The 111,889-nt window shown below is 66.0% G+C and carries 110 protein-coding genes, 1 pseudogene and 1 riboswitch (2 of these 112 only partly in view); of the genes and pseudogenes, 63 read left to right on the plus strand and 48 right to left on the minus strand.

What is annotated here, in order from left to right:
• Positions 1-1,217: the 5' portion of a succinyl-CoA:acetate CoA-transferase ScpC gene (gene scpC, locus PDM28_RS02235; protein WP_311183648.1), read on the minus strand. Its footprint begins 298 nt before the window's first position; 1,217 of the gene's 1,515 nt are visible here — the first part of the coding sequence; its start codon is at positions 1,215-1,217; its stop codon lies off the left edge, out of view.
• Positions 1,218-1,638: 421 nt separating this feature from the next.
• On the opposite strand from scpC, the gene glnE reads away from it, so the two are divergent.
• A complete protein-coding gene (glnE, locus tag PDM28_RS02240) occupies positions 1,639-4,461 on the plus strand; it encodes a bifunctional [glutamate--ammonia ligase]-adenylyl-L-tyrosine phosphorylase/[glutamate--ammonia-ligase] adenylyltransferase (protein WP_311183649.1) in 2,823 nt (940 codons plus the stop codon).
• A 307-nt stretch (positions 4,462-4,768) separates the two neighbouring features.
• Here the strand turns inward: glnE and PDM28_RS02245 are convergent, their stop codons facing one another.
• The 5 genes from PDM28_RS02245 to PDM28_RS02265 all read right to left on the minus strand — a co-directional run bounded on the left by PDM28_RS02245 (position 4,769) and on the right by PDM28_RS02265 (position 8,225).
• Positions 4,769-5,323: a queuosine precursor transporter gene (locus tag PDM28_RS02245; RefSeq protein WP_070209397.1), complete on the minus strand. Its 555-nt coding sequence runs from the start codon at positions 5,321-5,323 to the stop codon at positions 4,769-4,771.
• 78 nt (positions 5,324-5,401) lie between these two features.
• Positions 5,402-5,920, minus strand: coding sequence for a hypothetical protein (locus tag PDM28_RS02250; protein ID WP_311183650.1), 519 nt, complete (start codon positions 5,918-5,920; stop codon positions 5,402-5,404).
• A gap of 52 nt (positions 5,921-5,972) precedes the next feature.
• Positions 5,973-6,842, minus strand: a complete 870-nt coding sequence (locus PDM28_RS02255; protein WP_311183652.1) for a DUF2145 domain-containing protein — start codon at positions 6,840-6,842, stop codon at positions 5,973-5,975.
• A 120-nt stretch (positions 6,843-6,962) separates the two neighbouring features.
• Entirely contained in the window at positions 6,963-7,124 is a 162-nt protein-coding gene (locus PDM28_RS02260) for a hypothetical protein (protein WP_311183654.1), read from the minus strand.
• A 129-nt stretch (positions 7,125-7,253) separates the two neighbouring features.
• Complete coding sequence (locus tag PDM28_RS02265) at positions 7,254-8,225, minus strand: mitochondrial fission ELM1 family protein (protein ID WP_311183655.1); 972 nt, start codon at positions 8,223-8,225, stop codon at positions 7,254-7,256.
• Positions 8,226-8,363: 138 nt separating this feature from the next.
• On the opposite strand from PDM28_RS02265, the gene PDM28_RS02270 reads away from it, so the two are divergent.
• Positions 8,364-8,954 carry a malonic semialdehyde reductase gene (locus tag PDM28_RS02270; RefSeq protein ID WP_102946604.1) on the plus strand — a complete coding sequence of 197 codons (591 nt, stop codon included), beginning with the start codon at positions 8,364-8,366 and terminating at the stop codon, positions 8,952-8,954.
• A gap of 84 nt (positions 8,955-9,038) precedes the next feature.
• Positions 9,039-9,752, plus strand: coding sequence for a YceI family protein (locus tag PDM28_RS02275; RefSeq protein ID WP_311183657.1), 714 nt, complete (start codon positions 9,039-9,041; stop codon positions 9,750-9,752).
• Positions 9,753-9,820: 68 nt separating this feature from the next.
• Here PDM28_RS02275 and PDM28_RS02280 read toward each other — a convergent pair whose 3' ends face one another.
• The 3 genes from PDM28_RS02280 to PDM28_RS02290 all read right to left on the minus strand — a co-directional run bounded on the left by PDM28_RS02280 (position 9,821) and on the right by PDM28_RS02290 (position 11,643).
• Positions 9,821-10,237, minus strand: coding sequence for a hypothetical protein (locus tag PDM28_RS02280; RefSeq protein WP_311183658.1), 417 nt, complete (start codon positions 10,235-10,237; stop codon positions 9,821-9,823).
• Between the two features lie 45 nt (positions 10,238-10,282).
• On the minus strand, positions 10,283-11,077 hold the full coding sequence (locus PDM28_RS02285) for a siderophore-interacting protein (RefSeq protein ID WP_311183660.1): 795 nt from the start codon (positions 11,075-11,077) through the stop codon (positions 10,283-10,285).
• An 83-nt stretch (positions 11,078-11,160) separates the two neighbouring features.
• Positions 11,161-11,643 carry a PadR family transcriptional regulator gene (locus PDM28_RS02290; protein ID WP_311183662.1) on the minus strand — a complete coding sequence of 161 codons (483 nt, stop codon included), beginning with the start codon at positions 11,641-11,643 and terminating at the stop codon, positions 11,161-11,163.
• A 317-nt stretch (positions 11,644-11,960) separates the two neighbouring features.
• Here PDM28_RS02290 and aceE point away from each other — a divergent pair, with 317 nt between their 5' ends.
• From aceE to PDM28_RS02310, 4 genes are all read left to right on the plus strand, one after another.
• Positions 11,961-14,648 (plus strand): pyruvate dehydrogenase (acetyl-transferring), homodimeric type, encoded by a 2,688-nt coding sequence (gene aceE, locus PDM28_RS02295; protein ID WP_102946599.1) that lies wholly within the window; start codon positions 11,961-11,963, stop codon positions 14,646-14,648.
• Positions 14,649-14,714: 66 nt separating this feature from the next.
• A complete protein-coding gene (locus tag PDM28_RS02300; RefSeq protein WP_311183664.1) occupies positions 14,715-15,875 on the plus strand; it encodes an AAA family ATPase in 1,161 nt (386 codons plus the stop codon).
• A gap of 281 nt (positions 15,876-16,156) precedes the next feature.
• Positions 16,157-16,486 carry a hypothetical protein gene (locus PDM28_RS02305; protein WP_311183666.1) on the plus strand — a complete coding sequence of 110 codons (330 nt, stop codon included), beginning with the start codon at positions 16,157-16,159 and terminating at the stop codon, positions 16,484-16,486.
• Between the two features lie 551 nt (positions 16,487-17,037).
• Complete coding sequence (locus tag PDM28_RS02310; protein ID WP_311183668.1) at positions 17,038-18,660, plus strand: DUF6119 family protein; 1,623 nt, start codon at positions 17,038-17,040, stop codon at positions 18,658-18,660.
• A 257-nt stretch (positions 18,661-18,917) separates the two neighbouring features.
• Here PDM28_RS02310 and PDM28_RS02315 read toward each other — a convergent pair whose 3' ends face one another.
• Positions 18,918-20,243: a DNA cytosine methyltransferase gene (locus PDM28_RS02315; protein ID WP_311183669.1), complete on the minus strand. Its 1,326-nt coding sequence runs from the start codon at positions 20,241-20,243 to the stop codon at positions 18,918-18,920.
• A gap of 132 nt (positions 20,244-20,375) precedes the next feature.
• Between PDM28_RS02315 and PDM28_RS02320 the strand changes: the two genes are divergently transcribed.
• Both PDM28_RS02320 and PDM28_RS02325 read left to right on the plus strand, forming a co-directional pair.
• Positions 20,376-20,795 (plus strand): very short patch repair endonuclease, encoded by a 420-nt coding sequence (locus PDM28_RS02320; RefSeq protein ID WP_311183674.1) that lies wholly within the window; start codon positions 20,376-20,378, stop codon positions 20,793-20,795.
• Positions 20,796-20,830: 35 nt separating this feature from the next.
• On the plus strand, positions 20,831-21,646 hold the full coding sequence (locus tag PDM28_RS02325) for an endonuclease (RefSeq protein WP_311183676.1): 816 nt from the start codon (positions 20,831-20,833) through the stop codon (positions 21,644-21,646).
• A 51-nt stretch (positions 21,647-21,697) separates the two neighbouring features.
• Here the strand turns inward: PDM28_RS02325 and PDM28_RS02330 are convergent, their stop codons facing one another.
• On the minus strand, positions 21,698-22,591 hold the full coding sequence (locus PDM28_RS02330; RefSeq protein ID WP_311183677.1) for an HNH endonuclease: 894 nt from the start codon (positions 22,589-22,591) through the stop codon (positions 21,698-21,700).
• A 148-nt stretch (positions 22,592-22,739) separates the two neighbouring features.
• The gene (locus PDM28_RS02335; RefSeq protein ID WP_311183678.1) at positions 22,740-22,931 is read right to left on the minus strand and encodes a hypothetical protein; all 192 of its coding nucleotides are present in this window, start codon (positions 22,929-22,931) and stop codon (positions 22,740-22,742) included.
• Positions 22,932-23,264: 333 nt separating this feature from the next.
• On the opposite strand from PDM28_RS02335, the gene PDM28_RS02340 reads away from it, so the two are divergent.
• On the plus strand, positions 23,265-23,615 hold the full coding sequence (locus PDM28_RS02340; RefSeq protein WP_311183679.1) for a SymE family type I addiction module toxin: 351 nt from the start codon (positions 23,265-23,267) through the stop codon (positions 23,613-23,615).
• The gene (locus tag PDM28_RS02345) at positions 23,612-23,833 is read left to right on the plus strand and encodes a hypothetical protein (RefSeq protein ID WP_311183681.1); all 222 of its coding nucleotides are present in this window, start codon (positions 23,612-23,614) and stop codon (positions 23,831-23,833) included. The genes PDM28_RS02340 and PDM28_RS02345 overlap by 4 nt, the downstream gene beginning before the upstream one ends.
• A gap of 39 nt (positions 23,834-23,872) precedes the next feature.
• On the opposite strand, the gene PDM28_RS02350 is transcribed toward PDM28_RS02345, so the two are convergent.
• On the minus strand, positions 23,873-24,652 hold the full coding sequence (locus tag PDM28_RS02350; RefSeq protein WP_311183682.1) for an NYN domain-containing protein: 780 nt from the start codon (positions 24,650-24,652) through the stop codon (positions 23,873-23,875).
• A gap of 151 nt (positions 24,653-24,803) precedes the next feature.
• Here PDM28_RS02350 and PDM28_RS02355 point away from each other — a divergent pair, with 151 nt between their 5' ends.
• The 4 genes from PDM28_RS02355 (at position 24,804) to PDM28_RS02370 (ending at position 27,802) form a co-directional block, all read left to right on the plus strand.
• Complete coding sequence (locus tag PDM28_RS02355) at positions 24,804-25,736, plus strand: SEL1-like repeat protein (protein ID WP_311183684.1); 933 nt, start codon at positions 24,804-24,806, stop codon at positions 25,734-25,736.
• A gap of 24 nt (positions 25,737-25,760) precedes the next feature.
• The gene (locus PDM28_RS02360; RefSeq protein WP_311183686.1) at positions 25,761-26,651 is read left to right on the plus strand and encodes a hypothetical protein; all 891 of its coding nucleotides are present in this window, start codon (positions 25,761-25,763) and stop codon (positions 26,649-26,651) included.
• A gap of 276 nt (positions 26,652-26,927) precedes the next feature.
• Positions 26,928-27,614, plus strand: a complete 687-nt coding sequence (locus tag PDM28_RS02365; protein ID WP_311183687.1) for a hypothetical protein — start codon at positions 26,928-26,930, stop codon at positions 27,612-27,614.
• A gap of 8 nt (positions 27,615-27,622) precedes the next feature.
• Entirely contained in the window at positions 27,623-27,802 is a 180-nt protein-coding gene (locus PDM28_RS02370; protein ID WP_311183688.1) for a hypothetical protein, read from the plus strand.
• Between the two features lie 110 nt (positions 27,803-27,912).
• On the opposite strand, the gene PDM28_RS02375 is transcribed toward PDM28_RS02370, so the two are convergent.
• The gene (locus PDM28_RS02375; protein WP_311183689.1) at positions 27,913-28,269 is read right to left on the minus strand and encodes a hypothetical protein; all 357 of its coding nucleotides are present in this window, start codon (positions 28,267-28,269) and stop codon (positions 27,913-27,915) included.
• Positions 28,270-28,428: 159 nt separating this feature from the next.
• Complete coding sequence (locus PDM28_RS02380; protein ID WP_102946589.1) at positions 28,429-28,644, minus strand: hypothetical protein; 216 nt, start codon at positions 28,642-28,644, stop codon at positions 28,429-28,431.
• A 183-nt stretch (positions 28,645-28,827) separates the two neighbouring features.
• On the opposite strand from PDM28_RS02380, the gene PDM28_RS02385 reads away from it, so the two are divergent.
• Positions 28,828-29,970 carry a YncE family protein gene (locus PDM28_RS02385; RefSeq protein ID WP_311183690.1) on the plus strand — a complete coding sequence of 381 codons (1,143 nt, stop codon included), beginning with the start codon at positions 28,828-28,830 and terminating at the stop codon, positions 29,968-29,970.
• 175 nt (positions 29,971-30,145) lie between these two features.
• Here PDM28_RS02385 and PDM28_RS02390 read toward each other — a convergent pair whose 3' ends face one another.
• The gene (locus PDM28_RS02390; protein WP_311183691.1) at positions 30,146-31,153 is read right to left on the minus strand and encodes a S41 family peptidase; all 1,008 of its coding nucleotides are present in this window, start codon (positions 31,151-31,153) and stop codon (positions 30,146-30,148) included.
• A gap of 276 nt (positions 31,154-31,429) precedes the next feature.
• Entirely contained in the window at positions 31,430-32,419 is a 990-nt protein-coding gene (gene acuI / locus PDM28_RS02395; protein ID WP_311183692.1) for an acrylyl-CoA reductase (NADPH), read from the minus strand.
• A 107-nt stretch (positions 32,420-32,526) separates the two neighbouring features.
• Between acuI and PDM28_RS02400 the strand changes: the two genes are divergently transcribed.
• The 5 genes and pseudogenes from PDM28_RS02400 (at position 32,527) to PDM28_RS02420 (ending at position 35,795) form a co-directional block, all read left to right on the plus strand.
• Positions 32,527-32,886, plus strand: coding sequence for a winged helix-turn-helix transcriptional regulator (locus PDM28_RS02400; protein WP_311183693.1), 360 nt, complete (start codon positions 32,527-32,529; stop codon positions 32,884-32,886).
• A 198-nt stretch (positions 32,887-33,084) separates the two neighbouring features.
• Positions 33,085-33,639, plus strand: a complete 555-nt coding sequence (locus PDM28_RS02405; RefSeq protein WP_311183694.1) for a hypothetical protein — start codon at positions 33,085-33,087, stop codon at positions 33,637-33,639.
• Between the two features lie 3 nt (positions 33,640-33,642).
• Positions 33,643-34,581, plus strand: a complete 939-nt coding sequence (locus tag PDM28_RS02410; RefSeq protein WP_311183695.1) for an XVIPCD domain-containing protein — start codon at positions 33,643-33,645, stop codon at positions 34,579-34,581.
• Between the two features lie 146 nt (positions 34,582-34,727).
• Positions 34,728-35,540: pseudogene (locus PDM28_RS02415) on the plus strand (alpha/beta fold hydrolase).
• Between the two features lie 81 nt (positions 35,541-35,621).
• Positions 35,622-35,795, plus strand: coding sequence for a hypothetical protein (locus PDM28_RS02420; RefSeq protein ID WP_311183696.1), 174 nt, complete (start codon positions 35,622-35,624; stop codon positions 35,793-35,795).
• Positions 35,796-35,870: 75 nt separating this feature from the next.
• Here PDM28_RS02420 and PDM28_RS02425 read toward each other — a convergent pair whose 3' ends face one another.
• From PDM28_RS02425 to PDM28_RS02435, 3 genes are all read right to left on the minus strand, one after another.
• Positions 35,871-36,800 carry a GAF domain-containing protein gene (locus PDM28_RS02425; RefSeq protein WP_311183697.1) on the minus strand — a complete coding sequence of 310 codons (930 nt, stop codon included), beginning with the start codon at positions 36,798-36,800 and terminating at the stop codon, positions 35,871-35,873.
• 114 nt (positions 36,801-36,914) lie between these two features.
• Entirely contained in the window at positions 36,915-37,757 is an 843-nt protein-coding gene (locus tag PDM28_RS02430; RefSeq protein ID WP_311183698.1) for a class I SAM-dependent methyltransferase, read from the minus strand.
• A 63-nt stretch (positions 37,758-37,820) separates the two neighbouring features.
• On the minus strand, positions 37,821-38,201 hold the full coding sequence (locus PDM28_RS02435) for a hypothetical protein (protein WP_311183699.1): 381 nt from the start codon (positions 38,199-38,201) through the stop codon (positions 37,821-37,823).
• A 319-nt stretch (positions 38,202-38,520) separates the two neighbouring features.
• Between PDM28_RS02435 and PDM28_RS02440 the strand changes: the two genes are divergently transcribed.
• Positions 38,521-39,006 carry an REP-associated tyrosine transposase gene (locus PDM28_RS02440; RefSeq protein WP_311183700.1) on the plus strand — a complete coding sequence of 162 codons (486 nt, stop codon included), beginning with the start codon at positions 38,521-38,523 and terminating at the stop codon, positions 39,004-39,006.
• A 258-nt stretch (positions 39,007-39,264) separates the two neighbouring features.
• Here the strand turns inward: PDM28_RS02440 and PDM28_RS02445 are convergent, their stop codons facing one another.
• Entirely contained in the window at positions 39,265-39,690 is a 426-nt protein-coding gene (locus PDM28_RS02445; RefSeq protein WP_311183701.1) for a hypothetical protein, read from the minus strand.
• Positions 39,691-39,801: 111 nt separating this feature from the next.
• On the opposite strand from PDM28_RS02445, the gene PDM28_RS02450 reads away from it, so the two are divergent.
• Positions 39,802-40,143 carry a hypothetical protein gene (locus PDM28_RS02450; RefSeq protein ID WP_253256747.1) on the plus strand — a complete coding sequence of 114 codons (342 nt, stop codon included), beginning with the start codon at positions 39,802-39,804 and terminating at the stop codon, positions 40,141-40,143.
• Positions 40,144-40,318: 175 nt separating this feature from the next.
• Here PDM28_RS02450 and dmeF read toward each other — a convergent pair whose 3' ends face one another.
• The gene (gene dmeF, locus PDM28_RS02455) at positions 40,319-41,374 is read right to left on the minus strand and encodes a CDF family Co(II)/Ni(II) efflux transporter DmeF (RefSeq protein ID WP_311183702.1); all 1,056 of its coding nucleotides are present in this window, start codon (positions 41,372-41,374) and stop codon (positions 40,319-40,321) included.
• Between the two features lie 51 nt (positions 41,375-41,425).
• Between dmeF and PDM28_RS02460 the strand changes: the two genes are divergently transcribed.
• Entirely contained in the window at positions 41,426-41,701 is a 276-nt protein-coding gene (locus PDM28_RS02460; RefSeq protein WP_311183703.1) for a metal-sensing transcriptional repressor, read from the plus strand.
• A gap of 94 nt (positions 41,702-41,795) precedes the next feature.
• Here the strand turns inward: PDM28_RS02460 and PDM28_RS02465 are convergent, their stop codons facing one another.
• The 3 genes from PDM28_RS02465 to PDM28_RS02475 all read right to left on the minus strand — a co-directional run bounded on the left by PDM28_RS02465 (position 41,796) and on the right by PDM28_RS02475 (position 45,747).
• The gene (locus tag PDM28_RS02465; protein WP_311183704.1) at positions 41,796-42,167 is read right to left on the minus strand and encodes a MerC family mercury resistance protein; all 372 of its coding nucleotides are present in this window, start codon (positions 42,165-42,167) and stop codon (positions 41,796-41,798) included.
• A gap of 192 nt (positions 42,168-42,359) precedes the next feature.
• Complete coding sequence (locus tag PDM28_RS02470) at positions 42,360-43,970, minus strand: ABC-F family ATP-binding cassette domain-containing protein (RefSeq protein WP_311183705.1); 1,611 nt, start codon at positions 43,968-43,970, stop codon at positions 42,360-42,362.
• Between the two features lie 175 nt (positions 43,971-44,145).
• Positions 44,146-45,747, minus strand: coding sequence for an EAL domain-containing protein (locus PDM28_RS02475; protein WP_311183706.1), 1,602 nt, complete (start codon positions 45,745-45,747; stop codon positions 44,146-44,148).
• Between the two features lie 197 nt (positions 45,748-45,944).
• Between PDM28_RS02475 and PDM28_RS02480 the strand changes: the two genes are divergently transcribed.
• Entirely contained in the window at positions 45,945-46,718 is a 774-nt protein-coding gene (locus PDM28_RS02480; protein WP_311183707.1) for a lytic transglycosylase domain-containing protein, read from the plus strand.
• A gap of 15 nt (positions 46,719-46,733) precedes the next feature.
• On the opposite strand, the gene PDM28_RS02485 is transcribed toward PDM28_RS02480, so the two are convergent.
• Positions 46,734-48,242, minus strand: coding sequence for a tetratricopeptide repeat protein (locus tag PDM28_RS02485; RefSeq protein WP_311183708.1), 1,509 nt, complete (start codon positions 48,240-48,242; stop codon positions 46,734-46,736).
• Positions 48,243-48,384: 142 nt separating this feature from the next.
• On the opposite strand from PDM28_RS02485, the gene PDM28_RS02490 reads away from it, so the two are divergent.
• On the plus strand, positions 48,385-50,469 hold the full coding sequence (locus PDM28_RS02490) for a gluconolaconase (RefSeq protein ID WP_311183709.1): 2,085 nt from the start codon (positions 48,385-48,387) through the stop codon (positions 50,467-50,469).
• A gap of 9 nt (positions 50,470-50,478) precedes the next feature.
• Here PDM28_RS02490 and PDM28_RS02495 read toward each other — a convergent pair whose 3' ends face one another.
• Positions 50,479-50,853 carry a YciI family protein gene (locus PDM28_RS02495; RefSeq protein WP_311183710.1) on the minus strand — a complete coding sequence of 125 codons (375 nt, stop codon included), beginning with the start codon at positions 50,851-50,853 and terminating at the stop codon, positions 50,479-50,481.
• A gap of 213 nt (positions 50,854-51,066) precedes the next feature.
• Between PDM28_RS02495 and PDM28_RS02500 the strand changes: the two genes are divergently transcribed.
• From PDM28_RS02500 to PDM28_RS02550, 11 genes are all read left to right on the plus strand, one after another.
• On the plus strand, positions 51,067-51,486 hold the full coding sequence (locus PDM28_RS02500; RefSeq protein WP_070208768.1) for a YciI family protein: 420 nt from the start codon (positions 51,067-51,069) through the stop codon (positions 51,484-51,486).
• A 27-nt stretch (positions 51,487-51,513) separates the two neighbouring features.
• Positions 51,514-51,939 (plus strand): VOC family protein, encoded by a 426-nt coding sequence (locus PDM28_RS02505; protein ID WP_311183711.1) that lies wholly within the window; start codon positions 51,514-51,516, stop codon positions 51,937-51,939.
• A 16-nt stretch (positions 51,940-51,955) separates the two neighbouring features.
• Positions 51,956-52,363: a VOC family protein gene (locus PDM28_RS02510; protein ID WP_311183712.1), complete on the plus strand. Its 408-nt coding sequence runs from the start codon at positions 51,956-51,958 to the stop codon at positions 52,361-52,363.
• Between the two features lie 57 nt (positions 52,364-52,420).
• The gene (locus PDM28_RS02515) at positions 52,421-53,674 is read left to right on the plus strand and encodes an RNA polymerase sigma factor (protein ID WP_311183713.1); all 1,254 of its coding nucleotides are present in this window, start codon (positions 52,421-52,423) and stop codon (positions 53,672-53,674) included.
• Positions 53,675-53,774: 100 nt separating this feature from the next.
• Positions 53,775-54,977, plus strand: coding sequence for a hypothetical protein (locus PDM28_RS02520; protein ID WP_311183714.1), 1,203 nt, complete (start codon positions 53,775-53,777; stop codon positions 54,975-54,977).
• Positions 54,968-56,068, plus strand: a complete 1,101-nt coding sequence (locus tag PDM28_RS02525) for a hypothetical protein (RefSeq protein ID WP_311183715.1) — start codon at positions 54,968-54,970, stop codon at positions 56,066-56,068. Before PDM28_RS02520 ends, PDM28_RS02525 begins: the two co-directional genes overlap by 10 nt.
• 44 nt (positions 56,069-56,112) lie before the next feature.
• Positions 56,113-56,775, plus strand: coding sequence for a hypothetical protein (locus PDM28_RS02530; protein WP_311183716.1), 663 nt, complete (start codon positions 56,113-56,115; stop codon positions 56,773-56,775).
• Positions 56,776-56,793: 18 nt separating this feature from the next.
• Complete coding sequence (locus PDM28_RS02535; protein WP_311183717.1) at positions 56,794-58,428, plus strand: CsgG/HfaB family protein; 1,635 nt, start codon at positions 56,794-56,796, stop codon at positions 58,426-58,428.
• A 195-nt stretch (positions 58,429-58,623) separates the two neighbouring features.
• A complete protein-coding gene (locus PDM28_RS02540) occupies positions 58,624-60,273 on the plus strand; it encodes a M28 family metallopeptidase (RefSeq protein ID WP_311183718.1) in 1,650 nt (549 codons plus the stop codon).
• A gap of 126 nt (positions 60,274-60,399) precedes the next feature.
• A complete protein-coding gene (locus PDM28_RS02545; RefSeq protein ID WP_311183719.1) occupies positions 60,400-61,662 on the plus strand; it encodes a sensor histidine kinase in 1,263 nt (420 codons plus the stop codon).
• Complete coding sequence (locus PDM28_RS02550) at positions 61,652-62,425, plus strand: LytR/AlgR family response regulator transcription factor (protein ID WP_311183720.1); 774 nt, start codon at positions 61,652-61,654, stop codon at positions 62,423-62,425. The genes PDM28_RS02545 and PDM28_RS02550 overlap by 11 nt, the downstream gene beginning before the upstream one ends.
• Before the next feature lie 45 nt (positions 62,426-62,470).
• Here PDM28_RS02550 and PDM28_RS02555 read toward each other — a convergent pair whose 3' ends face one another.
• On the minus strand, positions 62,471-63,085 hold the full coding sequence (locus tag PDM28_RS02555) for a hypothetical protein (protein ID WP_172448154.1): 615 nt from the start codon (positions 63,083-63,085) through the stop codon (positions 62,471-62,473).
• A 321-nt stretch (positions 63,086-63,406) separates the two neighbouring features.
• Here PDM28_RS02555 and PDM28_RS02560 point away from each other — a divergent pair, with 321 nt between their 5' ends.
• On the plus strand, positions 63,407-64,321 hold the full coding sequence (locus PDM28_RS02560) for an oxygenase MpaB family protein (protein ID WP_311183721.1): 915 nt from the start codon (positions 63,407-63,409) through the stop codon (positions 64,319-64,321).
• Positions 64,322-64,369: 48 nt separating this feature from the next.
• On the opposite strand, the gene PDM28_RS02565 is transcribed toward PDM28_RS02560, so the two are convergent.
• On the minus strand, positions 64,370-66,493 hold the full coding sequence (locus tag PDM28_RS02565) for a M13 family metallopeptidase (protein WP_311183722.1): 2,124 nt from the start codon (positions 66,491-66,493) through the stop codon (positions 64,370-64,372).
• A gap of 315 nt (positions 66,494-66,808) precedes the next feature.
• Here PDM28_RS02565 and PDM28_RS02570 point away from each other — a divergent pair, with 315 nt between their 5' ends.
• The 3 genes from PDM28_RS02570 to PDM28_RS02580 all read left to right on the plus strand — a co-directional run bounded on the left by PDM28_RS02570 (position 66,809) and on the right by PDM28_RS02580 (position 72,375).
• A complete protein-coding gene (locus tag PDM28_RS02570) occupies positions 66,809-69,757 on the plus strand; it encodes a bifunctional diguanylate cyclase/phosphodiesterase (protein ID WP_311183723.1) in 2,949 nt (982 codons plus the stop codon).
• Between the two features lie 108 nt (positions 69,758-69,865).
• Positions 69,866-70,660, plus strand: a complete 795-nt coding sequence (locus PDM28_RS02575) for a dioxygenase family protein (RefSeq protein WP_311183724.1) — start codon at positions 69,866-69,868, stop codon at positions 70,658-70,660.
• 71 nt (positions 70,661-70,731) lie between these two features.
• Positions 70,732-72,375, plus strand: coding sequence for a Na+/H+ antiporter (locus PDM28_RS02580; RefSeq protein ID WP_102946555.1), 1,644 nt, complete (start codon positions 70,732-70,734; stop codon positions 72,373-72,375).
• Between the two features lie 246 nt (positions 72,376-72,621).
• Here the strand turns inward: PDM28_RS02580 and PDM28_RS02585 are convergent, their stop codons facing one another.
• On the minus strand, positions 72,622-72,873 hold the full coding sequence (locus PDM28_RS02585; protein ID WP_102946554.1) for a DUF3297 family protein: 252 nt from the start codon (positions 72,871-72,873) through the stop codon (positions 72,622-72,624).
• 136 nt (positions 72,874-73,009) lie between these two features.
• On the opposite strand from PDM28_RS02585, the gene PDM28_RS02590 reads away from it, so the two are divergent.
• Entirely contained in the window at positions 73,010-73,552 is a 543-nt protein-coding gene (locus tag PDM28_RS02590; protein ID WP_311183725.1) for a DUF6630 family protein, read from the plus strand.
• Between the two features lie 98 nt (positions 73,553-73,650).
• On the opposite strand, the gene PDM28_RS02595 is transcribed toward PDM28_RS02590, so the two are convergent.
• The 5 genes from PDM28_RS02595 to msrB (PDM28_RS02615) all read right to left on the minus strand — a co-directional run bounded on the left by PDM28_RS02595 (position 73,651) and on the right by msrB (PDM28_RS02615) (position 76,898).
• Entirely contained in the window at positions 73,651-73,932 is a 282-nt protein-coding gene (locus PDM28_RS02595) for a DUF4031 domain-containing protein (RefSeq protein ID WP_311183726.1), read from the minus strand.
• Positions 73,933-73,946: 14 nt separating this feature from the next.
• Entirely contained in the window at positions 73,947-74,447 is a 501-nt protein-coding gene (locus tag PDM28_RS02600) for a hypothetical protein (RefSeq protein ID WP_102946551.1), read from the minus strand.
• A 51-nt stretch (positions 74,448-74,498) separates the two neighbouring features.
• Positions 74,499-75,476 (minus strand): flagellar motor protein MotB, encoded by a 978-nt coding sequence (gene motB / locus PDM28_RS02605; protein WP_102946550.1) that lies wholly within the window; start codon positions 75,474-75,476, stop codon positions 74,499-74,501.
• 9 nt (positions 75,477-75,485) lie between these two features.
• Positions 75,486-76,340, minus strand: a complete 855-nt coding sequence (motA, locus tag PDM28_RS02610; protein WP_102946549.1) for a flagellar motor stator protein MotA — start codon at positions 76,338-76,340, stop codon at positions 75,486-75,488.
• A 90-nt stretch (positions 76,341-76,430) separates the two neighbouring features.
• Complete coding sequence (gene msrB, locus PDM28_RS02615) at positions 76,431-76,898, minus strand: peptide-methionine (R)-S-oxide reductase MsrB (RefSeq protein WP_102946548.1); 468 nt, start codon at positions 76,896-76,898, stop codon at positions 76,431-76,433.
• Positions 76,899-77,023: 125 nt separating this feature from the next.
• Here msrB (PDM28_RS02615) and PDM28_RS02620 point away from each other — a divergent pair, with 125 nt between their 5' ends.
• Complete coding sequence (locus PDM28_RS02620; protein WP_311183727.1) at positions 77,024-77,431, plus strand: classical arabinogalactan protein 4; 408 nt, start codon at positions 77,024-77,026, stop codon at positions 77,429-77,431.
• Positions 77,432-77,578: 147 nt separating this feature from the next.
• Positions 77,579-77,743, plus strand: coding sequence for a lana protein (locus PDM28_RS02625; RefSeq protein WP_102946546.1), 165 nt, complete (start codon positions 77,579-77,581; stop codon positions 77,741-77,743).
• 62 nt (positions 77,744-77,805) lie between these two features.
• On the opposite strand, the gene PDM28_RS02630 is transcribed toward PDM28_RS02625, so the two are convergent.
• On the minus strand, positions 77,806-78,285 hold the full coding sequence (locus PDM28_RS02630) for an AsnC family transcriptional regulator (protein WP_070208992.1): 480 nt from the start codon (positions 78,283-78,285) through the stop codon (positions 77,806-77,808).
• A gap of 148 nt (positions 78,286-78,433) precedes the next feature.
• Between PDM28_RS02630 and PDM28_RS02635 the strand changes: the two genes are divergently transcribed.
• Complete coding sequence (locus tag PDM28_RS02635) at positions 78,434-79,747, plus strand: D-amino acid dehydrogenase (protein ID WP_102946545.1); 1,314 nt, start codon at positions 78,434-78,436, stop codon at positions 79,745-79,747.
• Entirely contained in the window at positions 79,726-80,802 is a 1,077-nt protein-coding gene (gene alr / locus PDM28_RS02640; RefSeq protein ID WP_102946544.1) for an alanine racemase, read from the plus strand. The genes PDM28_RS02635 and alr overlap by 22 nt, the downstream gene beginning before the upstream one ends.
• Here alr and PDM28_RS02645 read toward each other — a convergent pair.
• Positions 80,789-81,355, minus strand: coding sequence for a DUF3016 domain-containing protein (locus tag PDM28_RS02645; RefSeq protein ID WP_311183728.1), 567 nt, complete (start codon positions 81,353-81,355; stop codon positions 80,789-80,791). The two genes, alr and PDM28_RS02645, sit on opposite strands and share 14 nt — an antisense overlap.
• A 207-nt stretch (positions 81,356-81,562) precedes the next feature.
• On the opposite strand from PDM28_RS02645, the gene PDM28_RS02650 reads away from it, so the two are divergent.
• Positions 81,563-83,590 carry an ATP-binding protein gene (locus PDM28_RS02650; RefSeq protein WP_425507630.1) on the plus strand — a complete coding sequence of 676 codons (2,028 nt, stop codon included), beginning with the start codon at positions 81,563-81,565 and terminating at the stop codon, positions 83,588-83,590.
• 68 nt (positions 83,591-83,658) lie between these two features.
• Positions 83,659-83,949, plus strand: coding sequence for a DUF3247 family protein (locus PDM28_RS02655; protein ID WP_102946542.1), 291 nt, complete (start codon positions 83,659-83,661; stop codon positions 83,947-83,949).
• A 24-nt stretch (positions 83,950-83,973) separates the two neighbouring features.
• On the opposite strand, the gene PDM28_RS02660 is transcribed toward PDM28_RS02655, so the two are convergent.
• The gene (locus PDM28_RS02660; protein ID WP_102946541.1) at positions 83,974-84,237 is read right to left on the minus strand and encodes a hypothetical protein; all 264 of its coding nucleotides are present in this window, start codon (positions 84,235-84,237) and stop codon (positions 83,974-83,976) included.
• A gap of 152 nt (positions 84,238-84,389) precedes the next feature.
• Between PDM28_RS02660 and PDM28_RS02665 the strand changes: the two genes are divergently transcribed.
• The 3 genes from PDM28_RS02665 to PDM28_RS02675 are packed head-to-tail and all read left to right on the plus strand — an operon-like array spanning position 84,390 to position 86,850.
• Positions 84,390-85,472 (plus strand): class I SAM-dependent methyltransferase, encoded by a 1,083-nt coding sequence (locus tag PDM28_RS02665; protein ID WP_311183729.1) that lies wholly within the window; start codon positions 84,390-84,392, stop codon positions 85,470-85,472.
• Complete coding sequence (locus PDM28_RS02670; protein WP_311183730.1) at positions 85,469-86,173, plus strand: pseudouridine synthase; 705 nt, start codon at positions 85,469-85,471, stop codon at positions 86,171-86,173. The genes PDM28_RS02665 and PDM28_RS02670 overlap by 4 nt, the downstream gene beginning before the upstream one ends.
• A complete protein-coding gene (locus PDM28_RS02675; RefSeq protein WP_311183731.1) occupies positions 86,170-86,850 on the plus strand; it encodes an HAD family hydrolase in 681 nt (226 codons plus the stop codon). The genes PDM28_RS02670 and PDM28_RS02675 overlap by 4 nt, the downstream gene beginning before the upstream one ends.
• Positions 86,851-86,925: 75 nt before the next feature.
• On the opposite strand, the gene fabB is transcribed toward PDM28_RS02675, so the two are convergent.
• Together fabB and fabA are read right to left on the minus strand one after the other, a co-directional pair.
• Positions 86,926-88,134 (minus strand): beta-ketoacyl-ACP synthase I, encoded by a 1,209-nt coding sequence (gene fabB, locus PDM28_RS02680; RefSeq protein WP_070208983.1) that lies wholly within the window; start codon positions 88,132-88,134, stop codon positions 86,926-86,928.
• Positions 88,134-88,649, minus strand: a complete 516-nt coding sequence (fabA, locus tag PDM28_RS02685) for a 3-hydroxyacyl-[acyl-carrier-protein] dehydratase FabA (RefSeq protein WP_102946537.1) — start codon at positions 88,647-88,649, stop codon at positions 88,134-88,136. Before fabA ends, fabB begins: the two co-directional genes overlap by 1 nt.
• Before the next feature lie 242 nt (positions 88,650-88,891).
• On the opposite strand from fabA, the gene dinB reads away from it, so the two are divergent.
• On the plus strand, positions 88,892-89,971 hold the full coding sequence (gene dinB, locus PDM28_RS02690) for a DNA polymerase IV (protein WP_311183732.1): 1,080 nt from the start codon (positions 88,892-88,894) through the stop codon (positions 89,969-89,971).
• A gap of 249 nt (positions 89,972-90,220) precedes the next feature.
• On the opposite strand, the gene PDM28_RS02695 is transcribed toward dinB, so the two are convergent.
• Positions 90,221-90,859, minus strand: a complete 639-nt coding sequence (locus PDM28_RS02695) for an NAD(P)-dependent oxidoreductase (RefSeq protein WP_311183733.1) — start codon at positions 90,857-90,859, stop codon at positions 90,221-90,223.
• A 129-nt stretch (positions 90,860-90,988) separates the two neighbouring features.
• On the opposite strand from PDM28_RS02695, the gene gph reads away from it, so the two are divergent.
• Entirely contained in the window at positions 90,989-91,639 is a 651-nt protein-coding gene (gene gph / locus PDM28_RS02700) for a phosphoglycolate phosphatase (protein ID WP_311183734.1), read from the plus strand.
• A 69-nt stretch (positions 91,640-91,708) separates the two neighbouring features.
• Here gph and btuB read toward each other — a convergent pair whose 3' ends face one another.
• Positions 91,709-93,550: a TonB-dependent vitamin B12 receptor gene (gene btuB, locus PDM28_RS02705; RefSeq protein ID WP_311183735.1), complete on the minus strand. Its 1,842-nt coding sequence runs from the start codon at positions 93,548-93,550 to the stop codon at positions 91,709-91,711.
• Between the two features lie 120 nt (positions 93,551-93,670).
• Positions 93,671-93,895, minus strand: a riboswitch (cobalamin riboswitch).
• An 82-nt stretch (positions 93,896-93,977) separates the two neighbouring features.
• Here btuB and PDM28_RS02710 point away from each other — a divergent pair.
• Entirely contained in the window at positions 93,978-94,556 is a 579-nt protein-coding gene (locus PDM28_RS02710; protein ID WP_311183736.1) for a histidine phosphatase family protein, read from the plus strand.
• Positions 94,557-94,584: 28 nt separating this feature from the next.
• Here PDM28_RS02710 and PDM28_RS02715 read toward each other — a convergent pair whose 3' ends face one another.
• Positions 94,585-94,950: a TfoX/Sxy family protein gene (locus PDM28_RS02715; protein ID WP_102946531.1), complete on the minus strand. Its 366-nt coding sequence runs from the start codon at positions 94,948-94,950 to the stop codon at positions 94,585-94,587.
• Entirely contained in the window at positions 94,947-95,429 is a 483-nt protein-coding gene (locus tag PDM28_RS02720; RefSeq protein WP_311183737.1) for a GAF domain-containing protein, read from the minus strand. Before PDM28_RS02720 ends, PDM28_RS02715 begins: the two co-directional genes overlap by 4 nt.
• Before the next feature lie 96 nt (positions 95,430-95,525).
• Between PDM28_RS02720 and bioD the strand changes: the two genes are divergently transcribed.
• Positions 95,526-96,209, plus strand: coding sequence for a dethiobiotin synthase (gene bioD, locus PDM28_RS02725; protein WP_311183738.1), 684 nt, complete (start codon positions 95,526-95,528; stop codon positions 96,207-96,209).
• A gap of 7 nt (positions 96,210-96,216) precedes the next feature.
• Here the strand turns inward: bioD and msrA are convergent, their stop codons facing one another.
• Genes msrA through msrB (PDM28_RS02740) form a run of 3 tightly spaced genes read right to left on the minus strand, consistent with a single transcriptional unit; the run spans position 96,217 to position 99,317 of the window.
• Complete coding sequence (msrA, locus tag PDM28_RS02730; RefSeq protein ID WP_311183739.1) at positions 96,217-96,954, minus strand: peptide-methionine (S)-S-oxide reductase MsrA; 738 nt, start codon at positions 96,952-96,954, stop codon at positions 96,217-96,219.
• Positions 96,955-96,968: 14 nt separating this feature from the next.
• Complete coding sequence (locus PDM28_RS02735; RefSeq protein WP_311183740.1) at positions 96,969-98,741, minus strand: cytochrome c biogenesis protein DipZ; 1,773 nt, start codon at positions 98,739-98,741, stop codon at positions 96,969-96,971.
• A gap of 36 nt (positions 98,742-98,777) precedes the next feature.
• Positions 98,778-99,317 (minus strand): peptide-methionine (R)-S-oxide reductase MsrB, encoded by a 540-nt coding sequence (gene msrB / locus PDM28_RS02740; protein ID WP_311183741.1) that lies wholly within the window; start codon positions 99,315-99,317, stop codon positions 98,778-98,780.
• Between the two features lie 147 nt (positions 99,318-99,464).
• On the opposite strand from msrB (PDM28_RS02740), the gene PDM28_RS02745 reads away from it, so the two are divergent.
• The 3 genes from PDM28_RS02745 to PDM28_RS02755 all read left to right on the plus strand — a co-directional run bounded on the left by PDM28_RS02745 (position 99,465) and on the right by PDM28_RS02755 (position 102,907).
• Positions 99,465-100,187: a response regulator transcription factor gene (locus tag PDM28_RS02745; RefSeq protein WP_311183742.1), complete on the plus strand. Its 723-nt coding sequence runs from the start codon at positions 99,465-99,467 to the stop codon at positions 100,185-100,187.
• The gene (locus PDM28_RS02750; RefSeq protein WP_311183743.1) at positions 100,184-101,653 is read left to right on the plus strand and encodes a sensor histidine kinase; all 1,470 of its coding nucleotides are present in this window, start codon (positions 100,184-100,186) and stop codon (positions 101,651-101,653) included. The genes PDM28_RS02745 and PDM28_RS02750 overlap by 4 nt, the downstream gene beginning before the upstream one ends.
• 150 nt (positions 101,654-101,803) lie before the next feature.
• On the plus strand, positions 101,804-102,907 hold the full coding sequence (locus tag PDM28_RS02755; RefSeq protein WP_311183744.1) for an alpha/beta fold hydrolase: 1,104 nt from the start codon (positions 101,804-101,806) through the stop codon (positions 102,905-102,907).
• Between the two features lie 274 nt (positions 102,908-103,181).
• Here PDM28_RS02755 and queD read toward each other — a convergent pair whose 3' ends face one another.
• The gene (queD, locus tag PDM28_RS02760; protein ID WP_070207058.1) at positions 103,182-103,535 is read right to left on the minus strand and encodes a 6-carboxytetrahydropterin synthase QueD; all 354 of its coding nucleotides are present in this window, start codon (positions 103,533-103,535) and stop codon (positions 103,182-103,184) included.
• Between the two features lie 152 nt (positions 103,536-103,687).
• Between queD and PDM28_RS02765 the strand changes: the two genes are divergently transcribed.
• The 5 genes from PDM28_RS02765 to PDM28_RS02785 all read left to right on the plus strand — a co-directional run.
• A complete protein-coding gene (locus PDM28_RS02765) occupies positions 103,688-106,330 on the plus strand; it encodes a TonB-dependent receptor (protein WP_311183745.1) in 2,643 nt (880 codons plus the stop codon).
• A gap of 30 nt (positions 106,331-106,360) precedes the next feature.
• Positions 106,361-108,925: a M14 family zinc carboxypeptidase gene (locus PDM28_RS02770; RefSeq protein WP_311183746.1), complete on the plus strand. Its 2,565-nt coding sequence runs from the start codon at positions 106,361-106,363 to the stop codon at positions 108,923-108,925.
• A gap of 229 nt (positions 108,926-109,154) precedes the next feature.
• Positions 109,155-109,949, plus strand: coding sequence for a DUF4198 domain-containing protein (locus tag PDM28_RS02775; protein WP_311183747.1), 795 nt, complete (start codon positions 109,155-109,157; stop codon positions 109,947-109,949).
• A 25-nt stretch (positions 109,950-109,974) separates the two neighbouring features.
• The gene (locus tag PDM28_RS02780; RefSeq protein WP_311183748.1) at positions 109,975-110,838 is read left to right on the plus strand and encodes an EF-hand domain-containing protein; all 864 of its coding nucleotides are present in this window, start codon (positions 109,975-109,977) and stop codon (positions 110,836-110,838) included.
• A gap of 290 nt (positions 110,839-111,128) precedes the next feature.
• On the plus strand, positions 111,129-111,889 hold the start of the coding sequence (locus tag PDM28_RS02785) for a TonB-dependent hemoglobin/transferrin/lactoferrin family receptor (protein WP_311183749.1). The gene runs 1,543 nt beyond the window's last position; the window shows 761 of its 2,304 coding nt (coding positions 1-761); it begins with the start codon at positions 111,129-111,131; its stop codon lies beyond the right edge, outside the window.

A 111,889-nucleotide genomic window follows, 5' to 3' on the forward strand; every position in this document is an offset into this window, starting at 1 on the left:
GTTGAAGGGCTCAGGAATGCGGACAGGAACCCATTGCGCGCGAAATCACCCGAACCGCCAATGCCGTTCATGATCCGCGTGCCCATCACGTGGGTGGAATTGACGTTGCCGTACAGATCCACCTCGATCATCCCGTTCATGCCGATGCAGCCCAGGCGGCGCACCAGCTCCGGATGGTTCGAGATCTCCTGCGTGCGCATGATGATGCGCTCGCGGTAGAAGTCGATGTTCTCCTTGAACGTCTCATTGGCCTGCGGGCTCAGCGCGAACCCGGTGCACGAGGCATAGCTCAGCACCCCGTCGCGCAGCAGGTCCAGCATGCCGTCCTGGATCACCTCGGTGAACGCGCTCAGGTCGCGGAACCCGCTCTTGCCCAGCCCAGCCAGCACCGCGTTAGGAATATTGCCCACGCCGCTCTGCAGCGGCAGCAGGTTGGCCGGCAGGCGGCCGCGCGCCACTTCGTGTTTCAGGAAGTCGATCAGGTGCGCGGCAATCTGCTCGCTGGTGGTATCGATCGGGCTGAACGGGCTGTTGCGGTCCGGCCCGTTGGTGCGCACCACCGCCACGATCTTGTCCGGATCGCAGCGCAGCGAGGTCTCGCCGATGCGGTCGTTGCCGTGCACCAGCGGAATCGGCTTGCGGTGCGGCGGCAGTGCGGTGCCGTAGTAAATGTCGTGCATGCCGTCCACGCCGGCCGGCTGCCAGTCATTGACCTCGACGATCACTTTCTTGGCCAGGTCCAGCCAGGTCTTGTTGTTGCCTACCGACGTGGAAGGCACCAGCGAACCGTCTTCACGGATCGCCGAAACCTCGATCACCGCCGTATCGATCTCGCCATAGAACCCGAACCACACATGCTGGGCCACGTGGCTGAGGTGGATGTCGATGTAATCGAGCAGGCCGGCATTGATGCGGTTGCGCGCATCCGGGTCGCTCTGGAACGGCATGCGCATCGCGATGCCATCGGCCTTGGCCAGCGCACCGTCCAGTTCCGGCGCGGTGGACGCGCCGGTCATCAGGCTGATCTGGAAGGGCAGGTTGTCGGCGTGGAACGCCTCGATGCGCTGCGCCAGCGCCACCGGCACCGCCTTGGGGTAGCCCGAGCCGGTGAAACCGCTCATGGCCACCGTTTCGCCGGGCTGGATCAGCGCGGCGGCGGCTTCGGCAGATACGACGCGATCGCGCAGACGCGCGTTGGCAATGCGATCAACGGACATGACGACCAGGTATTTCGTGGGGGAGTTCATTATCCGCCATCGCATCGGCCTCCCGGCTGCGACCAAGGTGGAATGGTGTTCCCGGGTTATGTGAGGTGCTATTCAGGTAAATGGGGGCTTCTGTACCCATGAGTATTGTTTTGCAGTGCAGCGTGCAAGTTATTCGCGGAGCCTAGAAGATCGCCCTGCATCCCGACGTGGGGGAGGGAGCAGAGCCCGCTGACAGTTCGCTGTTAGCGGGCTTTTTATTGCCTGAGATTTGGGGATGGCGCCCGGGGCCGGCACCGCGGGGACACGCATGGCGTGTCACTACGCGGCCGCCGGGTATCCCGGATCGCCGCAACGCGTAGCGACACGCCATGCGTGTCCCACGGAACGGGTCACCGTCCGACACGTCCACGGCCCCATGCATAATCCCTGCATGCCGATCCCCGCCGATGCCGTCCCCGCCGCCCTCGTCCCCCTGGTCGACCGCGCGCTCGCCCGCCTTGCGCTCAGCCTGAACGACTCAGGTTCCTGGCCGCCACCGGAACCCGTGCTGGCCCAGCTCCGGCTGCTGGCCATCACCAGCGACTTCGCCATCGACACCCTGTGCCGGCAACCGGCACTTCTGTCGCATCTGACCCAAAACGACTGCCCGCCGCTGCCGCTCCCGGAACTGGATCCCCAGCAACCCGCTGACTGGCCGGTGCGCCTGCGCCGTTACCGCACCGCCTGCTCAACGCGCCTGATCTGGCGCGACCTGGCCGGCTTGGACGACGTCCCCGCCACCTTGGCCGGCGCCACCCGCCTGGCCGAGGAATGCCTCGCTCTGGCCCTGGCCGCGCTCGAGCAGGAATTCGCCACCCGCCATGGCGTGGTCCGCGCCGCCGACGGCAGCGCCCAGCAGCTGGTGGTGTTCGGCCTCGGCAAGCTCGGCGGGGGCGAACTCAACTTCAGCTCCGACGTCGACCTGGTCTACGCCTACCCCCAAGGCGGCGAATCCGACGGCCCGCGCCCGCTCGCCGCCGAGGAATACTTCGCCCGCCTCGGCCAGCGCCTGGCCCGCCTGCTCGACGAAACCACCGTGGACGGCTTCAGCCACCGCGTCGACCTGCGCCTGCGCCCGTTCGGCAGCGCCGGCCGCGTTGCGCTCTCGTTCGCCGGCATGGACCAGTACTTCCAGCGCGAAGGCCGCGACTGGGAACGCTACGCGTGGCTCAAGGCGCGCGCCGTGGCCGGCGACATCGCCGCCGGCGAAGCCTGGCTGCAGACCCTGCGCCCGTTCGTGTACCGCCGCTACCTCGACTTCACCGCACTCGACGGCCTGCGCGAAATGAAAGCGGCCATCACCGCCGAAGTCTCGCGCCGCGACATGTTCGACGACATCAAGCGCGGCCCCGGCGGCATCCGCGAAATCGAATTCCTTTCCCAGGCCCTGCAGCTCATCCGCGGCGGCCGCGAAGCCAGCCTGCGCGAGCGCCGCCTGCTGCACGCATTGCCCGCACTGGTGGCCTGCGGCCAGATGGCCCCGCAGGACGGCGAGGATCTGTTGCACGCCTACGGCTTCCTGCGCCGGCTGGAAAACCGCCTGCAGATGCTGCGCGATGCCCAGACCCACGCGCTGCCCACCGACCCCACCGACCGCCTGCGCATCGCCTGTGGCCTCGGCTACGCCGACTGGGACGCATTGGTCGCTGCGCTCGACGTACAGCGCGACCGCGTCAGCACCGAGTTCGGCGCACTGCTCGCCCCGCGCGCCGGCCAGGCCGCGCCGGACGCACTGGCCAACTACTGGCGCGGCCTGCCCGACGGCGGCAGCGCCGAGGTGCTCGCCGAAGCCGGCTTTCACGACCCCGCCGGCGCCGACCAGTCCCTGCGCGACTTCGCCCAGTCGCTCGGCGTGAAGTCGCTCTCCGACGGCGCCCGCGCGCGGCTGGACCGCGTGCTGCCCGCGCTGCTGCACGCCGCCACCCGCTCCCCGCAGCCCGACGCCGCGCTCAAGCGCGTACTCGGCCTGCTGCAAGCAGTCCTGCGCCGCACCAGTTACCTCGCCCTGCTCGACGAACAGCCCAGCGCGCTGGCCCGGCTGGTCGACGTGCTCGCCCGCAGCGCGCTGCTGGCCGAGCGCATCGCCGCCTACCCGCTGCTGCTGGACGAACTGCTCGACGTCCGCGTCTCCGGCCCGATGCCCGACGCCGAGACCATGCAGGCCGAGTGCGATGCCGCGCTGGCGGTGGACGATCCCGAAGCTGCCCTGCGCATCCTCAACGAAACTCGCCTCGCACTCAGCTTCCGCATGGCTTTGGCCGCGCTGGACGGCCGCCAGCGCGCCGTGGACAGCACCCGCGAACTGGCCCAGCTTGCGCAGGGGGTGGTGGTCACCGCATTGGCCATGGCCGACGCTGACATGCGCCGCGCGCATGGCGAAGTACCGGGCGGGCGGTTCGCCATCATCGGCTACGGCAGTTTGGGTGGTCTCGAACTGGGCTTTGGTTCCGACCTCGACCTCGTGTTCCTGCACGACCACCCGGCCGACCAGGACAGCAGCAACGGCGCGCGCCCGCTCGACCCCGGTCGCTGGTACGCGCGGCTGGCGCAGAAGGTGATGGCACTGCTCGGCGCCGTCACCGCTGCCGGTCGCCTGTACGACATCGACGTGCGTCTGCGCCCGGACGGCGGCAAGGGCTCGCTGGTGTCTTCGCTGGCCAGCTACACCGAATACCAGCGCGAGCGCGCCTGGACCTGGGAACATCAGGCACTGGTACGCGCACGCGGCATCGCCGGCGACGCCAGCCTGCTCAGCGACTTCGAACAGATCCGCGCCACCACGTTGGCGCGTCCGCGCGAGCGCGACGTGCTGTACGCAGACGTGGTGAAGATGCGCGGCCGCATGCGCACCGAACTGGACCGCAGCGACGCCGCGCGCTGGGACCTGAAGCAGGGCGCAGGCGGCATTGTCGATCTTGAATTCCTGCTGCAGACCGGCGTGCTCGACAGCGCCGGCAGCAACCCGCAGGTGCTGGAACCGCGCGACACGCCCAGCCTGATCGACGCGCTGGCAGCGATAGCCTGGTTGCCCGGCGGCACAAGCGAGGCCTTGCATGAAGCGCATGCCGCGCTGCTGGATGTAGGTTTGGCCTGCACGCTGGATCGAAGGCCGAGGTTGGCGGTCCCCACGCCGGCGTTGGAAGAAGCGCAGCGGGTGATTACAGCCGCGTGCGAAGCAGCGGAATTGCCGTTCGGACCAGCACCGGCGCAATGACGCGCCGGTGTATGCACGGGATGGCACCGACGCAATGACATGCCGACGCATGCATTGGGCGGAACCGATGCAATGACATGCCGACGCACGCATTGGTAGGGTCGGTTCCCAAACGACCGCCGATAACGGTGCCGGGTTCTGTAACGCATGAACCCAGAATCGGAACCGCGCCTCTGTTCGCAGGTCATGCCTTCCCGAACGTGGACAACGTCCGTGCGGTCGACTGGGGTGCGACCCTACCGATAATTTCCGGAATTCCAGATTTTCCGGGTGCCCAGAACCGGCGAATCGGCCATGGGCGATTCCGTCACGCCACCCGCGGCGCCATCTTCCACAACAACGCGCGGAACGGCGCCAGCAGGAACACGCCGATCGCCAGCTTCACCGCCAGATCGCCCGCGGCCCAACTCACCCACGGCAGACTGGACCCGGCAAACGCGATGCTCCAGAAAATGGTCGTATCCAACGTCGCACTACACGTCGTCGCCACCATCGGCGCCCGCCACCAATGCCCACGGCGCAGCCGGTCGAACACGGTGATATCCAGCAGCTGCGCGGCAATGAACGCCAGGCACGACGCCACCGCAATGCGCGGCGTGGCGATCCAGAAACTCAGCACCACCGCCAGCGCAAACCCCGCCCACGCCACCCGCCGCGCCGCAGCCGGCCCAAACCGGCGGTTGATCAGGTTGCTCACCAGGAACGCCACCGGGTAGCTGAAGGCGCCCCAGGTCAGCCAGTCGTTGATCGGGTACTGCACCAGCACGTTCGACCCCAGCACCACCGCGCCCATGGCCAGCACCGCCAGCAGCAGCGAGCGGGCGGTCAACGGGGCGAACACGATTGCAGGGCGCGCGGTCATGGCGAACCAGTGGGGTAGACAGGGAAGCGGCGGATTATCCCGGCTCGGGGCGGCCGCAGCCACCCCGCAGCCGTTCAGTCACCAGCGTTCACTCAGGTTGCTCGCCGCCGCATCGGTGGTCGGCATGAACGCCAGCGCCGCGCCCTTGGCGTCGGCCACCATCCAGCCGGAGCCGGTCTCGGTGGGCGTGAAAGCCAGCACGTCGCCCTGTTTCACCGCTGGCGCGGCCGTGTCCGCAGGCGCCGGCCACTGCACCACGGCCAGGTCATTGGGGGCCTCCGGGTTCTGCAGCGAGACCTTGCAGCCGCCGTCGGGCTGCTGTTCCACCTTCTCCACCGTCAGCGGCGGCAGTGGCCCGGCCTTGGTGCCCGCCTTGCCGCCGCCTTCGTGCTTGCCCTTGTTGCGCCGCTCGGAGCCCTTGGCCGAGCCCTCGAAGCCGGCCACCGTCAGCCAGATCGGCGCGGTGATCACCGCCACGCTCAGCACCGAGCCCACCATGCCGTAGCTCACCGATTGCTCGGTGGAGTCCTGCGCGGCCACCGGCGAACTGGCCATGACCATCGTCAACGCCGCTGCCAGGATCGAAAAACGCTTCATGCCAACTCCTTCTGGATAGGCAGCACCGGCGCTGTGCCGGTGCCGCGAAAAGTCACTGCGGCTTAGGTGCCGACATCCCTGCCACCGGCACATGCGCCACGCTCAGTTCCTGCGCCAGCACCTTACGCTTCTGCAGGAAGTCGAACACCGATTCCACCGTCACTACCGAATAATTCCCGGAAATCCGCTCACTTGCGGGATGGTCGGTGGTGGCGGCATTGGCCGCAAAGAAGCGCGCACCCAGCCGCTTGCCCACGCCGATGTGCAGCGAGCTCGGTTCGTACATCTGTTCCTTCAACCACGTCTGCACCTGCGCACGGCGCACCAGCAGCGTGCCGTCGCGCGACTGCGCAATCGCAGCAGCCAGCACCTCCAGCACCCACTGGTTGGAGTTCTGGTACTCGTCGCTGAACGGGTAGGCCACCACGCTGTAGCGCGGCTCGTGCAGCGCCTTGGCCTGGATGCCCGGCGCAGTGAGCATGGTCTTCAACGCCGCGCGCACTGCAGGCGTGGGCACGCCCACACGCAGGTCGGTATGCGACCCGGTTTCGCCGATGAAGTTGCTCAACCCTTCGCGGAACAGCGTGGACTGTGGCGACTTGCAGTGGTTGAGCAGGTGCACCGTGCGCCAGCTGCCATCGTCTTCGCGCACCGCGAAGGCCAGGTGGCTGTGGCGCAGGCCGTACTTGCTGAGGTCCTGCCCGCCGCGCGCGAGGATCACCACGTCTACGTCGTCGAGCGCTTCCAGCGCCTCATCGGCGCGAAGCGCGACGTCGAACATGGCCGCCAGGGAGGCCGGGGTAGGGTGGCGCTCCACGCATTCGTGTTGGGACTGGGCGTGGGCGGCGGGGGCGGCCAGCAACAACGCGGTGAACAGCAGCGCGGCGGACAGGCGGGGTGAAGCGGGGCGGGGCACATCCATGCGTGGGGTTCTCCTGCGGCGCGTGCCGCTGACGCATCATAGCTTCGTCTGGCATTTTGCCGACCAGCGGTCGGCACTACCGGTGTGGTCCGATCGACCGGATGTTTGCAGGGCCCGCCGTTATCGGCTCAGCTCGCGCGCGCAGGCATCACTCACGGGTGCGGGCTCGTTCTCCGGCGGCCAGTGTTCCTTCTTCTGCTGGTCCGTACGCGGCGGCTGGTTGCGGTATGCGGTCAGCTCCTTGTGGCAGCTCCACGACACCGCGTCCTGCCCGGTCGGCATGCTCGAGCATCCAGCCAAGACCACGGCCATCAAGATCAACACAGCACTACGCATACGCACGCTCCTTCCCTGGTGAGCCCCGAACATAACGGCAACCCACCACCGAAGGTACCCAATCCACGCGCGCCGTTAAGCCGGGATACCCAATGCCGCCTTCACCTGCGCCGCCACCCGCGTGGTCTCACGCAGCGGTTCAATCGCCCCGGGCGTAGCCCAATCCAACCACCGCGACTGCAACCGCCCGCGCGCATGCAGCGCCTGCTGGAACGTCACCATCCGCCCCTGCGCTTGCTTTTCCAGCGCCACCGCCACCGGCAACCGCGTGCCGCAGGCTTCAGACAGCAGGTTCACCGAATCCGGCGACACCACCACCCGGTCCGCCCAGCCCAGCAGCCCCGCGTACGGGTTCACCCCGTCGCCGCCGTCGCCCCAGATCACTCCGGGCACATCGGCGAACGCACTGCGCAGCGCCCCCACCAACGCCGGCGGCGTACGCCGCGAGGTAGTCGCCAGCAAACTGCCACCTTCCGCACGCAACTGCGCAGCCACCTGCTGGAACACCTTCACCATGTCCGGCTCATGCCACGGCGCATGCGGGGTCGGCCCACCCACCAGCAACGCCGTACGCGGCCCCTGCAGCTCGCCGAAGCTGGCGAACGCCGCACGCCCCAGCGAAAGCCAGTCGTCATCCACCGGGTTAAGACTGCCCAGCAGGGTCAGCACGTTGCTGCCGCGCAGGCGGTCGTGTTCGGGCACCACCAACAGGTCCCAATGGCGCGTGCCCAGGCGCGGGTCCAGGATCTGCACCACCTTGCTGCCCCGCCGGCGCAGTTCGCGCAGCGCTCCGGCCGCCTGCCGGCCACAGCCCACCGCCAGCTCCGGCGGTTGCGCAGCCAATGTTGCAAATGCCTCGCCATAGCCACCGGCCATCCCCGGCAACCAGCGCGGCGCCACCCATTTCCACGGCGCGCGCGGCTCCAGCACCAGCGGCCGGTGGGCCCCCAGCTTCAGTGCCGTGGCCAGCGCCACCGCCTGCCGCACATTGCCGGCACGGCCGTCAGTGATCGTCCAGGGCGGACTCCATCGTTTCACGTGTGGCATTAATTCGTTTCAGCCAAGCTGGGTGTTGCAACAGTCGCGACACTCTACACTGCCAGCCTTCGCCGACCGCGCAGCGCTCTGCAAAAGGTAGCGCACGGCCAGCGGGATTCCTTCTTCATCCGTGTTTCCGGAGGCTTCATGTCCAACGTGCTCAACGATGCTGCGCTCGACCAGTTGTTCCGTACCGCCCGTACCCAGAATGCCTTCCTCGACAAGCCGGTTGAAGACAGCCAGCTCAAGGCCCTGTACGAACTGGTGAAGTGGGGCCCCACGGCCGCCAACTCGAGCCCGGCGCGTTTCGTGTTCGTGAAGTCGGCCGAAGCCAAGGCCAAGCTGGCCCCGGCGCTGTCCGAAGGCAACCATGACAAGACCCTGGCCGCCCCGGTCACCGTCATCATCGGTTTCGACGAAGACTTCCACGAAAAGCTGCCGTACCTGTTCCCGCACACCGACGCCAAGGCCTGGTTCGAAGGCCCGCGTGAAGGCCGTCGCGAGTCCGCGTTCCGCAATGGCAGCCTGCAGGGCGCCTACCTGATCCTGGCCGCCCGCGCGCTGGGCCTGGACGCCGGCCCGATGAGCGGCTTCGACCCGGCCAAGGTGGACGAGGCCTTCTTCAAGGGCACCACCATCAAGTCGAATTTCCTGGTCAATCTGGGTTACGGTGATTCTTCGGGCCTGTTCCCGCGGCTGCCTCGCCTGGCCTTCGACGAAGCTGCCCGCATCGAATAAGCGTTTCCGCCGGACTGGCCCGTCCGTGCGGACGGGCTGTTGCATCACTTTTCCTTTTCCCTACGAATGCGAGAGAGATCTGCCATGACCGTTACCCGCAAACTGCTCCTGCTCCTGCCGCTGGCCCTGACCCTGGCCATCGCCGCCTGCTCCAAGCCGGCTGAAGAAACCGCTGCCCCCGCTGCGGACGCCACCCCGGCTGCTGCCGCCACCGCACCGGCCGACGCCGCTGCCGCCCCGGCCGCCGCCCCGGCTGCCGAAGCCATCCAGATCGCCTCGGGCACCTACAAGCTCGACCCGAGCCACACCGACGTGCTGGCCCAGTGGAGCCACTTCGGCTTCTCGCACCCGACCGCGCACTTCGGCAACGTTGAAGGCACCCTGGTGTACGACTCGGCCGACGTGACCAAGAGCACCCTGGAAGTGAAGCTGCCGCTGAGCGGCCTGAACAGCTTCACCGCCAAGTTCGACGAACACCTGCGCAGCGCCGACTTCTTCGACGCCGCCAAGTTCCCGGCTGCCACCTTCAAGAGCACCAAGGTTGAAGCCGCCGGCACCAACAAGCTGACCGTCACCGGCGACCTGACCATCAAGGACATCACCAAGCCGGTGACCCTGGATGTGACCGTCAACGCCGGCGGCGAGCACCCGATGGCCAAGGTTCCGGCCGCTGGTTTCGACGCCACCACCACCCTCAAGCGCAGCGATTTCGGCGTCGGCGCGTACGCCCCGAACGTCAGCGACGAAGTGAACATCCGCATCACCACCGAAGCCACCGGCGAAAAGCCGGCCGCGTAATTGGTTTGATGTGAAACGCAAAAATCCCGCCGAAAGGCGGGATTTTTGTTTGGATCATGCGGTGCGGATCAAACCGCCGCGATCTTCGCCAACCACCCACTCGCGAAATCCGTCGGCAACCGGCGCGCCGGTGCCACCAACGCGCTCTCACGCAGGAACGTGTGCGTGGCCTGGGTGAAATTCTGCCGCGCAATCAACGCCGCCTGCTTCACCGTCGCCTGCTGCTTGCGCAGCTGCACGATCTGCAGGCTCGGCTTACCCGGCAGCGCGTACTTCTGGTACCGGCGCAGCTCGTCGGCCACCAGGGTGATATCCGCATTGGCCTGCACCAGCGCCAGCTGCGCCTTGGCCAGCGGCAACACCGCCTCGCGCATCGGCGCCGTCGCCTGCGGGGCGGCGGTGGCCAGGGTGGCGTCCAGCGCGGGATCGGCGCGCTCCAGGCGCGCGATCAGGTCGGCCAGGGCCGGGAGAGAGGCAGGTTGCATCGTAGGGAAGTCGGGGAAAAGCGGGATTGTCGCACGGCCCCGACCTCAATCCCCCTCATGCTCCGGATGCGCCTTCCAATACCCCTTGGAGCGGATCCAATCCTTCGGCACCGCCAGGTGCCCCTCGATGTACTTGCGCATCATCCGCGCCCGGCGCGACTCGGTGGCGATCCAATAGAACGTGTCGCCCTCCGGCTCCTCGAAATCGGTCAACACATCCTCCAGCAGCGTGCTGGTAGCCGCATCGAACCCGTTCCGCTCCAGCCAGGACACCGAAATCCGCCCGTCCACCGGCAGCTCCTGCCGATCCTCCGCCTCCGGAATCTCGATATACACCTCCGCCCGCGCCTGCTCCGGCAGCGTCTCCAGCCAGCGGCCAATCGCCGGCAGCGCCGTCTCATCCCCAAACAGCACGTAGGTGTCGAAATCATCGGCGGTGATATGCGAGCCACGCGGCCCACCCACCGCAATCGCATCGCCCGGCTGCGCATTGGCCGCCCAGCGCGAGGCCACGCCATCACCGTGCATCACGAAGTCGATCGCCAGCTCGTTGCTTTCCAGGTCCCACCAGCGCGGCGTGTAGTCGCGGGCGGGCGAGGGCACCTGGCCCTCCGGGTAGCGCGGGCCTTCCGGGGTCATCGTCGGCACCACGAACTGGCCTTCCGCGTTCGGGAAGAACAGCTTCACGTGGTCATCGGGCGAGGGCGAATCGAAGCCCTCCAGCGCCTCGCCACCGATCACCACCCGGCACATGCACGGGCTGATCTCCTCGGTGCGCAGCACCTGCAGCGGGCGGAACTTCACGGTGTGGCGCACCAACTTGCTTTCATGCAGAGCCATGGGGGAATACCTGTTTTAAAGCCGCCGCAGCGGCGTAGGGGGGAAGACCTGGCTGGCAAACGCGGGCGGGGTCGAAGTAGGGGTCAACGGCCCTGCGCGCGGATCCGCGCAGCGGCCTCACTCAATGCCTGGGCCACAACAGCGGCGTTGTCGTCCTGCCACCGCGCGTGGTGCACGCCCAGCGCCTGTTTCAGCTCGCGCATCGCATCGCGCACCACCGGCGGCAGATTCGCCTTGGCGATCGCGCGCGCGCTGTGCCGCACCCGGTGCAGCGCCGCCTCCACCTCCTCACGCTGCGCCGCCAGCTCGGCCTGGCCCAGCGCAGTGAGCTGGTAGCGCTTGCGCCCGGCCTCCTCCAGCACGCTCACCCAGCCGGCCGCCTCGAACTGCGCCAGCACCGGGTAGATCGACCCCGCGCTGGGCGTATACACCTGCACGAACATCTCGCTGATGCCCTTGATCAGCTCATAGCCATGGCGCGGCTGCGCCGCCAGCAGCGAAAGCACCAGCAGGCGCAGGTCGCCGCGGCTGAGCGGGCGGGAGGTGGCAGGGCGCGAAGCAGTCATTTCGATATATCGAATCAAGTGCGCTAACGATATATCGAAAAGACCCGCCCCGCAAACGGCCCCCATCACCGTGACGCTCCATCCCCCACATGGAACGCTCCACGCCTTCCTGTCCCATCTGTCCCACGCAACACCCGCCGTTCCGCCCTCAAAACCCCATGAAACCCCGCGTCCCGCTGTCGCACCTTGTCCCGAAGACACAACGCCAGCACCTCCATACGCACCCGTAGCGAAGTAAGCAAACCCATTGGTGCGCTACACTTTGCGGCTAGAAATCTAAAACAGTCGCGCGCGTGCGTGCGGTAATGGGAGCGCTAATGAACTGGTTGAACGAGGTGCTGAACAACGACCCGAATCCTGTGGAAACCCAGGAATGGATCGAGTCGCTGAAGGCCGTTATTGATGTCGAGGGCCCTGAGCGCGCGCATCAGCTGTTGGAAGGCATGGTGGAACTGACCCGTCGTTCGGGTGCTTACCTGCCGTTCTCTCCCACCACCGAGTACGTGAACACCATCGCGCCGACCCTGGAGGCCAAGAGCCCGGGCAACGCCGAACTGGAATGGCGCATTCGTTCCATCATCCGCTGGAACGCCATGGCCACCGTGGTGCGCGCCAACCGCAAGCCGGGCGACCTGGGCGGCCACATCGCCAGCTTCGCCTCGGGCGCCACCCTGTACGACGTGGGCTTCAACCACTTCTGGCGCGCCCCCAGCGACAACCACCCCGGCGACCTGCTCTTCATCCAGGGCCACAGCGCCCCGGGCATCTATGCGCGTTCCTTCCTGGAAGGCCGCATCGACGAGCAGCAGCTGGACAAGTTCCGCATGGAAGTCGACGGCGGTGGCCTTTCCAGCTACCCGCACCCGTGGCTGATGCCGGACTACTGGCAGACCCCCACCGTCTCCATGGGCCTGGGCCCGCTCGCCGCCATCTACCAGGCGCAGTTCCTGCGTTACCTGGAAAACCGTGGCCTGATCGAGAAGTCCGACCGCAAGGTGTGGTGCTTCATCGGCGACGGCGAGTCCGACGAGCCGGAAACCCTCGGCGCCATCGCGCTGGCCGGCCGTGAAGGCCTGGACAACCTGATCTTCGTGGTGAACTGCAACCTGCAGCGCCTGGACGGTCCGGTGCGCGGCAACGGCAAGATCATCCAGGAACTGGAAGGCGTGTTCCGTGGCGGCGGCTGGAATGTCATCAAGCTGCTGTGGGGCGGTTACTGGGATGCCCTGCTGGCCAAGGACACCAACGGTGTGCTGCGCAAGCTGATGATGGAAACCGTCGACGGCGAATACCAGAACTGCAAGGCCTTCGGCGGCGCGTACACGCGCGAGCATTTCTTCGGCAAGTACCCGGAAACCGCCGCCATGGTGGCCGGTCTTTCCGACGACGACATCTGGCGCCTCAACCGTGGCGGCCACGACCCGCACAAGGTGTATGCCGCCTACCACGAAGCCGTGAACACCAAGGGCATGCCCACCGTGATCCTGGCCAAGACGGTCAAGGGCTACGGCATGGGCAGCGCCGGTGAAGCGCTCAACCCGACCCACCAGACCAAGAAGCTGGACGACGAAGCGGTGCGCCACTTCCGCGACCGCTTCAACATTCCGGTGACCGACGAGCAGCTCAAGGACGGCCAGGTGCCGTTCTACCACCCGGGCCCGGACTCGCCGGAAGTGAAGTACCTGCAGGAGCGTCGCGCCGCACTGGGCGGCTACCTGCCGCAGCGCCGCCGCAAGGCCACCAAGAGCTTCAACGCACCGAAGCTGGAAGCCTACGAGCGGCTGCTCAAGAGCAGCGGCGAGCGCAGCTACTCCACCACCATGGCCTTCGTGCAGAGCCTGAACATCACCCTGCGCGACAAGGAACTGGGCCCGCACATCGTGCCGATCGTGGCCGACGAAGCCCGTACCTTCGGCATGGAAGGCCTGTTCCGCCAGATCGGCATCTACGCGCCGTTCGGCCAGAAGTACAAGCCGGTCGACGCCGACCAGCTCATGTTCTACCGCGAAGACCAGAGCGGCCAGGTGCTGCAGCAGGGCATCAGCGAGCCGGGCGCCATCAGCTCCTGGATGGCTGCCGGTACCAGCTACTCGGTCTCCAACGTGCCGATGCTGCCGTTCTACATCTACTACAGCATGTTCGGCTTCCAGCGCGTGGGCGACATTGCCTGGCAGGCCGCCGACATGCGTACCCGCGGCTTCCTGCTCGGCGGCACCGCCGGCCGCACCACGCTGAACGGTGAAGGCCTGCAGCACGAAGATGGCCACAGCCATCTGGCTGCCGGTGGTATTCCGAACGTGCGCAGCTACGACCCGACCTTCGGTTTCGAAGTCACGGTGATCATGCAGCACGGCACCAAGGCCATGATGGAAGACCAGATTGATGAGTACTACTACATCACTCTGATGAACGAAAATTACACCCACCCGGAAATGCCGGAAGGCGCGGCCGAAGGCATCATCAAGGGCATGTACCTGCTCACCGATGCCGGCAAGCCGAAGAAGGGCGAGCTGCGCGTGCAGCTGATGGGTTCGGGCACCATCCTGCGCGAAGCCATTGAAGCGGCCGCGCTGCTGGAGAAGGACTTCGGCGTTACCGCCGACATCTGGAGCTGCCCGAGCTACAACGAACTGCGCCGCGATGGTTTCGACGCCGAACGTTGGAACCGCCTGCACCCGGAAGACACCCAGCGCAAGGCGTACGTGACCGAGCTGCTGGAAGACCGCCAGGGCCCGGTGATTGCCGCCACCGACTACGTGCGTGCGTATGCGGACCAGATCCGCGCGTTCGTGCCGGCTACGTTCACCGTGCTGGGTACCGATGGCTTCGGTCGTTCGGACACCCGTGCGAACCTGCGTCGCTTCTTCGAGGTCGACCGGTACTACATCGCGCATGCTGCGATTGCGGCGCTGGCGAAGGACGGGAAGATGACCGGTAAGGATGTCGCCCGGGCTATCAAGCAGTACAAGATTGATCCTGAGAAGGCTAATCCTGTCGGGGTTTGAAAGAGGAGTTGTAAAGTAAATAGAGGGGCGGCGTAAGCCGCCCCTTTCCTTAACGAGGGGGGGGACATGGACGTAATCGCAACTAGCTTCGGTCGGCTACAGCAATTCAACTGGCGACCTCAAGATTCGCTCACTGTGGTGGCTGGGGAAAACGGTAGTGGGAAAAGTCAGCTGCTGCGAAGTGTTGCACTTGACGGTCTTAACCATGGAAGCAGGGTGGTTGCTCTAGCTTGCTCGGTTCACGACAAGTTCGTCGGGCTTAAGATGGGGTCGTCTCACTATGCGCCCAACCGACGGGGGTCCAAGCCTGAGGCTGTTCTCAAAAACGCGATCATAGAAATTCAAAGTCGTGACGAACTTCAGCTCCGCACCTTGTCCCGTCTGCTTGAATACTGCAATTTCGACCCTGTCATAGGCGTGCGTGTAAGGTTCGATAGAGATAGGCTGTACGAGTCAGATGTCAGTACTCTCATTTCCCAAGAGCTGTCAGACTGGCGTAAGCGAGAGGACGCTCGGTCGCTCATTCACTTGCTCAGGGCGGGAGACTTCGGCGAAACGCAATGGGTGAATTTCGCAGGCAGCCATTACGAGTTCTCAGCTGAGCGTTCACTGATCAATATAGTGGCGATGGAGCGTCTTCTTGTTAAGGTGGGACTTATAGAGAGCATTTCCATCTCTCTCAGAAAGTCAGGCCGTGAGATACCTCTCCAGCAAGCTAGCTCGGGCGAACTGTCGCTGATCGCGTCCTTACTCTTCATCTCATCAAAAGTTAATGGCGCTGATCTGCTGCTAATCGACGAGCCAGAAAACAGCCTGCATCCCAGGTGGCAGCGAGACTACATTGATCTGATCGCTGCGGCAATTGGCTACTCAGACATCAGGGTGGTTATAGCAACTCATTCACCAATACTGGTTCTCTCCACCCTAAATACGACGATGTCGAAGAGAGTATTGGTTCTCTCGGATACATTCGAGGAGCGAGTTGAGCTGGAAATGTCCAGCCTCGAGGAAGTCCTGGCGGAGGTTTTCCACTCGTACACGCCGAGAAATACGTATCTGAGTTCAACTCTTGTCGAACTGATGGACAAATTTGAGGCTGGTCGAATTTCCAAGGCCGATGTGGCGAGTAAGCTTCAGGCAATTGATAAGTCTGGCGTAGACGATCGACAGAGGGATGCGCTTAATACTGTTTGGCAGGTTGTTCAGCGGAACGGGGGCAGATTGTGAGGTGTTATGAGCTGAACTTCACTTCGTTAGAGCTCCAACTGATTGATTCCGCCTGGGCCAATGGTGTTCTTGATTGGAGCTCTGCTGATCTACTTCCGGTGCGATCAAAAATTAGGCGGCTGCATCGTGCCATTCAGAACGACAGGTGCTGTTACTGTAGAAAGTGGTTCGCGGAGGATCACGCGCTTGCGGTCGATATCGAGCATATCCTTCCGAAGGCGAGATATAGGTCTCGTGCAATTATGCCAGTTAATTTAAGCGTGGCGTGCAAGAGATGCAACATGCTAATTAAGAGGGACAAGGTTGATTTTGTTATCGGATCGCTGGCTTTTGATTCTGATGACGATGTTGCGGACTCGTCCAGGTACACGATCATTCATCCAAATGTCGACTTGTACAGCCAGCATATTGCGGTCACTTTGGTCCTATTGGACGACAATACATTTGCGAGGTATACAATATTAAGAGAGTCGGCGAAGGGCGCGGCCACCGTTGACTTCTTCGAGCTCAGAACCTTGGAGAGGGATACCCTTAGCGAAATTCAAGGGCTCGCGAGTTCGAGTAGCGATGAAAGGGCAATCAGCATAAGGAAGATGCTCGGGGTCGCCTAGATCTAAGTTGTGGTGCCCTCGTGGACTAGAGCTAGTCAAAATTCATGCCGAGAGGTCGTCCATTTACCAGGGCAGTCTGAGTTCGAGTCGCACTCTGTTGTCCAAAAAGCGACCACTGGAGTGTGGAGAGGCAGCATCTCTTGAAGTACCAAGCAAGGCATGTAAGTCTCGCCCAAAGTCCAACAGTACCGAGAGGAATCCCGGTGAAGGATTACTAGAGCTTCCGCGCATATCATTAAGCTATACCCGACTTGGACGACTTTTCGCTACATTCGGAATGCGGGCGCCGATTCCTAAGCGTTTGCTAAACAGTAGTGCCGACGCCCCGGCTAGGTTTGAGTTGTACGCATGAGCTGAGATCTGAATTGAAGGAGTAATTATTCTTGGTTGACTGCTGCCCCTGATCATAGGGATCGTTCAAGTAGGCGCGTGGAAACTTGTGCCCTTACTCCCTCGTTCAAGATGCTAGAAGGCTTGTGTCAAGTAGAGCGCGTTCTTCTGCACTTAGCAGGTTGTTCGGCAAAACATACTTCGAGTCAGGGAGAGACAAGATGGCTAGCATTCAACTGAGCTTGCGGCTTTGTAAGTCTGGGGTGTCGCTGAAGACGGTGGTCGATTCATTCGACGACATGAAGCCATACAAGGCGGATCGCGGCTTTGTCCTGATTTCCCAGAAGAAGGAGGGTGTTCCAGATTGGCTATCGGTGTTGAGGAGCGAAAGCCTCTCGAAAATCCCTGATCTGCATACAATGAGCTGTGGCGCCGCGTACGTAATGGAAGTTCAGTACAAGGCCAAAAAGTACGTTGTTGCGTACACGTTTGGTACTGCGCACCATCGGCTTGAAGATGACCTGTTTGAGCCCCGATTCGGGCTCCGCGTCGCTCTTAACCTCATCGAGAGTAACAAGCTGCGAAACATGGATGTGGCAAGCCTTGATGCATCTACTTTGAAGACAAGAATGCAGGCTAGTCGCTCGACATCCGTGAATGACTTCGGCCTCGATGTGAACCAGGATCTCTTAACCCTCCTCTCTGGTGCATCAAGCGACGCATCTTTTGCACGTGCCGTTACTGGCCGCGATGCTATCTCAATGCGTGCAATGCCCTCTGCGGGATTCTTCAAGGATAAGGCGATTCAGGCAATTGAGATCTATAAGAAGCGCACGTACAAGAGCAAGTATCCCTGGGTTGATTACATTGACCCAGTCAAGGACTCCGTCGTTCTGGCCGCGCTTGAACGAGATCTGTTTGATGAGTTGGTGCAGATTGCGTCTGGTCATCCGACAGATGCTAGCCTCTCAACACCGGACATATCGGACCCACTCGTGGCAGAGGCGGTCACATATGCGGGCGCTGGAATGAGGCCGGGAAAGAAGAAGGTCTTCGATGAGATCGACATATATGACTATGTCTCGGAGATTAAAGCATCCTTGCTAGGCGGGAGGCTGGCAATGGATGAAATGCGTGCTAGTCATAGGATAGTCATGGAAGATCAGGCAACTGGCATTCCTCGCAGCGAGAGGGTTTTCAGGTCGATCAACTTCGAGGTTTCACGCGCTGGGCTGAGATACGTCCTGTTTGGGGGTTCTTGGTACCAGGTTGATGCAAAGCACGCGAAGTCTGTGGAGGATGAATTCAATTCATTTCTCATTCCGAAGGCGATCTTCAAGCCGACCACAGCAAGGAATGAGCGGCAGTACATTGAAGAACTTAACTCGCGCTCGGATCTTCTCAACATGGATCAGACGAAGATTGATCCAGCGGGTACAACACAGGCAAATATTGAGCCCTGTGACTTCTTGTCGACGAAGAAGCATTTGATTCATCTTAAGGACGCCGCCGCATCCAGTTCAATGAGCCACCTCTGGAGCCAAGGTCAGGTGTCTTGCACGTTGATGATGACAGACGGCATATTTCGGGAGAAGTTCATCAAAGAGGCAAAGAAGAGAGAGACAAAGTACAAAAAGAAAGGATTCTCGGAACTTCTTCCATCAAAGTCTGCTGCGCCTGATCCATCAAAATTCACCGTGGTGTTTGGTGTAATGCGGGCGAGGAACAGGAAGAATGGTCAACTTGACGTTCCGTTCTTCAGTAAGGTAGCCATGCGGCCATCGCTAACAGCGATTCGCCTGATGAGCTATAAGGTCTTCGTCGAAATAATTGAGAAGGTCTAGAAACGTAAGGGCGAGGGAGTGCTGCATCGTAAATTTCCAAGTCCGATAAAGTATCGATTCTTAGCGTTCGATACAGTGGGGCAGGCTCAATTACCACTCTTGATCGTACCCCATGCACGAGTCCCCGCTGACATGTTGAGTCAGCATTGGGGGCTCGAAGCGGAAGCTTTTGAGTCGCCCTGTCGCGGGCGGGGCGACTCGAAGTACGTGGGGGCGAGGCGCGTTGCTGCATGCCCACCGAACTGTCGATCACGCGGTTACCGAGAAACCGCCATTGCCAGTTGTCTTGGGTCACCGCCTGCTTGCTTTGACTTCTTAGCCCCACTCTTTCTATCTCGTTGTCCAATGGGACTGGCGATGCCCCAAAGCTTCGCCGCCTGAGCCAGGCTCAGCCTAAGTAGTGCGGCATCGCCAAGCTTAACTCTCTTCGACGGACGCTTTACTTCGATCCCAATCGCTTCTTTGACCTGCTTCGCCACAGCGCGCGCGAGCGGTGGTGGTACCGAATTTCCAATTTGGCGGGCGCCATGCCACTTGGTTTCATTGAACCGGAACCAATCTGGGAAGCCATGCAGGCGCGCCATCTCTCGGACGGTTACGCACCTGTCCCACTTGTAGTGGATGGGGCGAGGGCTAGTGAAGGCCCCTCTGGCCGAATCAGTGCCTGCTCTCAGCGTATTGCTCACGCCCTTAGGCGGCAGCTTCAGGAAGCGCGAGATGGGCTCAACGTCGCCTGGAGTCGTTTCAGCGAAACGTCCACGAGAAATGTCGCTGTGGTTGGACCGCATGCTGGAAGTCATCAGCAAGGGATCCCATTCGCGCTTGTAGCCGAAGGCCCAGCCGTCGGCCGTCTCGCACCGCATCAACTCGGCATACGCACTAGCCTTGCCGAACTTTTTCACCCGGACCTCGTCGATCACGTTCAGGTCTGAGAAGCGCTCAGCATCGGGCAAATCGTCCAGGGCATCCTTGCAAGTCGGTCCGTACGGAAGCGTTGCATCCTTGGAGCCGGGCTTGGCAGTAAGGGGGGCGGGATACTTCGGCACGGTTAGGCCGCGCTTGGCGCCCATCAGGAACAAGCGCTGGCGGTCCTGGGGTACGCCATAAGAATAGGCGTTCAGCACCTTCCAGTCCTTGACGACGTCATAACCCGCCGCCTCGAACTCTTCAATAAGCTCTTCCAAGAACTTGCGATGCTTGCCGAGCGTCAACCCCTTAACGTTCTCGAAGACAAAGTAGCTTGCGTCGAGCTCACGAACAATGCGCACGAAATCCTTAACCAGGGAATTACGCGGATCGTCGATGGCACGCTGCCCCATCAGGGAGAAGCCCTGGCAGGGAGCGCCACCGAACACGACGTCGATCTTGCTAGAGCCCACTCCGGCAGCCTCACGAATCTGGTCGCCGCTCAAGTCGGTGACAGAGCGGGGGATCACCGCACAGTTCGGGAAGTTGAAGGCGTGCACGGCTGCGTGGACAGGGTCAATCTCCACGGCGGCCACGACGTCGAAGCCTGCTTGCTCGAACCCGAGGCTAAGGCCGCCTGCGCCGGCGAAGAGGTCGATTCCGATGGGTCTGGTCATGGCTGCAATTATAGATGGGACTAGGCTGTATGTCGATCGGAAAAGGGGGCGGACCTGGGTCGGAAAGCCCCTGTTCCGGGGCGCCTATCCTGAAGGCAGTCAGTCTCAGGCGCTGAGAACCGGAGCTCTGGTATGGACCGACTGACCCCCGAGCGCCGCAGTTGGCTGATGGCACAGGTGCGGTCAGCCAACACCAAGCCGGAGGTTGCGGTGCGGTCCCTGCTCCACAGGCTGGGCTACCGATTTCGGCTGCATCGTCGCGACTTGCCTGGCACTCCGGACATCGTGCTGCCGGGGCGGAGGACGGTTATCTTTGTCCATGGCTGCTTTTGGCACGGTCACAGCTGCAAGCGGGAGAAGATGCCCAAATCGCGGTTGGACTACTGGGGACCTAAGATAGAGGCCAATCGACAGAGAGACCGTCGGAAGTGCAAGGCGCTGAGGGATCTCGGCTGGCACGTGACCGAAGTGTGGGAGTGTGAGCTAAAGTACCCCGCACGGCTGGCGCGGAAGCTGGTGAGATCGCTCTCTGGTCGAGCTACGTCGCCTTAGAACTGCTGGTGCAATTGAGTGTAAAGGACGCCTAGATGGGAAAGCCCGAGAAGGAAGCGAAGCTGAACCGGTACTCCGAGATCGTTGGAGAGGTCTTTCGGAAGAACTATAAGCCGGGTGCGACATCTGTGCCGTTCGAGCGAGAGCAGTTCCTCGAGGCCGCTGTTGAGCGCGGGGTTGCTTTGCCGAAGAACCTCGGGGATGCCATCTATTCTTTCAAGTATCGCTCTAGCCTGCCGGCATCCATCCAGGCCACCGCTCCCGAGGGTTTGGAGTGGGGCATCTACGGTGCTGGCCGCGCGAAGTACGAGTTCCGGCTGGAGCGGCCGCTCGAGATCGTGCCGCGCCTAAATCAACTTGTCGTAAAGATCCCCGACGCTACCCCGGAGATCATCCAGGCCCATGCGCTAGGCGACGAGCAGGCCCTGCTGGCCAAGGTTCGCTACAACCGCCTGGTCGACATTTTCTTAGGCATTACCGCGTCATCGCTGCAGAACCATTTGCGAACGACCGTGAAAGGCATTGGGCAGATCGAGATCGATGAGCTGTACGTGGGCTTAGATCGACACGGTTGCCAGTACGTTGTCCCCGTCCAGGCCAAGGGTGGAAAGGACAAGCATGGTCGTCAGCAGACTGAGCAGGACATCGCGTGCTGTCGCGAGAAGTTCCCAGGATTGGTGTGCCGGCCGGTGTCCGCGCAGTTCATCAATCCGAACAAGATCGCTATGTTCGAACTTGCGCTGCAAGATGACGAAATCAGGGTGGTGTCCGAGGAACACTACGAATTGGTGACCTCGGCCAGCATCACGCCCAGCGACCTGGCCATCTACGCGGGCCGGGGTCGGGTGTAGCCATCCGGGGAAGTCTCTCTGCCGGCCCGAGTCTTTGGTGGCAGCAGATCGCTAAGAGCTGCCGAATCGGTTCACTCTATGCCAGTCAAGGTACGTTGGGTGGGGTCTGTCGCTGATCTTCTCAGGCACAGTCATCACCTCGCGGAGGGGCAGTGCCGCAAGGGCGTCGTGGTGCTTCGCAGAGCGAAGAACTCTGTAGTCGTCGCCAATCGAAATCAGGCCTCGATCAAATAGCCAGTGAACCGTCGCGGTCATGGCGATGCCATTGCGGACGCTGTCCGGTCCGTTCTCCTCAACGGGCAAGATGTGCGCCCCCTGGACCTCCGGACGACCCTTTTTATCCAAGAATCGGAGCCCGGTGATGGCGCAAGTATTCGCGTACACGATTCTGACGTGCCTGCGAAACGCCACGTCTCGAATCTTTCGCGTGAGCGTCGTCGTGGCCGTTGGCCGCTCGGTGAGGGGTGGGGCCGGGGGCAAAGGATCGAAGCCTTCCTCGTAAGCCTCGACACGGGCTTCCTCTATTGAGGGGCCGAGGCCAGCGGTGATGATTGCTGAAAACTCCTCGTCCGGGATTAGGCGCACGGATCGACCGAACGCGCCCCTGTTGGTTGAGCCATCATCCTTCTGTAGAAGACTTTCCCAGTAGCGTCCGTTGACCTTGAATGGCACCTTCTCGTCGAACGCCACGTATCCGGCAAGGTCGGCGAAATGGTGATCGGCGCGGTTGGGGTCCGGCCGAACCCTGACTATTCGAGCAGTCGCGAAATAGGACTGGGATCCGGAACGATCAAGGCCGGTACTTCTTCGCGGTTCGTAGAACACCACAAGGTCCCCTTTAGCCTCCATCACTTGTCTGAGATAGGTATTCGGGAAGTGATACCAGTGTTCTTTTAAGTCTTCGTAGGCGGAGTTTTCCGCAGCTGTAAGGACGGCCTTGGTCATGGCACTCTCCATGTGATAGGTCTAGCCTATCAGGCCGAATGCGACAAGTTAAGTGCGGCGCCAGCAGCCCTAGATCGATTCTTCTAGTACTCCGCAGACGGCACGTAGTGACTCAGATGTCACGGCCGGCCGGGCCGTTAGATGTCTGCTAGCTCCAGAACGTGTCCACTCGGCACAAGTCGATGTCCCGGCCGTAAGCCAGTGCAGCTTCCTTCGGCGGAAGATCTGCATACCAGCCAAGTTCTCCTTCATCCATGCCGGCCTCTTTATGGTTGATGGCAAAAAAGACAAGCATCGCTGCATCGAAGTCGCGCAGCCAATCACTATCGATACGTTCCAACTGCTTCTTTCCGTCAAAGGGGGCGCAGATTACGTGCACTCCATCCCATAACCTGCGACCACATAGAGCCGCTTGCGACAACGGTAGGCAACGCCTACCGATTCGCCGAAATCAACAGAAACAAACGAATGTTCCTTCCTTGGCGAGTGGTGCATGGTCGTCACCGGAGCGTAGAAACTCTTCTGGCTAGACTATGTTGGACGTCCCTGTGTCGGGAGGGTGGCTAATACAACACCTCCTGAGGAAATACGCCCGCCGCATCTAGCCAGACGGTTTCTAACCTCCCGACTCCCTCTCCATCCCGGCGAGGGCGATCCTTACTGGAGGTCCAACATGTACACCCACTGGGACGACACGCCGTACGACGAACTCCCTTCCCAACCCACCCCCAAGCGCCCCGCAAGCGCTGCCGGCGCAGCTTCAACACCCACACCACCCCCAGACTTCGCAGAAGACGCCAAGATCCCCTTCATGAAGCTCCAGGGCCGCTGGCTTCGCCAGATGGGCTTCAACGTGGGTTCCAAGCTCCAGATCGACGCAGCAGAAGGTGTCATCACCATCTCCATCATCGGCCGCCCCATCCTGCCTTACCCCGGCGTGCCCAGGAGCCTGCAGCGCCAGATCCACCACGCGGTCGTTGAGGCCGACACGCGCCAGCCGATTCTCAGCGGAGATCCGCGATGAAAAAGCGCGTGGTGATGAAGGTGAAGGTGGCTGACAGCCTGCGCCACCACTTCCAGGCGGCGGCGTGGCGAACCAACCAGACGCCTTCGTACCTGCTGCGGAAGATGATGATGGGCTACGTGTGGCTGGCGAACGAACCGAAGTCCATCGACCTCACCGTGGTGAGCAACTCGTACAAGTATGCGGAGGGCATGGATGCGCCTGACGAGCAGCCGTAGGTTGCAAAGGGCCGGGGTGGTGTCCCCGGCCCTTGTCGTTCAGGCCTCGGTCTTGGGCGCCAGGCTCACCGACCACTGGCCACTTTCTTCCTCATGCGGGGTGAGCAGGTCGTAGGTCTTCACCATGCTCAGCAGCCCGGAATGGCCGTAGACGGTGGGGCTGAAGGCCGGGTCGGCACGCTTGAGGTACTGGCCCAGTGCGTTCAGGGTGACCCTGCCGTCCGGGGTGGACGAGGCCAGCAGCGCAACGGCCTCCACCAGGAACCGAGGGCGGCGCTTGGGTAGCGGGCCGTTGGCGGCGGGCTTGGCTTCCGGCTTCGGAGTGGCGGCCGCCGGCTTGGCTTCCGGGGTGTCCACGTCCTTGGTCTTGGCGTCGTTGTCTACCTCGGGCACCCATTCGAAGAACCGGTCGCAGGCGTTGCGCAGGGCGTCCGGGGTTTTGGCTTCGCCCACGATGTAGACGTTGGCGCCGCGCTCGCGCAGCTTGCGGCAGAGGTAGGCGAAGTCGCTGTCGCTGGTTACCAGGCAGAAGGTGTCGGCACGCTTGTCGAACAGCGTTTCCAGGGCGTCCAGTGCCAGGGCGATGTCGGAGGTGTTCTTCTTGGAGGCGTACTGGAACTGCAGGCAGGGGGTGAAGGCCTGGCGGACCAGTGCCTGTTCCCAGCTCTTGCCCAGCGTGTTGGTGTTGCCGTAGCCCCTGCGCACGGTGACCCGGCCGGCCTGTGCGGCCATGCGCAGCGCGAAGTCCACGATGTCCGGCGGCACGTTGTCGCAGTCGATCAGGATGGCAACAGCGGTTTCCTGGGAGGGGTGTGCCATTGCGGTTCCTTGTCTTGGCGGGGGCGGGTGGGGCGGTTGGGGGAACTATAGGCAATCTGGATCCGGTCTGTTGGGCGTGGGGTCGCATGCCCCTCTATTGCCAGCCCGATACCGCTCACGCATGCTGCGGAACTCAAAGGGAGCTTGAGTCATGGCGAAAGGAAGGGCCGTTCTGATAGGGGTGACGGCGGTCGCTGCGATCGCAGGGTTCGTCGCCTGGAAGTACTCGCCTGCTCCGCTGCCGGATGTCGCGGGTGAGGCCGCCTACGACTACCCGGCACCGTCCCCGCCTGCTGGGCCGCGCATGGTGCTCCCAGTTGTTGCATTGGAACCCTCTGCCTTGGAAAAGAAGGCGGTGGCCTTCCAGGACCTGAAGTCTCGCGCCGAACGTGGCGAGCGCGCTGCCCAGCGGGAGCTGGCCGATACCTACGCAACCTGCTTCAGTGCCAGGCGCACGGCAGATGAGGTGGCGCAGGGCGATGTGCCCGTGCTGTTGTCCATTTCCCCGCCGGACGCGGTCGCGGTAGCGCTGCAGATCGTGGCGAGGCGTGTCGCAGAGTGCCAGGCCGTCGACGGTGGCAATGTATTCCCGTTGATCGACAAGTGGTACGGGGAGGCCGCCCGGCAAGGAGACCTGTTGGCGCAGATGGCGCTCATCGGCAGAGGCGAGCCCATCCCAGATCCGGCTGCCGCCACCCGACTTGTCCAGCGGGTCATTGCCTCGAACGATCCGGAGGCTGCGTTCAACATGGGGCAGCTCATCCTGCGCGGGCATCCACGTACCGAGACGTTGAAGTACGACAAGTACCTGGAGGGTCCCATCTCATCGGTTGCATGGGAGATCACCGCCTGCCGGATGAGGCTCGACTGCGGTCCTGGAAGCACCGTGATGGAGGACGCGTGCCTGTTCTCCGGCAGATGCGCTGACCATACGTACGAAGAGCTCGCACGCTCCTCCTATGTGCCGCCAGCGGAGTCTGAGTCACTGGATCAACAGATCGAAGCGATCACGCGCCTGTTCAAGGAGCAGTGCATCCCGCCGCAGACCGAGCGCGATGGCGTCTGTTCGTTGCGGGTAGAGTGACTGGGTCAAAAAGGGACGTGCATCGTGGCGATGAGAGCAGGGGTGTGGCTGGGGGCGGGCGTATTGGCTGTGCTGGTGGCCCTGGTGCTGTGGCGTCACGTGCCTGCGGCGCAGAGTGGGGTGCTTGGAACGGACGATGCGCGTGCGCAGGCCTCGCGTGCCGAGGCGTTGCCCAGTGCTGCATCCGGCGCCCGGCGACCTCAAGCGTCGCTTGCACAGGAACACCGGGTGCAGGAGTTCCAGGCCCTGAAGCAGCGCGCAGAAGCGGGTGACCGGGTGGCCCAGCGATTGCTGGCCGAGATCTATTCCGACTGTTTGGTCGTCAACCAGCGTCGCGACGCGTTCATCAGCATTCTGGACGCGAGGAAGCGCCGGCTCAGTGATAAGAGCTACATACGCTTTCTGGAGCAGGCAACGCGCGAACGCATTGCAACGTGCGACGCGGCGGATGGCGGCGGCCAGTGGGATATGGGCCCATACAACCACTGGTACACCGAAGCCGCCAAGCGTGGCGACCTGGCAGCCCGCGCATTGATGCGCCCGCAGGAGCTGACGCGTTATGACCCTGCTGAGACTGTGCGGCTTCTGGAAGAGGTGCTTGCCTCTGGTGATCCTGCGGCCGTCTTCTACTTTGGAATCACGCTTCTGAGGGATGACGCCGTGACCCCCGGCGATCCTACCGAAGCGCTAACGTCCGGAGCCCTTGCCAGCTGGTCATGGATGGTGGCGGCTTGCCGCATGGGTTACGACTGCGGGCCAACCAGCAGGGTGATGGTGAATTTTTGCCTTGATATGGATGGTTGTACTGGCGAGGACATGGAAACCCATGTTCGGAGGCGGCAGCCTACCGATGCCGAGCGGGGGGAGCTGGAACGCAGGGTGGGGGAGATTCTGGGGCTGATCAAGGGCCAGTGAGTTCGCGCTTCTGGCGGTTACACTCGCGTTGAGCACAGGGGGAGTGGCTGTATGACAAAGGGACTTGATGCCAGGAGCAGGGGGGCTTGGGTCTGGCTTGGAGTAGGGGTGGTTGCCGTCCTGGTGGGTTTTGTCTTGTGGCCGAACGTTCCGGGGGCGCCCGTAGAGTCGCCAAGTGTGGCCGTCAAGGCAGCGCAGCAATCAGCCAGCTCCGACGCCCGGGCCGACGGAGCTCTTAGCCACACCACCAAAGTTAGTTCCGCAGAATCAGCAAGAGTGAAGGGCTTCGAGGACCTCAAGCGACGCGCGAAGGCCGGCGATGCCGTGGCCCAGCGTCTGCTGGCAGATACCTATGACGCCTGCTTCTTCGTCAACCTCGACCGGGAAGCCTTCATCAAAGGCCTCGACTTCAATAGAACGACGATGAGAGACCCGACGCACCTGCCGTTCCTCGAGCAGATGGCAACCGAACGTCTCGCAAAATGCGGTGCGGTGGAGGGTGGCGCCATCGTGCCGATGCAGATCATTCGGGGTTGGTACGCCCAGGCCGCCGAGAACGGGGACCTGGCGGCGCGGCTGACGGACAACGCGCTCAGTCAGAGGAAGGTGGATGCGGCTGAAGCTGCCCAACTCCTTGAAGATGTGCTGGACTCCAATGATCCTGCTGCAGTGTTCGCGATGGGCAGCACGCTGGTAAACAACTACACGTTGACCCCTGGTGACCCGGCTGAGGGATTGATGACCGGGGAGCTCGCCAGTACAGCGTGGCAGGTGGCGGCCTGCCGCATGGGCTACGAGTGCGAGCCAACGGGCGTAATCATGGGAAACCTGTGCCTTCTGCAGAATGCTTGTGCGGGCGAAGACTACGAGGCGTACTTGATGCGGGAGTTGCGGAGCGATGCTCAGCGAGAACTACTGCAGCGCAGGGTTGCGGAGATTCTGCGGCTGGTGGAAGGACAATGACGAGGCGAGTGATCAAGATCATGAATAAGGAAATTTCGAGCAAGGCGGAAGGCACCAGGTACTACACGTTCCGGATCAAGAAGCGCGACGTACATGGTCTCGCACTGGTGCTGTCCTTTTGGTTCCTTTGGAGCGAAGGCGCAGAGATCGCCAAGTTGTTCGGCACCCTCTTCGAAGCGATCAAGTAGGCAGGTGCGACAGCCTTTCTTGAGCCTGCTACAAGCAGCGCGTAGAGTGCGATCAACACACCCGCGAAGCCTATGTCGCGCTCGACACGCTCAAATTTGCGGGTTTTTTGCTACATGGCATCCGGAAGCACTTCAAGCGTAGTGCCCCTTTCCGCATCGGAACCGTAGCTCTCAGTTATGGTTGCACCGTCGCCCGAGTGAGCGAAATCACTAAGAAATGCTGGATTGAACGCATAGGCAGTATCGCCGTCGTCGCCGTACAGGGTGAAGTGGCGGCCGCCGGTCATTGCCAGAAAGGATGTCTTAACCCGGAACCTGAAACGAACTTGCGTTGCTGAGCGCTTGGCGACGTCAGCGCCGGAACGGGAGGAGAGAGTCTGCGTCACGCGAACGAGCTTTCCTTCGAGCGAAGCAAGAAACTCCCCCAGTGCAATTTCCTGTCTCAGTCGACTCGCTGGATCGGTCATGGTGTCTTCTGGTCCTTGATCTAAGCCCAGTATTGAAACGTGAGCACGCCGTTCTGCGCTCTGTCCCTGATTCATCTCGATATTAGAGTGGCCTGGAAGGGCCAACAAGTCAGCAACTGGCTGGGCATCGCATCTCCGCTTGTGCGTCGCCGAACTGAATTAACTGTTCCACACCAACCCAGCCGGCGGCCAGATCGCCTCGCTGCGATCCAGATCGTAGTCATTCCCGATCGCCACCGCCGCCTCCCGGGGCTCCAGGTCGTAGTAGCTGATCAACAGCCGCTGATCCAGTTCCGGGTCGTGCGCCTTGATGGCAAACAGGCTGCGCATGGCGTCGTTGAGTTCTTCCAGCCAGTCGGCGTCGATCTTGTTCATGGTGTTCCTCCGAAGCGGGCTGCAGGATGGCGCAGGGCCGTCTCATAGGGTGGGACGGGGCCGCGCCTGTTAAGATGTCCGGGCCAGCCAGCCTTCCCACGTGTTTCGACCGTGCGGTTGGCCGCTCCTCCCAGCGGCCACGCGAGCCAGGATCCTTCCTCTGCCTCTCACAAGGACGCTCGCATGCACCCTCGTTCCCTGTTCCGTTCGGCCGCCCTGGCGCTGGCCGTCAGCCTGACCCTTGGCGCCCCGTCTGCCTTTGCCGCCGAAAAGGCCGGCACCACCGCCGCCGCTTCGTCCGTCCAGCGCACCGCCGTTGCGCAGGGCCTGTACGAGCTGGCCTTCAGCCCGACCCAGAATGCGCTGTTCGTGGCCTCCTCGGGCGGCTTCGGCGATGCCGCCGGCCCTTCCCAGGTGCTGCGCCTGAATCCGGATTCGCTGGCCGTTGAAGCCAACATCCCGCTGGAGCGCAAGGCGTTCGGCGTGGTGCTGGACGACGCCCACAACCGCCTGTACGTGGGCAATACCGTGGACACCTCGGTGACCGTGGTGGATACCGCCACCAACAAGTCCGTCGGCATCGTGCAGCTGATGGAAAAGAAGGTGGGCAAGGACGGCAAGGCCGGCTACACCCACGACCTGCGCGAGCTGGTGGTGGATTCCCCGAACAACCGCCTGTACGTCACCGGCCACTCCGGCGAGGGCAGCGTGCTGTTCGTGGTGGATACGAAGACGCTGAAGCTCATCAACACCATTCCGGGCCTGGGCAACGCCAAGGCGCCGGGGCTGACCTTGGACGCGGCCAACAAGCGCGTGCTCACCTCCAACCTGCTGGGTGAAGTGGTCACCGTGGGCACCGAGAGCGGCAAGGTGGAGCAGCGCTTCAACATCAGCGCCGAGCAGCCGATGAACCTGGCCCTGGACCCGAGCGGCAAGCGCCTGTTCGTGACCGACCAGGGCCTGGAGATGATCCGCAAGTACCAGGGCAGCAGCATCCCGGGCTTCGCCTCCAAGCACCCGGGCCAGCGCGTGCTGGTACTGGACCCGACCACGGGCAAGGAACTGGCCAGCATCGCCACCGACGCCGGCCCGCTGGGGCTGCTGCTGGACGCGCCGCGCAAGCGCCTGTATGTGACCAACCGGGAAGCCGGTACGGTTACGGCGTATGACAGTGAGAGCTACAAGCAGGTGGGGGCGTATGACGTGCCGACCCACCCGAACAGCCTGGCGCTGGATGCGAAGAAGAACGTCCTGTATGTGACCATCAAGAATGGGGACAAGGACGAGAAGGGGAGTGAGGAGTCTGTGGCGCGGATTGCGCTTTAAGAGTCAAGTGAGCCAGATGCCCGGTACCGTTGCCGGTATCCGGGCATCGCCGGACAGGACACGCACGCCATACGCGTAGCAACACGCCATGCGTGTCCTCGCGAACCAAACCACACTCATAACATCAAATTCGACCGTAACATTCGAAGTGTTACGGGAAAATCTGATGTTATGGCTAGGTGGCCCGGAGGGCCTTACAGCTCGGCTGCTCCATCAACCACCTACGCGCAGCGATCGAGGCATCCTCTGTGTCGCTGACGTTGACATCCGGCTTGAGCTTTCCGCCGTCTCCCCTCAAGTTCCGATCAACCGCAACCGAGCCAGTGAGCAGCAGCATGCCGCCGTCCGGCAAGCGCGTTGGCATGTTGGCCGTGGAATAGCCGGCGGTCATCTGCCCGAAGCTTCGGCTGCCCGGTCGACCCCTGAAGGCCAAAGCAAGCATTTCCCCGGAGCTTCCTGTGTTGGGGCCGAAAAGTACTGCCACAGGTGGTGCGGGATGTCTGAGCACATAGGCTTTGGAGTCCAACTCCACTGGCGCGCGGTCCTCTAGAAGAACTCGGCCGGACTGAATGCTCCAGATCTGGTGCGTTGCGCCGATGTTGAACGCGCCGATGACCTCTCTCCTCTTTGCGTCCGTCGACAGCAGCGGTGCGACGCCCACCAGCATGGGCCACATGTTGCCGCCTCGGTTCGCACGAAGGTCTATGATCCAGCCGCAACGGTTGATCGCATCCTCAGCCTTGAGTTGCGATTGCAACAGGCGTGCGAAGGTTACCGTCTGCTGATTCCGCACGGAACTGGGTGCCGTTGAGTCTTCTTTGAAGTATGGGACGGATATCCAGCCGATAGGGTCTGCTTGGCCAGATTGACCTCGCTGCGGACCGGACGCGGTTGCTGCGACACTGGGACGCCGTAGCTGCTCGGGTCGTGCAAGGCGCTGCATGCGGCCAGATGGGGTGGACATCGCGGATGCGCGGATCCAGAGGCCGTGACCGGCTGTGCTGCGGGCAATGAGCTGGTCGACCAGTTTGTCGGCTTCGGCGGAATCTTTGGTTTGTTGGAGCTGTTTGCGGGCTGCGGGCCAGTCGACCTGGTCGCGATGGAGAGCGCCCCGTTCAAGCAGCTGCAGGATCTCCTTGCGAACGTCTGGGAGTTGGTCCGCCGGCTGGGATGGAGCAGCCATGGACGGGAATGCGAGGGCTGCTGCCAGGGCTGCGGTGGTTCCAAGTACTGCTAGTCCTTTAGCGGGTGTCACCTGTTGTGCTCCTTGGTTGCCTGGGTTGCTGTGCCTTCGTTTTGGGTTCATGCCCTACCGGGTGTTGCGGTGATACCTGCAGTCGACTGGGGTGCGACCCTACCAGTGGCTGGTCTCGCGTATCGAATGACGTCGGGCGCCTGGTGTGGGCGCCCGACGAAAGCATGCTCAGTGCTCATCGCACCGATCTTACGGCCAAAATGCTCAGGCGTTCACATCCACCACCAGCCGGCCACGCACCTTGCCTTCAAGGAAGTCCGGGAATACTTCCAGCACCTTCTCCAGCCCAATCACTTCCACGGTGCTGGCCAGCTTCCCAAGATCCAGGTCGGTAGCAAGACGCTTCCACGCCTCCGCACGGACTTCATGCGGCGCCTGCACTGAATCAATGCCGGCGAGGGTCACGTTGCGCAGGATGAAGGGGAGTACGGAAGTGGTGAGGTCAACGCCCTGCGCCAACCCGGCTGCGGCCACCACTCCACGGTACTTGGTCTGCGCCAGCGCATTGGCCAAGGTGTGGCTGCCGGCCACGTCCACCACGCCGGCCCAGCGCTCGGCATCCAGTCCACGCGTGCGCGGTTCGGCAAGGGTGGCGCGGTCGATGAGTTCGTCGGCGCCCAGGTCTTTGAGGTACTGCGCATGCTCGGGGCGGCCGGTGGACGCCACGGTGCGGTAGCCGAGCTTTGAGAGGATCGCCAGCGCGATGGAGCCCACGCCGCCGTTGGCGCCGGTCACCAGGATGTCGCCGTGTTCCGGCTTCACGCCGCCGTGTTCCAGGGCCAGCACGCAAAGCATGGCGGTGTAGCCGGCGGTGCCGATGGCCATGGCGTCCTTGCTGCTGATGCTGTCGGGCAGCTTCACCAGCCACTCGCCCGGTACGCGCGCGCGCTGGGCCAGGCCGCCGTGGTGGGTCTGGCTCAGGCCGTAGCCGTTGAGCACCACGCGGTCGCCCTTGTGGAAGCCGGCGTTGGTGGTCTCGAGCACGGTGCCAGCCAGGTCGATGCCGGGAATGAGAGGGAAGTTGCGGATCACCGGCGAGCGGTTGGTCATCGCCAGCGAGTCTTTGTAGTTCAGGGTGGAGTACTCCACCTGCACCAGCACGTCGCCTTCGTGGAGGTCAGCTTCGTCGAAGCTCACCAGCCGGGTGGAAACCTGGTCGCCGTCTTTGCTGGCCAGCAGTGCGTTGAATGTCATGGGCGTGCCTCACCTGTGGGGTATGACCTGCATGCTATGGTCGTGCCGTGGTTGCCACAAGAACTACGCATTTTCATAGCTACTACGGTTTTCAGGAGTATCCAGCAATGGCGCGGCGCGTGTATGGCAAGACCGGTTGCAGCGTGGAGGCCACGCTCTCGGTGATGGGCGGCACGTGGAAGCCGGTGATCCTGTTCTATCTGGTGCCCGGCACCAAGCGGTTCATGGAGCTGACCCGGCTGATTCCCAACGCAACGCAGTCGATGCTGACCAGCCAGCTGCGTGAGCTGGAGGCCGACGGGGTGGTGGTGCGGCATGTGTATCCAGAGGTGCCGCCGAAGGTGGAGTATCGGCTTTCGGAGCTGGGGCAGACGCTGGTGCCGGTGCTGCTGGCGATGCGGGATTGGGGGACTGCGTATAAGAAGATGAATCGGGAGAGGGCGGCGGAGGGGGAGCCGGAAGTGTGACCGGACGCAAGGCCTGAGGTAGGGGTTTCCCTATTTTCCAAGCTTTGCGCGTCTTCCAGACCCTCCCACAGATACGATCAGCCCTATCAGCTAGAGACGTGATCAATGATGCCAAAGGCACGTACTTTCATCCTGTTTAGCGCCCTCACGCTCTTCACCGCAGCGAGCCTCGCAGGTTGCGGGCGGACGGAGCAGCCTGTGCAGACCGAACCGCAGGCCTCCAAGGAGAATGCAGCGATGCGCAGCGAAGCTCCGCTCATCCGACCTGTGGTCCTGGACAAGGCTGGCGAGGTGGTGAACCTGGAGTTTGAGCTTCCTCCGCCAATCGAAAATGCCTCCTCCACGCTGTTGCTGGGGTTGCGCGTAGTGGCGCCTGATGCGGAGACCGGAATCAGACGATCAAGTGAGATCATTCGCTCCCAGCTTCCAGCGCGGGCTCGCCTGTTGCGCATTGAGGAAGGTTCCATCACCCAGGTGCCGCTGTTCCGGAACACGCCAGACTTGAAGGATCGCGTAGCCGTCGGTGTGGATGGCCTGATACCGGGTGTGACGTCATCGGACGTCGAACGTACCCAGCTCATTGCAACGGGGCTGACCAATGAAGCCTTGTTCTACGACGTGATGTTGCTGGCCGGCGTGCAGGATGCCCAGCCAGGACATTATCGACTGACGGTGGAGTTGCAGGGGGACCATCCCCAGCTGGGTCCGGAGCCCGTCGAACTGCTGATCGCGTACATGGGTAAGGGGAAGTAGGTCATGGCCAAGGAAGCGCCTTATACGGTAACCGTGTACGTGGCAGCGCCGGGCACTCCGCTCAAGAACGGGGGGACATCCGCTGCAGGGCACATGTATCTGTCGGTGTCTCACGAAGGTGACACGCGGAGCTTCGGTTTTGCCCCAGCAGTGCATGGTGCACGCAGTGGGCCAGGTGCGGTAACCGGCGGAGATGTAAACAACTACAGCAATCCGTTTTATGCGCGGACGATGGAGATCTCCCGGGAGCAGTACGACAAGATCATTGCCTATGGATCCGAATCGCAAAAGCACGGGTTCAATCAGGAGTACAACGGGCTTTCCAACAGCTGCATCGACTTCACCTGGGGTGCGCTCAATCACGCTGGAATTCACCGCCAGACCCGATCGCAGCAGGACACCACGTTCGAAGGTGCGCTCAAGCCGCTGGACAACAAGCGCGAAATCAAAAGCATCCAGGCACCGTTTCCGGACAGCACGCTGAACACCGAGAAAGACCATCCCATGCCGAAGCGCACGTTCCAGCAGTGGCTGATCTCCGAGAACGAGCCGATGCTTGAGCAGATTCAGGGGAAGGTTGCCGAGCTGGACGCCGCCAACGGCCGGTCGTTCGACCCGACCAGTGAGCGCATCAGTGCCAGCCTGCTGGTACTCGCCAAGGAGAACGGGCTGTCTCGTGTGGACCACGTGGTGCTGAGTGAGCGCACAGCCAACGCAGCAGCTGCCGAAAACATCTTCGTGGTGCAGGGTGAGCGCGGCGATCCTGCCCATCTGCGAGCGGCAATGCCCACCGCAGTTGCTGCACAAACCCCCGTGGAGGCTTCACTGGAGCGCAGCGAGCAGTTGGCCAATGCCCAGCAGCTTTCGCAACAGCAACTGATGGCGCAGAACGAACAGAGCCAGGCGCAGGAGCGTGAGGCGGTTGTCCTGCGGATGGGTTGAGGCGCTCCGAGTAGAGTGAGGTAGGCCATGACCGGGCCGTGCAGGGTGTGCACACTGCGTCAGCGCGGCCGCTGAAATGTTCACGGCTTTCGTCTGTTCCGGTCCTTAGCATCGGCTCTTCCATACAAGAAGATCCGGAGCTACCCATGACTGCATCACGCGTTCGCCTGCACGTTGAAGACACCGGCGGTACCGGTCGCCCTGTGGTTCTGATCCATGGCTGGCCGCTGTCGGCCGAGTCCTGGAAGGCGCAGGTGCCGGTGCTGAAGGCGGCGGGTTACCGGGTGGTGGCGTATGACCGTCGCGGATTCGGGCGTTCGGACAAGCCGGCCGATGGCTACGAGTACGACACGCTGGCCGACGATCTTGCCGGGGTGCTGAATGACCTGGACCTGCGCGATGCCACGCTTGTGGGGTTCTAGATGGGCGGCGGCGAGGTGGCGCGCTACATCGCGCGGCATGGCGAGGAGCGGCTGCGTAGCGTGGTGTTTGCCGCTGCGGTGCCGCCGTACATGCTGAAGACTGCTGACAACCCCGAAGGGCCGCTTACCGAGGAGAAGGCCGAGCAGATGCGGTTGGGGCTCGAGAACCATCGGGATGAGTTCTTTGACGGGTTCACCACCGACTTCTTCAGCGCCAACGGTGAGTTGAAGGTCACCGAGAAACAGCGGCAGGAGGCGATCGCGCTGTGCAAGCAGTCGGACCAGACGGCTGCGCTGGGGTGCATGAAGGCGTTTGGCACCACGGATTTCCGCGAGGATCTGAAGAAGGTGAAGGTGCCTACACTGGTGCTGCATGGTGACAGCGATGGTACGGTGCCGTTTGAAGGGTCCGGGGCGCGTACACGTGCGGCGATTGCGCATAGTGAGCTCTCGTTGATTGAGGATGCGCCGCATGGGTGTAATGCGAGTCATCCGGAGCAGTTCAATGCGGCGTTGGTTGCTTTCCTGGCGCGGTGATCTTCGGCTGCGGTTGGGGCTGCTTGGGACACGCGTGGCGTGTCGCTACGCGGGTTTGCCGTGCACAGTAGAGAGTCTGGTATGCGTAAGACTGCCAAGCCGCCTTGGGAGAAGCCCAATCCCAAGGGGAAGAAGGGACAGCCGCTTTCTGCTTCGCAGAAGGAGGCGGCCAAGCAGCGTGCTGATGAGAATGGGCGCACTTATCCGAACCTGGTCGACAACATGTGGGCGAAGAAGTTGCCGCGCGAGGATTGATCAACCGGTTGGCACATATGACAACGGCGCGGTGAGTGTTCTCCGCGCCGTTGTTGTAACCGCGTTGCGGTGGGATCAGCGCAAGGCGTCTTTGGCAGCACTCAGGGCCTGGTCGGCACGGAGGAACACGGCGGTGGTGGATTCACCGGTGCTGGTGGACGCCGCGCCCAGTAGCAGGGTAGCCCCTGCATTCTGGTTGGCTTCGCGGGCGACCTGTTTGAACCGGGTGAGGGTCTCTTCGACATCGCTGCTGCCGAGCACCGCGATGAATTCGCCACTGCCACTGACGCGGTTGATGCTGTCGCCCCGCTGCGGCTGCAGGCACTGTTCCAGCGATTGGTCGAGGTGCTGCAGCTGGCGTTCCAGCGTGCGTTCGCCCAGGCGCTGGGTCAGCTCGGTGAGATCCTGCACTTCCAGGATGACGACGCTGTAGGCGCCGGCGGCGTCGGGCGCGGCGGCGGCTTCTTCGGCCACGCCCTTGTCGAGAATCTCCGCTACCTGCTGCTCGCGTTCGCGGCCGCGACCCTCCATCAGGGTCATGGTCAGGCGCGCCAGGGCCTGCAGGGCTTCGCGCTGGGTGGGGTTGAGCTCACGGGGATTCATGTCCAGCACGCAGACCGCGCCGACCGCAGCACCTTCGTCGGTCACCAACGGCATGCCGGCGTAGAAGCGCGCCCCGAGGTCCTGCAGAAGTGGGTTGTGGGCGAAGCGTGCATCACTGGAAAGGTCGCCGACTTCCAACAGCTCATTCGGCTGGCGGATGGCATGGTCGCACACGGCCAGGTTGCGTTCGGTCTGCAGGCCTTCCACACCCGTGCGGGCCTTGAACCACTGGCGGTCACGATCGATCAGCGTAACCAGTGCCATGGGTGTGCCACACACGGCGGCGGCCACTTTCACGATGTCGTCGTAGGCCGGTTCGGGCAGGCTGCCCACGATATGCAGCGCGTCGAGGGCGCGCTGGCGCTCGGATTCGTCAAGGGTGGCAGTGGCGCTCAGGCTCATGCAGGTACCTGTAAGACATGGGACGTTGCCCTAGCCTAGGTCAGGTCCTTCCGGTTCAGGTTAAGCCCGGGTGGAGGTCGGAATGCCGGTTCACCTGCGCGTGCGGTTGCTGCCTCAACGCTTGACCGCGAGCACCCCGTCCAGCGCCAGCTCGGCCTTGAAGCCGGCCTTCTCCAGCCGCTTGGCCACTTCACGCGGCACGTCGCGGCCGCTGGTGAGTTTGTTGGGCGCGCCGGTGTAATGGAACATGCGCCCGCCCTTGCGGATCACGCGCGCCAGCTGGTCGTAGAACACCTGCGAGTACAGTTCGCCGGCAATGCCGAAGCGCGGCGGGTCGTGCAGGATCGCGTCCACCGAACTGCTCTCCAGGCCTTCGATGGCCTGCGACACGTCGCCGTGGGTCAACGACAAACGGCCGCCACTGCTGGCCGCGTCCGGGTCGGGCGACCATGGGTTGAGGGTGCGCAGCCACAGCACGTCCGGGTTCTTTTCGAACGACTGGATGCGGGTGACCCCGGCTTCCAGGCAGCAGGCGGCGAAGTAGCCAAGCCCGCCGCAGGTGTCCAGCACGGTCTTGCCGGCCGGGGCGACCAGCGCCACCTTGCGGCGTGCGTCCTCGTAGGGGGAGACCTGCGCGCTGGGCAGCATCTTGATGCCGTCGATCTCGAAGGTCGGTGCGTCCCATTCGGTGGGCACCAGCTTGATCAGCGCCGAGCCGAACCGCGACACCGCCAGGAACTCCTCGCCGTCCCAGTAGTACAGCGTGCGGTCCTTGGTCTTGCCGGGGTAGGCGTAGGTTTCGCCCTTCCACTGCCAGCTGTCCGGGCCCAGCAGTGCGGTACTGGTGGAGCGCGCCAGGTCCAGCGAACCGGTCCATTCGCTGGCACCGGCGTCGCGCGCGCGGACCAGGGCTTCGGCAAGGGGGCGGGTAAGCAGGGGACCGGTGTAATGGGGCACGGGATCAGAGTGGGGCGGGGCGGCAAGGGTGGGCATCGTAACCGAGATGGGCGGAAGGCTGGGTCAGGTGGGGGGTTCGGTGAGGTGCTCCAGCGCCGTTGAGGGACGCGTTGCGGTCTCCCGACTGCAGTGCCATCCGCCGTAGGTGCCGGGGCCACTGAACACGGCATCGCCCTCGCCCGGGTACATGTCTTCGTACCCGCAGTAGGTTGCGTGGTACATGCGGGTCAGCCGCGACTGACGCTCGTACTGATAGGTGAACGAGCCGTCTTCGTTGGGAATCAACACCTGCTCCACGGCGGCCTTGCCGCCTTGGAAGTCGTCCCACAGGCCGGTCCGGATCACTACAGCGGTGCCGTCCTCGGCGACGCCAGGGCGGTCGTGGAAGCCGGGCGGGAACGGCTCGGTGGTGGCAGTGAGCAGCCACAGCAGCAGGGTGTACATCGCAGGTCGCCCTTAAGGTTTCGGGCGGCCAGTCTGGTCGTGCCGGTCCGGCTGCTGGTGTGCGCTGCGTCGCAGCTGCGAATGCACGGAGAACGAGAATTTCGCAACTGTGAGGTGCGTCTTGCGGAAGTGGGCTGAATGCGCAATTTGCGGGAGTGCTGGTCTTATCGGGTGGCAGAGATATCGCTGGACACGCGTGGCGTGTCGCTACGCGGTCTGATGCAGCTGTTGGAACCTACGGTGGTGTGAGGGGCTTGCCGACGCGCCGGTGCGTTCTGGCCTGATCGTTCGGGTGCGTGCAGGTTTGCACACTGCGGGCATGGGCATTCCACTCGACAGTTGGCACCCCGGCGCCGCGTACTACTTCAGTGCGCACCTGCGTGATCGGCGCAGCGACCTGCTGGTGGAGCATGCGCAGGCGCTCGGACTGGCGTTCCGGGTGGCGCAGCAGGCGCGACCGTTCCGGATCAATGCGATCGTGGTGCTGCCCAATCACCTGCACGGGGTGTGGACGCTACCGGCGGGTGACGAGGAGGGCCACCGGCGGTGGCTGCAGATCCAGGCTGTGTTCGATCGTCAGCTGCCCGGCCAGCCGGCGCGCGCGGTGGTTCACCGTGATCGCAGCGTGCGGCCCCTGTGGCACGACGACTTCCACGAACATCGGTTGGTGGATGCCGAGGATGTGCAGCGGCACATTGCCTACGTGCATGACAACCCGGTCCGGCATGGGCTGGTGCGCGATGCCTGCGAGTGGCCGTACAGCTCGATTCACCGCAGGCGGGCTGGGGAGGAGGAACAATGCTGACGCTTGGTTGGAGCTTGGTTCTCAGTGCGCGGCTGATGGAACACGGCCATGCGGGGGCATGGCCTGTGGCGCCTTTGGAGGTGGGGAGCATTGCCTGCAGGGCGCGTTACAGGGGACGGGGAATACGGCGAACGCTTCGACACTGCATGCATGGGTCACGCCGGGGTTGGGCGCGGAGGGGAACCGCGCCGACGAGGCAACGCCGGCGGCAGTTGCATATTCGTGGATCGCCTTACGGGTGCGCCAGCGATGCGGCGCTTAGGGGCAGTTGACCTGGAACACCGGGCCGGCACCAATGAGGACCAGCGCCATGTAGTCGCTGTCCTTGTCCTTGCCCTTCAGTGTGGCGCCGGGGTTGAAGTGGAAAATGCCGAAGCCGCCCGTGGGGCGCACCAGCGCCTTGTCGATCTGGTCGGCATCGTCCTTGAAGAAGTGCGCGATGTCGGCGCGCGAAGAGACCTGCAATGGGGTGCTGTCGCGCTGCCATTGCTCGTCACGGTTGAAAGAGACGAAATACTGGCCGGCCTCCTGTTCGATGCGGAATTCGGCCGGTTTGCGTGGATGGGTGGAGAAGCAGCCCAGCATGGGGTCGGACGAGAACGTGCCGGGGCTGGTGTCGCGGTTGCCGCAGGCGGTTAGTAGCAGGGCGCCGGGCAGCAGGAGTAGCAACGGTAGTTTGCGCATTTCGGATCCCCCCTTGGGACAGGTATGGGGTCATGGTGCACCTGTTCCCGGTGAGGGGATGTGCACGGGCGCTGATGGTGTACGGTTGAGCCATCACACGGAGCACGTCCCATGTCAGAGCACGGCGCAACGCCGCTATCGAATTCCGCCGCCCGACAACCCACCGTTGTCCACCGGCGCTGGCCGCTGCTGGGGGCGCTCAGTTGGCTGGTGGCGCCAGTTCTGTTGTTGGCCGCTTATGCGGCCGCGCAGGCTTCCCCGGAGGTGGCGCGGTTCCTGGTCGGGAGTGCCGGGGTTGCCGTGGGGGTGCTGGCGTCGTCGGTGCTGGGGTTGCTCTGCACCATTGGGTCGCGGGTTCGTGGGGAGCGCTGGCCGTGGGTGGGTATCGTCGGCGCGGTTATCAGCGCGCTGCCGTTGCTGTTGTTCCTGGCGGGGATGTTGTTCCGGTTCTGAGGCGCACGACCGGGCAAAGCTCGGCGCAACCTTGGGGTTCGCTGGCGCTGCTCAGCCAGGCAGGGCCTGGCTCTACCGCGGGGGGGTGTGGCGCTGCTCAGCCGGGCAGAGCCCGGCTCTACGCCGTAGCGCCGGGCTCTGGCCGGCTGCTCTTGGCGCGATGCATCATTTCGCGTCAGGCGATAAGCGGGCGGTGCAGCTCGACCGTTATGTGAACCAGCTCTTCGTGCACGGACAGGGCTTCGCGCAGCTGATCGGGCGTGACGTCTGAGTCGGTCACCACGCTCGCTACTACTGCGTACTTGCCGCGCCCTACCTGCCACACGTGCAGGTCTGCGAGGTGCGCGGCCCACGGGCCTTCTTCGATCACTTCGCGTACTTCCTCCACTACCGGAGCGTCCATCTCGGCGTCGAGCAGGATGCGGCCGGTGTCGCGCAGCAGGCCGATCGCCCACACGGTGACCAGTACGGCACCTACCAGACCCATCAGCGGGTCCAGCCATGCGGCGCCCCAGAGTTTGCCGCCGATCAGCGCGACGATGGCGAGGACGGAGGTGGCGGCGTCGGCGATGACGTGCAGGTAGGCCGAGCGCAGGTTGAGGTCTGTGGCGTGGGCGTGGCCGGTTTGGGACGCGTGATCGTGATCGTGTGCGCCGTGATCTGCGTGGTCATGAGCGTGCCCGTGCCCGTGACCGTGACCGTGACTGTGCCCGTGACTGTGTCCATGACCATGACCATGACCATGACCATGACCGTGGCCATGCCCATGCCCCTCACTGTCATGCAGCCACCACGCGCAGATCAGGTTCACCACCAGGCCGACGACAGCAATGGCGATGGCCTGGTTGTAATGGATGCTGCTGGGCGAGAACAGGCGTTCGATGGATTGCACGGCCATCAGGAGCGCCACGCCGAGCAGGGCGATGGCGCTGGTGTAGCCGCCGAGGATTTCGATCTTCCAGGTGCCGAAGGCGAAGCGGCCGTCGTGCGCGTAGCGGCGTGCGCAGGCGTAGGCGAATGCGGCCATGCCCAGGGCAAGGGCGTGCGAGCTCATGTGCCAGCCGTCGGCGAGCACGGCCATGGAGTTGAACCACCAGCCGCCGACGATCTCGACCACCATCATCACGGTGGTGAGGTACAGGGCCTGGCGGGTGCGGCGTTCGGCCAGCGGGTTGCCGTCGTCGAAACGGTGGCTGTGGCGGCGGGCGTCTGCGGTTGCGGCGAGGGACATGGGGGAACTGAGCCTTGGAAGATACCCCCATAGGGTATATGCTTTGACCCCATGGCGCATGTTCAATCACAACGTAAGGCTCTGCTGGCACGCGTGCGGCGGATGGCGGGGCAGGTGTCTGCCCTTGAGACGTCGTTGCAGTCAGAGGAGGCCGATTGCACGGACGTGCTGATGCAGGCTTCGGCGGTGCGCGGTGCAGCGCACGCGCTGCTGATGGCGCTGCTGGATGACCACCTGCAGGCGCACGTGGTGTCGCCGGAGGACCCGGAAGAGCGGGCGGCGGAAGCGCAGGTATTGGTGAAGTTGTTGCGGGCCTACGGGCGGTGACACAAGGCCGGGGGTAGAGCCGGGCCTTGCCCGGCTGGGCCTCAGCCATTAGATCCCGATGGCACGAGGGCTGCGGCGCAGCAAGGCGCGCCGCTCAATGCCGGTGGCGGCGCCAGGCATTCCAGATGTGGGTGCTGGCGAGCAGCAGACTGCCGGCCACGGTCATGGGGGTTTCGGCCTCGTGGCTGGGCCATCCGGCAGCGCCGGCCAGGAGCAACAGCAGACCCAAGGCCGCACTGACGAGCGCCAAGCCCGGCAACGGATGCTGGACGTGCGCACGCCACAGCGCGAAACCGGTGGTCGGCGCGGCGATGGCGACGAACACGATGTGCACCCATTCGGCTTCGGCCCACACACCCATCAGTGGCAAGGCGGCTGCCAGCAAGGGCAGGGCCAGGCAATGCAGCAGGCACAGGCTCGAAAGGGCAATGGCGCCTGCGTCGAGCAGCGCGGAACTTGGCTTCATGGGCGTGGGGGCCTGGAGCAGATGGTGTTATACAGTAACATTTAATGCCGGCTGATGCACGGCCGGCCACGGCTGATTTGAAGCCTGGGGTGGAACGCTGCGGGTCATGTGCGACCCGCAGGTGCAACCTGCAACACGCCTGCGGTCTGTATCCCTCACCATCGACCATCGACCATCGACCATCGACTTGGCCTATAGAAGCTTCAGCTCCCACCCCTCGTCCGTCGCGTCCAGCTGGTGGGTCAGCTGCACCGCATCCAGCAGCGCCTGGTCGTGCGACACGATCACCACGCTGCCCCGGTACTGGCTGAGCATGTGCTCCAGCGCGGCAAGCGATGCCAGGTCCAGGTGGTTGCCGGGTTCGTCCAGCAGCAGCAACTGCGGTGGTACTTCGGCATGCAGCACCGCGCCGAGTGCGGCCTTCATGCGTTCACCTCCGCTAAGCGTGGCCAGCGGGCGCAGGCTGCGTTCGGCGTCCAGCCCGAGCAGGGCCAGCTGGGTGCGCAGGGTGGCGTCGCTGGCCTGCGGGTTCGCGCGCTGGAGCAGTTGCAGCGCCGAGTCCTGCGCGGGCAGCGCTGACAGGGTCTGGTCGAGCAGGGCGGTTCCCGCTGCGCGCTTCACCTCGCCTGCCAGTGGTTCCAGCTCACCCGCCAACACGCGCAACAACGTGGATTTGCCGCTGCCGTTGCGACCGCGCACGCCGATGCGGTTTCCGCGCTGCAGGTACAGGTCGATGTGCTGCCAGCGTGGTTCCACCCACGGCAGGATCACGCCAGAGAGCGACGCCACCTGCTGTGGGCCCGGAGTGGCGAGCGATGGGCCGAGCATGGCGACCTGCGTGGCCACGTCCACCTCCGCAGCGGCTTCGCGCACGCGGCTGTCGGCAGCGGCGCGTCGTTCGGCGTGCTGCGCCTGCAGGCGGCCCGCACTGTTCTCGGCGCGGTTCTTCATGCCGCCCAGCAGGATCGGTGCCTGGTTGGCGGTGCGTGCGTCGCGCTGCGCGCGCGATTGGCGGTGCTCCTGGCGCTCGCGCTGTTCGCGCAATGCGTTCTGCTCCTGCCGCCGCTCGCGCTTGCGCAGCGCCAGCTGCGCTTCGGCAGTGGCCAGTTCGTCCTGGCGCTGCGCGGCGTAATGGTCGTAGTTGCCACCGTAGCTGCGCAGCCCGCTGGGGCTGAGTTCGACAACGCGCTGCATCTGCCGCAGCAGGGCGCGGTCGTGGCTGATCACGATCAGGCCGCCACGCCACTGCGCCAGGGCGTCGATCAGGCGCGTACGGTGCGCGCTGTCGAGGTGGTTGCTGGGTTCGTCCAGCACCAGTGCGTCAGCGTCAGACAACAGGGCGCCCGCCAGTGCCACTTGCATGGCCTGGCCACCGCTGAGCCGGGATGCCGGCGCGGCCGGGTCCAGCGTAGGCAATCCAAGCCGCTGCCATTGCGCCTGCAACTGTTCGCGAAGGGTCCAGCGCTCACCGACCACGGCGAAATCATCCGGGTCCACGCTACCGGCTTCAATGCGGTCCAGTGCGTCCAGCACCGGCGCAACACCTGCGAGGTCGGCGATGCGGCCGGGTTGCACGCCACTGTGCTGTGCAAGCAGGTGCACGTTGCCGAGGCGCTGGATGTGCCCGCTGCTGGGCGAAAGCTCGCCGGCCAGCAGCCTCCCGAGCACGCTCTTGCCCACGCCATTGCGACCGACCAGACCGGTCGGGGTGGTGTCGAACGAAGCGGAAAGTTCGGAGAAGAGCACCCGGCCGTCGGGCAGGGTGAGTGTCACGCGGTCGAGCGTGAGGGCGAATGCGGTCATGCGACCTCCAGGAATGCCAAGGACTCCCCCTGCGGACAGGGCGGGAAGGAGACTGGCCGTCAGACGACGGCGGCATTACTGGCGCATGCAGGCACACCTCATTACAGGGACGGCTGGCTACCGCGTGGCCATTATAGGCACCCGCCGACGGGGGCCGATGAATGCCGGCACAGCGCTACTCGCGAAGGGTGTTGGGGTTCTGCATGTCTTCGGGCGCCTCACCGTACTGGCTCCGGCGGTGCTCGTGGTAGGCGATGAACTCCGCCGCCGGCAGGGGGCGCGAGAACAGCCAGCCCTGGCCGAATTCAACCTGGCGCGATTGCAGGTAGGCCAGCTGCGCGGAGGTTTCGATGCCCTCGGCCACGGTGAACAGCCCCAGCGTGCGGGCCATGTCGATGATGTGCGAGGTGACCGGGCTGGTGGCGCTGTGGGTGCCGATCGAGTCGATGAACGACTTGTCGATCTTCAGCGCATCCAGCGGCAGCTGCTGCAGGTACTGCAGGCTGGAATAGCCGACCCCGAAGTCGTCGATGGCCACGCAGTGCCCGGCCCGGCGCGCGGCGGCCAGCGAGGTGCGTGCCGCCTGGATGTCGAGGATGCCGCGCTCGGTGGCTTCCAGCCAGATCTGCTGCGGGTGGATGCCGGTGCCGATCAGTTTGCCGGTAAGTACCTTCAACGCACGCCCGCTGCTGACATCGCCGGCAGAGAGATTGATGGCGATGTGTGCGCTGCGGTCATGGATGAGCAGCTCGCGCATGTCGCCGAGCACCAGGTCCATGACGTGGTCGGTGAGCGGTTCGATCAGGCCGGTTTCTTCGGCCACCGGAATGAACAGGTCTGGCCGTACCTGGGTGCCGTCGGCGCGCGTCCAGCGCACCAATGCTTCGGCGCCGACGCAGATGCCGGTGTCCAGTTCGATGATGGGCTGGTAGTGCATGCGGAACTCGCGGCGGCGCACGGCAGTGGCCAGTTCGCTGCGCAGCGACAGGCGCCGGCGCGAGAGCCAGATGCCGCCGGCGACGGCAAGCAACGCACCCACCGCGCCCAGCGGCAGCAGCTGCCAGAACTGCTGCTGGAGGGCGGCGAGCAGGCCGGTGCGGGGGGCGATGGCGATTGCCAGCCATTCCTGGTCCTGCGCGGTGGCATGCAGGGTGCGTGGGGTGTGGCCGCTGTGCGGCTCGCGCAGCAGGCGCTGCAGCAGCTCCGGGTCGCCGATGGGCTGCTGCGCGATCAGGCGGCCGTCGGGGGTGGCTACGGCCAGGCGGACGTTGGGCTCGGCGATGACATCGATGAACCGCTCCGGGTCCATCAGGATGTCGTGGCCGCCCAGCTGCACCGACAGCAGGGTGCCGGCCCCGTCGCCGGCCGCCGGACGCACGCCGAGGGTGATGGCGGCGCCGTCGGCGGTGATGTGGTCGGGGGTGGGCTCGGGCACCAGTTCGTCGGCCGCTCCCCAGGAGGTGCAGCGCAGGCGGCCTTCGGAGAAGTAGCCCACCTGCTCGGCCGAGGTGGTGGCCAGTGCCAGGCTGCGCATCAGCCGGATGTGTTCGGGCGAGCAGGCCGGCAGGGCCGACTGGTTGAGCTTGCGCAGGGCCAGCAGGCCGCCTTCATAGGCGCGGTGCGCGCGCTGCAGGGTGCGCTCGGCGGTGCGCTCCAGGCGGTCGGCTTCGGCCACCTGGGCACGGCTCCAGCTCACGTAGAGCAGCGCGGCCATCGGCAGGATGGCCCCGAGCACGGCGGCTAGCGCAATGGCGGCGATGGTGCTGACGCGCTTCAAGCGGACCTCTCTGCCGGTTCGGGCGTGGGAATGAGCGCTATATGACCACCTGGCCCCGTGGTTTGAAACAGGGCTTTCCGCACAATCCTGTCGGGTTTTCCCCAGTGTCGATATCAGTCCGCCGAGGCCGGGTGAAGCCGACACGCCCTGGCGGGTTCACCTGCGGTTCGCGCCCCCGGCAGGATGATCGCGCCACCATGAAGCCCCTCCTGCCCGTCGCGTTGGCCCTGATGCCGCTGCTGATGCCCGGTACGGCGGCGGCGCGCACAGTCTATCGCTGCGTGCAGAACAACACTGTGAGCCTGGCCACGGCGCCCGAGCCGGGCTCGAAGTGCAAGGCACAGCAGGTGGATGACAACGCGGTGCAGGCCCCCAACCTGTGGGGCAACATGGGGGTGTTCAGCGGCACCCTGTACGAGCGGGAGCAGGACGGGCAGCTGGTGTATTCCACCCGCAACCTGCCCGGTTCGCGGGTATTCCTGAAGTTCACCGTGGCTACGCCGCCCGGCGAACCGGCGCACGAAGGCATGGGCAAAATCGGCAAACCGCAGCTCAACCGCCACGCCAAGCAGTTCAAGGCGGCGGCGCGTGCGACCGGCGTGGACGACGCCTGGCTGCGTGCGATCGCGCATGCGGAAAGCAACTTCGATGCCGGCGCGGTGTCGCCGAAGGGCGCACAGGGCGTGATGCAGCTGATGCCCGACACCGCCACCGAACTGGGCGTTTCAGACCCGCTGTCGGCCGAGCAGTCGATCAACGGCGGCGCGCGTTACCTGAAGGCACTGCTGGCGCGCTACAAGGGCGACCGTACGCTGGCGGCGGCGGCTTACAACGCCGGCATCGGTGCGGTGACGCGCTACAAGGGCGTACCACCGTACGCCGAAACGATGGCGTACGTGGAGAAGGTAAGCACGTTGTACGCACGCTATCGCGAAGCAATGGGCTTCAAGCCGGAGACCCCGGCGCGCTGAGTCGCGCCGGCCGGATCAGTAAGAGAACAGCGGATAGGTGGCGATGCGCCCGACCTTGGCTACCGCGGCCTGCACGTCGGCACGCTTCTCCATCTGCTCCCAACGCTCGTGATAATCGCGTTCGCCTTCCAGCACCGGGCCTTCGCGCATGTCCTGCAGTTCAAGCAGGATCTGGCCGCGCTCCAGCGGGTCGGCCAGCTGCGCGATCACGACCTGCGCCGCTTCGTCCATGCGGTTGTCGGTAAGCAGGGCGTCGCGGTACTGGCCGGGCGCTTCGGTGCGGTTGGCCTCCAGCACGGTCCACGCGCGCTGCGCAGCGGTGTCGTCCTTCAACTGCCGCGCGGTCATCAGCGAGACCAGCGCGTGGCTGCTGACGCCGTACGCACTCAGGTTGGCGTCGTCCGTCTCGCGCAGCACCTCACGCGCCATCATCGGCCGATGCAGCGACATGTACAGCGCGGCCAGGTTGAGCTTCTGGCTGACCGTGTCGCTGCCTTCCGCCATGCGCACCGCGATCAGCTGGTTGGCCACGGCGCGGTCGTTCTGGCCCAGCCGCCGAAGCGCACGGCTGCGGGTGTCCAGCATCCAGCCGATGGCGAAGGCCTGCTCCTGCGGCGCCTGGGTGGCCGCGTTGGCAGCGGCGGCGATCTGGTCGGTCATGCCGACCACGTCGCCCAGGTCGCCGGCAATCATCAAGGCGGTGGCGAGTTCCACGGCGGTTTCGTTGAGGCCGGGCCGCAGCATGGTCTCCACGCGCAGCCGGTCGATCTGCCGGCGCGCGGCGGCCACCGGCTCATAGCGGGTATCGTCGGGTTGCAGGTACGGGTCGAAGCGCTTGTCGCTGCGCAGCCGCACCAGCGCGATGGGGGCGTCGATGCGCTCCAGCGTGGCCGGCACTTTGTCGCCGTGGCCGGCCTCGACCTGCAGCGTGGCGAGGATGACCCACAGTTCCACCGGCTCGACGCCGTCGTTCTTCCAGTGGCTGTCGAACAGGGCCTGCAGCAGCGCCAGGCGCTTTTCGGGCAGGTCCTTCAGCCCGGTGTCCAGCTGCCAGACCATCTCGGTGGTGATGTCCGGTGAGTCCTCGCTGTCGGCCGCACCGAGGATGACGCTGTCGGCGGCGGCAACGGTCTGCTGGGCATGCAGCTGGAACCACGCCAGGCGCAGGCGCGCGTACGCGTTGTGCGGATTGATCGCCAGTGCCTGCTGCAGGCGCTGGGTGGCCAGGGCGAAATCCTTCTGCTCGGCCGCCACCATCGCCGCCGAGGCCCACACATGGCTGCGGCCGTCCACCGCCAGCGAGGCCAGGCGCGGGTCGGCGAGCAGGCGCTCGAACACGATGGACGCGCCCAGGGTGTCGCCGCGCTCGGCCTGCTGGATGGCTTCGCCGACCTCCATGTAGAAGGCGCGGTCGCCTTCGGGTACCGGGGCGGTGGCATCCACGCTCGCTGCAGCGGTGGCCGCCAGCGGGGCAGCACACAGCGACAGCATCAGGGCGAGGGCAATGCCGGTGCGGCAGGTCATGCGGAGCGTCCTTCCTTGGCGTGGCCCTTGATTGAAACCGGAACGCGGGTTCCAGACAAGTCGCGGCACGTACACGCGGGGTTTGCACGCGCGCCTGCACCGGCTAAGGTCATGGCCCGAACGGCAGCAGGCAAGGATCGCGATGACGCGTGCACGATGGACGATGGCGGTGCTGGTCGCCGTAATGGTGGCGGCTGCGCTGGCCTGGACCTTCCTGCGCACGCCGGCCGAACCGACGCCTCCGCCCGGCCCGGCGGCGACCGTACTGGGCTGGACGCCTGACATCGCGCTGCTGGCCGGTGACGGTGTCGGCGGCATGCGCGACGGCGCAGGCGCGCAGGCGCGTTTCGCCGATCCCTATGGCCTGGCGCTCGACGCGCAGGGCGTGCTGTACGTGGCCGACGGCGGCGACAACAACCGCATCCGCCGCGTGTATCCGGATGGTAGGGTGGACACGCTGGCCGGGCAGGGCGAGGGTTGGCGCGACGGTCCGGCGCAGCAGGCCCAGTTCAATACGCCATCGTCGATCGCGCTGGATGTAGCCGGCAACGTGTTCGTGGCCGACACCGGCAACCACGTGATCCGCCGGATCGACATCGATGGCAACGTCACTACGATTGCGGGCGATGGCACGGCGGGATACCTGGACGGCCCGGCCGCGCAGGCGCGCTTCGATGGCCCGATGGGCGTGGCGGTGGACGCTGTGGGCCGCGTGTATGTGGCCGATACCTGGAATGACCGGATCCGCGTGATCGAGCCCGATGGCCAGGTGCGCACGCTGGCCGGCGGTGACGCGCCGGGCAACGTGGACGGCGCCGGCGTCGGCGCACGCCTGGACACCCCGGTGGCGCTGGCGCTGGATGGCCACGGCAACCTGCTGGTCGCCGACATGCTCAACAACGCCGTACGCCGGCTGGCGCCGGACGGCACGGTGGACACGCTGCTGGCCGACGGCAGCCTGCTCAACGGACCGATGGCGCTGGCGGTCACCCATGACAACGTGGTGTACATCAGCGACTTCGACGGCAAAGTGGTGCAGCTCACGGCACAGGGCCACGTGTTGGCGCTGGGCGGGATGGCACCGCAGCCGCGCTTCTCGCGGCCGGCCGGGCTGGCGCTGGATGCAGACGGTGGGCTGTACCTGTCCGACGCGGCGTCGTACCGCGTGCACCGGGTGCGCGCGCTGGCCGCCGGGGCGACCCCGGCACCGTCGCTGATCGGGCCGGCCGCCGATGCGCCACTGCCCGACACGGGCGGACGCTGGCCGCTCGCACCGCAACTGGGCTGGCATGAAGTAGTAGGCACGCTGGGCGAGGTGCGCGGCAACTTCAGCGGCGAAAGCCGGCACCACCTGCACGATGGTTTCGATATCCGCGGTGACGTGGGCCAGACCGTGCTGGCGATTGCCGATGGCAAGGTCAGCAGCCCGTTTTCGAGCTGGTCGGTCGGCGGCCAAGGCGAGGGGTTCTCGTTGGACCGGCTGCGCTACATCCACATGAAGGTGGGCCGCGATGCGCGCGACCGTCCGCTCGATGCGCGCTGGCCGCAGCTGCGCGACCTGGATGGCAAGCTGGAGCGGGTACGGGTGCGGCGGGGGACGCGGTTCCAGGCGGGCGAGCCGCTGGGCAGCATCAACCGCATGGCGCACGTGCACTTGAGCGTGGGCGCCAGTGGCTTCCAGCGCAATGCAGTGGCGCTGGGCTTCGTGGACTACGCCGACAGTTTTGCACCGCGCATCACCGAGGTGGCGTTGCTGGACGATAGGGAGCAGCCGATCAAGACAGGTCCGAATGGCCGCGTGGAGGTGCCGCGCCAGGGCCCGGGCGTGCAGATCGTGGTGGAGGCGTGGGACCAGGTGGACAACAACCTGCCGCGTCGGCGGTTGGGGGCGTACCAGGTGGGGTATCAGATCCTGGATGCGGTTGGCACGCCGCTGGCGGGCTACGAGCAGCCGCGTTTCAACATCGTGTTCAACCGCATGCCGCGCGAGAACAGCGCCACGGTGGTGGCGTATGCGCCGGACAGCGGGATCACGGTGCATGGCAGCGCGGTGACGCGCTTCCGGTACCTGGTGACCAACATCGTGCGCGATGGGTTGGTGGAAACCGGGCGGTGGCAGCCGGATGCGTTGCCGGCGGGCGATTACATCATTCGTGCGAGTGCGCGCGATTACAGCGGGAATGAAGCCGTGGGCGTGCGCGAGTTGAAGGTCACATTGTTGCCGTGACCGGCAACGTCACGCGCCTACTCGCTCGCGCTCAACATTCATGTCCTCCACCGGGCGTACTTCGATGCTGCCGTAGCGCGACCACGGGAACTGCTGGGCGATGCGCATGGCGTCTTCGTGGTTCGGCGCGTTGATCAGGTTGAAGCCGGCCAGCAGTTCGCGGGTTTCGGCGAAGGGACCGTCGGTGATGCGTGCCTGCGCATCGCGCGTACGCAGTGTGCGTGCCTGGTTGACCGGCTCGAGCCGCTGCGACAGCACCAGCGTGCCTTCGGCCTCGAGCTTGTCGGCGTGCTGGATGCAGCCGCGCATCACCCGGTCGTACTCGTCGGCCGGCAGGTCCTGGATCAGGGTCGGGTCGATATAGATCAGCAGCAGGTATTGCATGGCGGCGACCTCGGTGCGGGGGAGCGGCCATGATGCCCCAGCCGGCGCGACAGTCCTGTTGCAGTGCAGCGCCCACGGCCTGTTCAGGGGCTGTATCCGACACGGCGTGGCGGCCTTGGAATATTTGTTTGGCGACCGTGTCGATTTCCGGTCCACTGGGGCGTCGTAACCAGTGAAGGGCCCGCCAACCGGGCCGGCATCGAGGACAGACCAATGAAAGTCATGGTGATCGTGAAGGCAACCGAGGCCACCGAGGCCGGGCAGCTGCCGACCGAAGCGCAGTTCAAGGCGATGGGCGACTTCAACGAGGAGCTCATCAACGCCGGCATCATGCTGGCCGGCGACGGCCTGCGCCCCAGCTCGCATGGCCGCCGGGTGGCCTACACCGGTGCCGCCCCGCAGGTCATCGACGGCCCGTTCGCCGAAACCCGCGAGCTGGTGGCCGGGTTCTGGCTGTGGCAGGTGCGTTCGGTGGACGAAGCCACCGAGTGGCTCAAGCGCGCCCCGTTCCTGCCCGGCGACGTGGTCGAGATCCGTCCGTTCTACACCGAGGAAGATTTCGGTGAAGCCTTCACCCCGGAATTACGTGCACAGGAACAGCGTTTGCGCGAGCAGATCGGCCAGGCCGACTGACCCACCCCCGACCCTTTGGAGAGTCTCATGAAACTGATTCCGTTCCTCGGCTTCAACGGCAAGACCCACGAAGCGATGGCGTTCTACGCCCAGGCCCTGGGTGGCAAGGTCACCTCGGAAATGAAGTACAGCGACATGCCGCCCAGCGACAACATGGAAGGCTGCGGCGACAACCCGGGTCCGAGCGATCCGAACCTGATCGCGCACAGCCAGCTGGAGGTGGGCGACGCGATCCTGATGGCCGCGGATGGCCCGGGCTCCGGCGACAACGGCAGCACCACCATCAACGTGGATGTGGAAACCGAAGCGGAAGCCGAGCGCGTGTTCAAGGCGCTGGCTGAAGGCGGCAAGATCACCTTCCCGATCGGCGAAACCTTCTGGGCCAAGCGCTGGGGCATGCTGGAAGACAAGTACGGCAAGCCGTGGATGGTCAACTGCATGAAAGCCCCCTGATCGCAAGGAGCACACGATGAGCGATGCACCGCAGATGATCTTCGTCAATCTCCCGGTCAAGGACCTGGAGAGGAGCAAGACCTTTTTCGCCGCACTGGGCTTCACCCCCAACCTGACCTACACCGATGACAAGGCGGCGTCCTTCAACATCAGCGACACCATCATGCTGATGCTGCTGAAGGAGGACTTCTTCGCCACCTTCATCAACCGGCCGATCGGTGATGCGCACAAACAGGCGCAGGTGATCCTGGCGCTGTCCTCGCCCAGCCGCGCCGCCGTGGACGCCACCGTGGAGAAGGCCAAGGCCGCGGGCGGCACCGAGCCGACCGAGGCGCGCGACTACGGTTTCATGTACCAGCGCAGCTTCGCCGATCCGGACGGCCACCTCTGGGAAGTGGCGCACATGGACGGTGAACCCGGCTGATGCCCGCTGCCGCGCCGCACCTTGTGCGGCGCGGTGGGCGATGCTCTCATTCGCCGCATGGATGCAGCCCTCGCGCAACGACTGGATACCCTCTGGCGGATGGAGTCGCCGGCCCTGATCGCACGCCTGGCGCGGATGCTGGGGGGCGACATCGGGCGTGCCGAAGAACTGGCCCAGGACACCTGGCTGGCCGCGCTGGAGCGTTGGCCCACGCAGGGCGTTCCGGACAATCCGGGAGCGTGGTTGATGACCACCGCACGCAATCGCGCCATCGACGTGCTGCGCCAGCACCAGCGCGTGGCCGGCCAGCATGCGCAGTGGGGAACGGAACTGGAGCCGCAACCGCTGCCGTTGCCCGACGACAGCGACGCACTGCAGGACGACATCGGCGATGACCTGCTGCGGCTGATGTTCGTGGCCTGCCACCCGGTGCTGTCGGCCGATGCACGGGTGGCACTCACCCTGCGCCTGCTCGGTGGACTGACCACCGACGAGATCGCGCGCGCGTTCCTGCAGCCCGAACCGACCATCGCCCAGCGCATCGTGCGCGCCAAGCGCACGCTGGCAGCCAAGCAGGTGCCGTTCGAAGTGCCGCGCCAGGCCGCGTTGCCGGAACGGCTGGGCTCGGTGCTGGCGGTGGTGTACCTGATCTTCAACGAAGGCTATGCGGCCAGCAGTGGCGATGACTGGATGCGGCCGGCGCTGTGCGAGGAGGCGCTGCGGCTGGGCCGCGTGCTGCAGCAGCGCCTGCCAACATGGCCGCAGGTGCATGGGCTGCTGGCGCTGATGGAGCTGCAGGCCTCGCGCGCGGCGGCGCGGGTGGACGCGCACGGCAACCCGATCCTGCTGCCCGAGCAGGACCGCACCCGCTGGGACCACCTGCAGGTGGCGCGCGGCCAGGCCGCGTTACGCCAAGCGCTTGCGCTGGGTGGGGCGGATGACGGCTATGTGCTGCAGGCCGCGATTGCCGACTGCCATGCACGCGCACGTCGCGCGGAGCAGACCGACTGGGCACGCATGGCCGCGTTGTATGCGCGGCTGGCGCAGGTGCAGCCGTCGCCGGTGGTCGAACTCAACCGCGCGGTGGCGGTGTCGCGCGCGGAAGGCGCCGCCGCGGCATGGCCGCTGGTGGAAGCGCTGGCCGAGGACCCGCGGTTGCAGGAGTACGCGCCGCTGGCGGCGGTACAGGGTGACCTTTTGTCGCAGATGGGCCGGAATGAGGAAGCTGCGGAAGCCTTTGCGCGCGCGGCGCGGCTTACGCCCAATGCCCGGGAACGGGCGCTTCTGCAGGCACGAGCGGGTTCCCACTGATCCGCTTGACTTGATTGCGTCGCATTCATCTTCTATCGTGTCGCACTTCACAAAAGTGACCGGGCACCTGCCCAGGTCCAGCCGATAAGGACGCAGGACGATGTTTTCAGGGAAGAAGCGCACGCGCGCGCATGGCGCGTGGCTGCTGGTGTGCGGGCTGCTGCTGGTGGGCACCGCCGTAGCCAACAGCGCACAAGCTGCCGACAAGGCGCAGCAGGCCTACTGGGCCGGATTTGCCTACACCGCCGAACAGAGCGCCGTAGAGGCCAGCACCCCGCGTGCGGCAGAGGTACTGGAAGCGCGCGGCCTGGCCCCGCTCAACCAAACGCTGTGGGCGCGCCTGAAGGCGCAGCCGCCAGCCACGCTGGAACTGATCGACCAGCCGCTGGCGATGCTCGACGGCACCACCAGCGCCACGGTGCTGGCCACCGCGCTGGACCGCGAACTGGTCTCGATTGAACCGATTGGCGGCCAGTACAAGGTGCTGGTGGAAGTGGCGCTGCAGGCGCTGTTCTTCGACTTCCGCGAGCGTCAGGTAGTGGCGTCCTACCCGATCACGCTGCAGCGGATCGACGTGATGGAATACCTGCCCGACGACGAAGAGATCGATGCCATCGTCGCCGACCTGCTGTACGGCAACGCCGCGACCGGCCTGCCGCAGGTGCTGGCCGACACGCTGGCCAAGGCGAAACTGCCGGCCGCGTCCACGCGCCGCCTGCAGGTGGGTGAAGTGACCCTGTCTGACGCGGTGCGCGCCAAGCTGCCCGACGCAGTGAACGAACAGGTGCTGCGCGCCACGCTCGCGCACGAACTGTCCAAGACGCTGTCGTCCAACACCGGCATCGGCCTGCTGCCGCCGGCCAGTGGCCAGGCCATCGGCGGGGCGATGGCCGCGCGCTTTGCCGACGGCAAGGTCTACCAGCTGAAGATTCCCGAGCCGGACTACGTGGTGAAGCTGCGCCTGGACGCGCTGAAGAACGGCGTGATCAACGAGACCCCGGCGATGAAGACGATGCTGTTCGGCGCGTTCTTCCAGGCCACGGTGGTGGAGCCGTTCTCGGGCAAGGTGTTCTTCGACCAGCCGCTTCGCAAGGGTGCCACCAAGGTGGTGCCGGCCACGCAGTGGCACGTGGACCAGTGGTCGGCCAGCTACGAAACCGTGCTCGCCGGACTGGACGCCTTCGCCGGTGCCGCCGCCAAGCGTGCCGACGCGCGCGCCTGGCTGGACGAACAGAAGCCAGGCGGCAAGCCGCTGCAGCAACAGACCCAAGCCCTCCAGGAGTTGATCACCTCATGCCGTTGATTCGTGCCGTACTGCTGACTCTCATTGCCCTGATGGTTGCCGCGCCGGTGTCGGCGCAGACCGCCAGTTCCCGGGGTACCGGTTCGGCCAGCTATGGCCTGCGCCTGAGTGCCGACACCCGTGCCGAAGCGTTGAAGAAAGCCAAGGTCAACGCGCTGGAGGCGTACATCGCCGAGTCCGGTGCGGCCAAGCTGCGCTTGTTCGAAGACCGCCGCGCCGAGTTCATCGGCGAGATCGACCGCTACGTGCTGTCGGCGGTGCCGCTCTCGGACACCGAAGACAAGAAGGCCAAGACCTACACGGTCAGCGTGCGTGCCGAGATCAACGCCACCCTGCTGCAGACCAAGCTGGACGCCGGTTCGGCCACCGCCGGCGCACGCGGTAATGAGCGTTCGCTGCTGACCTTCCTGTTCATGGCGCGCTCGCAGGACACAGTGCAGTCGTTCCAGGACAAGGAATACCGCCGCGTCGACGCCAGCCAGAGCTATGACGAAAAGACCCGCGAAGGCGACAGCTTCCGTGGCAACTCGGTGAGCACCAACGGCAGCATCAACCAGAACGCGTCGGTGTCGATCACCTCCGGTGGCAGCACCACCGCGCGCAGCGACAACGTCAGCTGGAAGGTGGCCAACGCCAACGAGATCAACACCGCGATGACCGGTGCGTTCAGCGCCGCCGGCTACGAAGTGGTGGAAGCCGAGTACGTGGAAGGCGAAAGCCGTGGCCTGCTCAGCATCGAGCGCATCCGCAAGGACTTCAGCACCGGCAACGATCTCTCGCCGGCCACCCTGCGCGATACCGCCAACGGCATCAAGGCCGCCAACATTCCGTACCTGGCCGTGGGCACGCTGGACGTGGGCATGCGTGATCGTGACCCGGTCAGCGGCAACACCCGCGTGTTCGTGACCGTCACCGGCAAGGTGCTGGACGTGAGCGGCCGTTTCCCGAAGACCGTGTCGTCGGTGGGTCCGGTGCAGTTCTCCGGTACCGGTCCGAACGAAACCGTGGCCCGCACCAACGCACTGCAGATCGCGTCTGAGAAGGGCGCGCAGCAGATGATCAACGAATTGAACGTCAAGGCCGTGCGCTGATCGCACGCCGACACCGCAACCCGCATTTCATCAAGGACTACACCATGATCCGCAAGACCCTCATCGTACTGGCCCTGGCCACCGCCTTCGCCGCCCCGGCGCACGCGCAGTTCGGCAAGCTGAAGGAACTGGCCGGCGGCGGTTCGTCGTCGTCGTCGTCCTCGGCCGCCCCGAGCGAAGCCGACCAGGAAGCGCTGGTGCGTCGTTTCGCCGCGTCGCAGTCGCACTCGCTGGAAGCGCAGACCGCGTTCGCCAAGGCCTTCGGCTTGGCCGAGCAGGTGCAGCTGCTGGAAGCCGAGCGCCAGGCGCTGTCGTCCGGTTCGGTCAACGTTGACAAGATTAAAAAGTCGGTCTCGGTCAGCGACGCGGCGCAGGCGGCGATCGACGAGCGTGTGGCGGCCAAGCCGGAGCTGAGCGCGGAGTCCAAGCAGCATTACACCGATGGCCTGATTGCGCTGGCCGCCTCGGCCGTGGAAGGCCAGAAGCTGAGCGGTGAAGCCAGCAACTTCGCCAACGGCATGAAGAACCTGGGCGCGACCCAGCTGGCCACCGTGGGCCGCAAGCTGGCCGCCGGTGCCTGGGTGGCCAAGGAATCGCCGGGCTACCTGAAGGGTCTGTACAGCTCGTCCAAGGCGGCGCTGACCTTCGCCCGCGCCAGCAAGATCAAGGTGCCGGGCAACGCCGAGTCGCTGCTCGACACCCTGTAAGCCAACGGAGCGCCACGCATGCAGACCTCAACCCGACTGTTCGGCCTGGCCCTCACCGTGACCCTGCTTGCCGCCTGCGGCAAGCAGGAGGCACCGGTGGAGGCGGCGGCACCCAAGCAGGACTCGAAGCTGGAAGCCCCGGCTGAGAAGCCCTTGCGTGGCTCGCCGGATTTCGGCGGCACCACCAAGGTGGCGCGCGAAGCCGACGGTGTCGGCAGCACGCCGGAGCTGGCGGTGCTGGCGGCGTTGCAGTCGGCGGTGGCACAGGTCAATGGCGTGCGCGTGGCCAGCCAGATGCAGAGCCTGCGTGCGGGCCTGCATGTGGACGTGGACGGGGAACACGTCGGCGATATCCGCGCCGACGCGTTCGCCCAGCAGATGATCGCCGCCTCGCAGGGGGCGGTGCTGGGCTATGAGATCCTCTCGCAGGAAGAAGTCACCCAGCTGGATGAAGAAGTGATTGCCCGCGTGCGCGCCAGCGACGCCGGCTACAAGTATTCGGCGTCTGCCTCGGCCAGTGGCTCGGCGCAGGCACAGGCCGAAGCGGCCGACGGTTCCGCGTCGGCCTCGGCCAGCATCAAGGAAAGCTACAAGGAACAGGCCAGTGTAAAGGCCGAGCGCGGCGCGCAGTCGTTCGAGTCGGACGTCAGCCGTCGTACGATGCGCAGTTACTGGAAGGTGCGCGTGCGCGCCGACATCGCCCAGTACCGTGCACCGGATGAGCAGGGCCGGCCGAAGATCGTGGTGGCGCAGCCGCACGTGCGCAGCGGCAGCTATGCCGTGGGCGACGGCCGCGTGGCCAGCGAAGACGTGGCTGCGGCGATCCGCGCGCGCCTGAACGACACGCTGACCCAGACCAAGCGCTTCATCGTGCTCGACCGCGAGTTCGGCGAGGAGATGCAGGCCGAAATCGACCACATCAACAGCGGCAACGTGCGCCTGCAGGACACCGCGCGGCTGGGCCAGCAGCTGGCCACCGACCTGATCCTGATTCCGACCATCGAACGTTTCGAGTACCCGCGCAGCGTGCGCAACCTGCGCATGTCCGACCGCCAGGTGAGCTCGTACTCCGGCGGCGGGCGGATCACGCTGCGGTTGATCAATGCCACCACCGGTGAGGTGGTGATGTCCGACAGCTTCGACCACCAGCTGGCCTCGACCGGCCCGAGCACCCTGCCGCGCGTGGTGGATGGCAAGGGCATGGCGGCGGCGATGATGGAGTCGCTGTCCGGCCAGATCGGCACCGCGATCATCACCGAGATCTTCCCGGTCTCGGTGGTGGCGATGACCGGCGACCAGGTGGTGCTGAGCCAGGGCGGCGACACGCTGAAAGTGGGCCAGCGCTGGCAGGCGGTGATGCTGGGCGAGGAGCTGAAGGACCCGCAGACCGGCCGTTCGCTGGGCCGCAATGAAACCCCGTGCTGCACGATCCGGGTGGACCGGGTGGCGTCGCAGACGTCCTACGGCACCATTGAAGGTGGCGCGGACGTGGGCGGCAGCGCGTTCAAGCCGGGTTCGATCGAGCTGCGCCAGCAGGCGGGGGCGGTGAAGGAAGTGGCAGAGAAGGCCGCCGCATCCGGCACCGCCAAGCCCAAGGCGGCCCGCGCGGCCGCGCCGAAGGCAGCGGCGCCGGCGGAAGATCCGAACTGGTGAGGGATCGCGTGGAGCCCGCCAGCGGCGGGCACTACGCATGACGGGGTGACCCGGTTACAACGTGGATCCGGCCAGCGACCGGCAACGCGCCCGTTGACGTAGTGCCGGCCGCTGGCCGGCTCCCCGTACCCTTCGGCACGGCGACGCGGGTACTATCCGTTGATGATGGGGAATTCCCCTGCAGCGGAGAGAGCAATGAAGCGAGTGGTATTGAGCGTGCTGGCACTGTCGGTGTCCAGCGCCCTGATGGCGGCGACGCCGAAATTCGACGGCGCGCGGATCTCCGCCGACGTGAAGGAACTGGCGTCCGACGCCTATGAAGGCCGCTCCCCGGCCACCGCCGGCGAAGAGAAAACCATCGCCTTCCTCAGCAAGCAGTTCGCGGCCGCCGGCCTGCAGCCGGGCGGCGACCTGAAAGACGGCAAGCGCCTGTGGACCCAGGCCGTGCCGCTGCGCAAGGGCGACATCGTCGGTGCCCCGAGCCTGGCGCTGACCAGCCAGGGCAAGCCGCAGACCCTCACCCAAGGCAAGGAAATCGCGGTGCGCGCGGCCATGAACGGCGCCAGCGAAGTGGACATCCAGAACGCCCCGCTGGTGTTCCTGGGCTATGGCGTGAACGCGCCGGAGCGCAACTGGAACGACTTCAAGGACGTCGACCTGAAGGGCAAGATCGCCGTCGTGCTGATCAACGACCCCGATTTTGAAACCGGCGAAGGCAGCTTCGACGGCAAGGGCATGACCTACTACGGTCGCTGGACGTACAAGTACGAAGAGGGCGCCCGCCAGGGTGCGCTGGGCGTGCTGATCGTGCACGAAACCGCGCCGGCCTCCTACGGCTGGGCCACGGTGGCGGGCTCCAACACCAACACCATGTTCGACGTGGTCCGCGACAACCCGGCCGAGGCGCACCCGCTGCTGGAAGGCTGGATCCAGCGCGACCTGGCGGTGGACCTGTTCAAGCGCGCCGGGCAGGACTTCGAGGCCCTCAAGAAGAAGGCACAGCGCCCGGACTTCACGCCGGTGGAGCTGAAGGGCGAAACGCTGTCGGCCAAGTACGCGGTGAAGACCGAGGTGATCACCTCGCACAACGTGGCCGCGCGCCTGGAAGGCAGCAAGCACCCGGATGAAACCGTGGTGTACAGCGCGCACTGGGACCACATCGGCGTGGGCAAGCCGGACGCGAACGGCGACACCATCTTCAACGGCGCGTTGGACAATGCCAGCGGCACCGCCTCGCTGGTGGAACTGGCCCGTGGTTTCGCCAAGGGCCCGCGCCCGGAGCGTTCGGTGCTGTTCCTGGCAGTGACCGCTGAAGAAAAGGGCCTGCTGGGTTCGGAGTACTACGCGACCCATCCGCTGTACCCGTTGGCCAAGACCGTGGCGGTGATCAACATGGACGGCATGGCGCCGTTCGGCCCGTCGCGCGACTTCGGCATTTATGGTTCGGCCAAACTGGAACTGCTGGACCAGCTCAAGGACGTGGCGAAGGGCTGGGACATCCGCTACACCCCGGACCCGAAGCCGGAAGCCGGCCTGTTCTTCCGCTCCGACCATTTCCCGTTCGCCAAGCGTGGCGTGCCGGCGGTGTCGTACTCGGCGGGCCAGGATTGGGTGGACGGTGGGATTGAGGCCGGCAAGAAGGCCTCGGACGACTACACCGCCAAGCGCTACCACCAGCAGGGCGACGAATGGCAGCCGGACTGGAAGTTCGCAGGCGCCGCCCGCGACCTGGAAGTGCTGTACACGCTGGGCAACCAGCTGGCCAACAGCCGCGCCTGGCCGAACTGGAGCGACGATTCCCAGTTCCGTGCCACCCGGGACGCCTCGGCGACCGACCGGAAATGATGTACGGCCCCGCCGGTAACCGCCGGCGGGGCGTTTCATCCCACGATTCCCTGCCTCCATCGCATGCCGCTTGTTCCCGCCGGCGGCGCGGCTATCCTCACACCATCCCATCGTGAAGACGCCGCCGTGTTTGCCAGCCTATCCCTGATTCTTCGCATCCTGCTGGCCTGGGCCGCCGCACTGGTCGTGGCCGGCTTCGTCTGGAGCGGCTTCTTCCACGGCATGGACGAGGGCCCGGGCTGGGTGTTCGGCCTGCTGGCCCTGTTCCTGATGGTCACTGCCCTGGGCAGCTGCATCACCCACCTGCGCCGGGTCTCGACCCTGGCCGGCCGCCTGGATTCGGCCACCCTCTCCAGCCGCCAGCGCCGCCAGATCGAGCTGCCGATGGACGCCGGCGCCGCCTTCAGCCTGGTCGAACAGGCGATCAAGGAGCTGCCGCGCGTGGAAGACATCGAAAGCGCGGCCGGCAGCCTGCAGGTGCGCGCCTGCGTGCGCCGCGTGGACCCCTACAACGGCCGCCCGCCCTCGCGCTGGAACCTGCCGGCGCGCTGGGCGATCAAGCGCAACACGGTGCTGGCCACGGTCACCCCGGGGGAGGGCACCAGCAGCGTGACCCTGGTCTTCGAACCCGATGCTGGCGTCTGGGCCGACCTGCTCGCGGTGGACGAAGGCAGCAACTACGAGAACGCCGAAGCGGTCGGCCGCGCCATCACCCGCCACGTGGCCGAACAACGCCGCGACGAACAGGCCGCGGCCGAGCAGACCGCCACCGAGAAGGAATTGTCGGTGGCACGCCTGAACCTGCTGCACGCCCAGGTGGAACCGCACTTCCTGTACAACACGCTGGCCAACGCGCAGGTGCTGACCCGCACCGACCCGCCGCGTGCCGACCAGATGCTGGGGCACCTCATTCAGTACCTGCGCAGTTCGCTGCCGAGCGTGGACGAGTCGATGTCCACCCTGGGCGTGGAGCTGGAGCGTACCCAGGCTTATCTGGAAATCCTCAAGATCCGCATGGGCGCGCGGCTGGCGCTGCACGTGGATGTTCCGCCCGCGCTCAACAGCCTGCCGCTGCCGTCGATGGCGCTGCAGACCTTGGTTGAAAATGCGATCAAGCACGGGCTGGAACCCAAGCCCGGTGGCGGCACGGTGTGGATCATCGCGCGCGCCTTCGACGACCATGTCACCCTCACCGTGGCCGACGACGGACTGGGCTTCGGCCAGGGCGGCAGCAGCGGTACCGGGATCGGGCTCAAGAACCTGCGCGAGCGGCTGCGCCTGACCTGCGGCGAACGCGCCGGCGTAGCCATCGTGTCCAATTTCCCCAGCGGCGTGGCGGCAACGATCACCCTGCCGCGCGACGCACGCGAGGCGATCCATGCAGCTTGATGCCCTCATTGCCGAAGACGAAGACCTGCTGCGCCAGTCGCTGGTGGCCCAGCTGCAGCGCTTGTGGCCGGAACTGCGGCTGGTGGCCGAGTGCGAAGACGGGGCCAGCGCGCTGGAACGCCTGGCCGAGCTGAAGCCGGACCTGGCCCTGCTCGACATCCGCATGCCCGGCATCAGCGGCATCGACGTGGCGCGCGCGCTGCCCGAGCTCAGCCCGCGCACCCAAGTGGTGTTCGTGACCGCCTATGACCAGTACGCGATCGATGCATTCGAGCAGGGCGCCATCGACTACCTGCTCAAGCCTGTCAGCGACGAACGCCTGCTGGCCACGCGCGAGCGCATCCTGGCGCGCATGCAGATGGGGCGCCCGGACAATGCAGTGCTGGAGCAGCTGCTGCAGCGGCTGGGACAGCAGCCGGCCGCGCACTCGACTGCGCCGCCGCTGGCGTGGATCACCGCGAGCAACGGCCGCGACACGCAGCTGATCATGCTGGAAGACGTGGTCTACTTCCGTGCCGACAGCAAGTACACCACGGTGGTGACCGAAGCCGGCGAAAGCCTGCTGCGCACGCCGCTGCGCGAGCTGCTGGAAGTGCTGGATCCGCAGCGCTTCCGCCAGGTGCACCGTTCCACCATCGTCAACATGAAAGCGGTCGCGGCAGTGACGCGCGATGACACCGGACGCGGGCAGCTGCGGTTGAAGCAGCGCCCGGAGCTGCTCAATGTCAGCCAGCCGTTCATGAGCCTGTTCCGGGGGATGTAACGAAAAACGCCGGGCGGTGCCCGGCGTTTTTTCCATGCATGAAATTCAGAACGCCGGCTGCAGGTGCATGTTGTGCTGCGGGTCCGGCTCACCCACATGGTTCAGCTGCCCCACCAGTTCCGAATGCTGCTTCATGCGGCCGATCTCGCGCATGATGCGGATGTCTTCGTGGCGCAGCTCGCGCCGGGCGGTGACCGCCTGCTTGTAGTCGAGCACTTCCGGGTAGTGCTGGGCCATGTCCAGCGCTTCAGCCACGCATTCCACGGTGTCGGCGTCGGAGGTGATCCGCGCGCGGCTGTTGAACGCCTTCATCCAGCGCTCGAAACCGGCAGTGTGGTCGAACATGTTGGCCATGAACCAGATCACGAACAGGATCGAGACCCACGAACCGAACACGATCACCACGCGGGTGAAGGTGATATGGAAGTCGTCCTTCCACAGGTAGTTGGCGATCAGGCCGAGGATGAGCAGCGAGGCCGCCTGCCAGCCGACGATGGACGCCATGAGCCACTGGCCCTTGGCCTTGGCCAGGGTGGCCACTTCCTCGCGGATCTGTTGCTCACTCTTGTTGCGCCAATGCGCGACCTGCTTCTCGAACGGGCTGCTGTACAGCTCGTTGTCCTGGAGCAGTAAACCCAAACCTTTGAACAAAGCGATCATCACGGGCTCCTTCGGGAACGTGCAGCAGCGCATTGGACTTACGGTGAGGCGGGTTCAGTTCTAAGCAGGTTCTCGGCGCTTGGCAATGGGCAGTGCGACAAAACGCCGCAGGGGGTCTGGCTGAATGGGCGGGGCATGCGAAATCTTGCGCGGTGCATCATGAAGAACCAACGCTGAAACCAGAAAAACCCCCTCGATTTCTGTTGCGGGCGCACAAATTTGAACCATGGCGCCAACGGGACGTGGCCGGGGTGTCATACATCACGCAGAATTGACGCAACCGCGCAGGACGGCGGTGTCCCGAACCCCCAGGAACCCGCGATGTCGTCACTGCTGCACCGCCTTGCCCGCCCCGCCACGCAGCCCATTCGGCGCTGGGTGCTGGAGGCGTTTCCGCGCGACCAGAGCGGCATCGACTACGACCATCCGCTGGGCGATCCGGGCTGGTTCGGGCCGGACAGCGCCACCTGGCGGGTCAACGCCGAGCTGCCCGGCATGCTGGCCGGTGGGTTGTGCGCGCTGATGCTGCAGACCCTGCACCCGCTCGCGCTGGCCGGGGTGTATGACCACTCCAATTTCCGCGAGGACCTGGTCGGGCGCCTGCGCCGGACCACCTCGTTCGTGGCCTGCACCAGTTATGCCGCTTCGGGGGAAGTGGAAGCGCTGGTCGCCAAGGTGAAGCACATCCACGCGCAGGTGCGCGGGACCACGGCGGACGGGCAGGCGTATTCGGCAGATGATCCGGACCTGCTGACCTGGGTGCACGTGACCGAGGCCTATGGCTTCCTGCAGGGCTGCCGACGCTACTGCCGCGATGTGCCTGAAGCGATCGCGGACCGTTACTACAACGAGTACCGCCGCGTGGCCGAAGCATTGGGGGCGACCGACGTGCCGGCGACCGAGGCGGCGGTGACCGCGTACTTCGAGCGGCAGCTGCCGGTGCTGCGTTTTGATGCGCGGTCGCGCGAAGTGCTGGCGGTGTTGTCCGGCATCCGCCTGCCGGTGCCGATGCCCGGGGTGTCGCGCGACCTGTTCCTCAGCGCCGGCGCGGCGATGCTGCCGGAGTGGGCCAACACGATGCTGGAACGCACGCCGTTGCAGCGCGCCCAGGCGCGTGCCTCGGCGAGGGTGTTGCAGGGGATTTCACCGCTGTTCCGGCGCGCATTGCATGACGGCACCGCCACCCGGGCCTGCAAGCGCGTGGGCGTGCCGGTGAGTTCGTTGGCGCATTGGTAAAAAAACGGACGCCGAGGCGTCCGTTTTTCATTCAACCATTGCTGCCGATCACCACACCTTGACCCGCTTCTCCGGGGCCAGGTACAGCTTCTGGCCTTCCTTCACTTCGAACGCCGGGTACCACGCGTCCAGGTTGCGCACGGTGAGCGCGCGGAACTGGCCCGGCGCGTGCACGTTGGTCAGCAGCGAGTTGCGCAGTGCCTGCTCGCGCGCCTTGCTGCGCCACGCCTGGGCAAAGCCCAGGAAGAAGCGCTGGTCGGGGGTGAAGCCTTCCAGGGTCTGGCCCGGCTTGCCCTGCAGCGACAGCTGGTAGGCGTCGTACGCGGTGGCCAGGCCGGCCACGTCGGCAATGTTCTCGCCCAGGGTCAGGCGACCATTGACCGACACGCCCGGGAACGGCTGGTAGCTGCTGAACTGCGCCGCCAGCGCGTCGCCGGCGGCGTTGAACTTCTTCAGGTCCTCAGCCGTCCACCAGTTGTTCAACTTGCCGGTCTGGTCGAACAGCGCGCCGGCATTGTCAAAGCCATGGCTGATCTCATGGCCGATCACCGCACCGATGGCGCCGTAGTTCACTGCGTCGTCGGCCGCGCCGTCGAAGAACGGCGGCTGCAGGATCGCGGCCGGGAACACCAGGCGGTTTTCCAGCGGCACGTTCATCGCGTTGATGGTCTGCGGCAGCATCGCCCATTCGCTGTGGTCCACCGGCTGGCCCAGCTTGGCCAGGTTGCGGCGGTACTCGAACAGGCTGGCGCGCTCGGCATTGCCCAGCGCGTCGTCGCGCTTCACTTCCAGGCCGCTGTAGTCGCGCCACTTGTCCGGGTAGCCCATGCCCACGGTCAGCCCTTCCACCTTGGCCTTGGCATGCGCCTTGGTTTCCGGCGACATCCATTCCAGCGCGTCGATGCGCTTGGCGAAGGCGGCGATGATGTTCTTGGCCATTTCATCGGCACGGGCCTTGGTGGCCGGGTCGAAATGCTTCTCGACGTAAATCTTGCCGATCGCTTCGCCCACCGCGTTGTTGCTCTCATCCACCGCACGCTTCCAGCGCTCGCTCTGCTGCGGGGTGCCGTTGAGGGTGGTGCCGTGGAAGGCGAAACGCGCGTCGGCCATCGCCTTGGGCAGGTACGGTGCGGCGCGGTCCAGCGCGTGGAAGGTCAGGTAGTCCTTCCACACGTCCAGCGGCTCGGTGGCGACCAGGCGCGAAATGCCGGCCACGGCCTTGGGCTGCCACACGATGAAGTCGTCCTGCTTGTCCAGGCCGGCGGCGGCCAGGAACGCGGCCCAGTCCATGCCCGGTGCCTTGGCGCTCAGGTCGGCCTGCTTCCAGGCGTTGGCGCCCTTGGCCACGTCGTTGGTTTCTTCCTGGGTGGCGTGCGCCTGGGCGATGCGGGTTTCCAGCGCGACGATGCGCTGCGCCTTGGCCGCCGGGTCGGCTACGCCGGCCAGCTGCAGCACCTGGGCGATATAGGCCTGGTACTGCTTGCGGATCTCGGCCATGCGGCCGCCCTGCAGGTAGAAGTCGCGGTCCGGCAGGCCCAGGCCGCCCTGCACCAGGTACGGCGCGTTGCGGTCCGGCTGCAGCAGGTCCACCGATACCCAGGTGCCGAACAGGCGGTCGGTGTAGAAGTTGGTGGCGTTGAGCAGGTCCACGTCGGCGCGCAGGGTGCCGCCCAGCGCGGTGGCCAGCGCGGACTTGTCGGCGATGCCGCCGATGGCGTCCAGTTCCGGCTTCACCACGCCCATGCCGCGCGATTCGATCCCGGCTTCGTCCATGAACGCGGCGTAGTAGTCGCCGATCAGCTTGGTTTCACCCTCGGCCTTGGTATCGGCGGCGGCGCCTTCGAGGATGGCGCGGGTATCGGCCAGGGTTTTCTCGGAAATGACATTGAAGCTGCCGAAACTGGAACGGTCGGCCGGGATCTCGGTGTTCTTCACCCAGTTGCCGTTGGCGAAGCCGAAGAAGTCGTCACCGGCGGCGACGCTGCGGTCCATGCCGGTGGCGTCGAAGCCGAAGCTGCCCAGCTGCGGCTTGGGCGCGACGGGCGGGGTGGCGGCGGTATCGGCGGCAGGGGTGGTGGTCGGCGCGGCCGCATCGCGGTCGCAGGCGGCCAGGCCCAGCGACAGGCTGGCGGCAATGGCAAGCATCAGGGTGGGGCGGCGCAGCTTGGACATGGACTTCTCAGGCAACGGGGAAACCGCAAGTCTAATCCGCCCGGGTGTCCCGGTTCTTTGCTGAGTACCGCCGCGGCCGGTGCCGATCATGGAGGGTTCACGGCCCGGCCGGTGGCGATAAACCTGTGACGGCCGTCTCACCCCTTCCCGAGGCGCCCGGGCTGGTGCATGCTGGGGCCAAGGCGCTGGGCCAAGGCCTGGCCCGTGGGGAACGGGTCCGCAGGGCGTCAAGAAATTGCGACGTCGGCCGCTCAGGTTGGGGAAACCAGGAAGCGTTTACATGAAGTCAGGCCGTCACGCTGGTAGAGGTATGCAATGCCCGCACTGAGCCAGCCGATGGCGCGGCCGCTGCGGACGATCGTGTGGATGGGCACCGCCCTGGGCGTGCTGCTGGGCGTGGGCCTGGTGGTGATGCTGGCCAATGACTTCCAGCGCCGGCAGGACGCCGCGCAGCGGCAGAGCTCGGCGCTGGCAACCGGTTCGCAGCGCCTGCTGCGCGTGGAACTGCGCAATCTGGAGCGCGCCATGCGCGGCATCGCCGCCGACGGCGCGCAGCTGTTCGACAGCGTGCCGACGCAGGCGCCGGACCTGCTGGATGAATCCATCGACGGGGTCCTGCAGCGCCACGGCGAACTGGAGAGCATTGTCGTGGTGGACCAGTTCGGGCGCGCGCTGACCAGTGGCGGCGGCGATCTGACCCTTCCACTTTGGATCGTGGAAAACCATCGCGGTGCCGACAGTCAGCTTTACCTGGGTCCGCCGCAGGACCTGGGCATGCGGCGCTGGGTGCTGCCGTTGGCCCTGCGCATGGGTGAAGACCGCTGGCTGCTTGCCCGAATGCATACCAGCGAGCTGCAGTCGATCATCAGCGGGCTGGACATCGGCTACCACGGGGTGATCTCGATCAGCGACGTGGCCGGGCATGTGCTGGCGCGCAGCCCGGACAACGAAGGCCTGACCGGGAAGCAGTTCAAACTGCAGCGGCGCGACCTGATCGGACGCGATGCCGTGCTCGCGTTGGGTATCGAGTACAGCCCGATCGACAAGGTGGAGCGCATTTCCACCCTGACCACGCTGGCCGAGTACCCGCTGGCGGTGTACGCGGGGCTGGGCCGGCAGGACGTGCTGGCGCCGTGGTGGCCGTACGTGCAGGCCTCGGTGGGCCTGTTCCTGCTGTACTGGGGCGCGTTCGCGCTGGTCTACACCAGCCTGCGCCGCGCCACCCGCCGCCAGGACGCGATGAGCGCCGAGCTGCGCACCGGCCATGCCGAACTGCGCATGGCCCACCAGGTCGGCAAGATCTGCACCTGGACCGTGGACGAAGACGCCGCCGTGCTGCGCTGGTCGCCGCTGGCCCGCGAGATCTTCGGTATTCCGATCGATTCGCTGTCGGTGTCGGATTTTTTCCAGCGCGTGCACCACGAAGACGCGCCGCGCCTGCAGGACGCCTTCCACCATGCGTTCGCCGGCAATGGCGTGCTGGATGAGATGTTCCGCATCGTGCTGCCGGGTGGCACCACGCACTGGGTCTCCGCGCGCGGCCAGCAGGTGGGCGGCAGCGACCACGAACGGCGCATGATCGGCGCGCTTACCGACGTGAGCGAGCGGGTCCAGGCGCTGGCGCGCGCGCAGCAGGCCGAGCGCCAGTTCCGTCTCCTGTTCGACCGCAACCCGGCGCCGTTCTGGGTGTTCGACCCGGACACCCTGCGCTTCCTGGAAGTGAACGAAGCGGCGGTGCGCCAGTACGGCTACAGCCGCGACGAGTTCCTGGCCATGAGCATCCTGGACATCCGCCCGCGCGAAGGCTGGGAAGAGATCCGCGGCGCCATCGCCAGTGCCGCCAACGGCGACCTGCAGGACGCCAAGGTGCGCCTGCACCGGCGCAAGGACGGCACCGTGTTCGAAGTGCGCGCGCACCTGGCGCGGCTGGATTTCGACGGGCGCGAGGCGTGCCTGGTGCTGGCCGAGGACATCAGCGACCGCATGGCCTACGAACGCGACCTGGCCTACCACGCCACCCACAACCCGGCCACCGGCCTGCTCAACACGCGCGCGCTTGCCGCGCAGCTGGACGAAGAGGGCGGCAGCTACACCATTGCCTACGTGCAGTTCCGTGGCCTGCAGCTGGTCGCCGACACGCTGGGCCGCGAAGTGGGCGACGTGGTCCTGCAGGCCATGGCCAAGCGTTTGGGCGGACTGGGCGTGCGCTATGGCCTGCTGGCATTCCAGCCGGCCGAGGATTTCATCTTCGCCATCCGCGACGACCACGAGCGCCAGACCGCGCTGGATACGCTGGTGCAGACCGTCTCCGAACCGGTGCGTGGGCAGGACTGGCTGCACCAGTTCGAGCCGCGCATTGGCGTGGCGGTGAAGTTCGAAGGCGACGTGGTCAGTGCCGAACAGGTGATCGGCATGGCCGCACAGGCCGCGCATGCCGCACGCGACGAGGGCAGCGTGATTGCCTGGTTCGACAACACGGTGAGTTCGCGGCTGGCCGATCGCCTGCGCCTGGCCGGACGCATCCACAGTGCGATCGATGCCGAATTCGAGCTGTATTTCCAGCCGATCTGCCACGCCAGCGACGGCACCCCGGCGGCGCTGGAAGCGCTGCTGCGCTGGCCGCAACCGGACGGCAGCTTCATTCCGCCGGGCGAGTTCATCCAGCTGTGCGAAGACACCGGGTTGATCCTGGCGCTGGGGCGCTGGGTGATCCGCGAAGCGGCGCGCGCGCAGCGCCAGCTGGTGGACGCCGGCTGGGACCTGCCGATCGCGGTGAACGTGTCGGCGGTGCAGTTCTTCAACAGCGACCTGGTGGCCGAGTTCCAGCGCGCCAGCCAGGAATTCGGGCTGGCACGCGGCGCGCTGCACGTGGAGCTGACCGAGAGCAGCCTGATGCGCAAGCCGGGCCAGGCCAAGCAGACCATGCAGCGCATGCACGAGCAGGGCATCCACATTTCGCTGGACGACTTCGGCACCGGTTACTCCAACATGTCCTACCTGCAGCACCTGCCGCTGGACATCCTGAAGATCGACCGCAGCTTCGTGGCCGATGTGGAAACCAACCCGCGCAACGCGTCCATCTGCCGCGCGCTGTTGTCGCTGGGCCACAGCATGGGCCTGACCGTGATCGCCGAAGGCGTGGAAACCCCGGGCCAGCACGAATGGCTGGCCGCGCACGGCTGCGACCAGGTGCAGGGCTACCTGCTGGGTAGGCCGGCACCGTTGGTGGAGGTGATCGGGCGGTTGGAGCTGGCCGCGGTGTGATGGGCGACCGTTTTGTTCTGAAAATGAAACGAATAGCGGTATCTGGCGGCCTTTAACTACACTCATATTGGGAATAGGCTGGTGTTCTGGATTCCCCGGAGCTCCGCCATGACCCGCCTGCCGTCGCTGTACATCTCCCATGGTTCGCCGATGACCGCCCTGCAGCCGGGGCTGGTGGGCGTGCGCCTGGCCGAGCTGGCCGCGCAGCTGCCGCGCCCGCGCGCGATCGTGATGGCCTCGGCGCACTGGCTGACCCGCCAGCCGGTAGTGGGGGCGCACCCGCAGCCGCCGACCATCCACGACTTTGGCGGCTTCCCGCAGGCGCTGTTCGACATCCAGTACCCGGCGCCGGGCGACCCGGCACTGGCGGATGAGATTGCCGAGCGCCTCGACAAGGCCGGCCTGCCGACGCTGCAGGACCCCACCCGTGGCCTCGACCACGGCGCCTGGGTGCCGCTGCGCCTGCTCTACCCGCAGGCCGACATTCCGGTGGTGCCGCTGGCGCTGCAGCCGCTGCAGGGACCGGCCCACCAGTTCGCGCTGGGCCGCGCGCTGGCGCCGCTGCGCGAGCAGGGCGTGCTGCTGGTCGGTTCGGGCAGCATCACCCACAACCTGCACGACTTTCGCGAATACCAGAGCGGTGGCGAAGCGCCGTATGTGCGGCCTTTCATCGAATGGGTGGAACAGCGCCTGCAGGCCGACGACAGTGCCGCATTGCTCGATTACCGGCGCCAGGCGCCGCATGCCGAGCGCGCGCATCCGACCGACGAGCATTTCCAGCCGTTGCACTTCGCACTCGGCGCGGCCGGCGGCGATACGCTCGGCGCGCAGCGCATCGATGCCGGTATCGACGCCGGCATGCTGGCCATGGACATCTACCGCTTCGACGGCCCCGCGCACTGAGGCGCCAAAGCGCCTTTCGTACGCGGTTACGGATCGGTGTGGTAATTTTTTCCAGGATTCCTGGAAAATGCATGCATACGATTGAAGTCGTCCTGGCGATGCTGGTGGCGGTAGTCGCCAGCGGCTACCTGGTTCGCGTATTGCCGTTGTCGGTGCCGCTGCCACTGGTGCAGATCGGGCTGGGGGCAGTGATTGCGGGGGTGTTCAACCGCGGCCACGCGCTGGAGCCGGACCTGTTCTTCCTGCTGTTCCTGCCGCCGCTGCTGTTCCTGGACGGCTGGAAGATTCCCAAGCAGGGCCTGTTCCGCGACAAGGGCGTGATCCTGGAGCTGGCCTTCGGGCTGGTGGTGTTTACCGTGCTCGGTGCCGGGCTGCTGATCCACTGGCTGATTCCGGTGATGCCGCTGGGCGTGGCGTTCGCGCTGGCTGCGATCATCTCGCCGACCGACCCGGTGGCGGTCAGCTCGATCGCCAAGAGCGCGCCGATCCCCAAGCGGCTGATGCACATCCTGGAAGGCGAGTCGCTGTTGAACGATGCCTCCGGCCTGGTCTGTTTCCGCTTCGCGGTGGCGGCGGTGATGACCGGTGCGTTCTCGCTGGCCGACGCCTCGCTGACCTTCCTGTGGGTGGCGGTGGCCGGGCTGGCGATCGGCGTGGCGGTCACGTTGGGTGTTTCCACGTTCCAGCGCTGGCTGTGGCGGCGCTTCGGCGAAGAGCCCGGCGCGGCGATGCTGGTCAACCTGCTGATCCCGTTCGCGGCGTACCTGCTGGCCGAAGAAGCCAATGCCTCGGGCATCCTGGCGGCGGTGTCGGCGGGCGTCACCATGAGCTACGTGGAGCTCACCGGCCGTGTTTCCGGCAGCATGCGCGTGCAGCGCATGGCGGTGTGGAACATGCTGCAGTTCGCCTTCAACGGCATCATGTTCGTGCTGCTCGGCGAACAGCTGCCCGGCATTGTCGACCGCGCGATGACCACGGTGAGCGAAAGCGGCCACCACAGTGCGTGGTGGCTGCTGGTGTACGTGGTGGTGATCAACCTGGCGCTGGTGCTGTTGCGCCTGGCATGGGTGTACCTGTCGCTGCGCTGGAGCCTGCTGCGTGCGCGGCATCGCGGCGAGGCCAGGCAGGGCACCTCGTGGCGGATCGTGGTGGCCACCTCGCTGGCCGGCGTGCGCGGTGCGATCACGCTGGCCGGTGTGTTGACCCTGCCGCTGTTCTTGCCCGATGGCACGGCGTTCCCGGCGCGTGACCTGGTGATTTTCCTGGCGGCGGCGGTGATCCTGGTCTCGCTGGTCGGTGCCAGCGTGGCATTGCCGCGCTTGTTGAAGGGGCTGGAACTGCCGGCCGATTCGGGTGAGCGCAAGGAAGAAGACCTGGCGCGCAGGCTGGCGTCGAAAGCGGCGTTGGCCGGCGTGGAGCGCATGCGCCAGCAACTGGTGCAGAACCAGACCACCGACAACGTACAGCTGTACAACGACGCGGCCTCACGTGTGAGCCTGTTGTACCAGCGCGTGCTGGAGAAGGATGATGGCCCGGATGCGGACCCGGAAAAGGTGCGGCGGATGGAACAGGGCTACCGGCAGCTGCGCAGCGCGGGGTTGACCGCCGAGCGTGAAGAATTGTTCCGGCTGACCCGGCGCGGCAGGATTTCCGACGAGATCTCGCGGAAGCTGATCCGCAATCTGGACCTGTTGGAGACCCGGCAGCGGGATTGACGACCTTGCCAACGGGGCCTGAGTCCGGGCGATTCATCGGTAGGGTCGGTTCCCGAACGACCGCCGATAACGGTGATCGGCTCTGGGACGCATGACCTCGAACGGAAACTCGCCTTCGTTTTGCGGTCCATGCGTCAACGAACGTCGATCGCGTACGTGCGGTCGTTTGGGAACCGACCCTACCGGCGCCAGGTTGCATCGTGGACGGCCGCGGGGCCGTCCACGCATGCCGTCATGCACGGCCGGTCATTCCGCCGGCTTCTGATCCAGGTAATACGCCACCACCGTCCCCTTGACCTTGATCGTCATCGGGTTGCCACGGCGGTCGCGGGACTTGCCGGCCTGCACGCGGATCCAGCCTTCGCTGACCGAATACTCTTCAACGTTGTCGCGTTCGACATTGTTGAAGCGGATGCCCACGCCGCGCTCCAGCGCTGCGGCATCGTGGAAGGGGCTGGCCGGGTTGATCGCCAGGTGGTCGGGAGGGGTATCGCTCATGGGTATCGGTCGTTGAGGGCCACCACGGCCGTCTTCAGGCGCACAGGATAAACCGAGACGCCGCCCGGGCAGAATTTCGCTTCCTGCCAACGCCCGGCCACGGCAGAATGCCTGCCTGTCTCCAGGAATACCGGTCATGCCCGACAACAGCGATTATTTCGACTTCGAAGAAGACGAGCGCGATTTCGACGAAGACGACTTCGAGGCGCGGATCTGGAACCTGCTGGTGCTGATCAACCCGGGCGACGAAGAGCTGGCCCTGCAGCAGTTCAACCGTTGGCGCGAGGCGCTGCTGGAAAGCGGTGAGGAAGTCGACGAAGAGGCCGAATGGCTGCCGCCGCTGATGACCGCCATCGCCTGGCAGTCGGGCTTCGAGGTGGAGCGCGACGACGCCGATGCGCTGGTGTCGGCGGTAAACGAGCTGTCGGCGCGCTTCAACGTGCAGGTGGACTGGGGCGGCGACCTGGACGACGAGGATTTCGCCGGTGAAGTGGACGCGCCAATGTTGATGGCCACGGCCTACGACCGCCTGCGCGAGCACAATTATTCGCTGTGGAGCGTGGATACGGGCAATGGCGGCCTGGCCGGCTGGATGGCGCTGAACCGAGACGAAGACGCCATGCTGGCGCTGTGTTCGTTGCTGGGCGTGGAAGTGCGACCGGGTTCAGACCCGTTCTAACCGACGCTCGAAATCCGTAGTGCCGGCCGCCGGCCGGCTCTGCACGGTGCCGGCATTGCGAGGAGCCGGCATTGCGAGGAGCCGGCCAGCGGCCGGCACTACGTCGGGTCGGTGTACTGCGATCTTGCGTTGGCGATGACCTCTTTCACCAACTCGCGGTCAGTGTGCCTGGAAATCGCCCTCGCACCCAACGCAATCGCCTTCTCGCGTAACGGCGCTGGCACGTCGTAATGCGCGCCGCTGCGGCGGTTCTGGAAGGCCCGCCGGGGAATCCCGAGCTGCGCCGCCATGGCGTGCAGCTCGGGCAGGGTGTCGGCCATCAGATGCGCCCAGCGCTCGTCGCGCCAGGGGTGTACCGCATCGTCGATATAGACCGTCACCGGGTCGCCGGGGCTCAGGCCTGCGGCTTGTCGTCGCTGGCCGGGGCGGCGTCGGCCTTGTCGTCGGCCGGGGCGTCTTCGGTCGAGGCGTCAGCGGTTTCAGCGTCGTCGCCTTCCTCGCCTTCCGCCTCTTCCACGCCTTCGAACTCGGAGACCAGCTGGGCCAGGTACTCGTCGGCGGTCTTGCCTTCATCGGCGGCCAGGTCGTCGATCAGCTGCTGCAGCTGGGTCGAGTATTCCAGGGTGACCTTGCGGCCTTCCTTTTCCTGCACGTTGGAAAGGTGCTTGAGCATGGCCAGCATCGGCACCGGGTTGTCGGCGTTGCCCATGGTCTGGCCGCCAATGGCCAGCAGCCATTCGGTGCCCTGCAGGCCGATCGCGGCGACGACCTGGCCCTCTTCGTTGGTCAGCACGGCATGGTTCTGCACCGGCTGCTGGGCGTTGAGGCGGTTGATCGGGCGCTTCGGCTGGAGCTTCCTGCGCTTGTCGCGCTTGGCTTTGGACTGCTTGGACATGGGGTTTGTTCTATGTAATGCGGAAAGTCCCCATTGTACGACCCCGCCGCCTCAGGGTGAGGCGGTGGGGGGCGCGGCGGCCGGGGCGGGTGCCGGGGCACCCTGGGGGGCGTGGATATCGGCATCCTGCACGGTGGGCGAGAGCGCCACTTCCTGGCCGGAACCGGCCAGGGCGGCGGCTTCGGCGGCCTTGGTCATCACCACGATGCTGATCCGGCGGTTGATCGGGTTGTCCGGCTGGGTCTTGTCGAACAGCACCGAGGACGACAGCCCGACCACGCGGGTGACCTTCTCGTCGGCCATGCCGCCGTCCAGCAGCGCACGCCGGGCGGCGTTGGCGCGGTCGGCGCTGAGCTCCCAGTTGCTGTAGCCGTGCGCGGCGTTGTACGCGGTGATGTCGGTGTGGCCGGTGATGCTGATCCGGTTCGGCACGTGGTTGATGAACTGCGACAGCTCGCGGAGGATGTCGCGGGTGTAGCCCTTCAGCGCCGCGCTGCCCACGTCGAACATCGGCCGGTTCTGCTTGTCCACGATCTGGATGCGCAGGCCTTCCGGGGTCAAATCCAGCAGCAGCTGGTCCTTGAACGGCTCCAGCGCCTGGCTCTTGCTGATCGCCTCTTCCAGCTCCTGCTTCAGCACTTCCAGCTGCTTCTTCTCACGCTCGCGCTCGTCTTCCTGCGGCACCGGGCGTTCGGCCTGCTGGTTCTGGAACGGGTCGTTGCTGTTGCCGCGCGACACGTCGGTGGCGCCGCCCAGCTTGATCATCGAGGTGCTGGCGCCACCCGGGCCGGCCATGCCCGGGGCGGGCGTGGAGCTCTGCCCGGTGAGCGGGCTGGGATTGCGGAAGTATTCGGAAATGGCGGCGCGCTCGGGCTTCGTGGTGGCCGCCATCAGCCACAGCACCAGGAAGAACGCCATCATCGCGGTCACGAAGTCGGCGTAGGCCACCTTCCAGGCGCCGCCGTGGTGTGCGCCATGCCCGGCCTTCTTGACCTTGCGGACGATGACGGTGGGTTTGTTCTCGGCCATGGCAGTGCCTTACTTGACCGTCTTCAGGTGGGCTTCGAACTCGCTGAAGCCCGGGCGCACGTTCGACGGCAGGGTCTTGCGGGCGAATTCCAGCGCGATCTTCGGGTTGTAGCCGCGCAGGCAGGCCAGCAGGGCGGTCTTCACCGACTCGTAGATGCGGCTGTCCTGTTCGGCGCGCGCTTCCACGGCGGCGGCCAGCGGGCTGACGAAGCCGTACGCCATCAGGATGCCCAGGAAGGTACCCACCAGGGCGCCGGCCACGTGCGCGCCCACTTCCTCGATCGCACCACCGATGGAGCCCATGGTGATCACGATGCCCAGCACCGCGGCGACGATACCGAAGCCGGGCAGGCCGTCGGAGACCTTGTTGAGCGCGGCCGAGGGCTGCATGGCTTCGGCATGGTGCTTTTCCAGCTCCATTTCCAGCAGCGGTTCCAGTTCGTGCGGCTCGATGTTGCTGCCGATCATCAGGCGCAGGCAGTCAGTGATGAAGTCCACCAGGTGGTGGTCGGACTGCACCTTGGGGTAGTTGGCGAAGATGGCGCTGTCGGCCGGGCGCTCGACATGGTCTTCCAGCGCCATGAAGCCCTCGCGGCGGGCCTTGTTGAGCAGTTCGTAGAGCAGGCTGAGGACGTCGATGTAGTCCTGCTGCTTGTAGCGCGGGCCCTTGAACACGCCGATCGAGGCCTGCAGGGTCTGCTTGACCGTCTTGATCGGGGTGCCGACCAGGAACGCGCCCAGCGCCGCGCCGCCGATGATGACCAGCTCATAGGGCTGCCACAGGGCGCCCAGCTTGCCGTGCGCGCCGACGTAGCCGCCGAGCACGCTGATGATGACGATGAGGAAACCGACAATGATGAGCATGGTGCGGACGCGGAGGTGGGGATACCTCGTTGTCGGCACCAGGTGAAGGTTTCTGAAGGGTGGCGTCCGTTCGACGTCACACTTTTGAGATCAGCCGGCCGGTTCCGCCTCGGCCCCGCCGCGCTGCAGGGGATCCGGATACGGCTCGCCATTGGGGGTGAACGACAGCGAGACCGAGTTGAGGCAGTGCCGCTCCAGGCTCGGCAGCGGGCCGTCCGGGAACACATGGCCCAGATGGCTGTCACAGCGCGCACAGACGATCTCGGTACGGACCATGCCATGACTGGTGTCACGGATTTCACGCACGTGGGCCGGGTCGAACGGGGCGAAGAAGCTCGGCCAGCCGGTGCCGGAGTCGAACTTGGTGCTGGAACGGAACAGCGGCAGGCCGCACAGCCGGCAGCAGTAGACGCCGTCCTGCTTGTTGTCCAGGAACACGCCGCAGAACGGACGTTCGGTACCGTGCTGGATCAGCACGGCCCGCTCGTCTGCGCTGAGACCGGCAATCAGCGCCTGGCGCTGGGCATCGCTGGGCGGGGTGAGGTCGAAAGCAGTCATGGGCGGTCCTCGTAGGGGTGACGGCAAGATGGGGGCGGGCGGCGCCCTGGACAAGCGAAGGTGTTCATGGTGCTGACACGCGCGCTGGCGCAGGGTGAATGCCTGTCCCGTCGTGAGCACGTGCCATGAAACATCTTTCCCGCCTGGCCCTGTCCCTGCTGGCGCTGCTGCCGCTGGTCGCAGCAGCGCAGATCGCCGCGCCGCGCAAACCCACCGACACCCGGCCGGTGACCGCTCCCACGCCGACCCAGCCTGCGCGTCCCGCAGATACCCTGTCCGCGCCACCGCAGCCGGTAACAGCGCCGGTACAGGGCATGCAGCCGCCGCGCACGCAGCCGATCCAGAGCCAGGGCCCGGCGCGCGTGGTGCCGCCTGCGCCACCGGCCAGCACCGCACCCGTCAAGGTGTATGACCGCAACGGACGCATCGTGCCGGGCATGCAGCAGGCGGGGCCGAACCGCGTGCTCGATACGCGCACCGGGCGTTACTACGATTCCGTGCCGACCGGTGATGGACAGCGCGTCAAGCCGTGATGCATGAACGCTTTACCAACGCAGGCCCTCAGTCAGCGGTGTCAACGTTTCACCTCACTGATTTTTCGCCTGTGATTAACCGGTTTTGCGGGATTCTGTACATGCGCCGCAACACCGCGCATCCCAACGGTAGAAGGTGTAATTCTTATGGCTAACCAGCAGAACCAGAATCCCGGCAAGTCGCCGCAGGACCAGCAGGGCCAGCAGAACCAGAAACCCGGCCAGCAGAACCAGCAGCAGTGGGATCAGCAGAACCAGAAGGGTGGCAAGCAGCAGGATCAACGCAACCCGGACCAGAAACAGCAGCGTTGATGCGCTGGTAACAGCTCCGAGGGCGGTGCGCATGAGCGCGCCGCCCTTCTGCTGTGCGCCGATCAATCCGGAATGGGCAGGGTCAGCGTTTCCTTGACCTCTTCCATCACGATGTAGCTCTTCGATTCGCGCACGTGCGGCAGCGTCAGCAGGGTGCTGCCGAGAAGCTTGCGGTACGAGGCCATCTCGCTGATGCGCGCCTTCAGCAGGTAATCGAAATCGCCGGAGACGAGATGGCACTCCAGCACGTTGGGCAACTTCAGCGCCGCACGGCGGAACTCCTCGAAGATGTCGCCGGACTTGTAAGCCAGGCTGATCTCCACGAACACCAGCAGGCTGGCCTTGAGGTACTGCGGGTCGAGCCGGGCGTAGTAGCCGGTGATCGCGCCGTCGCGCTCCAGCCGGCGCACCCGCTCGGTACAGGGGGTGGTCGACAGGCCCACCCGCTCACCCAGTTCGGTGAACGAAATGCGCCCTTCCTCCTGCAGGATGCGCAGGATCTTGCGGTCGATCTTGTCCAGCTCGCGGGAACGGGCGGCCATGGCGTCAGCCTCTCGGGGGTGTTGGCGCGACAATACCCTGCCTGAGTCGCCAAAAACAGATAAATTGCATGGTTTGGCCGGAATATACTTCCTCAATTATGGTCCCGGCACGCTCCAGTGCAGGGAATGATCCGGTTGGAGAGGTCTCATGCGCGTTCTAGTCCTTGGCAGTGGGGTAATCGGCACGACCAGTGCCTGGTACCTGCGGCAGGCCGGGTTTGAAGTCACCGTGGTCGACCGGCAGCCCGGTCCGGCCCTGGAAACCAGCTTCGCCAATGCCGGCCAGCTCTCGTTCGGCTACACCTCGCCGTGGGCCGCCCCGGGCGTGCCGCTCAAGGCGGTGAAGTGGCTGTTCTCCGAACACGCGCCGCTGGCGATCCGCCCCGGGCTGGACCTCAACCAGTACCGCTGGCTGGCGCAGATGCTGCGCAACTGCACGCACGAGCGCTACGCGATCAACAAGGCGCGCATGGTGCGCATGTCCGAGTACAGCCGCGACTGCCTCAACGAGCTGCGCACCGAGACCGGCATCGAGTTCGAAGGCCGCGACCTGGGCACCACCCAGCTGTTCCGTACCCAGCAGCAGCTGGACGCCTCCGCGCAGGACATCGAAGTGCTGGCCCAGTACGGCGTGCCGTATGAAGTGCTGGACCGCGCCGGCATCATCGCCCACGAACCGGCATTGGCCAGCGTGGCCGACACGCTGGTTGGCGCGCTGTGGCTGCCGCGCGACCAGACCGGCGACTGCCAGCTGTTCACCCGCCGCCTGGCGCAGATGGCCATGGACGCCGGGGTGGAATTCCGCTTCGACCAGGACATCGCCGGGCTGGTCACCGATGGCGACCGCATCACCGGCGTGCGCATCGACGGCAAGGTGGAAACCGCCGACCGCTACGTGGTCGCGCTGGGCAGCTACTCGCCGTCGCTGGTGGCGCCGCTGGGCATGCACCTGCCGGTGTACCCGCTGAAGGGCTACTCGCTGACCCTGCCGATCACCAATGCGGCGATGGCGCCGACCTCGACCATCCTGGACGAGAGCTACAAGGTGGCGGTGACCCGTTTCGACGACCGCATCCGCGTGGGTGGCATGGCCGAAGTGGGCGGGTTCGACCTGTCGCTGTCGCCGCGCCGCCGCGCCACCCTGGAAAAGGTGGTGCGCGACCTGTACCCGGACGGCGGCGACCTCTCGCGCGCCGAGTTCTGGACCGGCCTGCGCCCGGCCACCCCGGACGGCACGCCGGTGATCGGCGCCACCCCGTACCGCAACCTGTTCCTCAACACCGGCCACGGCACGCTGGGCTGGACCATGGCCTGCGGTTCGGGCCGTTACCTGGCCGACCTGATGAGCGCGCGCCAGCCGCAGATCAGCACCGAAGGCCTGGATATCTTCCGTTATGGCGGCCACCACGCCGCGTCCGTCCAACACAGTGAACCCAAAGCATGCGTCCAGCCCGCGCGTTGATCGACCTGGATGCGTTGCGCTCCAACTTCCGCCTGGCGCGTGAACTGGGCGGCGGTCGCAAGACCCTGGCCGCGGTAAAGGCCGACGCCTATGGCCACGGTGCCGTAGCCTGCGCGCGCGCGCTGGACGGCGAGGCCGACGCGTTCGGCGTGGCCTGCATTGAAGAAGCGCTGGAACTGCGCGCGGCCGGCATCAGCGGCCCGATCCTGCTGCTGGAAGGCTTCTTCGACGCCGACGAGCTGCCACTGATCGTGCAGCACAAGCTGTGGTTCGCGGTGGCCGCGCCGTGGCAGGTGGACGCGGTGGAAGCGTTCCAGACCGACGCCACGCTGCAGATCTGGCTGAAGCTGGACAGCGGCATGCACCGCCTGGGCCTGGCCCCGGCCGAGTTCCGCGCCGCGCATGCGCGGCTGTCGGCCCTGCCGCAGGTGGCGCCGATGGTGCTGATGAGCCACATGGCCCGCGCCGACGAACTGGACAGCCCGCGCACGCGCGAACAGGCCGACCTGTTCGCCGCCACCATTGAAGGTCTGGCCGGCGAAACCAGCCTGTGCAACTCGCCGGCCCTGCTGGGCTGGCCGGACGTGCGCAGCGACTGGGTGCGCCCGGGCCTGATGCTGTACGGGGCCAACCCGCTGGCCGCGCACAATGCCTACACCGAGCGCCTGCGCCCGGTGATGACCATGCAGTCGAAGATCTTCGCCACCCGCGAGATCGCCGCCGGCGAACCGGTCGGCTACGGCGCCCGCTTCGTCGCCGAACGCCCGACCCGGGTCGGCGTGGTGGCGCTGGGCTATGCCGATGGCTACCCGCAGTTCGCCCCGAACGGCACCCCGGTGCAGATCGACGGCCAGCCCGGCCACCTGATCGGCCGGGTCTCGATGGACATGCTCACCGTGGACCTCACCGACCTGCCGCAGGCCGGGGTGGGCAGCACCGTCACCCTGTGGGGCGACGCGCCCCGCCTGGACGTGCTGGCCCCGCTGTGCAAGGTCAGCGCGTACCAGCTGCCGTGCGCGGTCAAGCGCGTGGCGCGGGTCCTCAGCGGCGGCTAGACGGCGAGGGCAGCAGGCGGCGCAGCCAGTCGTCCAGCAGGCGCTTCTCGAAGCGCAGCGGGTCGTTGTTGCTGAGCAGCCCGGTGTTGGTCAGGTAGCCCATGTCGATCAGCTTCTCATCGCCCTGCTGCAGCACCGCGCCCTGCGCATCGCGCAGGGTGAAGGTGAGGCTGATCCGCGGCGGATAGATGTTGCGCATGATCCGGATGTCGTTGCCGCGCGGGCCGTTCTGCGGCTCGAAATCACCGGCCCGCTTGATGTCGGTGATCTTCACGTCCAGGGTCTGGCCCGGCGCCAGGCGCTTGCTGGCGCTGGTCCGGAGGTAGTCCGCCAGCTGGTACACCCAGTTGCCGCTGCGCGCCTCGAACTGGTTGGAGCTGCTGCGGATCTCGGTGAACTGGGCCGGGTCGGTCCACTTCACCTGGACCGGGCTTTCGCCGGTGAGCGCGCGCGGCGCGTCCGGCGCGGTGACCGTGCGGGGCGCGGCCGACGCGCAGCCCACGAGCAGCATCAGACAGCTCAAAGCACCAGCCAGCAAGGGTTTGCGGTTCATGGCACAGCCTCGGTCAGGGTCTTGAAGGAGAGACGCTATGGAGTGTGATCCTGTTCACGCGACGGAACAATTGCCTTCCACAATACGCCACGGTCCGTCTGGGCATGGTTCACTTACGTCAAAACCGGGCCGTTGTTTGACGCGACGAATACGCGCTCTGAACGATGCTGTGTCCCTCCGCGCCATCCGCTACCTCTCTCGACGCCCTTGTCCAGCCTGACCGCCTCGACCTTCACACGTGCGCCGCATGCGGCCCCAGTGCCCGATCCTTCCCTGCACCGCGCGGTGCTGGAGGGGTTGAGTGCGGGCTTCTGCATCATCGAGGTGATGATCGAGAACGGCGTCGGGGTGGATTACCGCTTCCTGGAAGTGAATGACGCCTTCGAGCGCAATACCGGCTTGAGCGAAGCCTCCGGGCGGCTCATGAGCGAGCTGCAGCCCACCCACGAGCCCGAGTGGTACCGGGTGTACGGCCAGATCGCGATGACCGGCCGTTCGCAGCAGTTCGAGCTGGAAGCCCGCGCGCTGGGCCGCTGGTACGCGGTGGAAGCGATGCGGGTGGGCGAGGCGCATGAGCGCCGGGTGGCGGTGCTGTTCTTCGACATCACCAACCGCAAGCAGATCGAAGTGGAGCTGGCCGAAAGCGAGGCGCGCTTCAGCGCGCTGGCCGACGGCCTGCCGATGCCGGTATGGGTGCTGGACGAACTGGGCCATGCGCGCTTCGTCAACAGTGCCTTCAGTGAATTCTTCGGTGGCGACGAACAGCGCGTGCCGGAAGATGTATGGCGCGGGCTGGTGCAGCCCGACGATGTCTCGGTGTTCGATTACGAGCTGCAGGCCGCGCTGCGCGCGCAGCGTTCGATGCAGGTGCTGGTGCGCGGACTGCGTGCCGACGGCGAATGGCGCTGGCTGGAAATGAATGCCAAGCCGCGCTTCTCCCGCGCCGGCCGCTTCATCGGCCTGGCCGGCAGCAGCACCGATGTGACCGAGCGCCGCGAAATCGAAATGGCGCGCGAAGAGCTGCTGCAGTCCGAGCGCGCCGCGCGCAACGCCGCTGAAAGCATGGCGCGCCTGAAGGACGAGTTCCTGGCCACGCTCTCGCACGAGCTGCGCACCCCGCTGACCACCATCCTGGGCTGGAGCGAACTGCTGCTGCAGCGCGTGGACGATACCAGCCCGCTGTACAAGGGCCTGGGCGTGATCGCCAACAGCGCCATGGCGCAGAAGCGGCTGATCTCGGACATGCTGGACCTGAGCAGCATGCTGCTCGGCAAGGTGCAGCTGGAAGTGGAAGTGCTGGACCTGCGCGCGCAGCTCACCGAGGCGCTGCGCGCCCAGGAGCTGGTCGCCGAAGGCAAGGCGCTGGACATGAAGCTGGTGATGCCGGACGAACCGGCGCTGGTGCTGGGAGACGGCACCCGCCTGCAGCAGGTGCTGTGGAACCTGCTCAGCAACGCGATCAAGTTCACCCCGGCGGCCGGCTCGGTCACTGTCACCCTGTCCACCGACGGGGCGCACTGGACCGTCAGCGTGGCCGACTCCGGCGATGGCATCGCCCCCGAATTCCTGCGGCATCTGTTCAGCCGCTTCCGCCAGGCCGATGGCACCACCACCCGTCGCCATGGCGGGCTGGGCCTGGGCCTGGCGATCGTGCAGCAGCTGGTGGAACTGCACGGCGGCACGGTGGCGGCCAACAGCGAAGGCCATGGCCTGGGCGCGGAATTCACCGTGCAGCTGCCGCGCTACCAGCCGCAGGCCGACGGCCGACCGCTGCGTGAAGTATTCAGTGGCCCGATCCACGAGCAGCTGATCGAGCCATACCCGTTGAAGGGCCTGCGCCTGCTGGCGGTGGAAGACCAGCCCGAAGTGCTGGAATACCTGCGCCGGCTGCTGGAAGAGCAGGGCGCCCAGGTCACGGCGGTGGCCTCGGCGGCCGAAGCGCTGGCGCTGCTGGACGACGGCGGCCATGAAGACGTGGACGTACTGCTGACCGACATCGGCATGCCCGGCATGGACGGCTATGGGTTGGCCGCGGCGCTGCGCAACGAGTTCGGGCTGGACGCCGCCGCCCTGCCGATCGTGGCAGTCACCGCGCTTGCCCGCGCCGACGACCGCAAGCGTGCGCTCGCCTCGGGTTTCCAGGAGCACGTGGCCAAGCCGTATTCGGTGGCCCAGCTGGTCTCGGCGGTGCGCACGGTGCTGGCAGCCAACCGCGAATCCGCAGCAGCGCGCTGAAAGAGCCCGGTTTCCGACAACCCGGTAGAGCCACGCCCTGCGTGGCTGTGCAACCCAAAGGATCCAGAATGTCCCGCTATGCCCCCACCATCCACACCCACCAGGCCGACATCGCCGCGCTGGAAGCCCTGCTGCCCCAGCTCAAGGGCCAGACCCAGGTGGAAGTGACGCTGAAGGACGGCACCCGCGTGTCCGGCACGGTTGCGGTACAGCCCACCGTGCAGCAGTACCGCGATGCGGATGAAAACGAAGGCACCAACGGCGAACTGCGCCTGGACGACCTGAACGACCCGGCCCAGCAGCATCTGCTGTGGCTGGACCAGATCGCATCGGTCAGCGAGCTGCCGCCGCACCCGTAGCGCCGGGCTGGGCCCGGCGCTACTTCAGTGCTGGAAAACCTCGGGTGTCGCCTCGAACCGGCGCGCGTACGCACGTTCGTCCGCCACGCGCGACACTTCTTCGTCCGCCAGGTCCGGCGCGCCGTACACCGCGTATGCGACCGCGCCGTCGTCCTTCTTGCCCACCTGGTGCAGCCGGTACCGCGCGTGCCCGCCGCCGGTGTCTTCCGGGTAATGAACCGGCGGCTGTGCGCCTTCCAGGTCCATCTCGCTGTTGTCGACCACGCCCCCGACGAACAATGCGCGCATGAGCTACCTCCGTTGCAAGTGAGCCTTCACCCTGACCGACGGCATGTTGCGGTGGCATCAAGACAGCGTTGAATAAACGCAAATCGCGACAGGAACGAGGCGGATCGGGCAAAACGTTAGAATGGCGGTCACTTTTCAAGATCTGCCCCCGCATGGCTGCCCAGCACGACGCTCCCCTGGAAACCCTGTTCCTGCCTTTCGGCGGCGCGCTGACCTGGCCGGCCGGTCCGGTGCTGTTCCTGCGCGCCCGCGACGGTTGGCCGCTGCGTGAACGCGCGCAGCCGGGCCAGCTGGTCTGCGAACAGAGCTTCCGCCCGTTCGCCGACGCGCTGGAAGCCAGTGGCTGGACCGTGCGTGATGAGCAGCAGCTGGGCGAGGACGCGACCCGCTACGCCGTGGTGCTGGTGCTGCCGCCGCGCCAGCGCGAGGAAGCCCGCGCCCTGTTTGCCCGGGCCCTGGCCCTGGCCGCCCCGGGCGGCATCGTGGTGGCCTGCCAGCACAACAACGAAGGCGCGCGCTCTGGCGAAGGCGACCTGCAGCAGCTGGCCGGGCTGGGCGGCAAGATGACCAAGAACCACTGCCGGGTTTACTGGACCGCGCCGCTCAACGGCCAGCACGACGCCGCGCTGGCCCAGCGCTGGGCCGCGCTGGACGCGCCGCGCGCGATCCTGAGCGGGCGCTTCCAGAGCCGCCCCGGCATCTTTGCCTGGGACCGGATCGACCCGGCGTCCGCCCTGCTGGTGGAGCAGCTGCCGGCCGATCTGGCCGGGCGCGGCGCCGACCTCGGCGCGGGTTACGGCTACCTCTCCACCGAGGTGCTGCAGCGCTGCCCGCAGGTGACCGGACTGGACCTGTTCGAGGCCGAAGGCCGCGCGCTGGCGCTTGCCCGGGAGAACCTCGAGAAGCTGGCCTCGCCGGCCAAGCTCGGCTTCCACTGGCATGACGTCACCGCTGGCGTGCAGGGCCAGTACGACTTCATCGTGACCAACCCGCCGTTCCACACCCCATCGCGTGGCGACCGCCCGGACATCGGCCGTCGCTTCATTGCCGTGGCCGCCGAGGCGCTGCGCCCGGGCGGGCGAATGTGGCTGGTGGCCAACCGCCACCTGCCGTACGAGCAGATCCTCAATGAAAGCTTCGGCGACGTGCGCGTCGCCGCCGAGCGCGATGGCTTCAAGCTGATCGAAGCGACCAAGGCCAAGGCGGCTCCGGTCCGCAGCGGGAAGCGCGCATGAAGCTGGTGAAGCTGCTGGCCAACCTCGGCTATGGCAGCCGCAAGCAGGTCCAGCTGATGTTCCGCGAAGGCCTGGTGACCGACGCCGAAGGCGAGGTGCTGTATGCCGACGACCAGGTCGAGCACGCCGCGATCCGCGTTGAAGGCGAGCCGCTGGACCCGCCGGCGGGGCTGACCCTGATGCTGCACAAGCCGCGCGACTACACCTGTTCGACCAAGGACAAGGGCCGGCTGATCTACGACCTGCTGCCGCCGCGTTACCGCGAGCGCTCGCCGCTGCTGTCGTCGGTGGGCCGGCTGGACCGCGACACCAGCGGGCTGCTGCTGATGACCGACGACGGCGCGTTGCTGCACCGGATCGTCTCGCCCAAATCGCGCCTGGACAAGGCCTACCAGGTGACCCTGGCGCAGGACCTGCACGGCGACGAGGCCGCGCGCTTCGCCAGCGGCAGCTTGATGTTGCAATCAGACGACAAGCCGCTGCTGCCGGCCGAGCTGCATGTGCGTTCGCCGCGCGAAGCCGAGCTGGTCCTGCACGAAGGTCGCTACCACCAGGCACGGCGCATGTTCGCCGCGGTGGGCAACCACGTGCAGGCGCTGCACCGCAGCCGCATTGGCGGGCTGTCGCTGGGCGACCTGCCGGAAGGCGAGTGGCGCATCCTCGATGCGGCCGACCTGGAAACGCTGTTCAACGTGCCATGACCCTGATCGCCGCGCTGCCGTTCCTGCCCGAGGCGGTCATCTTCGACATGGATGGCCTGATGATCGACAGCGAGCGGGTGTCCATCGCCTGCTGGTCGCAGGCGGCGCAGGAGCTGCAGCTGCCGTTCGCGGATGACTTCTGGCTGGGGCTGGTCGGGCTGGGCGACCGCGACTGCGAACAGCTGCTGCTGCAGCACATCAGCGCCGACCAGGTGGCCGCGTTGTACGCGCGCTGCCACGACCTGTACGAAGCGCGCACCCAGCAGGGCCTGCCGCTGCGCCCGGGCATCATGGAGCTCCTGCAGCTGCTGCAGGCGCACGGCATTCCGCGCGCGGTGGCCACCTCCACCCGGCAGCCGCGCGCCAACCGCAAGCTGGCTGCGGCCGGCCTGCTGCCGTACTTCGACCACGTGGTCACCAGCGATCAGGTCGCCCACCCCAAGCCGGCGCCGGACATCTACCTGCTGGCCGCGCACAAGCTGGGCAAGGACCCCGCGCGCTGCCTGGCGCTGGAAGACTCCCCGGCCGGTACCCGCGCCGCGCTCGCGGCCGGCATGACCGCGATCCAGGTGCCCGACCTGGTGCACCCCGACGAAGCGCTGCGTGCCCTCGGCCACCGCATCGTCGATTCCCTGCACGACGCCCACGCATTGCTGCTGCCGCTGTTGTCGCGCTGAGTCGCATGCACAGAGATGCACACACAAAAAACCCGGCACATGGCCGGGTTTTCTGTTCACGCGGAACGTCGGCCATTACACCCGGCCAAACACCAGCGCCGCATTGGTGCCGCCAAAGCCGAAGCTGTTGGACATCACCGTGTTCAACTGCACGTCCTGGCTCTCGCGCACGATCGGGAACCCTTCCACCGCCGGGTCCAGCTCACCGATGTTGGCCGAACCGGCCATGAAGCCGTCGCGCATCATCAGCAGGCAGTAGATCGCTTCATGTACGCTTGCCGCGCCCAGCGAGTGGCCTGACAGCGCCTTGGTCGAGGACAGCGGCGGAATCGATTCGCCGAACACTTCGCGCACCGCCTTCAGCTCGGTGACGTCGCCCAGCGGGGTCGAGGTGCCGTGCGTGTTGAGGTAGTCGATCGGACCGCTCACATCCTTCATCGCCATGTGCATGCAGCGCACCGCGCCCTCACCGGACGGGGCGACCATGTCGGCACCGTCGGAGGTCACGCCGTAGCCGATCAGCTCGGCGTAAATGCGCGCGCCACGGGCAACAGCGTGGTCGTAGTCCTCCAGCACCAGCATGCCGCCGCCACCGGCGATGACGAAGCCGTCGCGGTCCTTGTCGTACGGGCGCGAGGCAGTAGCCGGGGTCTCATTGAAGCGGGTCGACAGCGCGCCCATCGCATCGAACATCACGCTCATCGACCAGTGCAGGTCTTCACCGCCACCGGCGAACATCACGTCCTGCGCGCCATGACGGATCAGGTCCGCGGCGGCGCCGATGCAATGTGCCGAGGTCGCGCACGCGGCCGACAGCGAATAGCTCAGGCCCTTGATCTGGAATGCGGTGGCCAGGCAGGCCGACACGGTCGAGCACATCGTACGCGGCACCATGTACGGGCCGACCTTGCGCACGCCACGCGCGCGCAGGATGTCGGCCGACTCCACCTGCCACTGGCTGGAACCGCCGCCGGAACCGGCGATCAGCCCGGTGCGCGGATTCACCACCTGCGACTCGTCCAGGCCGGCGTCGGCGATGGCGTCGCGCATGGCGATGTAGGCGTAGGCCGAGGCATCGCTCATGAAGCGCTTCAGCTTGCGGTCGATCTGCGCGTCCAGGTCCAGCTCGACGTTGCCGCCGACGTGGCTGCGCAGTCCGGCTTCGGCATGGTCGGGCAGGTTGCGGATGCCGGGACGGCCTTCACGCAGTGCGGCGGACACGGTGTCCAGATCGTTGCCCAGGCACGAGGTGATGCCCATTCCGGTAATGACGACACGACGCATCAGAAGTTCTCGGTGGAAGTGAACAGACCTACGCGGAGGTCCTTTGCGGTATAGATTTCGCGGCCATCGACCAGCATGCGCGCATCGGACTGCGCCATGACCAGCTTGCGGTTGATGACGCGGGTGATGTCGATTTCGTAGGTGACGAGCTTGGCGTCCGGCAGCACCTGGCCGGTGAACTTCACTTCACCGCAACCCAGTGCGCGGCCACGGCCAGGTGCGCCCAGCCAGGTGAGGTAGAAGCCGGTGAGCTGCCACATCGCGTCCAGGCCCAGGCAGCCGGGCATCACCGGGTCGCCGATGAAATGGCAGCCGAAGAACCACAGGTCGGGGCGGATATCCAGCTCAGCACGCACGTAGCCCTTGCCGTGTGGACCGCCTTCATCGCGGATGTCGGTGATGCGGTCGAACATCAGCATCGGATCGTTGGGCAGGCGACCGCTGCCCGGCCCGAACAGTTCGCCACGGGCACTGGCCAGCAGCTGTTCGCGCGAGAACGCGTGGAGACGAGTCATGGAAAACGCAATCCTGAGGAAGGTGACATCGGGTTGGCGCCGGCCCGGAGGCGGCTGTTGGTTGCCAATGAAAGTGCCCAAGAGTGCAGCGTATTTTTCATTCAATCAAACGTTTTAACCGTACGCCGGCGTAGTGTTTTCAGCTTGAAAAACGCATGTTGTTGTTATGAAAAGACCATACCCAGGCGTGTGGCTGTAATCTGTTCATATCTTTCTTCCGCCCTGGGCCTTGAGCCACCGCCGTGTCCGCACAACGCAAGATCATCCACGTCGACATGGACGCGTTCTACGCCTCGGTGGAGCAGCGCGACGATCCGTCGCTGCGCGGCAGGCCGGTGGTGGTGGCGTGGAAGGGGGCGCGCTCGGTGGTCTGCGCAGCGTCCTACGAGGCGCGCGTGTTCGGGATCCGCTCGGCGATGCCCGCGCTGCGCGCCGAGCGGCTGTGCCCGGACGCGGTGTTCGTGCCACCCGATTTCGTGCGCTACAAGGCGGTGTCGCGCCAGGTGCGCGAGATCTTCCTGCGCCACACCGACCTGGTGGAGCCGCTGTCGCTGGACGAGGCCTACCTGGACGTGACCGTGCACAAGGGCGGCATGACCGTGGCCACCGAGATCGCCCAGCAGATCCGCGCGCAGATACGTGAAGAGACCCAGCTGACCGCGTCGGCAGGCATCGCGCCGAACAAGTTCCTGGCCAAGATCGCCTCGGATTGGCGCAAGCCGGACGGCCAGTTCGTGGTGCCGCCGCACCGGATCGAGCAGTTCCTCACCCCACTGCCTGTGAAGCGCGTGCCGGGCGTGGGCAAGGTGATGGAGGGCAAGCTGGCCGAGCTTGGCATCGTCACCGTCGGCGACCTGCGCGCGCTGCCGCTGGAGCTGCTGGAAGCGCGCTTCGGCAGCTATGGCGGCAGCCTGTATCGGCGCGCGCGCGGCATCGACGAGCGGCCGGTGGAGCCGGACCAGCAGGTGCAGTCGATTTCCTCTGAAGACACCTTCGCCGAGGATCTGCCGCTGGAGGCGCTGGAACCGGCCATCGTGGAACTGGCGGGCAAGACTTGGCAGGCCACGCGCAAGACCGAGCGGGTGGGGCACACGGTGGTGCTGAAGTTGAAGACCTCGCAGTTCCGCATCATCACCCGCAGCTTCACCCCGGAGTCGCCGCCGGAAACGCTGGAAGAGCTGCGCGACATCGCGCTGGCACTGCGCGCGCGGGTAGACCTGCCGGCGGAGACGCGCTATCGCCTGGTGGGCGTGGGGTTGGGGGGATTCCGCGAACGTGAAGGGGTGACGCAGCTCGGATTGTTCGATCCGCTGAACGGGTGACCGTGGGCGTGCTTGTCGGGTGGGTGCTGCTTCGATCCGGGGTCATGCCTTCGCCGGTGTGATCAGCGTTATCGGCGGTCGATTGGGACGCGACCCTACCGGGGAAATCCCGCTGCGTCCGAACGACCGCGCGCGCTCAGCGCAGGCGAAAAACTGCCGGTAGGGTCGCACCCCAGTCGACCGCCGATGGCAGGGCAACGCGCGGTAGGGCATGACCCCCAATCGAGTCCGCACGTCGCCCCACCGACCTCAATACGCCACGGTCGCCACCTGCTTCACATACTGCGGCGACTCGATCTCGCTGACGAACGCATCGGCGTAGTCCGCGTAACTGATCCGGCTGTGCCCATCGGCGCCGACCAGGAACTGCTTGGCCTGCGTGCGGAACCCACCCTTCTGCGGCCCCGGGCCGATTTCGGCGGCCGGCGAATAGAACGTCCAATCCAGGTCGTCCACCTTCTGCAGCAGGTTGAACGCTTCACGCGCGGCCAGCGCCACCGGCTTGTACGCGTCCGGGAAGCCCTCGGTGTCCACCAGCTGCACGCCGGGGGCGACTTCCAGGGTGCCGGCGCCGCCGACCATCAGGAAGCGCGGCACGCCAGCCTGGCGGGCGGCCTTGACCAGTTCCGCGGTGACCGTGGTGACCGCGGAGGGTTCGTCGCCCGGCCGCGGGCCGAACGCGCTGGCTAGGACGTCATGGCCAGCGATGGCGGCCGCCAGGGCGTCGGTGTCGTCCAGCGCGGCCACGGCCAGCTGCGCGCCGTCCAGTTCGGCAGGGAGGTCCGTCTTACGGCGCACGATGGCGGTGACCTGATGGCCGCGGGCCAGGGCCTGGCGGGTGATTTCACGGCCGATGTTGCCGGTGGCACCAACGAGGGCAATCTTCATGGGGCGACGTCCGTAGCGGGGAGGAAAGCCAGCTTATGCCTCGGCAATCGGGGAAACACCACCGGCAGTGGTCCGATTCGTTGCACGGGTGCGCACTTACAATGGGGATTCCCCACGCAAGGCTCCCCCGTGTCCTATCCCTATCCGCTGGTCATCTTCGACCTCGATGGCACGCTGGTCGACAGCGCCGCCGATATCGCCGAAGCGCTCAACCGCACCCTGGAAGACTGGCAACTGCCGCGCGTGCCCGAAGCCACCGTTCTGACCTGGATCGGCGACGGCGTGCGCCGGCTGGTGGAACAGGCCTTCACCGCTGCCCACAGCGACATCGACCTTGCGAAGGTGATGCCCGGATTCATGCGCCACTACGAGGCCTGCCTGCTGCGCAGCCCGCGCCTGTTCGATGGGGTGGTGCCGGCGCTGCAGGCATTGCAGGCACGCAACGTTCCGCTGGCGATCTGCACCAACAAACCGGTGGCCATGGTCGGCCCGCTGCTCGCGCACCTGGGCGTGCAGGACTATTTCGCGAAGGTGCTCGGCGGCGACTCGCTGCCCGAACGCAAACCCAGTGGCGAACCGCTGCGGCACATCGCGGCCGCGTTCGATGTCGCGCCCGAAGCGGCGCTGATGGTCGGCGACTCGATCACCGATTACCGCGCCGCCGTGGATGCACGCATGCCGGTAGCGCTGGTGCGCTACGGCTATCCGCGCGGCCTGGACCTGGAAAATGTAGAAGCAGTAGCGGTGATGGACAACCTGCAGGAACTGCTGGATCTGTAGTGCCGGCCGCTGGCCGGCAACCCGCAACCTCTGGCCGGCACCTCTCGATGCCGGCCATCCCAAACCGCCTTACTTCGGCTGGTACCGCACGCTCAACCGGTACTCACGCCCCGGCTGGTTGAACCACGCCACGGTCTCGTACTCGCGGTCGAACAGATTGCTCACCCGACCCAGCACCGACCAGTCGCGGCTGATCGCATACTCCAGGCGCAGGTCCACCGTGCCATAGCCCGCCAGCCGCACCGTATTGTCGGCATTGTCATACCGCTTGCCCGAACCGGTCGCGGTGACACCGGCGCGGAAGTCGCCGAAGCGGCGGTCGATATCCAGCCGCGCGGTGTCCTGCGCGCGGCGCGCCAGCCAGTTGTCGAATTGTGCGCTGCCGTCGGTGCGGTTGCGCGGATCGGTATGGCTCAGCTGCGCATTGAAATCGAACCCGGCCACCGTGATGAAGCCGGTCAACTCGGCGCCCCGGATGCGCGCCTTCTCCACCTGCGACATCATGAAGGTGGTGGCGTCATAGGTGATCAGGTCGTCGATGCGGGTTTCATACACATCCAACCCCCAACGCCAGCCGTCGCCCTGCTGCGCAACGCCGAGGTTGGCGCTCTTCGACTTCTCCGGGTCCAGCTCCGGCACACCGCTCCACGGGTCGTACAGGTCGCTGAAGGTCGGCGCCTTGAACGCGGTACCGTAGCTTGCGTTCAAACGGAAGCCGCGCGCCAGGTCCATGCCCCAGCCCAGGCTGCCGGTGGTGTGGTTGCCGAACTGCTCGTTGTCGTCGTTGCGCAGGCTGGCCTGCAGCTGGTGCGCACCGAAACGGCCCTGGTACTGCACGAACACGCCGGTGTTGTCGCGGCTGTCGACCAGATACCCCGCGCTGCTGCCGTCCAGGTTGTCCTGGCTCCAATCCACGCCGGCGCTGAGCAGCTGGCCCTCGGCGAAACCGACATCGGCCTGCACCGACGCACTGTCGCGGTGGGTCTGCGCCGCACCCAGCCAGGTGCTGTCGTTGTAGTTGTCCGACTCGTTGTCGGCGCGGCCGACGTTGGCGGTCAGCGTGAAGCGCTCGCTCGGCGTATAGCGGACCTTGCCGCCGAGCACCTGCTGCAGCGTTTCAGAGTAGTTGTAGTACCCGTCGTAATGGTTCTCGCCTTCGGCGCGCAGCGCGGTGCCTTCCACCTGCAGCGTGTCGGTCAGCGAGTAGCCGCCGCGCAGGCTCATCGACAGGTTGCGGTAGCCGTCGCGGTCGGGCTCGTCGGCACCACAGCCGGCGAAGGTGGCTGCATCGCCACGGCAGGCATTGATGCCGTCGGTGTGCTGGTAGGCGATGTCGGTGCCGAACCAGCCGCGCGCGCCGGTGCCGCCGAAGCCGCCGCTGGCTTCACGCAGGCCGTTGCTGCCACCGCCCAGCTGCAGGTGCGGCGCAAAGTCGCCGGCATTGCGGCGGGTGAAGATCTGGATCACGCCACCGATGGCGTCGGCGCCATACAGGCTGGACTGCGGGCCGCGCACGATCTCCACGCGTTCGATCTGCGCCAGCGGCAGGTCCTGCAGCATGGCCAGGCCAAGGTCGCCGGTGTTGATGCGCACGCCGTCGACCAGCACCAGGGTATGGGCCGAGTTGGTGCCGCGCAGGAACAGCGAGCTCTGCTTGCCCAGCCCACCGCTGTTGTTGAGGTTGATGCCGGCACGGCCGCGCAGCAGGTCCTGCAGCGACGGCGCCTGGCTGCGCTCGATCTCGGCACGGTCGATCACCTGCGCCGGCGAGATGCTGTCGTGCAGGGCGATCGGGGTACGCGTAGCGGTGACCAGGATCGGGTCCAGTACGGCGGCATCGTCCTGGGCGGCCGCCAGCAGCGGCAGCGCCGTCAGTACGGCAAGGGAAAGCGTTTGGATCTGCAGCTTCATCGTTGACTCCATGCACCGCGCACGCCCGCGCGGCAAGATTGGGGGTGGTGGTCAACGGAAGACGCGCGACGGTGGGCAGCGCGCACGGCACTGCTTGCCGCCGCCATGCCCGCCGCATCGCAACCAGTCGTCTTCCAGGCCGGTCTCCGGGCTCGCGGGCCGATGGCGGACCATCGCACCAGGCGCCTTCCCATGCACGAGCACAGTGGCGTATTGCCTGGTGTTCCACGCTTACCGTTGCGGGGGCAGCGCCGGAGTGGCGGCAGGCTGGACCTGTTGCGTCACCGGCTTCCCGTTTCAACCTGCCGGCATGCGCCGCAGGTCACCTGAAAGTGCGCGCAGTGTAGAGCAAACCTTTGCGCCCGGCCCAGTGCAGCGGCGCGACCGGTTAGAATGCGCCTCGCTTTTTGCAGGGGGTGCCGCACCAATGATCCTGGACCTGATCCGGCACGCCGCCACCGGTCGTGACGACCATCTGGACGGACGCACCGATCCTGCGCTGGAAACCGGCAGCACCGACGCGCTGTGCGAGCGCTATGCCGACCTCGCATGGGAGCGGGTGCTGTGCTCGCCGCGTCAGCGCGCCGTGGGCACCGCCGAGGCCCTGGCAGGGCCGCGTGGCCTGGACGTGGAGCCAGACGAGGAATGGGAAGAACTGGATTTCGGCGACTGGGATGGGCAACCGCTCGACGCACTGCCGATGCAGGCGCTGTCGGCCTTCCATCTGGACCCGCATGCCAACCCGCCGCCGCACGGCGAAAGCTGGGGCCATTTCGAGCGCCGCATCGCGCGTGCGCTGCACCGCCTGCTGGACGAACCGGACCCGGTACCAACCGTGGTGGTCAGCCATGGCGGCCCGTTGCGCATGGTGCTCTCGCAGGTCTGCGGCCTGCCGATGGCGATGTGCTGGGGCTTGCGCATCGACCACGGCACCCGCGTGCGGCTGCGCATCGAACGCGACGGCGACGACCTGTGGGGCGAGTTACTCGAGCTGCAACAACCGTAGCGACTCGCCACGCGTGTCCCACGCAACATCAACCCCGTTCGTCGTCCTCTGAAGCAAACGACGCATCATCCCCATCATCATCACTGACCACGGTCCGCTCATACACCGGCCCGGACGCCGGCGGCGCCTTCTTCAGCGGGTTGTCGGCAATGATCGCCTCATACTCCGCCACCAGCGCAGTACGCCGCGCTTCCGGCAACTCCTGCCAATGGCAGTCCTGCAACGCCCCTTCCAGCGAATACAACAGGTTGAGGCTGGGCTTGAACCCCGCGCGACGAACCTTCACGAACGCGCCCACCGCACCGCTGGCGGCCAGGTCCTCGGCCGTGCGCAGACCGACCTGGCGCAGCCAGGCGGCGCTCTTGGGGCCGATGTTGCGCAGCTTCGCGCTCATCCCAGCGCCTCGACGAACACCGCGGCAATCGCTTCCAGCCCTGCCTGGTCGTCCGCGTCGAAGCGCGACAGCACCGGGCTGTCCAGGTCGAACACGCCGACCAGGGTGTCGCCCTTGAACAGCGGCACCACCAGTTCCGAGCGCGAGGCCGAATCGCAGGCGATGTGGCCCGGGAACGCATCCACGTCCTCGATGCGCTGGGTCACCCGCTGCGTCGCCGCCGCCCCGCACACGCCCTTGCTGAGCGGAATGCGCACGCAGGCCGGCAAGCCCTGGAACGGGCCAACCACCAGCTCGGTGCCGTCGTAGAAGTAGAAACCCACCCAGTTCAGCTGCGGCAGGGCGTGGTAGACCAGCGCTGACAGGTTGGCGGCATTGGCGATGCGGTCGCGTTCCCCGTGCACCAGGGCGCGGGCCTGGGCCAGCAGCTGGCCGTACTGTTCCGGCTTGCTGCCGGTGAGCGTGGTGGTATCGAACATGCCCGCAGTCTAGCAAGCGGGGCCCGGGACCGGGCCGCCGGGCGCGGAACGCTGCGGTGCCGGTGATAATGCAGGCCCCTGTTCATCGGCCTGGCCATGTCCCCGTCCGCGCTCCCGCCTGCCTTTTACGTCACCGGCACCGATACCGGCATCGGCAAGACCTTCAGCAGCTGCGCCCTGCTGCACGCCCTGCGCCAGCGCGGGCACCGCGCGGTGGGCATGAAGCCGGTCGCCAGCGGCTGTGAAGACACCGCTGAAGGCCTGCGCAACGAAGACGCCACCGCACTGTTCGCCGCCAGCCTGCCGACCCCGGCCTACGCCGACCTCAATCCCTACGCACTGCCGCTGCCTCTGGCTCCCGAGCTGGCCGCCGCCGCGGCCGGGGTCACCCTGTCGCTGGCGCCGATCGAGGCCGCCTTCGCGCGGCTGCGCGCCCAGGCCGACACGGTGGTGGTGGAAGGCGTGGGCGGCTGGCTGGCGCCGCTCTCTACCACGCTGGACCAGTCGCACCTGGTGCACGCGCTGCAGCTGCCGGTGGTGATGGTGGTGGGCCTGCGCCTGGGCTGCCTGAACCATGCGCGGCTGACCGCGCAGGCCATCGCCGCCAGCGGCGCGACCTGCATCGGCTGGATCGCCAACGAGGTCGACCCGCAGATGGAACGCATCGACGACAACGTAGGCCTGCTGCGCGCGCGCCTGCCGCTGCCGTTCTGGGGCCGCCTGCCGTACGCGCCGGGCGCGGACCCGGCGCAGCTGGCCTGCCACCTGCTGACCAGCTGAGCCGCTTTCAGCGCACCGACAGCGTCGATACCAGGCGCGGCTTCTCGCGGTACAGCTGCGGGTACATGCGCTGCAGCGCCGCCACCTTGGGCTGGTCGTTGATGCGGATGTACAGGGATTCCGGGTGCAGGGTGAGGTAGTTCTGGTGGTAGCCCTCAGCCGCCTGGAACGGCTTGCCGCCATCCACCGTGGTCACCACCGGCGCCGCATACGCGCGTGCCTGCTGCAGCTGCGCGATATACGCCTTGGTGGCATCGCGCTGCGCGGCATCGTCGGCATACACCGCCGAGCGGTACTGGGTGCCACGGTCCGGGCCCTGGCGGTTGAGCTGGGTGGGGTCGTGCACCACCGAGAAGAACACCTGCATCAGTTGGCCATAGCTCACCTGGCTGGGGTCGTAGGTGACCTGCACCGCCTCGGCATGACCGGTACCGCCGCCGCTGACCCGCGCATAGTTGGCGTCGGCGCGACTGCCGCCGATGTAGCCGGAGACCGCGTTGTCCACGCCCTTGATGTGCTGGAAAACGCCCTGCACGCCCCAGAAGCAGCCGCCGGCGAACACTACTTGGGCACGTTTGCCCGGCAGCTTCAGATCGGCCGCGCCGCTCGGCGCCGGCACCGCCACCACCTTTTCGGCGCCCGCGGCATACGCAGGACGATCCAGGCTCAACACGGCGGTGACAGTAAGTGTGGCGATCACGGCGGCGATGCCACCGGCCACCAGTTTGTCTACGGAAAGTCGCATGGGTCTCTCCCGGTTCAACCGAAGGTAAAGGCGTAGGCGTGCACGCCGGGGTCAAGGAACTCGATCTCGAAAGTGCGTTTGCCGACATCGCCGTCCTGGCGGATCAACTGGTACAGGCGGTGTTCCTTCACCACGCCGCCGCCATCGGCATCGACGTCGCCACCGGCGGCCGCCCCCGGCGCCTGGCCATCCACGCGCACCCGGAAGCGCACTGCCTTGCCGTCCTCGCCGGGCGCCAGCACCAGGTGCAGGTCACGCGCGTGGAAGCGGAATGCGATGCGGCCGCCGGCGCGCTGCAGCTGCGCATCCTCGTCGCCCACCGTCCAGTTCCCGGCCAGCGCCCACTGGTTCAGCGCCAGCGACGGCGGCACCACGTAATCAGCGGGCTGGTCGTTGCGCTGCCCACCGGGCGAAGCGAAGTTCTCCGCACGTCCATGGCCCAGGTAGGTCTCCGGCGATTTCAGGTTACGCATGTCGGCCTGCCGCTCCACGCCTTCGCGCGGGGCTGCGGCCGCCATGGCCATGGCCTGCGCCGGTTCGTCGGGCAGGGTGGCGCCGTTCTCGCGCAGCAGCTGGCGGATGATCTGCTCGGACTGTTTGTAGTTGCCTTCGCCGAAATGGTGCGCGCGGATCTGGCCCTTGCCGTCGATGAAGTAGTGCGCCGGCCAGTAGCGGTTGTTGAAACCGCGCCAGATCGCGAAATCGTTGTCGATCGCTACCGGGTAGGTGATCTTCAACTCGTCCACCGCGCCCATCACGTTGCGCAGGTTGCGTTCGAAGGCGAACTCCGGCGCGTGCACGCCGATCACCACCAGGCCCTGGTCGCGGTAGCGCTGCTCCCACTCGCGCACGTAGGGCAGGGCGCGCAGGCAGTTGATGCAGGAATAGGTCCAGAAATCGACCAGCACCACCTTGCCACGCAGACCTTCGGCGCTCAGCGGCGGGCTGTTGAGCCAGCCGGTGGCACCGGCCAGCGAGGGCAGCGTACCTTCCACCGGCAGCGGTGCATTGGCGTCGGCCGCGCGCATCATCATCGCCGGGCCGGCCTGCGGGGTCTGGCCGGGCAGGGTGTCGAGCAGGCCCTGCTCCAGCTTCGCGGTGCTGACCGTGGAAAGACGGGTCAACACGCCGGTATCCCAGCCCATCGCGATGGCCACCACCGCCAGCAATGCGGCCACACCCAGCCCGCGGCGGATCCACTCACCGGCGCCCAGGCGCTGCTTGAGCGCGGTGAACACCCGCCCACCGATCCAGATCGCCAGCGCCAGCGAGGTCGCCGCGCCCAGCGCGTAGGCCAGCAGCAGGCCGCTGGTGCCCACGCTGGCGCCCTGCAGCGCCGCGCCGGTCAGGATCAGGCCGAGGATGGGCCCGGCGCACGGCGCCCACAGCAGCCCGGTGGCCACGCCGATCAGTAGGGAGGTGCCCACCCCGCCACGACCGGCGTCGCTGGCCTTGTCGGCCGAAGCGCTCAGGCGCGCGCCCAGCCGCTGGAACGGGGAGAGCATGCGGTCGGCCAGGGTGGGCCACAGCAGCGCCAGCGCGAACAGCGCCATCACCACCAGCGCGATCCAGCGCCCCACCTGGTTGGCCTGCGCCACCCACTGGCTGCCCACCGCCGCCAGGCTGGCCACCACCGCGAACATCAGCGCCATGCCGACCAGCAGCGGCAACCCGCTGCGCAGGAACGGCCGGTCCGAGCGCGCGAACACGAACGGCAGCACCGGCAGGATGCACGGGCTGAGGATGGTCAATACGCCGCCAAGATAGGCCAGTACAAGCAGGATCATCAGTGAGTCCCTGTAAACGGATGGATCGCGGATTCGTTACGTGCGGTTCGGTATCCGCACGCGTGTCTCGTCGTCAGCGGCGACGAAGTTCATCGCCACGCCGTTCATGCAGTAGCGCAGGCCGGTCGGGCGCGGGCCGTCGTCGAATACATGGCCCAGGTGCCCACCACAGCGCCGGCAGTGCGCCTCCACCCGGACCATGCCCAGCGTGGTGTCGCGGTCCTCGGCCACCGCGTTGTGCAGCGGCGCCCAGAAGCTCGGCCAGCCGGTGCCGCTGTCGAACTTGGTGGAGGAGGAGAACAGCGCCAGCCCGCATCCGGCACAGGCGAACGTACCGCGCCGGTGTTCCTTGTTGAGCGGGCTGCTGAAGGGGCGCTCGGTGCTCTGCCGGCGCAGCACCGAATACTGCGCAGGCGTGAGCTGCTCGCGCCATTGCGCGTCGGTGCGCATCACTTCAAAGCGGCGCGAGGCCACCGGAGCGGCCGGGGCGCTGGCGCTGCAGGCGGTGAGCCCGAACAGCCCGGCGGCGGCGCCCAGGGCGCCCATGCCAAGCACTCTGCGACGGGTGAACTGCATGGCCGATCTCCAGCTCTGGATACGATGGGGCCATGCTGCGCCCCGGCCGATCAACGAATCCTCACGCATGGTTAAATTTTCCGTGACACATTCAGGTCCGGATCCGACCACAATGCGGCTACCTTCCCGCCACTCCCCCGCGTGCCGATGAGCAGTGCAAAACAGGTCCTGATCGTCGAGGACGATGTCCACATCGCCAACCTGCTGCGCATGCACCTGCGCGACGAGGGCTATGAGGTCACCCACGCCGCCACCGGCGACGAGGGCCTGGCCCTGCTCGAAGCGCAGCCGTGGAGCGCGCTGGTGCTGGACCTGATGCTGCCCGGCGTGGACGGGCTGGAGATCTGCCGGCGCGCACGCGGCATGGCCCGCTACACCCCGATCATCATCACCAGCGCCCGCGCCAGCGAAGTGCACCGCATCCTCGGCCTGGAGCTGGGCGCGGACGACTACCTGGCCAAGCCGTTCTCGATGCTGGAACTGGTGGCGCGGGTGAAGGCGCTGCTGCGCCGGGTCGAGGCGATGGCGCAGAACGCGCGCATCGACGCCGGTGAACTGGCGGTGGCCGGGCTGCGCATCGACCCGGTTGCGCGCACCGCGCAGGTCGAAGGCCGCGCGCTGGAGCTGACCCCGCGCGAATTCGACCTGCTGTACTTCTTCGCCCGCCATCCCGGCCAGGTGTTTTCGCGCATGGACCTGCTCAACCAGGTCTGGGGCTACCAGCACGACGGCTACGAGCACACCGTCAACACCCACATCAACCGGCTGCGCAACAAGATCGAACGCGACCCGGCCTCGCCGCAGCGCATCCAGACGGTATGGGGTCGCGGCTACAAGCTGGTCGACGGCAGCGAGGCGGCGTCGGCATGATCCGCCTGAGTCTTTCCCAGCGCCTGTCGGTGGCGTTCTTCGCGCTGCTGCTGGTGTGCTGCGGTGCGCTGATGGCGATCCAGATGCGCAGCACCCGCGTGCATGAGCAGGAAACCGTGCAGCGGCTTTCGCGCGGGCTGGCCGAACACATCGCACGCAGCGGCGAACTGATGGACGGCGGCGGCATGCGCAGCGGCGAAGTGCGCGCGCTGTTCGGCAAGCTGATGGCGGTGAACCCCAGCGTGGAGGTGTACCTGCTGGACGACCAGGGCCGCATCCTCGGCCACGACGCGCCCAGCGGCCACCTCAAGCGCGACCGCGTGGACCTGGCGCCGGTGCAGGCGCTGCTGCGCGACGAGCCGCTCCCCATCCTCGGCGACGACCCACGCAGTGAGACCGGCCGCAAGGTGTTCAACGCCGCACCGCTGTTCGTGCAGGGGCGCCAGGCCGGTTACATCTACGTGGTGCTGGTCGGCGAGCAGCGCGAGGCGCTGGCGGCCAACATCGCGGCCAACGCGAGCCTGCGCACCACGCTGTGGTCGCTGGCGATCGTGGCGGTGATCGGGCTGCTGGCCGGCGCGGTGGCGTTCCGATGGGTGACCCGCCCGCTGCGGCTGCTGACCCGGCGCGTGCAGTCCTTCGACGTGGACGCGGCAGCGCCGGCACAGCCGGTACCGCCCACGCCGCTGCGCGCCGGTGAGCGCGACGAGCTGGCGATCCTGCAGCACAGCTTCGGGCACATGGGCCAGCGGCTCAACGACCAGTGGCAGCAGCTGCGCCAGCAGGACCTGCAGCGGCGCGAGCTGGTCGCCAACATCTCGCACGACCTGCGCACGCCGCTGTCGTCGCTGCACGGTTACCTGGAAACGCTGGCGTTGAAGGACGCCACGCTTAGCGCCGAGGAACGGCAACGGTACCTGGCCATCGCCCTGTCGCAGAGCCACAAGGTCGGCCGCCTGGCGCAGGCGCTGTTCGAGCTGGCGCGGCTGGAGCACGGCGGGGTGGTGCTGGACCGCCAGGCGTTCTCGCTGCCGGATCTGGTCCAGGACGTGTTCCAGAAGTTCGAGCTGGCCGCACAGGCCCGGCGGCAGGCGTTGGTGGCGGAGATCCCACCCGGGCTGCCGGCGGTGGACGCCGACCTGGGCCTGATCGAACGGGTACTCACCAACCTGCTCGACAACGCGATCCGGCATACCCCGGAAGGCGGGCGCATTACGGTCACGCTGCAGGCGGTGCAGGGCGAGGTCCAGGTCAGCGTGGCCGACACCGGCCCGGGCATTCCGGCGGCGCGTCGCGACGACCTGTTCCACACCCCGCCGGCACTGGGCAGTGACCGCCCGGACAGCGGCGGGCTGGGGTTGCTGATCGTGCACCGCATTCTGCAGCTGCACGGCCGCGAGATCCGGTTGATGGAGAGCAGGGAAGGCGCGTTGTTCGTGTTCACGCTGCCTGCTGCCGCCCGTTGATCGATTGACCACGGGATTCCGGCGGGCGCGCTGCGGCCTCTGGTAGTGCCGGCCGCCGGCCGGCTCCTCGTGCTGCCGGATTCATGCAGAGCCGGCCAGCGGCCGGCACTACGTCGCGCGTGGCAAGATGCCCGTACACCCGGAGGCCCTATGCGCTTGCTCATCTGCCTGACCATCGCGTTGTCCATCACCCCATCCGCCTTCGCCCAATCCTGCCCTGACACCGCCGCCCTGGAACCCGCACGCGCGGTGGTGCGCGACCTGCAGCGGATCACCACGCCCAACGGCATCCAGGAGCACTACGCCACCCCGATCGGCGGGCTGCGCCAGTGGCTGACCATCCGCGGCGACGACCGCGCCAACCCGGTGCTGCTGTTCGTGCACGGCGGCCCGGCAAGCCCGTCAACGCCCAGCATGTGGCAGTTCCAGCGGCCGTTGGAGGAGTACTTCACGGTGGTCGACTGGGACCAGCGCGGTGCGGGCAAGACCTATGCCGAAGCGCCGCCGGAGCAGGTCGCACCGACCCTGACCATCGAGCGCTACGTCGACGACGCCATCGAAGTGGCCGAACACCTGCGCGCCCACCTCGGCCAGCGCAAGGTGATCCTGATGGCGCACAGCTGGGGGACCATCGTCGCAATGCAGGCGGCCATGAAGCGGCCGGACCTGTTCCATGCCTACGTGGGCATCGGCCAGATCATCAACCAGGTCGAGAACGAGAAGATCAGCTTCGACTACGGACTGGCACAGGCAAAGGCGCACGGGAACAGCAAGGCAGTGGCCGAGCTGGAAGCCATTGCACCGTACCCGGGCAATACCCCGATCACGCGCGAGCGCATCATCACCGCACGTACCTGGCCGCAGTACTACGGCGGGCTCACCGCGTACCGGGATGATTCGAAGTATTTCTTCGGTGCCGCGAAGCTCTCGCCCGAGTACTCCGACGCCGATCGCTGCAACATCGACAAGGGCAGCGTGCTGTCACTGGGACCGCTGCTGCCGCAGATGCTGAAGGTGGACTTCAACCCGATCACCCGCTTCCCGATCCCGGTAGTGATGTTCATGGGCCGCCACGATTACACCACCCCGTCCGCGCCCACCGACCGCTGGTTGAAGAACGTGCGGGCCCCCTTCAAGCAGGGCGTGTGGTTCGAACATTCGGCGCACATGATGCCGTGGGAAGAGCCGGGCAAAACCTTGATGACATTGGTGCAGGTGGTGCGACCGCTGGCGTTGGACGCATCGCCCCGTTGATGCCAGGCGGGTAGGGTCGGTTCCCAAACGACCGCACGGAACCCTTCCACGTTCGGTAAGGCATGACCCCGGAACAGGGATCGCTTTTCGCGCGGACAAAAAAAAGACCCGACAGAGGGAGGGTTCTGTCGGGTCCTGGATTGCGTGGGGGGAGGGACCCACGCAAATTCTGTTTGATGCAATGCAGCATACGCCGATCTTGGTGCATTGCAACAACTAATTTCTGAACCGGCCGGTGTTCCAACTAATCCGTTCAGGAACAAAGGGTTGGCACTCAGCCGCGGTAGCGGCACCCCGAGGTGCAGGTCTCATGCACGGTCACCTCGCTCAGCGCCGGCAGACTCGGCTTGAGCTCGTTCCAGATCCACCGCGCCAGCACTTCGCTGGTCGGGTTCTCCAGGCCGGGGATGTCGTTGAGGTAGTGGTGGTCCAGGCGGTCGTAGATCGGCTTGAAGGCCGCTTTGACGTCGCCGAAATCCATGATCCAGCCGGTGTGTTCGCCCGGTTCGCCTTCGACCTTCAGTTCCACCCGGAACGAATGGCCGTGCAGGCGCGCGCACTTGTGGCCCGGCGGCACGTTGGGCAGGCGGTGGGCCGCTTCGAGGGTAAAGACTTTGAAGATTTCCATGCCGCCATTGTACGGCCATCCAACAAAAACATATCCATCCGGATGAAGAGATGTTACTTTTCGTTATATCCGCATGAAGCGATGTTATTGGCCCGTTAAGCCCTTGGCATGGACTACTGCGGAACTACTCGCTCACTACCCCCAACGAGTTCATGCCCAAGCACACCCTACTTGTAGCGGCGCTTTCCGCCGCTCTGGCTACGCCTTTGCCTGCAGTTGCCGTAGACGCCACCGCTGACGCCGCCAGCGACAGCAAAACCCTCGCCGCCGTGCGTGTCACCGGCTCCAACATCAAGCGCACCGACACCGAAACGGCCAACCCGGTGCAGGTGATCGGCCGCCAGGAGATCGAAGCCACCGGCAAGGCCACCGTCGCCGACCTGCTGCGCTCGATCAGCGCCAACACCGGCAACGCCGCCAACGAAACCACCAACAACGGCTGGGCCTCCGGCTCGGCCGGCATCGGCCTGCGCGGGCTCTCGCAGAAGAACACCTTGGTGCTGCTCAACGGCCGCCGCCTGGCCAACTACGGGTTCCCGGCCGGCGGCCTGTCCGACACCTTCGTCAACCTCAACGCACTGCCGATGGTCGCGGTGGAGCGCATCGAAGTGCTCAAGGACGGCGCCTCGGCCGTGTATGGCTCCGACGCCGTGGCCGGCGTGGTCAACATCATCACCCGGCAGAATTTCGAAGGCGCCGAGCTCGGCGGCAGCGTCGGCACCGCCGACCAGGGCGGGCTGGACGAACAGAACCTCAAATTCATCGGCGGCATCGGCGACCTTGAAGCGGATGGCTACAACATCCTGGTCAGCCTGGAAGGCTACAACCGCGAACGCCTGGACCAGGACCAGCGCGACCTCACCAAATCCGGCATCTACACCGACAAGCCCGGCGGCCGCTGGAATGGCTGGTCGGCCAAGGGCGCGCGCTTCCTGGTCAACGGCACCTCGGTGCCGATGCTCGACGCCAACGGCCAGTGCCCGGAAAACACCACGCTGGTGCCCAGCGCGCCGATCGACGGCCTGGCGGGCAACACCTGTGGCTACAACCTGGCGCCATACACCACCCTGATTCCCTCGACCAAGCGCTACCAGGCCTACGTCAACGGCACCTTCAAGGTGAACGACAACGTCGAAGCCTTTGGCGAAGTGATCTACAGCGAGATCAAGGGCGTGTCCTGGTTCGGCAGCAGCCCGTTCTTCACCCTGGAAAGCGGCCGCTTCGCGCTCAACGCCGACACCGGGCTGGCCGAGCCGGTCTCGTCCAACCTGCCGGCGAGCAGCCCGTTCAACCCTTATGGGCGCGCCATCCCGATCGAATACACCTTCTTCAACCTCGGCCCCAGCTTCAAGACCAACCGCTCCACCGCCTACCGCGGCGTGGTCGGGCTGCGCGGCAGCCTGCAGGACTGGGACTGGGAAGTGGGCGCGTTCGGCGCGCGCAGCAGCGAGCGCGAAACCGTCTCCGGCGGCTTCGCCAACCGCTGGACCCTGGCCGACGCACTGGCCAGCGGCAGCTACAACCTGCTCAACCCCTCGGCCACGCCGCAGGCGGTGATCGACAGCATCAATCTGAGCACGCTGCGTCCGGCCGAGTCGGTGCTGCAGGGCGTGGACGCCAAGATCTCCGGTGGCCTGGGCAGCACCTGGGCCGGCCCGATCGGGTTTGCCGCCGGCCTGGAATGGCGCCGCGAGAAGCTGGACTCGGAAAACCCCTGGCAGATCGACGCCGGCCTGCAGATCCGCCCGGCCATTGCCGAAGTGCATGGCGAGCGCAAGGTCACCGCCGCGTATGCCGAAGTCAACGTGCCGCTGGCCGAGCGCCTGGAACTGCAGGCCGCCGCGCGCGCCGACCACTACAGTGATTTTGGCGATGCCTTCTCGCCCAAGCTGAGCCTGCGCTGGCAGCCGTGGGACATCCTGCTGGTGCGCGCGGCGGCGTCCAAGGGCTTCCGCGCACCGTCGCTGTCGGAGAACTCCAACAGCACCAGCATCGCCTACGGCAGCGTGATCGACCCGCGCGACCCGGACGTGCCCGGCTCGCGGCAGAACCCGACCTTCTTCACCGTCGGCAACAGCGACCTCAAGCCGGAGCGCACCAAGAGCTACAACCTGGGCGTCGTGCTGTCGCCGTGGAGCAACACCAGCCTGAGCGTGGACTACTACCGCATCGAACTGGAAAACCTGGTTGGCACCAACAACACCCAGACCCTGGTCACCAACGACGTGCCCGGTGCGGTCACCCGCGACGAGCGCGGCAAGCTGCTGGCGGTGTTCAACCGCTACCAGAACCTGAGCGAGCTGAAGACCTCCGGTTTCGACGTGGAACTGCGCCAGCGCTTCCCGACCGAACGTGCCGGCGACTTCACCCTCTCCACCGCGTTCACCCACGTGCGCGACTACCGCCGCCCGACCGTGGTCGGTGGCCCGCTGGTGGACTACGCCGGCAGCAACCTCGGCGCCACGCTGCCCGCCAACAAGGCCACCACCTCGCTGGATTGGAACTACCGCGACTTCCGCACCGCGCTGACCTGGTACTACACCAGCGGCTATGACCAGAAGGCGAGCGCGGCGGCCACCTCGGTGCAGGACCGGGTGGATTCGTACAGCCAGTTCGACCTGTACCTGGCCTACACCGGGCTGGAGAAGCTGACCCTGTACGCGAAGATCCAGAACCTGGCCGACGAGGAACCGCCGTACGACGCCTCGTTCCCGGGCATCCGTGCGCCGTACGACTTCAGCCAGTACGACCTGCGCGGTCGCTACTTCACTGTTGGTTTCGATTACCGCTTCTGATTGGGGGTTGCTGTGTCCTTGTACCGTGGTGTGTCGCGTCCCATCGCCTGGCTGCTGGGTTCGTTGTGGTTGCTGGCGGCGCCGGCGTTCGCGCAAAGCGCCTATTTCTTCCCGAAGGCCGGCGATTTCGATCCGGCCATTCCCACCCCGCAGCAGTTCCTGGGCTATGAGATCGGCAGCCGTTACACGCGGCATGACCAGCTGGTGGCCTACTTCGACGAGCTGGCCAAACACTCGGACAAGATCAAGGTCGAGCGCATCGGCAGCAGCTACGAAGGGCGGCCGCTGCTGATCGCCACGGTGACCTCGGCGCAGAACCAGCAGCAGCTGGAGACCCTGCGCCGCCAGCACGTGACCTTGGCCGACCCGGCGCAGCCGCTGTCGGCGGCGGGCAACAGCCCGGTGGTGGTGTGGCTGGGCTACAGCGTGCACGGCAACGAGACCTCCAGCGGTGAAGCCGCGCTGCTCACCGCCTACTACCTGGTGGCCAGCCGCAGCGCCGAAACCGCGCAGTGGCTGGACCGCGCGGTCGTGCTGTTCGACCCGGCGCAGAACCCGGACGGGCGCGACCGCGCGGCGAGCTGGCACAACGCCTATGCGTCCTCGCCGGCCTCGTCCGATCCGGCCGACAAGGAGCACGTGGAGCCGTTCCCGCAGGGACGCACCAACCACTACTTCACCGACCTCAACCGCGACTGGCTGGCGCTGACCCAGCAGGACACGCGTCCGAAGATCGCGTACTTCCACCAGTGGTACCCCAACGTCCAGATCGACTTCCACGAGATGGGCAAGGACAGCACCTACTACTTCGAACCGTCGCCGGCGAGCATGCACAGCCCGCTGTTGCCGGCCTCGTCGTATGAGTGGAACAAGACCCTGGCGAAGTATCACGCGCAGTCGCTGGATGCCCTGGGTTCGCTGTACTACACCGGGGAAAACTTCGACAACTTCTCGCCGGTGTATGGCTCGACCTATCCGGACTTCCACGGCGCGGTCGGTGTAACCGTGGAACAGGCCAGCTCGCGCGGCCGCGTGCAGGAATCGGTCAACGGCCTGCTGACCTTCCCGTTCACCATACGCAACCAGGTGGCGACCGGGCTGGGCACCGTGCGCGGTGCGGTCACCGAACGCGATGGGCTGCTGAAGCTGCAGAAGGAGTTCTTCCAGTCCGCGTTGAAGCAGGCCAACCAGCAGCCGGTGAAGGCGTTCGTGTTTGGCGATGCCAACGATCCGGGCCTGACCCGGCGCCTGCTCGACCTGCTGCTGCTGCACCGGATCACCGTGCAGGCATTGACCGCATCAGTCACCGTCGATGGCCAGCGCTTCGAACCGGGCAGTGCGTACGTGGTGCCCACCGCGCAGCCGCAGTTCCGCCTCGTCCATTCGATCTTCGCCGAAACCCCGCCGATCAAGGGCGACGTGTTCTACGGCAGCACCTCGTATGCCATTGCACCGGCCTACGGACTGGCGTTCGCCGGCAGCCGCAGCCGCGTGGATGCCGGCGAACGCATCAATGCACTGCCGGCCGAACGCGGTGGCGTAAGCGGTGGCCAGGCGGGCTATGCCTACGTGTTCGATTGGCGCGACTACAACGCCAGCCGCGCGCTGTACGCGCTGCAGGCCAAGGGCGTGGTGACCCGCGCCGCGTTCCAGCCGTTCACCGCCGCCACCGCAGGTGGCGAGCAGGCCTTCGCGCGCGGCAGCGTGGTGATTCCCGTGGCGGGGCAGACGCTGGCCGGTGATGCATTGCTGGCAGTGGTGGACGAAGTGGCGCGCAGCAGCGGCGTACAGGTACACGCGCTGGCCAGCGGGCAAAGCCGCAGCGGCATCGACCTGGGCAGCGACAGCGTCAAGGCGCTGCGCAAGCCGGCGGTGGCGCTGGTGATGGGCGAGGGCGTGAGCGCCACCGAGATCGGCTCGGCCTGGTTCCTGCTCGACCAGCAGGTGCAGTTGCCGGCCAGCAAGCTGGATCCGGCGCAGCTGGGCAAGGTCAACCTGGACCGGTACACCACCATCGTGCTTTCCGGTGGCACCTACGGCGGCGTGGATGCCGCTGCGGTGGCCGCGCTCAAGCGCTGGATCAACGCAGGCGGTTCGCTGGTCACCTATGGCAGCGCGTCCAAGTGGGCCATCGAGCAGAAGCTCAGCGATGAAGTGCTGGGTGCCGAAGAGAAGGAGCCCGACAGCGCCCGCCGTGCGTTCGGCGACCAGCGCGACATCGCCGCGATCGAGCGGGTCAGTGGCAACATCCTCAGTGCCGACGTGGATACCAGCCACCCGGTGGGCTTCGGGTTGCCGCGCAACCAGCTGGCGGTGAACAAGGAAAACGGGATCAGTTTCAAGCCGAGCCGCAATGCCTTTTCAACGGTGGTGCGGATCGATGAGGCACCGCGGGTGAACGGCTATCTCTCGGAGAGCAACCGCACCCGCGTGGCCGGTGCCGCTTGGCTGCTGGTCTCGCCGCAGGGGCAGGGCAACGTGGTGTTGTTCGCCGACGACCCGGCGCACCGCAAGTACTGGCATGGCACCGAGCGTCTGCTGTTGAACGCGGTGTTCTTCGGCAACCTGTTGAACCCGACCAAGCCGCGGGGGTGATGGGGCGACGCCTGGTGTGAGGTTCCGTGGGACACGCGTGGCGTGTCTCTACGCGGGATAGGGTGGTTCAGGGTGCGTAGCGACACGCCATGCGTGTCCCACGGAACCCGTCCGAAACCGGACCAAACCGCCGATCACACCCAATGTGAAAATTCCGTATTGCGAATCATTCGCAATACGCATACGATGTCGCCCGCCGGCCCTCCCGCCGGCGCTGCGAGCATCCGCCATGTCTTTCCGACCTGTTGTCGCCTTCCTGCTGGCTGCGCTGGCGTTGCCCGCCGCCGCCCATACGCCGTACCTGGCCCCGGCCAGCTTCGAGGTCCGCCCGGACAGCGTAGTGACCCTGGACGCTTCGTTCGCCGAAACCTTCTTCGTGCCCGAAGTCGTCTTCGACAACAGCGAGTTCGTGGTCACCCTCCCCGACGGCACCACCCGCGGCCCGGACACCGTGCAGCGCCTGAAAACCCGCGCCGTCATCGAAACCACGCTGCCCGGCCAGACCGGCACCTACCGCTTCAGCACGGGCAACCGCCTCGGCGCGGTGTTCCGCACCTGGGACCTCAACGGCAAGCCCGGCTCCAGCCGCGACCCGGCCGTGCCGCTGCCCGCCGGCGCCACCCTCACCAGCCACTACCAGAGCCTGTCGCGGTCGGAGGTGTACCTCACCGCCGGCGGCCCGACCACCGCTGCGCTCAAGCCGTATGGCACCGGCCTGGAACTGGTACCGGTCACCCATCCGAGCGATCTCTATCGCGGTGAGCACTTCGACTTCATCGTGCAGTACGACGGCAAGCCGCTGCCGAACCAGAAGGTGGAGATCCATCGCGCACTCGGCGACGGCGCACGGCAGCCCGCACCGGAAACGCTGACCACCGACGCCCAGGGCAAGGCGCGTTTCGCGCTGGCCCAGGCCGGCAGCTACCTGACCCTGATCCGCTACCGTGGCCCGGCGCCTGCCGGCGCGGCTGCGCCGATGTACGGCAACAACTACACGCTTTCCTTCCGCGTGCTCGAACCGTAACCACCTACGTTCCAGGGGGACCACCATGAAGACCACCTTGCTCACCGCGGCCCTGCTGGCCGGGGTGTTGGCCTCGGCTGCGCACGCGCAGACCCAGACCACCACCGCGCCCACGCCGACGACCGCCTCGCCGACGGCTGCCGCGTTCCTGGGCCAGTTCGCCACCGAAGGCAGCGACAGCGTCAGCTGGGCGCAGTTCGAAACCTTCCGCAAGGCGCGCTACGCCGCCACCGACAGCAACAGCAACGGCAGCGTGGACGAGCAGGAGTACGTCGACGAGTACCTGCAGCGCTTCGACGTGCGCCTGGCCACCGCGCGCGCCGGCCACCTGAAGCAGACCGACACCCGCTTCAAGGCACTGGACCGCGACAAGGACGGCGCAATCAGCCGCGCCGAGTACGACGCAGCCGGTGAACGCACCTGGGCCGGGTACCAGAAATCGCAGGACGCCACGAGTGAAAGCGCTGCCGCCACCACGCGCGACCCGCTGAAGATGCCCACCTCGCACACCGCCAACGGCATGCTTGAGCTGTACGACGCCAACAAGGACGGCGTGGTCGACCGTGCCGAGTTCGACACGGCGCGCGCGGCCACCTTCACCGCCACCGATGCCGACCGCAACGGGTCGCTGAGCCTGGCCGAATACACCACCGAATTCGAAGGTCGCCTCGACCAGCAGCGCACCCGCGTGCGCGCCGACGCCGAGCGCCAGGCCCGTGTGCGTTTCGCCGCACTGGACACCGACAAGGACGGAAGCATGACCTTCGCCGAGTACCAGGCCTCGGGCAAGCGCATGTTCACCCGTGCCGACAGCAACGGTGACGGCGTGGTGGATGCGCGCGATCCAGAGCCGAAGGCCGGCGCGCATTCCGCCAACGGCAACCGCTGACCGTTGCCGGCGGTGCGCGGAGCCGGCCAGCGGCCGGCACTACATCACATCGCCTGTCGCCACACCGGTAGCGCCGGCCGTTGGCCGGCCCAGGCATTGCTCATCGCAACCGTAGACCCGGTAGTGCCGGCCGCTGGCCGGCTCCACGCACCGCTTGGGCCGGCCAACGGCCGGCGCTACCAGACTCAGCACACGTATCTCCTGCCTCCAAGCCCCGCACGGTTCCGAAACCGCCGCAGCCAGGAACGGCCAACACCGCCTTTCCCTTCTTTCCTGCGGAGTTTTCCCAAATGAAGCTGTCCCTCTCCCTGCTCACGCTGGCGGTAGCCGCGTGCCTGGCCGCCCCTGCCCACGCCGAGGCCCCGGCCGACGCCAGCACCCTCGACACCGTGCGCGTTGAAGCCGAACGCGCCCAGCGTGCCAAGTCCGCCAACCAGAATGTCACCGTCCTCACCGCCGCCGACCTCGACGCCGAGATGGCGAACACCATGGAAGAAGCGATCCGCTACATCCCCGGTGTCAGCATCGTCGACATGGGCCGCTTCGGCGACAACGGCTTCAACATCCGCGGCCTGGAAAGCGACCGCGTCGCCATCACGGTGGACGGCCTGAGCCTGGGCGAGTCGGTGGAAACCGCGCGCTCCTACGAATTCTTCCGCGGCGGCCGCGGCGACGTGGACATCGACACGCTCAAGAGTTTGGCGGTGGTGAAGGGCGCCGACTCGATCAGCGCCGGCAGCGGTGCGCTCGGCGGCGCGGTGGTGTTCACCACCAAGGACCCGGCCGACTATCTCAACCCGGCAGGCAACGACACCCACATCGGCTTCAAGGCGGGCTACTCCGGTGCCAACGACGAAACCATGGGCACGCTGACCTTCGCCAACCGCACCGGCATCGTCGAATCGATGCTGGTCTACACCCGCCGCGAAGGCCATGAGATGGCGTCGTACTACGACACCACCAATGACCGCACCGGCGTTGGCCGCCGCACCCCCGACCCGGTCGACAGCACCCGCGACAACCTGCTCGGCAAGCTCGACCTGCAGTTGAA

This window comes from Stenotrophomonas aracearum (assembly GCF_031834615.1).
GTDB lineage: Bacteria > Pseudomonadota > Gammaproteobacteria > Xanthomonadales > Xanthomonadaceae > Stenotrophomonas > Stenotrophomonas aracearum.

Coding starts and splice junctions, on each gene's coding strand:
- PDM28_RS02755 (WP_311183744.1), top strand. CDS start 101,804: ATGCGCTTGCTCATCTGCCTGACCATCGCGTTGTCCATCACCCCATCC.
- PDM28_RS02505 (WP_311183711.1), top strand. CDS start 51,514: ATGAAACTGATTCCGTTCCTCGGCTTCAACGGCAAGACCCACGAAGCG.
- PDM28_RS02345 (WP_311183681.1), top strand. CDS start 23,612: ATGAAAAAGCGCGTGGTGATGAAGGTGAAGGTGGCTGACAGCCTGCGC.
- PDM28_RS02390 (WP_311183691.1), bottom strand. CDS start 31,153: ATGGCTGCTCCATCCCAGCCGGCGGACCAACTCCCAGACGTTCGCAAG.
- msrB (WP_311183741.1), bottom strand. CDS start 99,317: ATGCAGTTCACCCGTCGCAGAGTGCTTGGCATGGGCGCCCTGGGCGCC.
- PDM28_RS02355 (WP_311183684.1), top strand. CDS start 24,804: ATGGCGAAAGGAAGGGCCGTTCTGATAGGGGTGACGGCGGTCGCTGCG.
- PDM28_RS02340 (WP_311183679.1), top strand. CDS start 23,265: ATGTACACCCACTGGGACGACACGCCGTACGACGAACTCCCTTCCCAA.
- PDM28_RS02285 (WP_311183660.1), bottom strand. CDS start 11,077: ATGGCTCTGCATGAAAGCAAGTTGGTGCGCCACACCGTGAAGTTCCGC.
- PDM28_RS02515 (WP_311183713.1), top strand. CDS start 52,421: ATGGATGCAGCCCTCGCGCAACGACTGGATACCCTCTGGCGGATGGAG.
- PDM28_RS02710 (WP_311183736.1), top strand. CDS start 93,978: ATGATCCTGGACCTGATCCGGCACGCCGCCACCGGTCGTGACGACCAT.
- PDM28_RS02575 (WP_311183724.1), top strand. CDS start 69,866: ATGACCCGCCTGCCGTCGCTGTACATCTCCCATGGTTCGCCGATGACC.
- PDM28_RS02500 (WP_070208768.1), top strand. CDS start 51,067: ATGAAAGTCATGGTGATCGTGAAGGCAACCGAGGCCACCGAGGCCGGG.
- motB (WP_102946550.1), bottom strand. CDS start 75,476: ATGGCCGAGAACAAACCCACCGTCATCGTCCGCAAGGTCAAGAAGGCC.
- PDM28_RS02675 (WP_311183731.1), top strand. CDS start 86,170: ATGACCCTGATCGCCGCGCTGCCGTTCCTGCCCGAGGCGGTCATCTTC.
- msrB (WP_102946548.1), bottom strand. CDS start 76,898: ATGACTGCTTTCGACCTCACCCCGCCCAGCGATGCCCAGCGCCAGGCG.
- PDM28_RS02780 (WP_311183748.1), top strand. CDS start 109,975: ATGAAGACCACCTTGCTCACCGCGGCCCTGCTGGCCGGGGTGTTGGCC.
- PDM28_RS02620 (WP_311183727.1), top strand. CDS start 77,024: ATGAAACATCTTTCCCGCCTGGCCCTGTCCCTGCTGGCGCTGCTGCCG.
- PDM28_RS02665 (WP_311183729.1), top strand. CDS start 84,390: ATGGCTGCCCAGCACGACGCTCCCCTGGAAACCCTGTTCCTGCCTTTC.
- PDM28_RS02255 (WP_311183652.1), bottom strand. CDS start 6,842: ATGGATGTGCCCCGCCCCGCTTCACCCCGCCTGTCCGCCGCGCTGCTG.
- motA (WP_102946549.1), bottom strand. CDS start 76,340: ATGCTCATCATTGTCGGTTTCCTCATCGTCATCATCAGCGTGCTCGGC.
- dmeF (WP_311183702.1), bottom strand. CDS start 41,374: ATGTCCCTCGCCGCAACCGCAGACGCCCGCCGCCACAGCCACCGTTTC.
- PDM28_RS02570 (WP_311183723.1), top strand. CDS start 66,809: ATGCCCGCACTGAGCCAGCCGATGGCGCGGCCGCTGCGGACGATCGTG.
- alr (WP_102946544.1), top strand. CDS start 79,726: ATGCGTCCAGCCCGCGCGTTGATCGACCTGGATGCGTTGCGCTCCAAC.
- PDM28_RS02445 (WP_311183701.1), bottom strand. CDS start 39,690: ATGCGCAAACTACCGTTGCTACTCCTGCTGCCCGGCGCCCTGCTACTA.
- PDM28_RS02330 (WP_311183677.1), bottom strand. CDS start 22,591: ATGACCAAGGCCGTCCTTACAGCTGCGGAAAACTCCGCCTACGAAGAC.
- PDM28_RS02260 (WP_311183654.1), bottom strand. CDS start 7,124: ATGCCGACCGGGCAGGACGCGGTGTCGTGGAGCTGCCACAAGGAGCTG.
- PDM28_RS02745 (WP_311183742.1), top strand. CDS start 99,465: ATGAGCAGTGCAAAACAGGTCCTGATCGTCGAGGACGATGTCCACATC.
- PDM28_RS02525 (WP_311183715.1), top strand. CDS start 54,968: ATGCCGTTGATTCGTGCCGTACTGCTGACTCTCATTGCCCTGATGGTT.
- PDM28_RS02425 (WP_311183697.1), bottom strand. CDS start 36,800: ATGAGCCTGAGCGCCACTGCCACCCTTGACGAATCCGAGCGCCAGCGC.
- PDM28_RS02315 (WP_311183669.1), bottom strand. CDS start 20,243: ATGACCAGACCCATCGGAATCGACCTCTTCGCCGGCGCAGGCGGCCTT.
- msrA (WP_311183739.1), bottom strand. CDS start 96,954: ATGCGACTTTCCGTAGACAAACTGGTGGCCGGTGGCATCGCCGCCGTG.
- PDM28_RS02625 (WP_102946546.1), top strand. CDS start 77,579: ATGGCTAACCAGCAGAACCAGAATCCCGGCAAGTCGCCGCAGGACCAG.
- glnE (WP_311183649.1), top strand. CDS start 1,639: ATGCCGATCCCCGCCGATGCCGTCCCCGCCGCCCTCGTCCCCCTGGTC.
- fabB (WP_070208983.1), bottom strand. CDS start 88,134: ATGCGTCGTGTCGTCATTACCGGAATGGGCATCACCTCGTGCCTGGGC.
- acuI (WP_311183692.1), bottom strand. CDS start 32,419: ATGACATTCAACGCACTGCTGGCCAGCAAAGACGGCGACCAGGTTTCC.
- PDM28_RS02465 (WP_311183704.1), bottom strand. CDS start 42,167: ATGAAGCCAAGTTCCGCGCTGCTCGACGCAGGCGCCATTGCCCTTTCG.
- PDM28_RS02720 (WP_311183737.1), bottom strand. CDS start 95,429: ATGTTCGATACCACCACGCTCACCGGCAGCAAGCCGGAACAGTACGGC.
- PDM28_RS02535 (WP_311183717.1), top strand. CDS start 56,794: ATGCAGACCTCAACCCGACTGTTCGGCCTGGCCCTCACCGTGACCCTG.
- PDM28_RS02645 (WP_311183728.1), bottom strand. CDS start 81,355: ATGAACCGCAAACCCTTGCTGGCTGGTGCTTTGAGCTGTCTGATGCTG.
- PDM28_RS02550 (WP_311183720.1), top strand. CDS start 61,652: ATGCAGCTTGATGCCCTCATTGCCGAAGACGAAGACCTGCTGCGCCAG.
- PDM28_RS02440 (WP_311183700.1), top strand. CDS start 38,521: ATGGGCATTCCACTCGACAGTTGGCACCCCGGCGCCGCGTACTACTTC.
- PDM28_RS02565 (WP_311183722.1), bottom strand. CDS start 66,493: ATGTCCAAGCTGCGCCGCCCCACCCTGATGCTTGCCATTGCCGCCAGC.
- PDM28_RS02435 (WP_311183699.1), bottom strand. CDS start 38,201: ATGTACACCCTGCTGCTGTGGCTGCTCACTGCCACCACCGAGCCGTTC.
- PDM28_RS02270 (WP_102946604.1), top strand. CDS start 8,364: ATGTCCAACGTGCTCAACGATGCTGCGCTCGACCAGTTGTTCCGTACC.
- PDM28_RS02250 (WP_311183650.1), bottom strand. CDS start 5,920: ATGAAGCGTTTTTCGATCCTGGCAGCGGCGTTGACGATGGTCATGGCC.
- PDM28_RS02765 (WP_311183745.1), top strand. CDS start 103,688: ATGCCCAAGCACACCCTACTTGTAGCGGCGCTTTCCGCCGCTCTGGCT.
- btuB (WP_311183735.1), bottom strand. CDS start 93,550: ATGAAGCTGCAGATCCAAACGCTTTCCCTTGCCGTACTGACGGCGCTG.
- queD (WP_070207058.1), bottom strand. CDS start 103,535: ATGGAAATCTTCAAAGTCTTTACCCTCGAAGCGGCCCACCGCCTGCCC.
- PDM28_RS02635 (WP_102946545.1), top strand. CDS start 78,434: ATGCGCGTTCTAGTCCTTGGCAGTGGGGTAATCGGCACGACCAGTGCC.
- PDM28_RS02325 (WP_311183676.1), top strand. CDS start 20,831: ATGGGAAAGCCCGAGAAGGAAGCGAAGCTGAACCGGTACTCCGAGATC.
- PDM28_RS02245 (WP_070209397.1), bottom strand. CDS start 5,323: ATGACCGCGCGCCCTGCAATCGTGTTCGCCCCGTTGACCGCCCGCTCG.
- PDM28_RS02480 (WP_311183707.1), top strand. CDS start 45,945: ATGAAGCCCCTCCTGCCCGTCGCGTTGGCCCTGATGCCGCTGCTGATG.
- PDM28_RS02530 (WP_311183716.1), top strand. CDS start 56,113: ATGATCCGCAAGACCCTCATCGTACTGGCCCTGGCCACCGCCTTCGCC.
- PDM28_RS02715 (WP_102946531.1), bottom strand. CDS start 94,950: ATGAGCGCGAAGCTGCGCAACATCGGCCCCAAGAGCGCCGCCTGGCTG.
- PDM28_RS02540 (WP_311183718.1), top strand. CDS start 58,624: ATGAAGCGAGTGGTATTGAGCGTGCTGGCACTGTCGGTGTCCAGCGCC.
- PDM28_RS02520 (WP_311183714.1), top strand. CDS start 53,775: ATGTTTTCAGGGAAGAAGCGCACGCGCGCGCATGGCGCGTGGCTGCTG.
- PDM28_RS02580 (WP_102946555.1), top strand. CDS start 70,732: ATGCATACGATTGAAGTCGTCCTGGCGATGCTGGTGGCGGTAGTCGCC.
- PDM28_RS02560 (WP_311183721.1), top strand. CDS start 63,407: ATGTCGTCACTGCTGCACCGCCTTGCCCGCCCCGCCACGCAGCCCATT.
- PDM28_RS02510 (WP_311183712.1), top strand. CDS start 51,956: ATGAGCGATGCACCGCAGATGATCTTCGTCAATCTCCCGGTCAAGGAC.
- PDM28_RS02630 (WP_070208992.1), bottom strand. CDS start 78,285: ATGGCCGCCCGTTCCCGCGAGCTGGACAAGATCGACCGCAAGATCCTG.
- PDM28_RS02495 (WP_311183710.1), bottom strand. CDS start 50,853: ATGCAATACCTGCTGCTGATCTATATCGACCCGACCCTGATCCAGGAC.
- PDM28_RS02555 (WP_172448154.1), bottom strand. CDS start 63,085: ATGATCGCTTTGTTCAAAGGTTTGGGTTTACTGCTCCAGGACAACGAG.
- PDM28_RS02290 (WP_311183662.1), bottom strand. CDS start 11,643: ATGACTGCTTCGCGCCCTGCCACCTCCCGCCCGCTCAGCCGCGGCGAC.
- bioD (WP_311183738.1), top strand. CDS start 95,526: ATGTCCCCGTCCGCGCTCCCGCCTGCCTTTTACGTCACCGGCACCGAT.
- PDM28_RS02655 (WP_102946542.1), top strand. CDS start 83,659: ATGTCCCGCTATGCCCCCACCATCCACACCCACCAGGCCGACATCGCC.
- PDM28_RS02600 (WP_102946551.1), bottom strand. CDS start 74,447: ATGTCCAAGCAGTCCAAAGCCAAGCGCGACAAGCGCAGGAAGCTCCAG.
- PDM28_RS02585 (WP_102946554.1), bottom strand. CDS start 72,873: ATGAGCGATACCCCTCCCGACCACCTGGCGATCAACCCGGCCAGCCCC.
- PDM28_RS02660 (WP_102946541.1), bottom strand. CDS start 84,237: ATGCGCGCATTGTTCGTCGGGGGCGTGGTCGACAACAGCGAGATGGAC.
- PDM28_RS02460 (WP_311183703.1), top strand. CDS start 41,426: ATGGCGCATGTTCAATCACAACGTAAGGCTCTGCTGGCACGCGTGCGG.
- PDM28_RS02400 (WP_311183693.1), top strand. CDS start 32,527: ATGGCGCGGCGCGTGTATGGCAAGACCGGTTGCAGCGTGGAGGCCACG.
- PDM28_RS02750 (WP_311183743.1), top strand. CDS start 100,184: ATGATCCGCCTGAGTCTTTCCCAGCGCCTGTCGGTGGCGTTCTTCGCG.
- PDM28_RS02470 (WP_311183705.1), bottom strand. CDS start 43,970: ATGACCGCATTCGCCCTCACGCTCGACCGCGTGACACTCACCCTGCCC.
- PDM28_RS02670 (WP_311183730.1), top strand. CDS start 85,469: ATGAAGCTGGTGAAGCTGCTGGCCAACCTCGGCTATGGCAGCCGCAAG.
- PDM28_RS02300 (WP_311183664.1), top strand. CDS start 14,715: ATGGACGTAATCGCAACTAGCTTCGGTCGGCTACAGCAATTCAACTGG.
- PDM28_RS02695 (WP_311183733.1), bottom strand. CDS start 90,859: ATGAAGATTGCCCTCGTTGGTGCCACCGGCAACATCGGCCGTGAAATC.
- PDM28_RS02275 (WP_311183657.1), top strand. CDS start 9,039: ATGACCGTTACCCGCAAACTGCTCCTGCTCCTGCCGCTGGCCCTGACC.
- PDM28_RS02375 (WP_311183689.1), bottom strand. CDS start 28,269: ATGACCGATCCAGCGAGTCGACTGAGACAGGAAATTGCACTGGGGGAG.
- fabA (WP_102946537.1), bottom strand. CDS start 88,649: ATGACTCGTCTCCACGCGTTCTCGCGCGAACAGCTGCTGGCCAGTGCC.
- PDM28_RS02265 (WP_311183655.1), bottom strand. CDS start 8,225: ATGCCACACGTGAAACGATGGAGTCCGCCCTGGACGATCACTGACGGC.
- PDM28_RS02310 (WP_311183668.1), top strand. CDS start 17,038: ATGGCTAGCATTCAACTGAGCTTGCGGCTTTGTAAGTCTGGGGTGTCG.
- PDM28_RS02485 (WP_311183708.1), bottom strand. CDS start 48,242: ATGACCTGCCGCACCGGCATTGCCCTCGCCCTGATGCTGTCGCTGTGT.
- PDM28_RS02280 (WP_311183658.1), bottom strand. CDS start 10,237: ATGCAACCTGCCTCTCTCCCGGCCCTGGCCGACCTGATCGCGCGCCTG.
- PDM28_RS02410 (WP_311183695.1), top strand. CDS start 33,643: ATGGCCAAGGAAGCGCCTTATACGGTAACCGTGTACGTGGCAGCGCCG.
- aceE (WP_102946599.1), top strand. CDS start 11,961: ATGAACTGGTTGAACGAGGTGCTGAACAACGACCCGAATCCTGTGGAA.
- PDM28_RS02380 (WP_102946589.1), bottom strand. CDS start 28,644: ATGAACAAGATCGACGCCGACTGGCTGGAAGAACTCAACGACGCCATG.
- PDM28_RS02385 (WP_311183690.1), top strand. CDS start 28,828: ATGCACCCTCGTTCCCTGTTCCGTTCGGCCGCCCTGGCGCTGGCCGTC.
- PDM28_RS02775 (WP_311183747.1), top strand. CDS start 109,155: ATGTCTTTCCGACCTGTTGTCGCCTTCCTGCTGGCTGCGCTGGCGTTG.
- PDM28_RS02735 (WP_311183740.1), bottom strand. CDS start 98,741: ATGATCCTGCTTGTACTGGCCTATCTTGGCGGCGTATTGACCATCCTC.
- PDM28_RS02420 (WP_311183696.1), top strand. CDS start 35,622: ATGCGTAAGACTGCCAAGCCGCCTTGGGAGAAGCCCAATCCCAAGGGG.
- PDM28_RS02450 (WP_253256747.1), top strand. CDS start 39,802: ATGTCAGAGCACGGCGCAACGCCGCTATCGAATTCCGCCGCCCGACAA.
- PDM28_RS02350 (WP_311183682.1), bottom strand. CDS start 24,652: ATGGCACACCCCTCCCAGGAAACCGCTGTTGCCATCCTGATCGACTGC.
- PDM28_RS02320 (WP_311183674.1), top strand. CDS start 20,376: ATGGACCGACTGACCCCCGAGCGCCGCAGTTGGCTGATGGCACAGGTG.
- PDM28_RS02590 (WP_311183725.1), top strand. CDS start 73,010: ATGCCCGACAACAGCGATTATTTCGACTTCGAAGAAGACGAGCGCGAT.
- PDM28_RS02305 (WP_311183666.1), top strand. CDS start 16,157: ATGCTAATTAAGAGGGACAAGGTTGATTTTGTTATCGGATCGCTGGCT.
- PDM28_RS02490 (WP_311183709.1), top strand. CDS start 48,385: ATGACGCGTGCACGATGGACGATGGCGGTGCTGGTCGCCGTAATGGTG.